The sequence below is a fragment of the Collinsella sp. OM04-5 genome (assembly GCF_003439125.1).
GTDB lineage: Bacteria > Actinomycetota > Coriobacteriia > Coriobacteriales > Coriobacteriaceae > Collinsella.
Window position 1 is genome coordinate 26110 of the sequence record NZ_QSUU01000007.1, and the last position, 115343, is coordinate 141452.

A 115343-nucleotide genomic window follows, 5' to 3' on the forward strand; every position below is an offset into this window, starting at 1 on the left:
AGGGCCATCGCCTAGAATCGTCAGCGCCTAGATATTCAACGAGAGGAAAGACAATGGTCCGCAGCGACATGCTACCCCAGCCGGACCGGGGGCTCGGCCTCGACCGGCCCCAGACCGAGGCATTTCACCGACGAGTTCAAGAGGAAGATAGTCGATCTCCACAACGCCGGAAAGCCCAGGCGCGAGGCCATGGACGAGTGCGACCTCGACAAGAGCACCGTGGAGAGGCGGGTCAAGTCGATAAACGAGACCGGCTCGCCGCGCGCCGCCGACAACCGCACGCCCGAGTAGAACCGGATCCTGGAGCCCGAGCGCGAGAACCGCAGGCTCCGGATGGAGGTCAACGTCTTAAGACGAGCGGCGCCAGCATACGCTCGGAAGTCAGGGCCATGGCGGCCAACGGGGGGCCGCTGCCCCATATCGGCGCAGCGCTGGCATCGAGGCCTTCTGACCTGTGTCAAGATTTCGGACACGCATGCTCGAGAAATCAAGCGGCCATAGGCATGGCCTCGAGCTTGGGCTCGGTTCTCTCGAAGAAGGCCGCCATGGCCTCGGCCGGCACCTTGTAGCCGATCGTCGAGCGGGGCCTTCGGCGGTTGTAGTACGCCTCGATGAACTCGACCACCGCGTGCTTGGCGGAATCCCTGGTCGGGAAGCTGCGCCTGTAGTACATCTCGTTCTTCAGCGTGGCGAGGAACGACTCGGCCACCGCGTTGTCGTGGCAGTTGCCGGCGCGGCTGCAGGACAGCCGCACGTCGTTGTCGCGCGCCCATTCGGCCAGAAGCCTGCTGGTGTACTGGGCGCCGCGGTCGGCGTGGAATATCGCGTTGCCGGCCACGTAGCCGCGCGATTTGGCCGACGCCAGCGCCGAAACCACGATGTCGGCGGTCATGCGCTCGGAGAGCGACCAGCCCACCACCATGCGGGTGTTGAGGTCGATGACCGTCGACAGGTACAGCCATCCCTCGCCGGTGCGCAGGTAGGTGATGTCGCCCACGAGCTTGCAGGTTGGAACGGGACTGGTGAAGTCGCGGCGCACCAGGTCGGGCCGGGGCCTGGCCTTCGGGTCGGGGATGGTGGTGCGCTTCCTGGCGTTGGGCGTGCAGCCGCGTATTCCCAGCTCGCGCATCAGCTTGCGCACCCTGTACAGGGTCAATCCGGAGAACTCGCCGGGCAGGAAGCATTTCACGAACCGGAAGCCGAACCTGCGGTCCGACTCCAGCCACACGCGCCGGACCGCCTCGCGCTCGGCCGACCAGTCTTCTCGCGGGCAGCCGTTGGAGAGCCACGAGTAGAAGCCCGATCGGCTCACGCCGAGCACGCGGGCCATCATTTTCACCGGGAATTCGGCCTTCTCCGCCAACATCATCCGGTAGCATGCGGCTACGCCTGGCTTTTGGCGAAGAAGGCCGCGGCTTTTTTTCAAGAAGGCGTTCTCCATCTCGAGCTCGCGTATGCGCCTTTTCGCCTCGCGAAGCTCGCGGTCCTCGGCCTTGGGGTCGGGCCCGCCGGCAAGCTCGCGCCGGCGGCTCTGCACCCACTTGTTCACGGTCTTGGAATTCAGGCCCAGTTCTGCGCAGCATTCCGTTATCGGCCTGCCCGTCGAGATGATGTAGTCGGCGGTCTCGCGCCTGAACTCGTCGGTGTACTTGGCGGCTGGGTTGGACATAGCATACCGTCCTCTCGGTCGTCGATGAATGCATTCTAAAGGATTGGGCCTCTAGCATGCGTGTCCGAAAAGACGATACAGGTCAGACAACCCAATCAGACGTCGTCTCGAGCACGTCCTCTGCACGGTCGAGCGTGCTTCTGGCCTTGGCACCCTGTTTGAACCACGAGCGCAGGTCCTCGAGCGTGCTGCCCGCTGCGTACACCTTGATTTTGCGACCGCCTTTCGTGGTCACCGTGCAACGGTCGCCGCTCTCGCTATCCTCGTGCGCCGTGACCTTCTTGAGATAATCGCGGCGGAACGCCACGACGCGGGCGTTGCTGATCTCGATGAACCAATCGTCGTCGACAAGCGAGGTGCCCGTGGCACCTCGGCTCGCCATCTCCTCGGCGAAGGAGAAACCGAGTTCGCGCTCCTGTCTGCCGATCTCGTAGATACCACGGGCGGGCATGCTGAGCATGAGCAGAGGCAGGAGTCCCCCTATGAACAGGAAGAGGCATGGGACGAGCAGGAGCAGACGAGCACCGGCGTCGGTGAAAACAGCCATGAAGGCGATCACGAGCGAGAAGACGAGCGCCATACCGTTGAAAACAATCGTCAACGGCTTGATGGCAGACCAACACAGACCCGCCTTGGTCATCGGGCCGTCAACAGCGTCCGAGACCTCGATGCCCTCTTCCTCCAGACGGGCGAGGAGGTTGAGCGAGCACACCCCCTCGAGGCTTATCGAGCAGAACTTCCGGTCGCCCTCGAACAGGTCGATCCTCATCATCTGCGTGTGAAGCGTTGCACGGGTGATGTTGCCAAACGTCGTCTCCTTGCGGATGCCGAAGGCGTTACGCGAGAGAATTCGCTCACCGTCCACGTCGATGCGCGGGATGCTCAGCAGGGCCCAGATGGCCATGCCCGCGAGCGCCATGGCGTGACCGAACCACACAAGTTCGTGGTCCCACTCGCCCAACGAGACGCCCTGCCAGACGTAGACACCCAGCATGAGCAGTTCGAACGCGACGGCGCAGCAGGCGATGATCGTGCGAATGGCAGCGGGCATGCGCACCGTGAAGCGATCGAGGCTGTCCGTCGCCTCACTGCGCTCGCGCGCGCCGCGACGGGCGACCCATGCAGTGAGCGGACCGACGATGAACACCACCATCGCCACGCGCAGGAACGATTCGAGTATGTCGCCCATATTAACCACCATCCCAATAGAAAACGTGAATTTGGGAGACTATAGCAGAGCGAAGCGATCTGCACGGCATCGTCCGGGTGTTTTCGGCATACGGTGGAAGCTGGTGGGGGTCGGCGCCGTAACCGGATGCGCATTTGGCCTCGCCAATGCCGTCGGCGGAGAGCTTTTCGCCCGCCAGGTATATCCGCTCGTCGTGCATCTGCCGCTCATCATCTATTTGTGCGCGCGCTACCGCCTGAGCCCGCTGCTTGCCGTGCTCGGCATTACGAGTGCCTATCTGAGCTGCCAGTTCAGCAATTGGATGGGCATCGCCGCATTTGCCGCAACCGATTCTCAGATCGCGTACTATCTGGCGCGCATCGCGACCACACTCGCCGTCTTTGCCGTCCTGCTGCATTGGGCCGGCGACATCGGTCCGCGCTTGGCGATTAAAAGCACCACCGAGCTGGGCATCCTTTTAATCCTGCCGCTCGTCTATTACGTCTTTGACTATGCCACCAACGTCTACACCACGCTGTTCCACTCGGGCTCGGTGGTGACGGTTGAGTTTTTGGCATTTGCGCTCTGTGCCTTCTATCTTATGTTTCTTGCCGTTTATCTGCGCGAATACGAAGAAAAGGAAACCGCCGAGCGAGAGCGCTGGATGCTCGAAACCCGCGACAGCGCCGCCATCAAAGAGCTCGAGGCTTGGCGTCAATCTGGGCGCGAGCTGTCGATTCTGCGCCACGACATGCGCCACTTCCTACGCGGCCTGGCCGCTTTAATTGAGGAGGGCCACACCGACGAGGCGCTCGATCGCATCGACGAACTCTGCGAAGCCGGCGACCGCACCGCCGTACGCCGCTTCTGCGCCAACGAGACCGTAAACATCGCGCTTTCGTCATTTAACTCGGATATCAATAGAAACGGCATTACCGCCAACCTGCGCGCCGCCGTACCCGAAACCATCCACGTAGGTGACGCCGACCTGTTTAGCGTGCTCTCAAATGCCTTGGAAAACGCTATCACCGCCGCAAGCGCCGCACCCCAAGGAAAGCGATTCGTCGACTTTGACCTGCGATTAGAGGACGGCCAGCTGCTGCTGTTAGTTTCCAACACGTTTGACCGCGCGCCGCGCATGGTCGACGGCATGCCCGTGACCCGGCATGCGGGCCACGGCTTTGGCACCAGGAGCATCAAACTTGCCGTGGAGCGCATGAACGGCAACTGCCAGTTCCGCATTAACGGCGATCGGTTTGAGCTGCGCGCTGTGATGTAGGGGCTGCCGCCAGCCTCGCTACAGCGGAGCGGCTGCCGGGGTCAGCTGCTTGATGTATGCCCACATGCGCTGCTTGGCGGCTTTGTCAGTGAGCGCCGCCTCAAAACCGTCGAGCGCGAGCACGCGGCGACCCTGCACATGGGCGACCAAGCCGGGCTTGAGCATGGCGGTGTCGAAGTCATCGATCGCCACGAGCATATCGGCGTAGGTCTCGCGCATGGTATCGGCCGCGCGATCGTCCAGCAGCAAGACCGCCTCGGGGTCCAAGGCCTCGAGCGCCTCGCGGAACAGCTCGCACGGTAGGCCCTCGCCTGTCGCGACCGCCCCGTCACCCACGCCGGCGACGCTTGCCAGCACGCAAAAATCCTCTGGCGCGTAGCCGATGGCGCCGAGCGCTTTGCGCAGCGCAGCACCGTCCGGACCGGCAGCCAGCTCGCCGCCCGCACGCTCGGCATCGTCTAAATCACCTTTTACCAGCACAATCGGCGAGCACGCATTTCCTGCGATACGCACGCCGCGGTCCGCGAGCGATGCGAGCTCCTGCTCGGTCGCCTGGGCGATGGCTTCTTTTTTCTGGCTTTGTGACGTGGGCATGCGCTCTCCAATCGTTTGCGTGCCCACCATTATATAAAAGAGCCGCCTGCGAGTGGTTGCATTACGGGCCGTTGGGTATAAGCACGGTCGTACTGAGTTTTACGCGGCCGAGCCGCGTCGCACTATGGAGGTCACCATGGCTGACATTAAGCAGATTACCCCCGAGAACTTCGATTCCGTCGTTAACGGCAGCCTTCCCGTGCTGATTGATTTTTGGGCACCGTGGTGCGGTCCCTGCCGCTCGCTCTCGCCCATTGTTGACGAAGTGGCCGACGAGCTGGCCGGCAAACTCGCCGTCGCCAAATGCAACGTCGACGACAATCAGGACCTGGCCATGAAGTTTGGCGTTATGAGCATCCCCACGCTGGTTGTCTTTAAGAACGGCGAGGAAATCGACCGCTCCGTTGGCGCGCTGCCCAAGGCCAGGCTGCAGGCGCTGCTTGAGAAGCACCTGTAATACGCCGGTCATGTGCTGCCGTCCATGAGCGGTTTTGCGCCGCTCACCGGAGAGCCGGGTGCTGCGCCCGCGACCACGGATAGTATGGTAATCACAAACAGCCCCCAGTGAACGGGTGCGGGTCAGACGGACTCGCACCCGTTTTCTTATGCGGCGATGCGCAAAGCGGGCGTAGTAGAATCTGAACCACTGAATAGACCCGTACAAAAGGAGATTTCCCATGCATGACGTCGGAATGAACATGAGCCAGCTTGCCATGAGCGTCAAGCAGGTCGACGACACGATCGAGCTCGCCCACGAGTGGAGCCATCAGCTGCTGCATGCAACCGAGAACTTTGATATGGAGCGCATTGGTGCCAAGCTCGAGGCCGCCATGGCGGCGCTCCACGAGGCGCACGACGCACTCGAGGGCTACGAGGAGGCCATCGAGGCCGACCACAACTCCGTTGGCTCCGTAAAGTTGGTGTAGCGTGGCCGAGCACGAGCACACCTGCGGGCACGAGCATTCGCACGGGCCGACCGGCGACGCGGGCTGCCGTTGCAGCGGCTCCGCCTCAGAGCTGGTCCGTTTTTCGGTCACCGCGCCCGACGACCTGCTGCGCCGCTTTGACGAGCAGATCGCACGCCGCGGTGACGTGGCCAACCGCTCCGAGGCCGTGCGCGACCTGATTCGCGCCTCGATTGCCAAGGAGCAGATGCGAACGCCCGACGAGCAGGTCATCGGGTCGCTCACCATGATTTACGACCATCACACCGGCGACCTGACGCGCCGCCTGGACGAGGTGCAACACGACTACACCGACGAGATCGTATCGACCATGCACGTGCATCTGGATCACCACAACTGTTTGGAGATTCTGGCACTTAAGGGTCGCGGCGAGCGTGTCTACGAGCTGGCTGACCGTCTGCTGGGCCTGCGCGGCGTTAAACACGGCGAGCTCACCTGCGCCGCCACCGAGCAGAGCCTGGGGCTGTAACAGCACACATTTCAACGAAGGAGGGTCGCATGCGACATGCGCATATCCATGTAACGGGCATTGTGCAGGGTGTCGGCATGCGACCGTTTGTGTATCGCGAGGCCATGGCGCACGGCATTTGCGGCTGGGTGCTTAACGCGGGCGATGGCGTGCATATCGAGGCGCACGCTCCTGGCGAAGCACTCGACGAATTTGTCACCGCGCTTTCGGAGCATACGCCTGCGGCGTCTCGTGTGGAGCATGTCGAGGTTGTGGACCTAGCACCCGGCGACTGGGACGCCGCTAACGAGCAGGGCTTTCGCATTGTGGCGTCGCAGGATCAAACCGCCCACACGACGCTCATCTCGCCCGACATCGCCACGTGCGACGACTGCCTGCGCGAGCTATTCGACCCCGCCGACCGACGCTTTCACTACCCCTTTATCAACTGCACCAACTGTGGACCGCGCTTTACCATCATCCGCTCGCTGCCCTATGACCGAGCGGCTACCTCGATGGATCGCTTTCCCATGTGCCCCACCTGCGCCTCAGAGTATGCCGACCCGCTCGATCGGCGGTTTCACGCGCAGCCCGATGCCTGCTTTGATTGCGGACCGCATATTACGTGGCGCGAGGCCGATCGCGGCGCGGAGCCGACGGCGGTCGACGCGACACCAGCCGTCGGCTCCACGCGCGAGGCCAGCGATGCCATCATCGAACGCTGCGTCGAGCTGCTGGCTGGCGGCGGCATCGTCGCCATCAAGGGTCTGGGCGGATTCCACCTGGCCTGCGATGCCGCCAACGAACAGGCGGTGTGCGAGTTGCGCCGTCGCAAGCGTCGCAGCAATAAGCCGCTCGCCGTTATGGTGTGCGGCCTTGCCGACGCCGAGCGCCTGTGTCATATCGATGGCATTGAGCGCAACCTGCTGGCCGGCAGTGTTCGTCCCATTGTGCTGCTGCGTCGCCGCGCAGCCGGCAACGACGCCCACAGCTCCCCCAACGCCCTCGAACTCGCGCCATCCGTCGCGCACGACTTGCCCGAGCTTGGCGTCATGCTCCCCTACACCCCGCTTCAACATTTGCTGCTCGCCGCAGCCGCGGCGCACGGCATGAGCGCAATCGTCATGACCAGCGGAAACCTGAGCGAAGAGCCCATCGAGACCGACGATGCCCTTGCATGGGAGCACCTTGTTGCCGCCGGCATCGCCGATGCGCTGCTCGGTAACGACCGCGCGATTCTGTCGCGCTACGACGACTCCGTGGTACGCGTAGTCGACGGGGTCGTCATGCCCGTGCGCCGCGCACGCGGATATGCGCCGCAGCCGCTGTCGTTGCCGGCGCTCGACAACGCCACGCCCTGTGTGCTCGCCTGCGGGCCGCAGCAAAAAGCCACGATCGCACTCACGCGCGAGGACGCCGACGGCCATGCGGCCTGTTTTGTGTCGCAGCATATCGGCGATGTCGAAAACGGCGCGACTTTCGATGCTTGGAGCGCCGCACGCACGCGTCTGGAAAGCCTCTTTGACCTGGCGCCTGCCGCCTTGGCATGCGACATGCATCCCAGTTATCTGTCGAGCCAATGGGCGCGCGAGCAGGCACGGGAGCACAATCTGCCGCTTATCGAAGTCCAGCACCATCATGCGCACATCGCGAGCGTCATGGCAGAGGCGATTGCTGCAGGCCGGCTTGCGCCCGATGCACGCGTCCTCGGCATCGCCTTCGACGGCACGGGTGCCGGCACCGACGGCACCATATGGGGCGGTGAGTTTCTTGTCGCCCGTCTCGCCGATTTTGAGCGCGTCGCGCATCTGCGCACCTGGGCGCTTCCCGGTGGCGCCGCATCCGTACACGATGCCCGCCGCAACGCCTTTGCCCTGCTCAGCGAGCTCGATCTGCTCGAGCACCCGGGAGCCGTGGGGCTCTTGAACAGCCTTGACGAGCAAACGCGCAGCATAACGGCAACGATGATCGAGCGCGGCATCAACAGTCCGCGCACCAGCAGTATGGGTCGCCTGTTTGATGCCGCAGCCGCGATTTTGGGCATTTGCGGCCAGGCAACCTACGAGGGCGAACCCGCCATCGAGCTCGAAGCCGCCGCTTGGCGTGCACTGGACGGCAAAATCGCCCGTTTTCCCGACGACAACGTCGGCTATTCCACATCTGGCCCATCGTGGTTGGACGGCCCCGATGTGCTGGACCAGAAAGCACTCTTTGAGGCACTTTTGGAGGGAATTGAAGCCGGAGCGCCCGCCGACAGGCTCGCACTCGACTTCCATGTCGCCGTCGCGCGCTCCTCGGCGCGCATCGCCACCGAAATCTGCGCGCGCGAGGGCATTGGCACCGTCGCGCTCTCGGGCGGCGTGTTCATGAACCGACTTCTGCTCCAGCTCCTCACCCGCGAGCTCAAATACGCGGGCCTTGCTGTCTTGGTCCCCCACACCGTACCCGTCAATGACGGCTGCATCGCCTACGGTCAGGCGGCGGTCGCAAGCGCTCGTCTTGCGCAGATTGCATCGCAGTAGCTCGCCCTCACACGCCGCTGTGCCCAGCCGTCTCACAGGCGTAACGCGTTTGCCCGCAAACCCCGCGAGCGCTACCATCAACTGATGGATTATTGAGCGCCTATCCAGCGCAAAGCGTCTAAAAGGGGAACAATATGTGCCTTGCCGTTCCCGGTAAAGTAGTCAAACGCGACGACGACCTCAAGGCCACCGTCGACATGATGGGCATCGAGCGCCCCGTGTCGCTACGACTCGTGCCGACGGCGCAGGTTGGCGACTATATTCTCGTACACGCCGGCTTTGGCATCCAGATCGTCGACGAGCAGGAAGCGCAGGAGACGCTCGACCTGGTCAACACCATGACCGAACTGGCAGAAGAAGACCAACTGGTCAGCAACCCGGCCGAGGCATACTAGTGGCGGCCGGACAGCCGGCGCGCTCCGGTATCGACTTTTCGGCATTTCGCGATTCCAAGCTGGCCCGCGAGCTCATCGAACGCATCCATGAACTCGTCGGCGACCGCACCATCAACCTTATGGAAGTCTGCGGCACGCACACCGTGAGTATCGGCCGCTATGGCTTTCGCTCCATTATGCCGGCCGGGCTCAAGCTGCTGAGCGGACCGGGCTGCCCCGTCTGCGTTACCGCCAACCGCGACATCGACCACGCAATCGCGCTCGCCAACATAGACGGCGCCATCATCACCACCTTTGGCGACATGATGCGCGTGCCCGGATCGTCTACCTCGCTCGCTGCGCAAAAGGCGGCAGGGCGCGACATCCGCATCGTCTACTCCCCGCTCGACGCGCTCGACATCGCCGAGCAAAACCCCGATCGTCCGGTCATTTTTATGGGCGTGGGCTTTGAGACTACGACGCCCACCATCGCCGCCGCCATCTTGGAGGCCGAGGCGCGCGGGCTTTTGAACTTTTCGGTCTATTGCGCCCACAAGACCACGCCGCCGGCGTTGCGTGCCATCGCCAACGATCCCGAGACCACCATCGACGGCTTTATCCTGCCGGGCCACGTCGCCACCATCACGGGCTTAGCCCCCTTTGGCTTTTTGGTCGACGAGTTTAAGACCCCAGGCGTGGTCACGGGATTTGAACCGGTCGATATCCTGCAGGGCATCTGCATGCTGGTCCAGATGGTTGTCGAGGGCAGGCCCGCGATCGACAACGCCTACCGCCGCGGCGTCAACGCAGACGGCAACCCCGTGGCGCGCCAGCTGGTCGAGCAGGTGTTTGAGCCGTGCGACACCACGTGGCGCGGGCTGGGGCCGATTGCCAACTCGGGCCTTTCCATCCGCCCCGAGTTCTCACACTTTGACGCCCGCGTTCGCTTTGACGTGCCCGTTGAGGCGACGGTCGAGCCGCGTGGGTGCCGCTGCGGCGACGTGCTGCGCGGGGCCATTACGCCGAGCAGCTGCCCGCTCTTTGGCCGCACCTGCACGCCCGAGCACCCCGTCGGCCCGTGCATGGTGAGCTCCGAGGGCAGCTGCGCGGCGTACTACCGCTACCGTAACTAGCCCGAACGCCCCCGCGCACTGACACCTCCCACGATTGGAGTTTTCGATATGTCCCATAGCGTTACCGATAGCACCGTCCTGTTGGGCCACGGCTCTGGCGGTCAGATGATGAAACGCATCATCGATGAGGTCTTTTTGGATGCCTTTGGGTCGCCCGAGCTGCTCGAGGGCAACGACGCCGGCGTCGCTGCGCTGCCCGCGAGCGGGCGCATCGCCATGTCGACCGACAGCTTTGTGGTAACGCCGCAGTTCTTCCCCGGCGGCAATATCGGCCGCCTCGCCGTATGCGGAACCGTCAACGACGTCGCGACCTCGGGCGCTAACGTGCGCTACCTCTCATGCGGCTTTATCCTCGAAGAGGGCTATCCCATGGACAAGCTGCGCCAGATTGTGCAGACCATGGCCGAAACGGCACATGAGGCAGGTGTGAAGATTATCACCGGCGACACCAAGGTGGTTGAGCGCGGCGGTGCCGACGGCGTCTACATCAATACCGCCGGCGTGGGCGAAGTGCCTGCGGGCGTAGCGCTCAGCGGTGCAAACTGTCGGCCCGGCGACGTCATCTTGGTGTCGGGTACGCTAGGCGACCACGGCATCGCCATCATGAGCCAGCGCGAGGGCTTGGCATTTTCGAGCGACATCGAAAGCGACGCCGCGCCGCTCAATCATCTGATTGCCGACGTTCTGGCCGCCGCCCCCGACACCCGCTGCTTCCGCGACCCCACGCGCGGCGGCCTGGCATCCACGCTCAACGAGTTTTCCCAGGCCAGCGGCGTTGCCATGGAGATCGACGAGGATGCCGTGCCCGTGCGCCCCGACGTACAGGCGGCATGTGAGATGCTCGGTTACGACGTTCTGCAGGTGGCAAACGAGGGCAAGATGGTTGCCGTGGTGCCGGCCGAGCAGGCCGATGCCGCGCTGGCCGCCATGCGCGCCGCGCGCTACGGCGAAAACGCCGCCATCATCGGCCGCGTGCTGCCACTTGCCGAGGGCGCCCGTCCCGCCGTGCGCGTGCGCACCGGCTGGGGCTCGACCCGCATCCTCGACATGCTCGTGGGAGAGCAGCTGCCGAGAATTTGCTAACGACGGCATCCGTGCGCCACCGCGCTTTGAACAATGCGCTTTTGATCGCTCAGCACAAGAGACCCCCACGACCGAGTTGAATCGGTCGCGGGGGTCCTTGCATTTGCGAGCTTTGCCGTTATCTACACTCGGAACTTTGGATACGTCAGCAGTACGAGCGAGACGCTCACGCCCAGCTGTATGAGAATCTGGCGAACGTCGCCGACGCCTCCAAGCGCCATGATAGGCAGCAAGGTAACGAGCATCGACGTGGCTTTTGCCCGCCTACTCCCCGCAGCCGCTCTCGATTAGCGCCACGAGGGCATCGACGGCGGCCGCCTCGTCGGCGCCGTCGGCTGCAATCTCAATCTCGCAACCACAGGCCATTCCCAGGCTCATAACCATCAGGATCGACTTGGCGTCTTTGGCGTCTCCGCCCACCTTACCAACGGTGATCGAGCTCTCGTACTTGCTCGCCTCCTGCACAAACAGCGATGCAGGGCGCGCGTGGATGCCGCTCGGATTCTTGACGACCGTCGTCTTGGAAACCATCTCTACTCCTTACTCCACCACGATGTTATCGGTTGCGGTGTCGGCGCCGTTGCTGGCGATGAGTTTCTTGTAGTAGAAATAGGACTTCTTTCGCCCCAGCGCCATGCTTCCATTGCCAAAATCGTCAACATCGACCGAAACAAAGCCGTATCGTTTGCTTACCTCGGAAGTTCCGGAACTTACCAGATCAATCGGACCCCACCACGCATAACCAAATACATCCACACCATCCTTAATTGCTTCAGCGAGCTGCTCGACATGGCGCTTCATATAGTCGATACGATAGTCGTCCTCGACATATCCATTCTCGTCGAGCTCATCTATGGCTCCAAGACCGTTCTCAGAGATAAAAATAGGCAAATGGTAACGATCGTAAATATGATTAAGAGTGATACGGAAACCAATGGGGTCGATAGGCCATCCCCATTCCGACGCCTCAAGATAGGGATTTTTAATTGCCGTAACCAAAGAGCCCGAGGGCTTGGGGACCGGCTCACCCTTATAGCGCATGATGTAGGTCATGTAGTAACTGATCGTTACGAAATCGACAGTACCCGACTTGAGCACCCCAGCATCACCCGGCTGCATATCAATATGAATATCGTTCTCATCAAAGAAACGATCCATGTAATACGGGTATTCGCCTTTAGCCTGGACGTCACTGTAGAACCAGTTGAAGTGGTCTTCGAACAGAACCTGGAGCTGATCTTCGGGCTTGGGGGTCTCAGCATAGTTCTCGAGTCGGCAGAGCATGTTTCCGATCTTTGCATCCGGATCAATTTCGTGGCACTTCATAACGGCCTTGGCGCTCGCAACAAATTGATTATGGGAAACCTGATACTTAAGCTCCCAATTGTCGCGATACGGATTCTCCGGAGTCTTAGAATCCTCTTCGCTCATAATGACGCCACTGCAGGTGAAAGGATTGGTAAGAACATTGTTGATTTCGTTGAACGTAAGCCAGTATTTAACTTTCCCCTTGTAACGCCTAAAGCAAGTCTCCGCATAACGCTCAAATGCTTCGACAGTGTGGCGGCTTTTGAAACCACCGTATGCTTCGGCAAGATGAAGCGGGGTATCGAAGTGGCACAGCGTCACCATTGGCTCCATACCGAGCTTGTGGCATTCATCAAACACGCGGTCATAAAAAGCCAAACCGACCTCGTTTGGCTGAGCATCGTCACCGTTGGGGAAAATGCGGCTCCAGCTGATCGACATGCGGAAAACCTTAAATCCCATACCCGCAATCTCGGCCAGTTGCTCCTTATAGCGATGATAAAAATCGATTCCCCGACGCTTGGGAAGATTGTATTGCTCGGGATGTAGCTTCATTTGCTCCAACATCTCGGCGGTAACGGAATTATGCGGGAGAGGCTGACCTTCATATCCACGATTCGCCTCGCGAGAAATAAACGGAGCGAAATCAGAGGTTGCAAGCCCGCGACCCCCCTCATCAAACGCACCCTCAATCTGATTTGCAGCCGTTGCTCCTCCCCAGAGGAAGCCATCAGGAAATGCGCTCTGCTTCTTAACAGTATCCATAAATCTAGTTCCTTAAAGATGGAGTTCTTAAAAATAGAGGGAGACCTTTGTCGCAATCTCCCTCGCGTCAACCAATTGGAAGATTCGAATTACTGACCGGCGCGGATAGCCAGTGCGCGCACAATCGGCATCATCTTTTTAACCATATGAAGTTCAGCACTAATGGTCATGAGAGTGTCCTGAGCATGCGTAAAAAGCAACGAGTACTCGACTTCCTCACCTGCCGCTTGGGCTTGAATCGTGGCAGTCTGCACTTTATGCGCGGTCAGAATCTTTGCATCCGCTTGGGCAAGGTGCTCCTCTGCCGCATCAAAATCAAACTCCGCCAAGCTATCCAACGCCTGGTCAATACAAGTCCTACCGTCACCAGTATTTAAAATGACTTCCATAGCCACAGCGCTGATGTCAATTGCGTCACTCATCGTTCGCTCCCGTCGTTGTAGAATCTGCAGCTGCCAGCACAACTTTTTCGGATGGACCATTCTCAGAAGCAGTCTCGGAAATGTTTGCAGCCTTCCTTGCCTCACGAGCGACACGTTTTGCCGCCTTCTTCGCAGCGCGCTCAGCCTCGCTTTTCTGCTCGTCCTCTGCGGCATGTTTGTCGAAAACCTTAAAGAAGGGATACCAAATGATTGCCGCAAGAATCAGGTTCACCACGACAAGCACCACGTTGCGAAAATCTCCGTTGGAAAGGAAGTAAGCCGAAACCGCGTTGGGAAGGAAGTTCATCGCAAACATCTGGGTATGGAGACTTGCCCAGTCGAACTGCAGCCACAGATAGGCATTTGCGGGCAGAATGATAGCTTGAAGAATAACCGGGATGAACAGATAGGGATTATTAACGATAGTGGAAAAAACCAGAGGCTCATTGATATTAAAGAGGGACGGCACGAACGTCGCCTTACCGAGCGTGCGGTTCTTTTTGGATTTCGAGAACAGCATCATAAACGCCAGAGGCAAAGTGTTGAGCTCTCCGCCAATCATGTAGTAGCGCGAAAGGCCATACGCATTGATGTTGGTCGGCGTAGCCCCCGCGGCAACTGCAGCCATATTCTCAGCCATACCACCCTGGGTGATCGGAAGCGTCACCGAAATAAACGCCCAGCCCGAAACACCAAAGAAGTAGAACACGTCCATCACCAAAGCCATAAACACAACGCCGGGGAGAGACTGGCCAAAACTGGTAACGGGTGAAAGAATCAGCGCAATTACGGTAAAGACATCAATTCGAACAAGAAACGTCAGCAGTAACGCAATTGTAAGGCTCAGCAAAATTGGGATAATGCTGTCGAACCAGCTTTTAACAAAATCAGGGATAACCGATTCTTCACCGAAGAAGCTATGATGCGCTGCGAACTTGTAGATTGCACCGACCGTGATACCCACTGCCATAGCCGCAAACATGCCGCTCGAGCCGAACTTCCACATCTCGAAGGCCATGCCCTCATCGACCGTCTGGGGATTCATGCACAGCATAAAAGCGCCGACGCCGGTAAAGCCAGCGATCAGGGCCCTACCTTTATCGTCCTCCTTGACACAGACGCTGTGAGGAATGATAAAAGCGATGAACATTCCTACGAGACCAAACGAGTAGGTATTAAGCGCTGACAGGTCAGGTAGAGCGGGCACAAAATTACGAACCACATTAAAAAGGCTCGGAATTGCCGAGACCATTGTAAACGGAACGATATACAAAACGGCATTGGCAACGATTCCAAACCAATAGCTCGACGTAAGCTTATTGACAACGGGGACAACGTTCTTTTCGATGCTCCCTTGGACTTTTTCCATCACATTAGACATATCAAGCACACCCTATTCGCCATCAAAATCTATGTCGAGAAGATCGTAGGCATCTTCGAGAATCCCCTCGCCATCAAGCGACGCATAATAATCAGGGTCGATTGACATTACCTTTACACCGTAAGGCTCAAGCATTTTTTGCGTCGCCGGAACCTCGGCGGCAAAATGCGGCCCCAAGAGGAGGGCATCGATCTTATCGGCATAGTCCATAATTTCAGATTTGCTGACCGCATTGATGGTGCAGTCAAGGCCCTTGGACTTTGCGACCCTGCGCATGCCCGCCGCCATAAAGCCGGTCGAGGCACCGATGCCGCAAGCGAGGAGAATACGGACGGTGCCGTTCTCGTCTGCCATGGGGTACTCCTTTCCCAATAAGCGGGCCCAAGGCAGCTCCGATGCCGCCGCAGTCCCCGCCATGTTCTTGAGCGTCCGTGTCGACCCGGCCGCCCTTGACCGTGACCGCACTATACGCGGCAGAGGGTTCTTGCCGCCAACCGTCTTTTTGCCGCATGGCGGCAAGGCGGCAGATTTTCCGCTTGCGCGGCAAGCCGGGCGGTTTTCCGCTTGGGCGGCAAATTGAAAAAGACGCCCCGTCTTTCCCTGAGATACCATGGGGCGGTACACCCTATCTGCCGATCATCTCTGGGAGAAAACCGTGTCGAACGCCAAGCAGAACCGCATCAACCGCATGATCAATGTGCTCGAAAACAGCAGCTCCTGGATATCTTCCTCTATGCTCGCCAGCTTGTTGGGCGCAAGCGAGCGCAGCATCCGCAACTATGTTGCCGAGGTCAACGAGGCCGGTACACGACATATCGAATCATCTAAAGAGGGGTATCGTCTTGCTGCAACAACGTCGGCCGCCGGCAATGCCCCGGCCTCCCTCCTCGGCAACGCCGATATCGTCCCCGCTGGCAGCGATTCGCGGCGCGACTTCACCATCTCGCGCCTTGTGAACGCGCGCGACGGACTCTCCGTCTTCGATGTGTCCGACGAGCTCTTTATCAGCGAAAGCACGTTTCAGAGTTCCGTGATGCCGCAGGCGCGGGCACTCGTGCGACAGTTTGACCTCAATATCGAGACACATGACTACCGCATGACGCTCACGGGGCGTGAGGCCGACAAGCGCAAACTTCTCGGCCACATAGCCACGCACAACTCCTATGGCTACTTCACCTCGACCAAGACGCTCGAGAACATGTTTCCCGGCTTTGATGTGCAAGGAATCCTCTCGAGCCTGGTCGAGATTTGTCAGCGCTCGGACCTGTTTATCAACAACTACGCGTTCTCCAACCTGCTCATGCACCTGCTGGTGATCATTATCAGGCTCACCTCGAACAACGAGCTCAGCGAGGTGGACGGCCCCATCGACGGAGACGGCCTGGTGGCGCAGCTTGGGAAGCGTGAGCAGATTGTGCGCTGCGCCCAGTGCATCGCCGCCTACTTTGAGAAGGAGTTTGGCTGCGCCGTCCCGCGTGCCGATTTTCAGCAGATCCTGCTGCTTCTGGCGCTTTCCGTCGAGCGCTGCGATTTTGGCGACCTCAACCGCGAGAAGCTCGCAAGCATCATCGACCGCGATTTTATGGACATGGTCCTGGGGATTCTCGACGAGTGTGGCGAGCGCTACAACCTGCCGCGCTTTATCGACGAGCCTATGCGCTTGCAGCTCGTCCTGCATATGTTTAACGCCTACCAGCGCGCCGTCTACCACGTAAGCTACCCCAACCCGCTCGCCGCGCAAATCAAAAGCGAACACGCACCGGTCTACGACATGGCGGTCTATATCGCCCACCGTTTCTCGACCGCCATGAATGTTGAGGTAGGCGAGAACGAAATCGCGTTTATCGCCTTTCACATCGGCGCCTACTTTGAGAAGTTCTCTGCGCCCGACGGTGCCATCACCTGCACGGTGATTATCGAGGAGTATCACGATTTTGCACGCAGGCTCGTCGACGACCTCAAGTCCGAGTTTGGCGACGACATAAGTGTTGTTGCCGTGATGAGCTGTGATGGCTACCTGGCCGATCCTCCCGAGAGCGATGTGGTGATTGCAACGATCGACGTGCCGGTTTGCGGCGGCAGCACCAAGATCTTGATTGGGCCAATCCTCACTAAGCAAAACGTGCGAAAGATCCGCGACCGGCTTTGCGCTATCCAAGAGCAACGGCGGCGCCTCTATGCCCAGGGCCTTTTGGGGCGCCTGCTACAGCCGGGGCTGTTTATGCGCAACGTAGACGCAAACGACGCCACAAGCTGCATCGACCGAATGGGAGAGCTTTTGGCCGCTCAGGGGCTCGCAACGCCCGAGTATATCGCTGACGTGCATCTGCGCGAGAGTGTCTCGTCGACGGCGTTTACCGACAGCCTTGCCATGCCTCACGCGATCTCGGTATATCCCGAGCGCTCGTTTATCGCCGTGGCCCACAATGACGCCTCGATTCCCTGGGGACGCCACGACGTGCGGTTTGTGCTGCTTATAGGCATCGCGCAGGAAGACATGGGGCTCTTTAGAGATGTGCTCGACCTGATTATCGAGGTGTTCTCCTCGGTAGAGACAACGATGAGGCTCATGCAGACCGACACGTTCGAGGAGTTTCTGGCTGCGCTTACGCATGATATCGGGTAGAGGGCTCGACCCGCATTCTCGACATGCTCGTGGGAAAGCAGCTGTCGAGAATTTGCTAGGGCGGAATCGCATGATTGGCGCGATGTCACCTGATATCCCTGGAGATGTTCAGATTCCAAGCACGCCCAACGCATAAGCCCAGTATTATGAGGTGCGTTTTAAACCCAACGACGGGAGCTTTCATGGCAGCAGCCTTTTCCCATGTGATCTTCGACCTGGACGGCACCATCCTCAACACGCTCGAGGACCTGGCGGCCGCCGGCAACCATACCTGCGAGACGCACGGCTGGCCTACGTTTGCCGTCGACGAGTACCGCTACAAGGTGGGAAACGGCATGCTCAAGCTGGTTGAGCGCTTTATGCCCGCCGAGTACGCGGGCGACGGCCGCATGTTTGAGCAGACGCTTGCCGAGTTTAGGGCTTACTACGGCGATCACAAGGAGGACCACACTGCCCCCTATGCCGGCACGATCGAGATGCTCGACCGTCTGCGCGCCGCGGGCGTGCAGCTTGCCGTGCTCACCAACAAGGACCACATCTCGGCGGCTCCGCTTATCGAGAAGTATTTTGGTTCCGAGCGTTTTGCGCTGGTACAGGGCCGTGTCGATGCGTTTCCGCCCAAGCCCGAAGCACCCGTCACGCTGCATGTGATGGAGGAGCTGGGCGCCGATCCGGCAACCACGCTCTATGTGGGCGATTCCAATGTCGATATCCTAACCGGCCACAACGCCGGCCTTAAGAGCGCGGGCGTCAGCTGGGGTTTCCGCGGCCGCGCAGAGCTCGAAGCAGCCGGCGCCGACTACGTAGTGGACACCCAGGCAGAGCTCACGGCGCTGGTACTGGGCGAGTAACCGCCCATCCCTTCCACGGGTAGCTAATGTGGGACGGGACTCTTTTAGCTGCCCCCGCAACAAAGAAATGTCCCCGACTGCCGGCAGAAAAGGAACGTCCCCAAGTGCCGCCTTCGACAGCGATGGCAACGCCACAGGCACAAGTGCCACTTTAAGCCAGCCAAGGGAACGCCGTTGTTTTGGCAACGACAGCGAAAGCCCGCCAGAGCGAGCAAGGTGCCTTGAAACAAGGCGGCATTGACCTTCTGGTCATGCCGCCGAAGTTGAAAGGCAGATTGCCGCTCTGGCGGGTTTGCAGCGTCGAGTCGTTACGCGGTTCGTAGAACCGCGTAACTAGTTAGCTCATCATCGCATTCATCATCTCGGTGGTTGCGGAATCGTCGGCAGACCACTCGTTATCCTCGTTGGCGGAATATTTAAAGGTGACCTTGGTGTCCTTGGTCTTAGCGGCCTTGGTCACGTCGACCATGACCTGGCCGGCCATCTTGTACAGATCATCCTCGGAAGGCATCGTATCGAGTGCGGCGACCTTCTCCTGATACTGGGTGGCGAAATCTTCGACGATCTTATTCATGGACTTGCAGGTGATGGTAACCTCGGCGGTCGCAGTGCCCTTGTCCTCATCGACCGTCACATCGCCGATCTTGTAATCAAAGCCCTCGAGATAGCTCTTGGCGTACTCCTTGGGATCGATGCCCAGTTGCTCAAACTCGTCGCCCGAAGCCTCTTCCAGACCGGAGAGGAAATCATCGCCGCCGTTCTTGATCTCGTCAAACTGGCTCGTAAGGTCGTTGGTGATGAGCTCTTCCACCGAAGGCCCTCCGCAGCCGGAAAGCAAAACCACGCACGCGACCAGGGCGGCCATCAGAGGCGCAAGCAGCAGCTTCTTTTTCATGACATTCCTCCAAACAAGCGGCGCCGCGTTCCCTGCGCAGCGCACGTCGTAACAGCAAGTCCATATTAGCGGCCCGGCCCAACCCCCTGCGTCGCAAAAGCGCAGGCGGCTCAATTTGACGAGCGAATGGCCCGTAAAACAAGCCCCCTGCAATAAAATGCACCTGTTTAGCCTATTAAAAAAGGGCGGCCGGATAACCCGACCACCCTTGCACATCCTTATGTTGCCGCAGACTACTTGCGGACGACCTTAACGATGGCGTCACCGGCGGCGACGGCAGACTCGGCCTCGACGGCGAGCTCGACGTCGGCAAACTCGGCGGTGTTGGACACGGCCACGACGACGCAGTCCTTGTAACCGGCAGCAGCGATCTTGGTGCGGTCGATCTTGAGGATGGGCTGGCCGGCCTTCACGACGTCGTCAGCCTTGACGAAGCCCTCGAAGCCGTCGCCGTTCATGTTGACGGTATCGACGCCAACGTGCACCAGAACCTCGATGCCGCTATCGGACTGCAGGCCCACGGCGTGACCCATGGTGACGGTCACCTTGCCATCGCAGGGAGCGTAGACCAGGTCGTCCTCGGGCCACACAGCGCAGCCCTTGCCCAGAACCTCGCCACCAAAGACGGGATCGGGCACGTCGGCCATCTTGATGACCTTGCCCTTGACAGGCGAGCACAGCACGTCGGCGCCAGCAGAAGCAGAGATGGAGGCCGGAGCAGCAGCTGCCGCGGGCTCAGCCTTCTTCTTAAACATGTCAAACAGACCCATATGTTTTCTCCTCTTGATTAAGCGCAACGTTATGCGCATGCCTATGGTGATTATAGTGCCAAATGATCAAATTGCTAAGGTGAGGGCTCGAATCGCAAGCCCTTCCCGGTAGTGCTCGTGGGATGAGTATCTCCTTTGCATCGCGGGTCGATAAGCTGAGTATCGCCTGCGCACGGGACGGGCAGAAGCGGGCACGCCAAACCCGACACTTCTTTTCGCGCCCACAGACCGCCGCCGCCCCGCCCCTGACACTTCCTGATACCGACCGAAACGTGCCAAAATAAACCTGTCCCTTTTTGGCAGGTTTGCCGAGTGTGGGAGTTCGGATGGATATCAAACGCAAGATCACCGAGGCGCAGGGCCTCACCCCCACCGAGCAACAGCTCAGCATCTCGGCCCTTGCCATGGGCGAGGACATCCGCGGGCTTTCCATTAAGGAATTTGCCGCACGCACCAACGTTTCGGTCGCGAGCGTGCACCGTTTTTGCAAAAAGCTCGGCCTCGAGGGCTTTAAGGACCTCAAGGTCGAGCTCATCCGCCTGGCAACCGAGGCGGGAAACCGGCGAGACGTGGACATCAACTTTCCCTTCGACGCTACGTCCACCCCTGCGCAGGTTATGGAGCGCATGGAAGGGCTCTACCAGACCACGCTGGCCGAAACGCAGGAACTACTCGACCCCACGCAGCTTGACCACGCCGCCAAGCTCATCGCAAACGCCCGACAGGTCGACATCTACACGGGCTCGCACAACCTCTATCCAGCAGGAATGTTCCGCAACCGCCTGCTCTCCGCCGGCAAAAGCGCAACGTGCCACGACGGCGCTGAGGCCCAGGTGCGTACGGCGCTTGCCTCGGGTCCCGACCATGCGGCAATCGTCATCTCCTACAGCAGCCTTGCCCCCAACCTCAAGGACATCTTGCCGATTCTCAGCAGCCGGCATGTCCCGGTCATCGTCATCGGCACGCCTTATTGCGCTCGCATTCACCCTGGCTTTGCCGCCTACCTCACGGTGAGTGACCACGAGAGTATGACGCATCGCATCACGCAGTTCGCCAGCCACATCGCCGTGCAATACGTGCTCGATTCGCTCTACAGCAGCTACTTCGCCAAAGACTACGCCCACTGCTCCGAATTCCTGGAGCGCTCGTTCCCCTGCACCCGCCTGCCCGGGCTCAAGTAGCGACGAGCGTGGATTTTCGGACGCATATCTAACGAGCGTGGATAATCTCCCACTTTGAGCCCGCACACAGGCCAAAACCGGGAGATTATCCACGCTCGTGTTGAATGCTCCGTTTTCCTCTGCGCCCGAGGGACCACTCGACCACCTTGCACCAAAGCAATAACGACTTCTCGTCATTAGATTATTCAAATCGACTCTAATAACTATTTTCGCCATAAACTCGTTATTAGAATTGATATGATTAGCCTAATAACGAGTTTCCGCCACTAAAGATATGGAGGGCGCGATGCAAATCGAGGAGAACGGCCAGGGAACGCTCCGCAATAATCTATCGGGGAAATTGGCTTACTATTCGTTTTTGCCAACGCCCTTGCAATCATTGAGGCAGCTAAACCTCACTGAGGAAACCTATCGCACGCTTTCCACATGCTCACGAAAGCTTGGAGAGCTTGAAGGCATGCTCTACTTTGTTCCCAACGCCGACATGTATCTGACAATGTATGTGCGCAAAGAAGCACTCCTTTCTTCGCAAATTGAGGGAACCCAGTGCACGTTTGACGACCTACTTAGTCCATCGCAAACCCAACTCCATCATAAAGATGTCGCAGATGTCGTGAATTATGTCCGTGCTGTCGACCGCGGCGTAGAACTGCTCAAAAAGATGCCCTTGTGTACGAGGCTTCTCAGGCAGGTTCATGCGGTCCTGCTGGACGGAGTGCGCGGAACGGAGAAGAATCCAGGCGAGCTGCGCTCCTCACAAAACTGGATTGGCCCTTCAGGCTGCACCGTTGCAACTGCATCGTTCGTCCCTCCAAACATTGAAGATTTGAGCAACACGCTCCAGGACCTCGAACGATTTATCAATGAGCCTCAAGTCGAAATGGATCCGATCGTGCGGGCGGCGCTCGTCCATTACCAATTTGAAACTGCCCATCCATTCCTAGACGGAAACGGTCGCCTGGGCAGGCTTCTCATTACACTTATGCTCATCAATGATGGCGTTCTTCATTCTTGCTTGTTCTATCCATCGTTCCAGTTCAAGAAAAATCGAAGCGAGTACTACCGACAACTCACATCCGTAAGGGAACGAGGAACTTACGAGGAATGGATAGAGTTTTTCTGCGCCAGTCTTCTTGAGAGTGCGAAGGACTCGGTAGGGTCTTTAAAGAGTCTTGTTGATCTCCACAACCGTTCGACGGCAGCTATTACCGAAAATCTCGGAAGGACTGCCGCAAACGGACAAAGGCTGCTGAGCCTTCTTGAAGAGCATCCCATCCTCGACACCGCATTTATCGCTGCCCGACTCGATATCGGTAGGAGCACCGCGAGCTCGCTCGTCAAATCATTTGAAGAATTGGGTATCCTCCGTCCACTCGACGAGTCAAGACAGAGATACCGACAGTACGGGTATGAAGAGTATCTTTCGATTCTCAGGGAAGACGCTGAGCCGATTAGATAGGCACCGCAGCCCAGCCATATTAAAACGAGCGTGGATAATCTCCCACTTTGAGTCCACACGGGGGCCAAAAACGGGAGATTATCCACGCTCATTTCTGACTAGTCATTGGGGACGTTCTTAAACGACTAGTCAAACAAGAACGTCCCCAATGACTACTACGGCAACGCCGATGTTTTGGCAACGACAGCGAAAGCCCGTCAGAGCGAGCAAGGTGCCTTGAAACGAGGCGGCATTGACCTTCTGGTCATGCCGCCGAAGCTGAAAGGCAGATTGCCGCTCTGGCGGGCTTGCAGCGTCAACTGGTTACGCGGGTTGGTAAACCCGCGTAACTACCTACTCCCGAGCTCCGTACTGCTCGTAGTAGGCGTCGATGGCACCCTTGAGCTCGTCGTCGATGACAACCTTGCCGTCGATCTCGTGGTTGTAGAGGGTCTCGACGACCTCGGCCATGGAGACGATGCTCGCGACGGGGAAACCGTACTTGGCCTCGATCTCCTTCTGAGCGGTGGTCACGCCACCCTTGCCGACCTCCATGCGGTTGAGAGACACGATCAGGCCCTTGATCTCGACATCGGCAGCAGCCTTAACCTTGGGATAGGTCTCGTCGATGGACTTACCGCTGGTGGTGACGTCCTCGACCATGACCACGCGGTCGCCGTCCTGGGGCTCATAGCCCAGCAGGTTGCCCTTGTCGGCGCCGTGGTCCTTGGCCTCCTTGCGGTCGCAGCAGTACTTGACCTCCTTGCCGTACAGCTCGTGGTAGGCAATTGCGGTCACGACGGCCAGCGGAATACCCTTGTAGGCCGGTCCAAACAGCACATCAAAGTCGTCGCCAAAGTTATCGTGGATGGCCTGGGCGTAATACTCGCCCAGCTTCTTGAGCTGATAGCCCGTCACGTAAGCGCCGGCGTTCATAAAGAACGGGGACTGACGACCGCTCTTGAGCGTAAAGCTGCCGAACTTAAGGACGTCGGACTCAACCATAAACTTGATGAACTCTTGCTTGTAAGCCTCCATGCGGGCTCCTCTCGTAATCGCGTACGTGCCTTCCAGTTTAGCGCAGGCGAAGCATCGATGCGGGCACGCTTTGAGGCCACGGCATTCTGTAAAGGCTTTATCAGCGACAATGGTTTTCCGAACAATGGGGTTGACATTGCAAACCCCCTCATCAAGAATACGGTCGGATTAAAACGGGTACGAGATACCCAAAGCGCGCTGCGCCCAGCCTTAAGGAGGTGTGCCATGGAAGGCAGTCATAGTCGAAAAACCTGCATGTCGCCCTCGGCACGCCGCGAGGATTCTGCACACGCATAAGCGTCACTATCCGATCGTCAAAACCGCCACAAAGGTGCCTGTCCCCTTTGTGGTGGTTCGTGAGCTTGACGTGAGCGACATCTAGGTTTTTTGAAGCAAATACGACACGTACGCTAACTCCCTTTAACAAGGAGGACCCTATGCTGATGCTCAAAACCGCCACGGTACTCGAAGCCATCTCCAAGCGCCGCCGCACGGCGCGCCCTGCCGCTCACACCGGCCTTGCCAAGAACACCATATTCGCCGCCACCCATAGCGCCGAGGACGCCCTCGTGCTGCTCGACGCCACGACAAACGGCCTCACCGCCGAGCAGGCAACCGAACGCCTGGACGCCTCCGGCCCCAACACCATCGAGGCGCCGACCAAGACGCTCGCGCGCCGCATCGCCGACGCGTTCGTCGATCCCTTCGCTGGCATCCTCGCCGCGCTCGCGCTGGTCTCGCTCTACATCGACGTGCTCGCCGTGCCCGAGCCGCAGCGCGACCCCTCCACGGTCATCGTCATCGGCATCATGCTGCTGGTATCGGGCGGCATGAAGTTTATCCAAGAAGCCCGCAGCGGCAATGCGACCGAGGCCCTCAAGGACTTGGTCTCCAACACCTGCACTGCCCTGCGCGACGGCGAGCGCATCGAGATCCCCTTTGACGAGCTCGTCCCCGGCGATGTGATCCGCCTCTCTGCCGGCGACATGGTGCCGGCCGACGCCCGCATCATCACCGCGCGCGACCTGTTTGTGATCGAGTCCGCACTCACCGGCGAGAGCGAGGCCGTCGAGAAGACAGTTGCCATCACCGTCGTCGATGGCGCCGACGGCTCCGCGCTGCCGCTCTCCGCCTGCAAGAACATCGTCTTTACCGGCACCTCCGTGCAAAACGGCACTGCCATGGCGCTTGTCGTTGCCACCGGCTCGGACACCTACCTGGGCGGCATCGCCAAGATGCTCAACGGGCGTGGCGAGAAGAGCGCGTTTGACCGCGGCGTCTCGAGCGTCTCCATGTTGCTCGTGCGCCTCATGCTTGTTATGGCGCCGGCCGTCTTTGCCATCAACGCCGCCACCAAGGGCAACGTCATCGACGCGCTGTTGTTCGCCACGAGCGTGGCCGTGGGCATCACGCCGCAGATGCTCCCCGTCATCGTGACCACGAGCCTGTCGCAGGGCGCCAAGGACCTCGCCCGTCGCCAGGTTATCGTCAAGGAGCTGCCGGCGATCCAAAACCTGGGCGCCATGGACGTCCTGTGCTGCGACAAGACCGGCACCCTCACCGAAGACCGCATCGTGCTCGAGCGCTACCTCAACACCGATGGCCACGAGGACGCACGTGTGCTGCGCCATGCGTTTTTGAACAGCTTCTTCCAGACCGGCCTCAAGAACCTTATCGACCTGGCCGTCATCGACCGTGCCGATGTGACACCCTCGACCGTCGTACCCGATTCCATGCTGGGCCAGAGCCTGCGCGACCGCTATATCAAGGTCGACGAAGTGCCCTTCGATTTCTCGCGCCGTCGTCTGAGCGTAGTTGTCGCCGACGCCCAGGGCAAAACCCAGATGGTCACCAAGGGAGCTGCCGAGGAAATGCTCGAGATCTGCTCCTTTGTCGAGGTCGATGGCATCGCCCAGCCGCTCACCGAAGACAAGCTCGCCCAGATTCGCAAGCAGGTCGCCAATCTTAACGCCGAGGGCCTGCGCGTGATTGCCGTGGCGCAGAAGACCAATCCGCGCTGCGTGGGCGAATTTGGCATCGCCGACGAATGCGACATGGTGCTGATGGGCTTTTTGGCCTTTCTCGATCCGCCCAAAGCAAGTGCCGCGGGCGCCGTCGCCACCCTCGAAGCCAAGGGCGTGGCGGTAAAGGTCCTGACCGGCGACAACGATCGTGTCGCCGCCACCGTCTGCGAGCAGATCGGCATCGACGCGAGCAACGTCTTGCTCGGCTCCGAGATCGATGCGCTCGATGACGCCGAGCTTGCCGAGCGCGCCGAGAAAACCCATCTCTTTGCTAAGCTCTCGCCGCTGCAGAAGGCGCGTCTGGTGCGCGTCATGCGCGAGCTGCTCGGCCACACCGTGGGCTTTATGGGCGATGGCATCAACGACGCCGCCGCCATGCGCGCGAGCGACTGCGGCATCTCGGTCGACTCCGCCGTCGACATTGCCAAGGAATCCGCCGATATCATCTTGCTTCAGAAGGACCTGGGCGTGCTCGAACGCGGCATCATCGAAGGCCGCCGCACCTACGGCAACCTGCTCAAGTACCTCAAGACCACAGTGAGCTCCAACTTTGGCAACGTGCTGTCCGTGACCGTCGCAAGCCTGTTCTTGCCGTTTTTGCCCATGAGTGCCCTGCAGCTGGTGCTGCTGTCGCTCGTCTACGAGATCGTGTGCATCACGCTACCGTGGGACACCGTCGATGACGTCTGGACTGCTCGTCCGCGCTCCTGGGACGCCGCGTCCATCAAGGGCTTTATGCTCGAGCTGGGCCCCGTGAGCTCGCTGTTTGACATCGTGACCTTCGCCGCGCTCTTCTTTGTGGTGTGCCCCGCCACCGTGGGCGCAAGCTGGTCCGAGCTCTCCGGAACGGGCAACGTCGCGGGTATGGCGACCTTTGCCGCGCTCTTCCAGAGTGGCTGGTTTATCGAGTCCATGTGGTCGCAGACGCTCGTGATCCACATGCTGCGCTCCCCGCGCCTGCCGAGCCCGCGCGACCACGCCGCGCCGGCACTGTGCGTTCTCACTGTACTGGGCCTGGCGCTCGTCACCTGGCTGCCGGCAAGCCCCGCCGCCGATGCGCTCGGCCTCATGACGCTGCCCACGAGCTTTTTTGGGCTGCTCATTGGCATCGTTACCGCCTATATCGCGCTCACCCAGCTGGCAAAGCGCCGCTACATTGCCCGCCACGGCGAGCTGCTGTAACTCCACAGGCACCCTCGTCAAGGATGTTTGGGCCGCCGCGACCCGCCCCCGCTGGCCGCGGCGGCCCAAAACAGCTAAAAACGCCCCTCACCCCCGCTTTAATTTCTTTTGCAAGTTTTAACTTCTTTTGCTTTCTTTCACTTCTTTTAACAAGGCGCCCGGCGGGCATAAGTTGCTCGCCGGGGGTGTCGGTTCGACGAAGAGGCCTCAGCCGTAGCAACGGATTGCCCAGCGAGAGATTTCCCAAGTGCCAACTCAAACAGTACATGTTTAATCTGTTTCGTTAATTGAAATGCGTAAATATGGTTAACCAAAGAATTGATATTTGGTTAAATAGTAACTGTATATTTGGTTAAATGTACTGGTAAACAATGGTGATAATTATGCCAAAGAAGTACTACACTAGAATTATCGAAAATGAGCTTGACCAGCTGCTGGGTATATTCGGCGCCGTTCTCATCGAAGGACCGAAATGGTGCGGAAAGACGACCACGGCCGAGACCCGTGCGGCGTCCAGGCTCCTTCTCATGGACCCGTCCCGCAACTTCGAGAATCGCTTGCGTGCCGAGACTGACCCGGCTCTTGCCGTTTCCGGCGAGGTGCCGCGGCTGATTGACGAGTGGCAGGAGGTTCCGAAACTTTGGGACGCGGCACGGTTTGAGTGCGACAACCGCAGCGGCGAGCCTGGTCAGTTCATATTTACGGGGTCAGCGACACCGCGAGACGACGAACGTCCAATGCACAGTGGCGCTGGAAGGTTCGCTAAATTGCGCATGGATACCATGACGCTTTTCGAGCTTGGGAAATCCAGCGGCGCGGTTAAGCTGTCGGGCATTATTTCTGGCGAAAAGTTCAATGGCGCTTTCGGATCGCTGGATTCCGCCTCGATTGCCGAGTACGTTGTCCGTGGCGGATGGCCCGCGGCGGTCGGTCGCGATGCGCTGGCTGCGTCGGCGATGGCGAAACGTTACATCGGCATAGTCGCCGAAGAAGATTTGTCTCGTGTCGACGGCTCTCGCCGCGACCCTGAAAAGGTCAAAGCTGTCATCGAATCGCTTGCGCGCAATGAATCCACTTTGGCGACACTCAAGACGCTCGTAGCCGATCTTGGTGGAGAAGTATCGAGACAAACGGCGGCATCATATATATCCCTTCTCGCTCGGGTTAGTTTCGTTCGCGATATTCCCGCATGGAACCCCGCAATGAGATCTCCCGTGCACTTAAGAGAATCGAAGAAGCATCATCTCGCTGATCCGTCACTGGCGGCCGCTGCGCTCGGAGCGACTCCGGCGACATTGCTGCTAGATTTCAAGACGCTTGGGCTGCTTTTTGAATCGTTGGCCCTTCATGATTTGTGGGTTTATGCGCAGGCAAATGGAATGGGCCTCTATCACTATCACGATTCTCGCGATCTAGAAGTCGATGCAGTCATTGCGGCTCCCGGTGGAACGTGGATCCCGGTCGAAATCAAGCTCAGCTCCGCCCAAATCGAAGAGGCGTCTGACAGCCTTATTGCTGTCGAGAAGCGTATGGTTGCCGCCGGAAACAACCCGCCAGTTTCGAAAGTCGTAATCATTGGATTTGGTTCACAAGCCTATGTCACTGACCGCGGCGTCCAAGTTGTTCCGCTGGATGTGCTCGCGCCGTAGTGCAATTGCAAGTTTTTACTTCTTTTAACAAGGCACCCGACGGGCATAGGCTGCTCGCCGGGCGCCTTGGTTAGGATGCTATTGCTGTTGAGAACGCCTAGGCCAAATCTTCGCCGTTGGTGGCGATAACCTTCTTGTACCAGTCAAAGCTCTTCTTCTTGGAACGCTTGAGGGTGCCGTTGCCGGCGTCGTCGCGGTCCACATAGATAAAGCCGTAGCGCTTGGACATCTCGCCCGTACCGGCCGAGACCAGGTCGATCGGGCCCCAGGTGGTGTAGCCCAGCAGGTCAACGCCGTCCTCGGTCACCGCATCGCGCATCGCGGCAATATGCTGACGCAGGAAGTCGATATGGTAGTCGTCGTTGATAGAACCATCCTCCTCGACAACATCCCTGGCACCCAGACCGTTCTCAACCACAAACAGCGGCTTCTGATAACGGTCGTACAGGTCATTAAGGGTGATGCGGAAGCCCAGCGGATCGATGGCCCAGCCCCACTGGCTCTCCTGCAGGTAGGGGTTCTTGGCGCCGGCGAAGGCGTTGCCCTGGGTGCGCTTGACATCGGGGTTGTCGGCACCGGCAGAGCAACGGGTGCTGTAGTAACTAAAGCTGATGAAGTCGACGGTGTTGGCAGCCAGGACCTCGCGGTCCTCGTCGGTCATGCCCACATCGATGCCCAGGCGCTCGAGTTTCTTGACGGCATAGGCCGGGTAGTAACCGCGGCTCTGGACGTCGACGAAGAAGTAATTGTCCTGGTTGTCAAGCTGAGCCTGGCGTACATCGCCCGGACGGCAGCTGTAGGGATAGTAGGTGCCCGCGGCGAGCATGCAGCCGATCTTGACCTCGGGGTCGATCTCGTGGGCGATCTTGGTTGCCCAAGCGCTGGCGACGAGCTCGTTGTGGGCGGCCAGGTACTCGACGGCTTCCTTGTTCTCGCCCTCCTCAAAGACCAGGCCGGCACCCATAAACGGCAGGTGAAGGATCATGTTGATCTCGTTGAAGGTGAGCCAGTACTTCACCAGGCCCTTGTAGCGGGTGAAGATCGTGGTCGCGAGGTTCTTGTAGAAGTCGATGAGCTTGCGGTTGCGCCAGCCGCCGTACTCCTTGATGAGGTGGACGGGGCAGTCGAAGTGCGTGATGGTCACGAGCGGCTCGATGCCGTGCGCCTGGCACTCGCGGAACACGTCCTCGTAAAAGGCCAGGCCGGCCTCGTTGGGCTCGGCCTCGTCACCGTTGGGGAAGATACGGGTCCAGGCCAGGCTCATGCGGAAGGTCTTAAAGCCCATCTCGGCAAAGAGGGCAATGTCCTCCTTGTAGTGATGGTAGAAATCGATGCCGGTCTGCGCGGGATAGTAATAGCCGTCCTCGAAGTCGAGCATCTTGCGCTGGCCGGAGACCACCGCGTAACGCTCCGGGCCGTGCGGCGCCACATCCACGTTGGCCAGGCCGCGACCGTCAACGTTGTACGCGCCCTCGCACTGGTTGGCAGCCGTCGCGCCGCCCCACAGGAAGTCATTACGGAAAGCCATGCATCGATCCTTTCACACGCTGTTTGTCGTGGCTTCAGTATCCCCGTAAGCAGCGCGCCACTCAACGGCAACGGCGCAGGTCGGCACTTCTTTTCGCGCACAGACGCCCGGCAGCCGCCCCCGTCTGACACTTTTTGATACCTGCCCGCCCAAACCGCCAACCACCACAAAGGGGACAGGCACCTTTGCGGCGGATTGGGCCCGGTTTGTCTCGATCTGTAACAGTTAGGCAGCCAAAACCGGGCCTGGTGTTACAGATCGAGATTTTTCGGGCAGCCCCTTCAGTTTGTCTAAATCTGTAACAGGTAGAGACGATTTAGCCCGCTAGATGTTACAGATCGAGATGGAAGATTCTAGTCGCAGGCGATGTCGAGGTTCTTGCCGACGAGGCCTACGTAGCCGCCTTCGGCTGCTTTGGGGCTGTCGGCGTGGCAGAGGACCCACTTGTCGGCCTTCCAGTAGCAGTAGCTGTCGCCGGCCGCGGGCATGTCGGCCGCCGCCTCGGGGCGCGGGCCGTTGGTACCCGCCGGCAGCGCAACCATCACTTGGAAGCCGCCGTCGTCGACCATGCAGGGCGTGTAGTGAAGCGTGGTGTTGAATACCTCGACGACCTTGCCCGCCGGCACGCGGAACGCCTTGACGCACGCGGTGTCGAGCTTGCCGTCCTCGATCTCCCAGCGATGCGCCACGAGCAGGATAAAGTCGCGGGCGCCCAGGTTAAACTCGCTGGCGCGGTGATACTCCAGGCAGTTGAGGCGTGTGTTGTGGCCGTTGCACCAGCCGAGCTGGAAGGGGCGGCCGCCAAACATGAGAAAGCCCAGTTTGTCGGCATCCTTGACGCCCTCGAGCTCCGGCGCACTTGCTACGTACTTACTGCCCTCGGGGATGGGCGTGGCAGAGAGCGCCTCGAGCACGGGCGACGTGAGCACGGACGGAACGTTATCCCAAACGTTGCCATAGGATTTGAACTCGGGATCGTTGACAGAGTAGATATGCATGTTCACTCCTGTTTGTAAATGTGACTATACGAACATTCTAGAACAAACATGAGCGATTTTGAACGCTCGTCCCGACCAATCAACAAAAAGGCGCCCCCGCATAAGCGAAGACGCCCAATGCGCTCGTTTTGGGCGATAAAGCTCTTATGCCTGCTGATAGTGCAGGTGCTTCTCATCGATATCGGCCAGATCGCGGTCGAGGTAGCGGCGCGCGAGCCAGTTTGCCATGGGAAGGTTCTGGTCCAGGTAGTTACCGCACTCCTCGGGAGCGGCACCGGGGACATCGCCCTCAAAGCCGGCGACAAACTCGAACAGTTCGCGCACGAGCGGCAAGATTTCCTCGCTCGTCAGCTCACCAAAGACAACCAGGTAAAAGCCCGTACGGCAGCCCATGGGCCCAAAGTAGACAATGCGGCTCGACCACTCGGCATGATTGCGGAGGAACGTCGCGCCCAGGTGCTCGATGGTGTGGCACTCGGCCGTGTTCATGACCGGCTCTTTGTTGGGCGTGGTCAGGCGTAGGTCAAAGGTGGTGACGGCGGCGCCGGTCGCCGGATCGCGGTCGATGCGGCTCACGTACACGCCGGGCTCAAGCAGCAGATGGTCAACGGAAAAGCTCGCGATGCGCTCCATGGCAGATCCTCTCGATAGTCAAATTGGGACGGGGCTCTTTTAGCTGGTTCGAATGGTCGCACCAATCATACCAGTCAAAAAAGCCCCGTCCCAAAAAGACAACTTAGCCAAGGACACGGGCCATACGGGCCTTGAACTCGGACAGGAAGCGCGGGGTATCGACGGTCAGCGCCACGAGTGTGCTCTTGTCGGGATCTGCCACGCGGCGCTCATCGCAGATGGTGCGGCCGCGATACTCACCCAGCAAGTCAACACGCAGGTTACAGCCGAGCGCACCCACGAGCGTGGGATCAATCGCCACGGCAACCGCCAGCGGATCGTGCAGCGCGCAGCCGCCCAGGTAGGACGCGTTCATCTCGTACGAACCAATGTAGTGCTCGACCATGCTCGCAAATGCGCAGCCGGCCATGGTTCCCGAACCCGTCCAGCCGGCAATGTCGCGGCGCGTGAGCACCACGCGATGCGTCACGTCCAGGCCCACCATGGTGAGCTTACGGCCCGAGCGCAGCACCGCGTCGGCTGCCTCGGGGTCGCTCGCCATGTTGGCCTCGGCGCCCGCGCTCACGTTACCGGGCACGGTAAGGGCGCCGCCCATCACGACCACGCGGCCGATGGACATCATCGCCGCCGCATCGCGCTCCAGGGCGAGCGCTAGGTTGGAGAGCGGGCCAGTCGCTACGTAGACCAGATCGGGACCATAGGTGCGCGCGGCATCGATCAGATAATCGACCGCAGCGTTGCCGTCGGCCGAGGTCGCCCCCACCGGCTCGTAGGGCGACGCGGGCACGCTCGCGCCGCCGATGCCGTTCTTGCCGTGAATGAGCGCGGTGGACGCCGGCGGCGTATAGGGCTCAGTCGCTTGCAGAGGACGGTCGGCACCCAGGTACACCGGCACCTCGGGACGGCCCAACAGGTCGAGCACCGCCAGGCAGTTGTGCGCCGACTGCTCGACGCGCACGTTGCCAAAGCATGTGGTGATGCCCACGAGCTCCACCTCGGGGCTCGCGATGGCATAGGCAAGCGCCATCGCATCGTCCACACCCATATCCAGATCAAGGATCAGCTTCTTAGTTGCCATTGTTTTACTCCGCTTCTCCGTCTTGTACTAATCGTCTAAACCAAACATGCGCCCAACTTCGGCACGCGTGGGAATCGACTGCTGCGCGCCCAAACGCGACACCGTCACCGCCGAGGCACGGGCGCCGGCGGCCATGCATTCAAAGAGCGGCAGGCCCTCCAGGCGAGCCGCCGCAAGCGCACCAATAAACGTATCGCCCGCGGCCGTCGTATCGACCACCGCGCACGAAAGTGCCGGCATGCGCAGCAGCTCACCGTCATCGCCAAATGCAACTGAGCCGGCACCGCCTAGCGTGATGACCGCAGCCCCGGCGCCCTTGTCGAGCAGCGCATTGAGCGCGGCGACGCAACTCGCATCATCCGTGGGCAGAATGCCCGTCAGCACCTGGCACTCGGTCTCGTTGGGGCAGACCAGGTCGACCGCAGGCCAGACCTCCGCAGGCAGCTCGCAGGCGGGCGCTGGATTAAAGACCGTATAGAACCCCAGCTCGTGAGCGCAAACAAGCGCCTCGGCCGTCGCCACAAGGTCACATTCGCCCTGGGCGATAAAGACGCTTCCGGCAGCCGGGGCAATCTCGCTGGCGTCGCCGTCGAGCTCATGGGCCACCAGACGCCTCAACGCGCAGGCAACGTCCGCGCCCGCAAGCGCATGGTTGGCGCCCGGTGACAGTATGATGCGGTTGTCGCCCTCGCAGCGAATGATAGTCGCGGTGCCGGTCTCCACGTCATCGCGAAGCGCCACGAACTCAACACTCACGCCGGCATCCTGGAGCCCCGCCACAAGCGCATCGCCAAAGGTATCACGTCCAACAGCGCCGATCATGCATGTGCGCGCACCCATGCGCGCGGCGGCAACGGCCTGGTTAGCGCCCTTACCGCCGGCGTTGGTGATAAACCCGCTGCCGCCGACGGTCTCGCCCGCACGCGGCATGCGCTCGCACGCCACCGAAAGGTCCATGTTCATGCTGCCGAACACCGCAATGATGTCGCGATCTGCCATGGAAACCTCCTCATCTGCGGGCCTTATGCCCACCGTCGACCATCGATTGTGCGCCCTCGCACCCCCTATAACTTTAGTTCACTTTGATGTGGACGCACGCTTGAGCTTGCGCCAGCAGCAAGCATTCACAGGAGCAGGCAGCTACAATAAATACGTGCTGATTATTCTCGTCATTGGATGATGTTTTATGGAACAATTCTCGCAATCGGGCTCGCGCGGTCGACGCCGCACAGGCAACGAGCCGGCGCCGCACGAACGCGTGAAGAGCGAACGCCGTACCAACGAGCCGCGACGCACCGCAAGCCCTCATCGCGCTTCTACCAACAACGCGGGCCGCGCCAACACTCCCGCCGCGGAGCAGACGCCCGCTCGCCCCAAGTCCCGCTACATCCCTGCCCTTGACGGCCTACGCACGCTTGCCGTCGTCGCAGTGGTGCTCTATCACCTCAACCTCACGTGGGCTCAGGGCGGCCTGCTCGGCGTCACGATCTTCTTTGTGCTTTCGGGCTATCTGATCACGCGCTTGCTGCTCAACGAAGTCGCTAAGACCGGCCGCATCGACCTCAAGAGCTTCTGGATTCGCCGCATCCGTCGCCTGGTCCCCGCCGTGGTAACGGTAGTGTTCGTGACCTGCGCGCTGTGCACCATCTTTAACCACGTGATGCTCACCAAGATGCGCCCCGACATCCTGCCGTCGCTGTTGTTCTTCAACAACTGGTGGCAGATTGCCCAAAACGTCTCGTACTTCAATGCTCTGGGCGACCCCTCGCCGCTCACGCACTTTTGGTCGCTTGCCATCGAGGAACAGTTCTACCTGATTTGGCCGCCACTGCTGTTTGCCATGGTATCCATGCATGTGAGCAAGCCCAACACGCGCCGCGTGGTTCTGGGCCTTGCCGCGGCATCTGCCCTCGCCATGATGGTGCTTTACAACCCTGCCGCCGACCCCAGCCGCGTGTACTACGGCACCGACACCCGCGTGTTCTCACTGCTGCTGGGTGCCTGGATGGCCTTTATCCCCGATCGCGACCTGGCGCCAGTGCGTCTCGCTCATCGTTTGGGGCTCAATCGCCTGGCCGGCGCCGCCAAGCACGGCAAGAACGCCGAGGGCAAGTCTGGCGAGAAGGCCGACGAAGCAGCCGAGACCGCCCCGGCACAGCCGAGCGCCCTCGTGCGCTTTTGGTCCTCGCCCGCATCCATCGATGTGTTGGGCGTCGTGGGTCTGGTTGGCCTTGCCGCCATGGTCGCGCTCACCAACGGCTACACCGCGTTCCAGTATCGCGGCGGCACGCTGCTATGCTCCATCCTCACGCTCATGGTCATTGCCGCCTGCGTGCAGCCCCAGGGAATGGTTGCCCGCGCGCTATCCGCCGAGCCGCTCGTGTGGGTTGGCAAGCGCTCGTACAGCATCTACCTGTGGCACTATCCGCTGCTGTTGCTCATGAACCCGGTCGCCAACATCAACGATACGCCCTGGTGGCAGTACATTTTGCAGGTACTGCTGGTGGTCGCCGTAGCCGAGTGCTCCTACCGCTTTATCGAGACGCCGTTTAGGAAGGGCGCCTTCGGCCGTACCGTCGCCGAATTCCGCGATGGCACCGCCACGCCCGCCAACTGGGCACGCGCGCACGTCCCTGTCTGCGCAGCCTGCGCTGTCGTGTTGGTCGTTGCACTGGGCGGCCTGATTTTTGTGCCCGAGACGTCTGCGCTGAGCGGCGAGGGCGCCGAAGTTCTGAACAAGGAAGCCAAAAACACCGCGCCCACCGACCAGCAGGCGGCCGACGACACCGACAAGGACAACGACGGCTTCCCCGATGGCTCCTACGACCTGTTGATGATCGGTGACTCCGTGTCGCTGCGCGCCGTTGATTCCTTTGACGGCGTGTTTCCTCACAGCCATATCGATGCCGAAAAGGGCCGCCAGTTTGATGCGGGCCGCGCGACATTTGAGGGCTATATCCAGCAGAACCTTGCCGGCAAGATCGTGGTCTTTGCCCTGGGCACTAACGGTTTGGTAACGGACGCCCAGGTCGACGCGATCATGGCCGACGCCGGCGAGCAGCGTATTGTCGTGTTTGTAAACACGCGTAGCCCGCAGCCGTGGGTCGGGTCCACGAACCAGGCCATCGCCAACGCCGCCACGCGCTACAAGAATGTACGCGTTATCGACTGGTACGGGCACAGTGCCAACCGCAACGACCTGTTCGATGGCGACGGCACGCACCTGTCGACTACCGGCGTGACCGAGTACCTCAACCTGATCCACGATGCCGTCAAGAAAGACCTGCCCGTGCACCCCGAGGACCACGTCAACGATCCGCAGCCGGCAACCGTCAAGTCCGCCGCCGACGCACTCGTCAACGCGCTCGCCTACAAACCGCACAAGCTGGGCACCGACAAGTAACCCGCAGCAAACAACCCAAAATCACTCTTTTCGAGCCGGCCCCAAGAGGTCGTGGACAAAAAGGAGCAAATATGAGTACTGTTACCATTTTAGTAGCAGGCAAAACCACCCAAAATGGCGCCCATGCGGTAGCGCGCGAGGTAGCGCGCAGAGATGTGGTGTAAGAGGCGGGGAATCCCCCGCCTCTTACACCACATCTCTGCGCGCTACCCAACAGTACTCATATTTGGCATTTTTTGTCCACTCGCATATTACCAACCCCCTATAACAGGCAAAAAACAGGCCGCAGCCCATCGCTGCGGCCTGTTTGGAGTCAAAAAGAGGCGCTAAGCGCTGTAACCCATCGCCTGCAGAACAAACATGACGACCGTGAGCACCGTAATCACGCCGATAGTCGCCCAAGTGAGCACGTTCCACACGCGGCCGTTGCGGTTGGCACCCATAATGTGACGGTCGGCGGCGATAACCACCTGGAACACCAGAACCACGGGCAGTAGCACGCCATTGATGACCTGCGAGGTCATCATAATCTGGAACAGATCGACGCCGGGCATAAGCACCAGCACGGCAGAGATACCGATGATGGCCGTAATGATGCCGCGATAGACCGGGGCCTCGTCCCAGCTGCGGTCGGCACCGCGCTCCCAGCCAAATGCCTCGCAGATAGCGCTCGACGTAACGCCCGGCAGCACGCAGGCAGCCAAGAAGCTCGCCGCGACCAGGCCCGAGGCAAACAGTACCGTAGACCACTGACCCGCAATAGGCTCCAGCGCGCGGGCAGCATCGGCAGCATCGCTAATCTGAATACCCGCCGGGAACAACACCGTGCCGGTCGTGATGATAATAAAGCCGGCAATGATATCGGCAGCAAGCGAGCCGCTCACGGTATCGATGCGCTGCAGCACGATATCGTCCTCGCCCGCGTTCTTATCGACCACGTTGTTCTGCGCCAAGAAAATCATCCACGGCGCGATGGTGGTACCGATCGTTGCGACCACGAGCGACACGTAGCTGGGGTCATTTTGAATGTTGGGCACGACCAGGTCGACCGCGACCTCACCCCAGTTGGGGCCAGCCATAAACGCGGCGACAATATAGGTCACGAACACGCAGCTCACCAGCAGCAGAATCTTCTCGATGCGCTGGAAACTCCCCGACATGGTAAGCATCCACACCAGCAGCGCCACCAACGGCACCGAGATGCTCGCCGGCACGCCAAAGAGGGCAAGGCCGCTCGCAATACCCGCAAACTCCGAAATGGTCACAGCCGTGTTGGCGATCAACAGCGCCGCCATAGCAAGTACACTCTTGCGCACGCCAAAGCGCTCGCGAATGAGCGATGCCAGGCCCTTGCCCGTCACGCAGCCGCAACGCGCCGCGGTCTCCTGCGTCACGATGAGCAGCACAGTCATGACGGGAAGCATCCAGAGCATCTTGTAGCCATAGCTGGCACCCGCACTGGAATACGTTGCAATGCCGCCGGCGTCATTGCCCGAAAGCGCCGCCAGCAGACCGGGACCCATAGCGCCAAAGATGGCCGCGATGGTCAGCTTTTGCTTGGTGCCCGACTTTTGCTTGGTATTTTGCACGCGACCACCTAGCCCATGACTGACATGGCGAGCAGCACCGCGGCGATGCAATACGCCACACACGAGATCATGACGGCAATAACGTTCATGGCGGTGCCCGACGTGTTGAGGTCATGCTCGTCACGCCAGAACAGCACCATCAGGTAAATCACAGCACTCATGTTGCCAACCAGGCAAATGATGGCGGCAATGTTAAAGCAGCCGGTAAAGAGCTGCTCCTCAAACATAGAGGCATCGGGGAATGCAGCGGTGCGCACCAGCTGGGCGCACAGGTAGGTCACGAGTGACAGAATCAGGCCCATGCCCGTGCTCTGGAAGAAGAATCCCAGATACGGCTTGGGCTCGTCGTCGTGACCGTCATACTCCAGGAAGTAGTTCTTGACGAACGACACCATGCGCGAGGCCGCCAGCAGCACGAGCGGCATGGCGCACATGGGGAACACCACCAGATGCGCGGAGCCGAGCGCCGTTCCCAGCACGGTCGCCATGATGCACGACGCGATGCCCCATACAACAACCCAGTACTGGCGATGCACGAACCAGCTGAGCACGTTCGTCGAGTCGTCCGACGCGCTATCGCCCGAGCCGACACCGGCGATCTGCAGGTCCTCCTGATGCTCCTCGGCGATAACGTCCATGGCGTCGTCGAAGGTCACGATACCAAGGATATGACGGTTCTCGTCGCAGACAGGGATGGCAACCAGGTCGTACTTGGTCATCTCGTCCGTCACGTCTTCCTGGTCCTCGTCGGGCGACACATAGACCAGGTCGCGATAGGCCAACTGACCCAGCGTGGCGTCGCGGTCGGCTACGATCAGCGTGCGCAGCGAAAGCACGCCGGTCAGCATGCCACTCGGATCCTCGGTATAGACGTAATAGACGCTCTCGAAGTCCTCGTCGAGCTCGCGAATCGCCTCGATGGCGTCACCGACCGTTGCCGTAGCGGGCAGGGAGACAAACTCCGAGGTCATGATGCGGCCGGCGGTGTTGTCCTCATACCCCAGCAGGTTACGAATCGCCTTCTCCTCCTTGACGCCCATCAGGCGCAGGAGTTTCTCGGCCTTCTCGTAATCAAGCTCGTCGATCAGGTCGGCAGCGTCGTCCGGGTCCATCATGGCCAGCATCGACGATGCGTCGGTGTCGGACAGGCCCTCGAGCATCTCGGTCATAAGCTCGTCGTCATCGAACTCCGAGATGGCCTCGGCGGCCTGGGCAGTATCGAGCTGCGCAAACACCTGCGCACGCAAGCGCGGGTCGAGCTGCTCGATAATGTCGGCGATGTCGGCAGGGTGCAGCTCGCCGAGCGTCTTGTGCGACACCGAGAGTTGAATGTTCTTGGTCGAGCGGTCGAGCAGGTCCATGTAGGACCAGGCGATAATGTCCTCGCTGAGCGGCTTGCCCAGGTGCTTCATAAAGCCCTCGACGACGTGCTCGAGCGCGGGGCTGATTGCACGCAGCAGACCGCGGGCGCCGACCTCGGCACCCAGCAGGCGCAGCTGATTTTCGCCCGACATGGAAAACTTGATGTCGTTGACGCGCACGACCTTCATGCCCTGCGTGTCGACGATCTGCTTATTGAGAACGTCGCGCGCCAGCAGGAGCTCGGTCGGCTGCAGGTACGAGAAGCGAATATTGGTGGCAGACGTATTGAGATACACGCCCGTCTCGTCGATGCGGTCGACCCATTTGCGCCAGCTGATCATGAACGGCGTCTTGCCGGGACCGCGGAACGCGAGCGACGTCACGTGCGGAAAAACTTCGCCGGTTGCAATGCCAAAATCGTTGACCACGCCGAGCTTTTCGCCGTCGACGTCCAAGACTGGCAATTTGAGCATCTCACTCAGATAATTCAATGGTGCTCCCCATCATTATTCCTCCGGACGCGGCCGCGCGTGCGGCGTCCGGGGGCTTCTGGATATGTATACGCATGCGCGGGCGGCACGCCGCTCGACGCTTACACCCCGTGCATGCGCAAAAAGCACCTGCATGGGGTCATCGACTGTATGGTCGAGGTTTGGATTTCACCTGTAACCTTTCTCTTGACCCTCATTAACCGCAGTAACTATAGCATCAGCATCGCCCTGCGGCATCGAATTTATGCGCTGCACATTGCAGGCATACCAAACGCTGACGTATCCGTGACATAGCCATTGGGGACGTTCTTAAACGACTACCCAATGACTACTCTGTGGTGTCATCGTCCTCGGCAAGTTGGGGGAACACGGCGTCCTTGGGCATGGTGACCTTCGTCAGCGAGGTGAGCTTTTTGCTCAGCGACGTGTCCGTCTTGACCAGGTCGCTGAGCGTCACGATCTTGTAGCCGTCGGCGACAAGGCCGTCGATGATCTGCGGCAGCGCCTCGAGCGTCTGCTCGGCGCATTCGTCCCTATCGGTGAGCAGCACGATATTGCCCGGCGTCACCGAATCGAGCACCGTTGAGACCTGCTCGTCGGCACCGTTGAGCAGCCAGTCGCCCGAGTCAATATTCCACGAGACCACGGCGGAGACCAGGTCCATCGCATCAATCCAGTTTTGCTCGTCAAAGGCAGCGTAGGGAGCACGCAGCAGCATCGTCTTCACGCCGGTCGCCGACTTAATCGCATCGGTGCCTTTCGTGATCTGTTCGCGTACCGTCTCACGGTCCTGACCCTTGAGCGAATCGTCGCTGTAGCTGTTGGATCCGATCTCGCACCCGGCATCGACAATCGCCTTGGCCGTGGCAGGCGAGGCCTCGGCCGCATCGCCCGAAAGGAAGAACGTCGCGGTAACGCCCTTTTCCTTGAGCACCTGCAAGATCTGTTTGGTGGCGCCGCTCGGACCCTCGTCAAACGTCAGCGCCACGTACTTTTTGTTGCCCTTGGGCGCCACGCTGGCGCACGCAACGACGCAATCGGTGGCGGGCACAACCTCGCCGCGGTCCTGCGTCTTTTCCGACTGCTCACCAACCCACACCTCGGAGCGGCCCTGGACACCCCATGTCTGCACATACTCGATAGCGCCCGTGCCCTCGACCTTGAGCTTGGGCTCGATAACCGTAGCCTGAACCTCGTGCTTCTCGTAGGTGTTACGGCCATCCTTGACCGTCACCTTCTCGCCGCCCTCAAGTTCGCGGCTATCCCATTTGCCCTGTTTTATGCGCTTGCCGTCCACCTTAACCGACAGCTTTTCGCCGCCATGGCGCTTGAGCACGCTGTCATCGACGGCCAGCAGGTCGCCTGCGTCGTAGGTATCGGTCAACTCCTGGTCGTCGATGAGATTCTGCAGCGTAGAGCCCACGCGCACCGCGGTCTTTTGCCCGTTGAGTTCCACGTCCACGCTGCGGTTGACGTAGCCCACGACGGCAGCGATAAACAGCACGAGCGCACAGCCCACGGCAATGAGCGCATAGGGCAGACGGGACGGTCGGCGCGGCGAGCGCCCGTTGCCGATGCGCGCGCTGCGGTCGCTAAACCCGCGGCTATGGTTGAGGTACATCGCGCCGGGCTTACGGCGGCGACGGCGCTGACCGCTGGGCAGCTGCCCCAGGTCGCGGCGCGCCGTCGGACGCGCACCCGAACGCCCGTTTAAGTTGGATCCGTTTTGGCGCATGTGCCCTCCCCCATAAACACAGCAAGCCGGAGCAACAGGTCTCCGGCTTGCCTCCCATCATTTGGTACGTCGCTATTTTGTAGCTTTTGACGAGCCTCCGCTCGCCTTTTGGTATTCGTCCTTAAAGGCCTTGAACATGCCGCGCGTCTTGCCGAGCTGCTTGCCCAGTGCGCGACTGCCTTTGTCCACGGCGACCGATCCCTTGTCGTCGAGCACCTTGGCGCCCTTTTTGACCTTGTCGCCCACCACGACGCTGGCCTCGGCGGCCTTGGCAGCCGCACCGCCCGAATACCCGAGCGACTTGACCTCGTCCGAGACGACCATCGCGCCGTTCTCGTAGCCGCGCAGCATCGTCGGCGGCACCTGCGTGTCACCAACCAAAACACTCGAAGCAGCACCGGCGGTCACATAGAATGCCTGCACGATGCCCGAGCGCGGCTTGAACTCAACGTCCGAGCAATAGCCCACGACGTCGCCCGATTCCGTGCGCACGTCCATACCGACCCAGATGATGCAATCGTCCAGGTTGATGTCGAGGCGCTTGGCGGCGGCGGCATCGTACGTGTCCTTGACGTCATCGACCGCAATGGCGCCCTCGTAGACACCAATGGCGTCGAGCGCTACGAATCGGTCGGGACGCTCGATCATGCCCGCGATATCGGACTGGCGGACCATAAAGCCGACCACGCGCGTACCGCCCGGGGTAAAGACCGGAAAGTGAATCTTTCCGAGCTTTTTGGGGCTGCGCGGCGTGCCGTCCTTTTTGGTGCGCTTGTCCTCGGTAGGCTTGCGATAGATCTTGGCGCCGACAAAATCCCCAGCGCGCATTATGCCTCGGTCGAGGGTTCCGCAGCCCCGGCATCAGCCTCGACGGCGTTCTCGACCACGACGTCGGCGGCAGGCGTCACGTTGCCACCCGAAATGGCGTCGTTGAGCTGCTCGCGCAGCTGGTCCATGCGCTCGCGGGCCAGGTCGACCTTGGCGCGCAGGTCGTCGGTCTTGGCGTCGACCATCGGGCCAAAGTCATTCACCGCAGCACGGGCCTCCTCGGCGCCGTGCTCGTAGGTGTCGCGCATATTGTCCCAGGCGTCGTTGGCGATATCGGCAGCCATGGCGCGGGTTTCGGCGCCCGAGCGCGGGGCCAGAGCAACGCCGATAATAGCGCCAGCGGCAGCACCAAAGAGCGCACCGGAGACAAAGCTGAAAGTCTTTCCCATGATCATTCCTCTCCTGCGGGCACCTCGATGCCCACCGTTTGAATGCTGTCCATTATACCCGCAGCGCAACACTTGCCGTCGCGCTCATCTGCGTACGGTAAAAGCGCAGGTACATAATGGTGATAAGCGAGTAAGCCTACTCCTGAGGCGCAGCCGGCATGGCGACCGTGGCGGCCGGATCCTCGCCGGCGCCATCAACGAGCGGCAGGTTGCCCTCGTGCGCCGAGCCGAACGGAGCCGTTGCCGCACCGCCAAAGACGGCCGCGGGGGCCTCGTGGTTCTCGGCGACCGCACCCTCGGTATCGATTGGCATCTGCGGCTCGTCGTCAAAGCTCGGGACGCCTTGGGGCTCCGCAGACTCGGGCTCAGCAGGCGCGTCGGCAACGGGCTCGGCGTCGGCGTCGGCCTCGGCAGGAGCGTCGCCCTCGGGCGCATCCTCGGCCACGTCCTCGCCGTTCGCAGCGGCAACGGCCTCGTGCGGGTCCTTGCCCTCGGCCTCGGCACGCATGCCCAGCACCAGGTTGCGCAGGCCCGCGACCGTGCCGTCCACATCGGGGGCGGGCTGGTCGGCGTGCAGATAGGCCCAATCCATCATAAAGGTGGCCGAAGACAGCGCGCCGATGGCCAGCGCATCATCGGGGCACGAAAGCTCAATCTCAAAGACACGCTCGTCATGCTCGCTCACGCGCGTGCGACCGCACGAGATGCTGCCGGCAAGACCGGTCTCGTTCATGAGCTCGACCGTCACGTGCTCCAGCAGATGGCAAAGCTCGGTCTGGCCCATGCAATCCTGGAATTCGCGGCCGGAGTCGCCCAGGCACAGGTGCTTGGCAATCGCGGGCACCAGGTAGTACACGCGCGCCGTGGCCTCGATATCCTCCGAGGTCATGAGCGGCATGCCGGGGTTCACCAGCACGTGCGCGCAAATCTTGTCCTCGCTGACGGTGACCTTAAGGATGTTGAACAGGCCTGCCATAACTCTCCCCTACTCGTCCTTGCCCTACTCGTCGCCGTCGTGCGGGGCCGCAGGGCCCCCACCCGACGTCGCCGGCTTCTCTGCCGAGGACTCGGAATCCTTCTTATCGGTTTCGGCCGGAGCGATCACGCGAATGAGCGAGATGCGCTGGCCACGCATCGACTGCACTTTAAACTTGTACCCCGCGACCTCAAACACCTCTCCGATGTCGGGCACCGAGTCGCAAAGCTCCAAAATCCAGCCGGCGATGGTCTCATAATCATCGCTTTCCTCGAGCGGCCAACCAAGCTCAATCGCGTCATCGCACGAAAAACGCCCATCGACGAGCCACTCACGGCGCGAGAGGCGCGTGAGATACTTGTTGTCGGGGTCGAACTCGTCCTCGATCTCGCCGACGATCTCCTCGACGATATCTTCGATGGTGATGATTCCGGCCGTGCCGCCGTACTCGTCCACGACGACCACGATCTGGTCGTGCGAGGTCTGCATCTCGGACAGCAGCGGCAGGATGTCCTTGGTATCGGGCACAAAGGTGGCGTCGCGCAAAAAGTCGGCAATGGGCTGGTCGCCCTTGCCGTCGAGCGCGGGCTGGATCAGGTCCTTGATGTGCGCGATGCCCGCGACATTGTCGGGGTCCTCGTGATAGACGGGGATGCGGCTGAAGCCGGTCTGGCGCATGGTGGACAGCACGTCGGCGACTGTCTCGTCGTCCTCGCACATGGTGGTGTCCACGCGCGGCACCATGACCTCGCGAGCCACGGTGTCACCCAGGTCGAAGATCTCGTGGATCATGCGCTTTTCCTCGTCGAGCAGGTCGTCCTGCTCCGAGACCATGTACTTGATCTCTTCCTCCGAGACGTTCTGGCGGTCATCGGCGCTCTTGATGCGCAGGATGCGGGCCAGGCCGTCGGAGCAGGCACCGGTCAGCCACACGAGCGGGCGGGCGATCTTTTGGAACACGGAGAGCGGCCCCACGACCTGTTTGGATACGCCCTCGGCGTTGGCCAGACCAATGCGCTTGGGGACGAGCTCGCCGATCACGATGGACACGAAGGCGACCGCGACGGTGATGATGACCGGCGCCAGGCCGCGCGCGATGGCGGAGAGCGGCGCGATGCCAAAGCTCATGAGCCACGTGGCGAGCGGGTCGGACAGGCTCGTCGAGGCAACGGCGGACGAGGCGAAGCCCACGAGCGTGATGGCGACCTGGATGGTGGCGAGCAGCTGGTCGGAGTCGGCAGCCAGCTTAATGGCACGCTCGGCGCGCTTGTCGCCTTTCTCGGCCTCATGCTCCAGCACGGCGCGCTTGGCCGTGGTGAGCGCCATCTCGGACATAGAGAAGTAGCCGTTGATGAGGGTCAAAACGAGGGTGGTGATAAGGGAGATGGTTATGTCCATCGGGAGTTTCTCGAACCTCCAAGATTCGGGACGTTGGGCAGTAAGCGTAGGTGACGGATAGGGCAGTTGCGCCCGGCGGCCGCTTGGATGGGCCCGCGGGCACAGGAGCGATCGCTAGATTACGAAGAGGATCACCGCCATGAACTGGAAGATGCTGCCGGCGAGCACCCACAAGTGGAAAACACTGTGCAGATAGCGCACGTTTTTGGCGATATAGAACGGCACGCCCACGGTATAGCACACGCCGCCGACAGCGAGCAGGGCAAGCGCTACGGGGTTGAGCAGTGCCACAAGCGCGGGCAGCTTAAAGACAACGAGCCAGCCCATCAGCAGGTAGACCAGGCCACTTACCCAGTGCGGTTGACGCTCGCGCAAAAAGCACTCGAGGGCAATCCCGACGATGGCGATGGCCCACACAGCAAAGAACAGCATAGGGCCGCCGTCGTTTGCGAGCGTGATGAGGCAAAACGGCGTATAGCTGCCGGCAATAAGCAGGTAGATGCAGCTGTGGTCGATGATACGAAACACGCGCTTGGCGCGCGCGGGCTGAATCGCGTGATAGAGCGTGGAGGCCAAGTATTCGAGGATGATACTGACGCCATAGACAATCGCCGCGGCCATGTGGGCCGGGCCTCCGCCGCGCAGGGCAGCGAATACGATCAGGAGCACCAGGCCCGCGATACCCAGCAGGCAGCCGACACCATGGGTGACGGAGTTCATGATCTCCTCGCCCACCGTGTAGTGTGGAACGGCCGCGGTCTTGGGTCGCGGCTTAGAACTGTCGCTCGAATCGGACATGCCGGTTACATCCTCCAACGTAAAGAGTTCTCAACACTATATCAAAGCGTCTGGGTGCGTGCGAAATTTGCACCATACGTGACCCTTTGTTTACCCATTCTTTGCCTGTTGACGCATCAACGGTGAACGTCCATAATGCGCTTGCATTAAATGTTGATGTATTAACATCTTATAGGAAAGCTTCTTATGTCTCAAAACGCACGTTCCCATCGAAAGCTCAAGATAGCCGGCATCGTTGCGCTGGTGCTCGTTGTAGCGCTGCTGGGGTTTGCCGGCAACTTCTTGTTCGACTTTGCCCTGAACCCTCGCGCCCCCTACACCATGAAGATGATGCAGGACGGCAAGGACGCCGAAAAGGGTGAACAGATGGATGCCGAGGGAACCGAGGCGCGGGCATGGTTTAAAGAGAACCGCGAGAGCAGCAGCCTCACCGCAGATGACGGAACCGAACTTGCCGCTTGGTATTTTGTCGCCCCAGAGAGCACGCACAATTACGCTATCTGCCTACACGGATACACCGATGAGCCCATCGGTATGGCCCGATACGTCAAGCGATTCCACGACCGCGGCATGAACGTGCTCGCACCTGCCGCCCGCGCCCACGAGCGTTCCGGCGGTGACTACATCGGCATGGGCTGGCCCGAGCGACTCGATGTCGTCGCGTGGATCGGGCGGATCGTTGCGGCCGATCCCAAGGCGCGCATCCTGGTCTTTGGCGAGTCGATGGGTGCAGCGACCGCCATGAATGTAGCGGGGGAATCTCTGCCCGCAAACGTGAAATGCATTATCGAGGACTGCGGCTATACAAGCGTTTGGGACGAGTTTTCCCTGCAGCTCAAGGACGTGTTCGGCCTGCCCAGCTTTCCCTTGCTCGATGTAGCAAACTTAGTGTGCAACGTGCGCGCAGGCTACGACTTTCATAAGGCGAGCAGTGTGAACCAACTCGAACACGCGACGGTTCCCATGCTGTTTATCCACGGCGACCAGGACACCTTTGTGCCGTACGACATGCTCGACCAAAACTACGACGCGTGCGCCAGCAAGGTTAAACAGAAGCTCACTATCCACGGCGCCACCCACGCCAAGAGCGCGCAAGTTGACCCCGAGCTCTACTGGAACACGGTCGACGACTTCCTCGACAAGAATTTTTAAGCAAATAGTACGGTTTACTGGTCTATCTGGCCCCTAGCACTTCCAAAAAGCCGCCCGTGGGCGCTGTGCTCACGGGCGGTTTTTACTAACGTTGCGCTACAAAAGCGCTTGATATGTCCAATAGCTAGGCGCTATTTGACCTCGATGAGCTCGTACTTGCTCGTGCCCAGGCCGATCTTCTCGGCATGCGCGATGCACGCGCGCCAGTCGGTGTCGGGATGCGTGATGCAGAAGGGATCCTTGGCCTGCTCGCCCTCCAGATGCTCGTGATTATGCTCCATCTTGGCCGCGCTGTCGGTAAGCTCGGTGTTAGGCAGCAGCTCGGACGCCAGGACGGCGTCGGCGCAGGCCTGGTCGATGGCGACCGGGTCGAAGCTCGCGAACATGCCGATGTCGTTGACGATGGGCGTGTCATTCTCGGGATGGCAGTCGCAGTTGGGGCTGATGTCCATGGCGAGCGAGATGTGGAAGCTCGGGCGGCCGTCGACGATGGCCTTGGTGTACTCAGCGATCTTGTAGTTGAGTACGTCGGCCGCGGCATCATAGTCGGGCTTGATGCAGTCCTGGTTGCACGCCGCAATGCAGCGTCCGCAGCCCACGCAGCGATCGCGGTCGATGGCAGCCACGTGAACCGTGCGAGTGCTGCCGTTGGCAAGCTCGCGCTCACGCGTACCGTCAAACGTGATGGCGCTGTGCGCGCATATCTTCTCGCAGGCACGGCAGCCAACGCAGTTGGTGGTATCGACGCTCGGCTTGCCAGCGGCGTGCTGCTCCATCTTGCCGGCACGGCTACCGCCGCCCATACCCAGGTTCTTCATGGCACCGCCAAAGCCGGCCTGCTCATGGCCCTTAAAGTGGGTGAGGCTAATCACGATGTCGGCATCCATGAGTGCCTGGCCGATCTTTGCCTCGCGCACGTACTCGCCGCCCTCGACCGGGACGAGCGCCTCGTCGGTGCCCTTGAGGCCGTCGGCGATGATGATCTGGCAGCCCGTGGCGTACGGGGTAAAGCCGTTCTGGTAGGCGGTGTCGATGTGCTCGAGCGCATTTTTGCGGCTACCCACATAGAGCGTGTTGCAGTCGGTGAGGAAGGGCTTGCCGCCCAGCTCCTTCACGACATCCGCGACGGCGCGGGCGTAGTTGGGGCGCAAAAAGCTCAGGTTGCCCAGCTCGCCAAAGTGAATCTTAATGGCGACGAACTTGTTCTCAAAGTCGATCTGCTCAATACCGGCGCGACGGATGAGGCGCTTGAGCTTGTCGAGTTGGCTCTCGCGAGCATGCGTGCGCAGGTTGGTGAAGTACACCTTTGCCGGTGCTGCGGGTGCGGTTGCGGTCATAGATCTATCCCCTCGGTCTATATGGCGTTACAGACATAGAGGATGGTACCCGTTAAAGCGGGGTCGAAGTCAAGCACAACACCGAGTCGTTAGGCACTCATTGGGGACAGACTTAAATGAGTGCTTGCCGCCCGGCCAGCGAGCCGGCGATCCGGCAAAGACTGTCCCCAACGACTAGTCGTTTAAGAACGTCCCCAATGACTACTCCTGCACCTTGAGGGCTTCGGCCAGGCTGACGCGCTTGATAGAGCGCGTGTGCAGCAGCGCCACGACCAGGTAGGTCGCAAAGCCGATGCCGATGCATGCAGCCATGGACCAAGCGGGCACGTAGATCTCGATATTGCCGTTGTAGGCGAGCAGCATCGAGCGGAAGATGGCCGTGAGCGAGCCAATAATGACCGGCAGGCTCAGCACGAGCGACGCCGCCACGCACAGCGTGATCGAGCGGATGTACAGATGCGAAATCTCGCTATCGCGATAGCCAAAGACTTTCATGTAGCTGATCGAACGGGCGCTGTGGTCGATCACCGCCTTGGTCAGCAGGTACATAAACAGCAGGAAGATAAACACCGCGAGCCCGACCATCATGCCGATCATTTTGCTCATCATGCCGATGAACTGGTCACCCACGGCGCGCATGTCGTCGGGCGTGGTGTCACCGGCAAAGTAACGAGCATCGAGGTCGAGCTTCTCGTCGCTCACATAGCCGTTAAAGTAGGCGGCGTCGTTGCCGAACAGCTCGTTAAAGTCATCGATGCTCATATAGATATTCATGTCCGACTTTGAACCCCAGATGCAGTCCTTACCCGCGTACTCAAGAGAATAATCCCGAGCCTCGTACTTGTCGCGAAGCTCGACCTTCTGGCCCTCGCTCCAGCCAAACTTATCGAGCAGACCGCCGCCAAAGACGACGCGCCCGTCGCCGACGTTGAGGTCTTTCCAATAGCGCGAATGAGATGAAATGCCGTAGACAGAGATGGCCTCTGTGCCGTTTCCCTCGCCGCGGTCGTATTGCAGCTGGTAAACGGCATATTTCTCGGCCTGCGCGATTGCGCCCGCGCCGTTGTCGGTCGTGTTGATCGGGTGAATGTCGTCGTTGTCGGTGTCGATCTTAGAGGCCTTGTCGATCAGGTCGATGGCCTCATCGCGGTCGCAGCCGAGGGCATCGGCAAGGTCATCGAGGCGCGCATAAAGCGCATCTTTCTTGTCCTGGACCTTGGCGAGCGCGTCCTGCGCCGCGGCCAGGCTCTCGGCAGACGGAGATGCGGTCGCGGCATCGGCTGCCGTCTGCGCCGCATCGGCCGCGTCGTCAAGCTCGTCATCGGCATCCTGGGCGGCGGAGAGCAGCGCGCCGTCAATCGACTGCAAGCGCTCGAGCGCCGCCCACTGCCCGCGCTCCTCGGCAGTACCCTCAAGCTCTAGCGGAGCCTTGAGCGTGTACTGGTGCTCGGCGACCAGGCTTGTCTCCAGGTTGTCCGCATAGTGCGTCATCGTGGGCAGGATCGCCAGGCCAAAGAGCAGCAGCAGCGAGGCAAACGCAATGCCCACGAAGAGCGTGGCGAAGTTGCCCAGGTTGCGCAGGAAGATGCGCAGGCGAAAGCGCGAGACAAAGCCCATGCGCTCCGGCAGCTGCAGGCCGCGCTTGGTGCCCGATTTGCCGCTCGCCTCGTGACGAAGGAACTGCAACGGCGTCTTGCCCATCTTGCGAAGCAGGCCCACCAGCGTGATGAGGATGAGCGCGGCAGCGGGAACCACGGCGCACTTCACAAAAATCTCCCAGCTCCAGTACACCTGGAAGGGAGGCAGGCTGTACGAACCGTAATAGAGGCCGCGCATGGGCTCGGTAAAGAACGCGACGCCGAGCGCGGTGCCCAAAAGCGCCGCGACCACGCCCACGATGGCGGGAAGTGCCAGGTAGTGCAGCACGATCTCGCGGCGGCGATAGCCGCTGGCGAGCAGCGTGCCAATGATGGCGCTCTCCTCCTCGATGGTGGCGTCGGTAAGGACCACAAAGACGAACGCCATGATCACGATGATAATGTTGAGCAGCGTCATCCACATCATGGAGTCGCCGTCTACGTCGTCGCGCGCGTAGCCAATACCCTGGTTGGAATCGGCGTCGATCAGATCGTCCACGCGCGCATCGGCATCGGTCAGCGCCTCGACCATATCCTGCTCCGCATCGATGCGATTCGCGGTGGGGAGGTCGCGGTCGTTAAAGGTAAAGGAGTACGTGTAGGCAGGCGCGCCGCCGGCATCCTCGAGCGCGGCAAAGCCGGCGTCGGTGACCTCGGCCACACCATAGGTGATGGTGTTCACCGTAAAGTCCGAATTGTTGAGGAACAGCGCCTGGCTATCGGGCTGGGTCATGATGCCGCAGATGGTGTAGGTGCGGCCCTCAAGCTCAACCTTATCGCCCACGACAAGGTCGTTGTTGGTGGCAAAAACGCGGTCGATAGCCACCTCATCGTCCGTCTTGGGCTGCTTGCCTTCGCAGTAGGACGCGATATCGACCTTGGTGCGGTGCGCATAGGTGCGCAACGTGCGCTTGGTGCCGTCGTCGCCGGCGGTCTTTTTGATGATGGCGTCGATGGAGAAATTCTTGTAGAGCGTGACGCCGCCGACGTCGTCGGCTGCATCCTCGGCTGCCTTGAGCTGGTCGTCGGTAGCCTCGAAGGAGGTAGTCACGCGGCCGTCCTCAATCGTGTACGCATCGCGCATGTCGTCGATAAGGCAACCGATGGAATGCGCCGCGAGCAAAAAGCCCGAGGTGAGAGCGATGCTCCCGCACATAAGCAAAAAGATGCCCAGGTACTTGCCGATATTGCGGCGCAGCTCGCGCGGGAGTCGCTTTGCGAGAGGTGTCATGGCATCGCCTACCAATCGAGCTCGGCGGCCGCAACGGGCGACTCGTTGAGCTCATCCTCGACGATGCGGCCGTCGCGCAGGCGCAGCACGCGGTTGGCCATGCGGGCGATGGCGGCGTTGTGGGTGACGATGATGATGGTGCAGCCGTAGGTGCGGTTAACATCCTCCATGAGCTGCAAGATTTCCTTGGATGTCTTGTAGTCGAGCGCGCCGGTGGGCTCGTCGCACAGCAGCAAGCCCGGGTTTTTGACGAGTGCGCGGCCGATGGCGCAACGCTGCTGTTGGCCGCCCGAGACCTGGCGCGGGAACTTGTTGCGGTGCTCGTAGAGGCCCAGCGAACGCAGCAGGTCGTCGACATTGAGCGGGTTTTTGGACAGGTGCGCCGTGACCTCGATGTTTTCCTTGATGGTAAGGTCGGGCACCAGGTTGTAGAACTGGAAGACAAAACCCAGCTCGCGACGTCGGTACTCGCCCAGATCGGCGGGCTTGAGCACCGTAAGGTCGCAGCCGTCCACCATGATGGAACCACCGTCGGCATCCTCCAGGCCGCCGATCAGGTTGAGAAAGGTCGACTTGCCCGAGCCCGAGGGCCCCAGCATGACGCAGATCTCGCCGCGGTTGATGGACGTGTCGATGCCATCGAGTACCGTCAGGCGCGCATCACCGTCGCCGTAGTGTTTCCTGAGCCCGCTGACCTGGACATAGGCTTGCTTTGTCGCCATGCTATCCCCCGTTGTTAGCCTTCAGCTACTTTTCTAGGCTAATAGTAAACCCAGGTGAACTATTTTTAAGCGACAGGCGCGATTTTTTCCAAACCAGTCATTGGGTACTCATTGGGGACAGACTTAAATGACTGAAACCACTCATTTAAGTCTGTCCCCAATGAGTGGTCGTCGTTTAAGAACGTCCCCAATGACTAGGTGAAAAGGAGTGTCCCCATCTGCCGGCAGAAAAGGAACGTCCCCAAGTGACGGGTTCCCAAGTGACGGGTTGTGGTTAGGCGCGGGATTTGTTGTAGGCGAGGGCTAGGCCTACGGCGGCGATGGCCGCGGCAAAGAGCACCGTGACGCCCAGGTCGCAGGCGATGTCGCCCAACACAGCAGACGTCAGGTCCGAGGCAAGCGCCTTGCCGATCGCATCGTTCACCCAATACGTCGGCACAAAGTGCGCCGCCGTCTGCACGGCCGGACCCATCAGCGACAATGGCATCCAGGCGCCGCCCAAAAACGTCATGAGCAAGCCGAGCAAGTTGCCCACACCGTTGAGCAACTCCTCGCGAGCGCCCAGGCTCGACAGCGTAAAGCCAACGGCCAGCGGCGTGCACGCCAGGGCAAACGTTGCCGCCAGCGCCAGGCACACGCGACCCACGCCGACCTCGGCAACCGCGCTGGCAAAGCCCACGACGCCCATCATGCTCGATACGAGCCAGATGCAGACGGTGAGCACGGCGGCGGCCGCGAACACAGCGAGCGAACGCTGGCGCTCAGAGACCGGGCTGGCATCCATGCGGCGCACGCGCTCGGGCTCGTTCATGCCCGAAAACACCAGTCCCACCGACACGATGACCGACGAGATGATCGCGTACGCGCCAAAGTTGAAGTACGACTCGAGCGTGATAGCAGCAGTCGAGTCGACCTTGACCTGCTCGATCTGGACCTCCGCGCGCTTTGCGGCCGCGTGCTCGGCGGCCCTTGCGACGTCACCGTTGGAGGCAGCGGGTTCAAGCGCCGCCGCAGCGCCCGCGAGCGAGATCCAGCGCGAGGCCTCGGCGGACGAAAGCGCCGCCGCCATGGTGCCGGAACCGTAGGTCACATCGAGCTTGGGCAAGCCCTCCCCCGCACGAGCGGCCGCAACAAGATCGTCCTCAAACCCCTCCGGGATAAAGAACACGCAGTCGGCGCTGCCTTTGGCGCTGTTGCTCTTGGAGAGCGCGTCAGCAAGGTCGTATGTGTCTTCGCCGACGCCCGTGACCAGGTCAAAGCGTGAGCCCAGGTGCTTGGTAAGCGCCCGCGAAAGGTCGCTATCGTCGCGGTCGACCACGATCACGTTGGTGTCGTAGGGCTTGTACTCGGTAAGCCGCGACGAGTTCCAGCTCACCGAAGCCGCGATGAATACGCCCATGAGCGAGATGAACACCGTATAGATGAGCAGGTAGAACGGGTGCGCCAGCGCCATGCGAAGCGCGGTCTTAAAGGTGCTCATAGCGGCTCCTTCCAAAGATCAGCGTAGCGGCGGCGACAAACACCAGGGCCATCAGGACGAGCGCGCCGGCGCGAACAGCGAAGGGCCCCAGGTCCTCAAAGAAATACAGGCGATTGAACATGTCGCAGATGAGCTTGACGGGGTTGAGCCAGCACTCGACCGGACAAGCGCGGGCGACGTCGTCGGCAAGCGCCATCGCCGGCTCGCCGTAGAGGCCGGCGAACAGGGCGCACGTGGTGGCAAAGCCCGTGAGGATGCCCGACTTGGATGCCTTGCCGCCCTTAACGGGAAGCGTGCCCACAAAAAGCCCCAGGCCCGTGGCGGCAAGCGCGGATGCAGCCCCGCCCAGCAGGCACAACCCCTCGCGCCCGCCAAAGTCGACGCCCACGACCAGGCGCACGTAGCCGATCGCAACCGCCATCGATGCAAAGGAAACCAGCCACGAGCCGACAAAAATGCCGGCCAGCGACGCCGTCTTGGAAAGACCGCCCACGCAGCGGCGCGCGCCGAGGCCGGACAGATTGGGCTGCAAATCGACGACGCTCAAGGCGGCAAACTCGGCAGACATCATCGCGACCAGGCCAAAAAGCGCGTAATAGTAGATGACCGTGCCATCGGGCGTGGCACGAGTCAGGCTCACGCGGCGGGTTCCGCCCTCGAGCGACAGGGCGCGCGCAACCGCCGCCGGATCGGCGAGCGCCGCCGGGTTGTCCTGGGCAATCTGGGACATGAGCTCGGCATTTTGCGTATACGAGCTTGCCACCGTTTCAAGGATGCTGCGGTCGGTAAGCACCGACGAGGCGCGCGAGCTGTCGTAACTCGATAGCAGCGTGAGCCTGGGCGTGCCCGCGGCATCAACCGTATAGATGCCCGCGACCTCGCCGGCCTTGAGCGCTTTGCGCGCGGCAGCCAAGTCTTCGTACTCGCTCACATCGAGCAGCTGGTCGTCGCCTGCCTTGGCAAGCGAAGCTGCCACATCCTTAAAGGTCGAGGCATCCCAGGCCTCGTCCGCCACGACGGCAACCGGCACCGGGTCGACCGTGCCGTCGGAGCTGAGGTTCGCAAACATAAACATGAACATCGTGGAAAGCGCGATAGGAAAGAGAGCGCCCCAGACCCACGTGCTCGGCCGGCGCAGCAGCGTCTTGACCGTGGTGATGATGGTGTTGAACATGGCCGCCCCCTAGTCGCGCAGCTCGCGGCCGGTGATCTCGAGGAACACGTCGTTGAGGGTCGGCGGTTCGGAATAGATGCGGCCGAGCGGCACGTCATGCGAGCGCAGCGCATCGAGAATGTCCGTCAGGTTGTGCGGGCTCGCTTCGCACGAAAACGTGAGCTGTCCCGCCGTTGCCGAAAGGTCCAGAACGTGCGGCAGGCTTGCGACGGCACCGAGCGCCGCACTCGGAACCTCGCCGACCTCGATTACAATCTTCTCGCCCATCTGAATCATGCGCTTGAGCTCGTCGTTAGTGCCCTGCGCCAGCACGCGGCCGCCGTCCATGATCATAATGCGGCTGCAGATCTGCTCGACTTCCTCCATGTAATGGCTGGTATACACCACCGTGGCGCCCTCGTCGCGCAGGCGGCAGATGCCCTCCAGGATGGCGTTGCGGCTTTGCGGGTCGACCGCCACCGTGGGTTCGTCAAAAAAGATGAGCTCGGGCTTGTGCGCGATGCCGCAGGCAATGTTGAGACGACGCGTCAGGCCGCCCGAGAGCTTGCCGGGGCGGAACTTGGTAAAGTCGCCCAGGCCGACAAAGTCGATCGCCTCGTCCACCAGCGCGCGGCGGCGCTTGCGGTCGTTGACGTAGAGACTGCAGAAATAGTCGATGTTCTCGCGCACGGTGAGCTCGTCGAACACCGCCACCTGCTGCGGCACCACACCGATGCGGCGCTTGAGGTCGTAGCGGGCGGGCGTCATGCGCTCGCCGAACAGCTCGATGGTGCCCTTGTCGTAGGCGAGCAGCTGCAGGATGCAGTTGATGGACGTGGTCTTGCCCGAGCCGTTGGGGCCCAGCAGGCCAAAAATCTCGCCGGGGGCGATGTTCAGGTTAAAGTGGTCGAGCGCAATAAGATCGTCGTAGCGCTTGACGAGGTTTTCGACGTGGACGATGTCTGTCATGAGGCGGCCCTTCTGTTGGTCGTGGCCCGGTACGATTGCATCATCGCAGGAGCGGGCGGCGCGCACCAGTGAGCTTTGTCACGAGTGCGGAGGTCTTGGTCGTACGGCCTGCCGACGCCCCCGCTTTGCCGCGCGGGAGAAATGTCACGGTTGCGCAGGCGGCCCCTCCACCACGCACGGCATCGCGTACAATACCCGTATGAACAGGCTTTTCGACAAATCGATTGTGCTGGCGTGCTGCATCGCAGCCGCCACAGGCCTTGCTGTGGACGCTCGCTTAGTCGCGGCGTTTTGCCTGGGCGTTATTGCCACCTCACTGGCCGAGGTCGCACAGGGAAATCGCGCCCGCCGTGCGAGCGAGGCCGTGAGCTACGCTTACATCATCGCGGCTGTCTTCGTGCCGCCGTTTATGCCGTTTGCGCCTCTCGCCCTCTATGACATCGCGCGGCGCGTGCGCCGTGAGCACGCCTGGATCGCGCTGGGCATTGGCGTCGTCTTTGTCTTTGCGCTCGTCGCGGACCTTCGCACCGACGCGCTCACCGCCCGAACGCTCCTGCTGACCGCCATCCTTTCGGTTGCCGCCACCTTGCTATCGCTACGTACCGCCCAGTTAGAGCGCGAGCAGCAGCGCATGCGCCGTACCCGAGACGAGCTGCAGGAACGAGCCCTCGCGCTCGAGGCGCGCAACCGCGACCTTGCCGACCGCCAGGACTACGAAGTCGAGCTCGCGACGCTCGCCGAACGCGCCCGCATCGCGCGCGAGATCCACGATAATGTCGGGCACCAGCTCACGCGTGCCTCGCTGCAGACCGAGGCCCTGCGCGTCGTGCACGCCGACGAGCCCGGCGTCGCCGCCGATTTCGCCGACGTCAAACGCACGGTTGACGAGGCGCTCCAGCTCGTACGTGCCAGCGTCCATGCGCTCAACGACAACGCCGTCGACCTTTCCGTGCAGCTCGAACGCATTGTTGAAGGCGTGCGCTCGGACGGCGGCCCGCAGATTGAGCTTGAAGTTATGGCCGAGCATGCGCCCGCAAATGTCGCCAACTGCTTTGCGGCGGTCCTGCGCGAAGCGCTCTCCAACACCATGCGCCACGCTTGCGCCCATGCTGTCACCATACGGTGCATGGAGCATCCGTCGTTTTACCAGCTCATCGTTACCGACGATGGCGTGGGCGGGGTTCAAGCAAGCGGCCGCGGCGCCGCGGAGGGCATGGGGCTCGCCTCCATGCGCGAGCGCATCGAGGCGCTTGGCGGCACCTTCACCGCCGGCCCGCTTGCCGGCGCCGGCGGCTGGCGCGTGTTTGCCACCGTTCCCAAACAGCAAGGAGATGAGGACCGATGAGGCTCATTGTTGTCGACGACGACCGCTTGGTGGTCGATTCGCTCAAGATTATCCTGGGCGCCCAGCCGCAGATCGAGGTGGTGGGCACCGGCGCCAATGGCGACGACGCGGTCGCGCTCTACGCCGAGCACGCGCCCGACATCGCGCTGCTCGACATCCAGATGCCGGGACGTGACGGACTTTCGGCGGCACGCAAAATCCTTGAGCGCGACCCTGCGGCGCGCGTGGTGTTTCTGACGACATTCTCGGATGACGAGTACATTGTGTCGGCGCTCAAACTGGGCGCCCGCGGCTACCTGATTAAAACCGATGTCGCCGCCATTCCTCCGGCGTTGGCGCAGGTCATGAGCGGCAAACGCGTGCTCGAGGGTAAGGCGATCGAAGATGTTGACTTTGACGGGATGGGCAACAAGACGGGCGCGCCCCACCGGCCCGCGGCCTTTGCCGGTCTGACCGACCGCGAGTTCGAAGTCGCCGAGCTCATCGCCCGCGGTCTCGATAACAAGGAAATCGCCGCCACCGCCTATATGGGCGAAGGCACGGTGCGCAACCACATCAGCTCGATCCTTGCAAAGATGGGCCTGCGCAACCGCACGCAGATCGCCATCGCCTACCTGCGAGGGTAATTACCCAACGGTCAACCGCCCCGGCACAGCAAAATGGCTGTAACCGATTTAATGCCATTTCAAAACTATGCCGGATTACTACGATGAATCGCCCGCCTTCGACCACGGCAAATTGCACGCTTCCAAAACCGCAGGTAGAACGCTTGCGATATTTAGAAAAATGCAGTCATGGTCGGGAATGTCGAGTTCATCGTAGTAAACCGGCATAGTTTTGTTCGGGCGGCCCTGCGCGAGTGCCTCCGCAAGCCTTGCGAGACCAAAATGATCTGCTTTCTTCCGCCCGCGGAGATCGGCTGACGGCGCCCGCCACGAAGTGGGCCCATCTACTACGTTTGACCCGATACCCCTGACCATAGCCGCGTTTCATGAAAAATCGCAGGCGTTCTACCTGCGGTTTTCATTTCACATTACTTGCCGTGGTCGAGGGCTGCCGCCTAAACATAGTAGATGGGCCCATTTCGTGGCAGACGGGTCACGCGGCAGCCCTCGCAAGGCAAAAATGATCCGTTTCCCTCTGTCCACGGGAGATCAAAGGCTGTTACTGATATGGTGCCATTTCAAAACTATGCCGGTTTACGGGGCTAAAGTCGGAGCCCTCATCCATACCCCCTATTTTTGAAAAACAGCAAGCAGTCTACCTGCGGTTTTATTATCTTGGTTTTCGATATGGTCGGAGGTTCGCTATCCAGCCCCGTAATCCGGCATAGTTTTGTTCGCGACGGCCCAACCGCGCGTTTAAGCGCGGGGCCGGCGGGGCATTTTTGCCCCGCCGGCCCCTATTCCAGTTCTACTCCTGCGCTACTCCGGCTTAGTTTCTACCGTGGGAGTCTTGTCCGCCGCAACTGGAGTGCGGGCGGTGTCCATGCTCAGGCAGTGTTTAGGGCAGCTTTCGATGCACTCGCCGCACACCACGCAAGCATACGGGTCGATCGACCACGTTCCGCCCTTGCGATCGACCGCGAGCGCGCCCGCCGGGCAACGCCGCGCGCACATGCCGCAGCAGATGCACACGTCCATGTCATTGACGATATGCCCGCGCAAGCGCTCGGGCGCCGTCAGCTTCTCCTGCGGATAGCACACCGTGACCGGCTGCTTGACCATAGAACCCAAGGCCATCTTGGCAAATGTCAGCAAACTCATGCCGCGCCTACCTTTCCGTGCAGCTAATGCAGGGGTCGATGGTCAGGATAATCATGGGCACGTTGGCAATGAGCACGCCCTGCAGCGCATGCGTCAGACCCGCCAGGTTTTGCGACGTCGGCGTGCGCACGCGGAAACGGTCCAGGTTCTTGGTGCCGTTGCCGCGCACATAGTAATACGCCTCGCCGCGCGGCTGCTCAATCACAACCTCGCCGCGCGCGCCGTCGGCCGGCGTGAGCTTGGTACGCCCACCGATACCGTCGTGCGGAATCTTGCCCACAAGCTCCTTGATGATGTCCATAGCCTGCGTGACCTCGGCGCAACGCACCTGGCAGCGGGCATAGCAGTCGCCATCGGTAGCGACAATTGGCTCAAACGCAGCCAGATCCGCATAGGCGCCGTCGCCAAACATGCGCACGTCATAGTCCACGCCCGAGGCGCGCCCGAACGGGCCGACCATCGACAGATCCAGCGCGTCCTTCTTGCTGATCACGCCCACGCCATGCAGGCGCTCGCCACAGCTGGCGTCGTCCAAAAACGTATGCACCAGGGCCTCGTAGTCGGGACGCATGGCATCGAGCGTCTGGACAATGCCCGCCAGCTCGGAGTCCTCAATGTCGTGCTTTAGGCCGCCGATCTCGTTAATCGACAGAATCACGCGCCCGCCGCACGTGCTCTCGAAGATCTTGAGAATCTGCTCGCGCAGGGTCCACGAACGATAGAACAGCGCCTCGAAGCCAAAGGCATCGGCAAGCAGGCCCAGCCACAGCAGGTGCGAGTGAATACGCGAGAGCTCGTGCAGAATGGTGCGGATATACTGCACACGGCCGGGCACCTCGATGTCGAGCATGCGCTCGCAGGCGCTGGCATAGCCATAGCTATGGCCCACGGCGCAGATGCCGCAGATGCGCTCGGCGATGTAGCCAAACTGGTGCATGTCGCGCTTTTCGGTGAGCTTCTCGAGTCCGCGGTGCACAAAGCCGATCTGCGGAATTGCCTCGAGAACGCGGTCGTCATCGATCACCAGGTCCAGATGAAGCGGCTCGGGCAGCACCGGGTGCTGCGGGCCAAACGGAATAACGGAGCGATGTGCCATGGACCTTACGCCTCCTTTTTCTGCTTGTCGCGGACGACCTTGGCGGCAAGCGCCGCGCGGACCTTGGCCGCTTTCTCGGGATCCATGGCGGCGAGCTTTGCCTCCATCTCGGCGGCTTTAAGTGCGGCCTTGGCCGCGGCCTCGTCATGCTGAGCATCGGAGCCGGCAGCCGCAGCGGGCCGAGCGACGGCGGCGCCCGCGGCATCACCAGCGCCCGCGGCGCCCTCCCCTGCAGCAGCCGCAGCAGCGGCGGCCTTCTCGGCCGCGGCCTTGCGCGCCTTGGCCTCGGCAGCGGCACGGACCTTCATGGCTTTCTCTCGCGCAGCCTTCACCTCGGGCGTGATAACGCTCATGGGCTCGGCAGTCGAGACCTGGTAGAAAAAGCCCTTAAAGTCGATCTGCATATCGGTGATGGCAAGACCGAATAGGTCATGCGCTTCGTTTTCAAACGGGAATACCGCCGGATAGTACGAGCTGATGGACGGAATCTCCTGGTACCGATCAATTCCCTCAACCACCAGGTTCTCGATCGCATAGCTGCCGTCCTGCGCAATATGCTCCTGAGCAGCACGAACGTTGATAAACGTATAGACCAGGCGATACGATCCGTCGTCCACACAGCGCTCGGCGTGCATCTGCACAAAGCGGGCACCGGCGCCCTTGAGCGCCTGGACATGCGACAGAAGCTCGTCGAGCCCAACGGTGGTATAGATAGCCTTTTGCATTACTCGGCCTCCTTTGCAGCGACGGGCGTCTCAGCAGGTGCGTCGCCAGCAGCGGGTGCGGCGGGCTTCCCGGCAGGCGCGTCACCGGCACCGTCAGTCCCGGCCCCCGCAGCCACAAACCCGTCCTCGCCCAGCTCAACGCCACCGTCCCAGGTAGCGGCACCGCCCACGGTAAGCGGATCGCCGCCGGCGCGCATCACGGACTCCTTCTGGTCCAGGATGCCGCACGCCTCCACGATGGCATCGATCACGGTCTCGGGGCGAATGGCGCATCCGGGCGCGTACACGTCCACGGGAATCGCGCGGTCCACGCCGCCGATCACGTTGTAGGCATCGCGGAACACGCCGCCCGAGCACGCGCAGATGCCGCAGGCCACCACGCACTTGGGCTCGAGCATCTGGTTGTAAATCTGGCGCACGACAGGCAAGTTCTGAGCGTTGACCGAGCCCGTCACCAAAAAGATGTCCGCATGCTTGGGGTTGCCGGTATTGACCACGCCAAAGCGCTCCGCATCGAACAGCGGCGTGAGCGAGGCCAGCACCTCGATATCGCATCCGTTGCAGCTCGAGCCGTCGTAATGAATAACCCACGGCGAGCGCGACATTTTATGATCCATGGATGCCGCCTCCTAAATAAACACGTCGACGAGGATGGGCATAAGGTTGAGCAGGCCAAACACCAGCGCCACGCCCCAGCCGAGCTTAAAGCAGCTGCGCCAGGTGCTGCGTGCGAAGGTGTTGTCGATCAGCACCTCGACAAAATACGTCGCGGCCATCACGACCAGGGCTACGACCCAGCTCACCGGGTTGTCCCAAACAAAGAACATGCCCACCCACATCAAAAACAGCACGGTCTCGCACCAGTGCATAAGGGTCATCTTGGCCAGCGTGCCGCCGCTCATCTCGGTGGCGACGCCCTGGACAATCTCCTGATGCGCGTGATGCGAGTACGAAAGGTCAAACGGCGACTTGCGTAGCTTGATGGTGAGCACCGCAAGCAGCGCCAGGAAAATGGGCGCACTGTACACGATGATGGGCGCCGACTGCCCGGTCACGGCGATGGAATCGAAGCTATCGGTGGCGAGATACAGGCCCACGCTCATCAGCAGAACGGCGGGCTCGTAGCTCATAACCTGCAGCAGCTCGCGATCGGCGCCGACCTGCGCAAACGGGCTTTGCGTCGAGGCGGACGCCAGCACCACAAAGATCGCGGCGAGCGTCACCATAAAAGCGCACAGCAGCGTGTTGGAGCCCGACACAAAGATGCCGCCGCCCACGACGGTAAAGATGAGCGCGCACGCCATATAGGTATCGTCCATGGTGTTTACGCTGGCAGGGGCCTTGCGCAGCAGCTTGGCAACGTCGTAGAAGGGCTGCAGCAGGCGCGGGCCCACGCGGCCCTGCATGCGAGCCGAAAGTTTGCGGTCGATGCCGTCGATCAAGCCGCCCGCAAGCGGCGCCAGCAAGGCAAACGCCACGGTGCCAATAAAGATGCCCACGACGCCCGAACCTTCGAAATACTTGCCGCGCAGCACCGAGGGCGCGCTCATGGCAAGCCGCTCGGGCCCAATCCATGCGCAACACAGCAGCGCAAACAAGATAATGCTGCAGCATACGACGCTACCCGCGGGGCCAATACGCTTCTCGCCAAGGGCGTCCTCCGAGTACCAATTGCGCTTTTCGGCCTTCACCTCGTGTCCCATCGAGCCGCGGAAATGGCGATATTTGTCGGTTCCCACGCCCGAAAGGTACACGTTGACGTGCGGTTTGTTGCTCACGCGGAATGACGTCAGCAGCACCACGGCGATAAAAGCCACGATAACCACCATCAGATACATGGCGTCCTTGCCAATAACGTACGGCACGCGGCCAAACACCATGGCCAAGTAAGGCGACACCAGACCGCTCGAGATAACCGGAAACGCCACGCAGCACAGAATCAGCAGCGCGGCGATGGTGTTGAGGGCCATCCATTCGGTCTTATGGACATTGACCTCAACGTTTTGAGCCGTGGGGTCGACGCCCGAAAGCTTGGCAAGCCACTTGCCCCAGAAGTAAAACGTCGCGGCCGAGCCAAAGGCAAGCACCATGATCATGAGCACGTTGCCGGTCTGCGCAAACGCCACCAGGGCGCCCCACTTGGACACGAGCATGCCAAACGGCGCCACAAACATGCCCATAATGCCCAGCATCATCAGACGCGTCAGGTGCGGCATGCGGCTGAACATGCCGTCCATGTCCTCGATATTGCGGCTGCCGATATGATGCTCGGCCGTGCCCACGCACAGGAACAGCAGCGACTTGGCCACCGTGTGGAACAAGATCAGGAAGATGGCCGCCCATACGGCCTCGGGCGCGCCGACACCCAAGCAGGCACTGATGAGGCCCAAGTTGGAAATGGTGGAGTACGCGAGCACGCGTTTGGCGTTGCTCTGCGAGATGGCCATGAGTGCAGCGAGCAAAAACGTGATGGCACCCACACTCGTGACCATAAAGCCGGTCACGGGGTAGATGGCATAGAGTGGGCTCAGCTTGACCATCAGGAACACGCCGGCTTTGACCATGGTTGACGAGTGCAGCAGGGCGCTCGTGGGAGTGGGTGCAACCATGGCACCCAACAGCCAAGTGTGGAACGGCATCTGTGCGGCCTTGGTGAGCGCGGCGAGCGACAACAGGATGACCGGCATCACCAGCAGCGCGGACTGCGCGGTTCCGGTGCCGGAAAGCTCGATCATGCCCGAGATGGTCAGCGGCATGCCGTTAACGTGCAGATACATAAGTCCGGCCAAAAAAGCGATGCCGCCCAGCATGTTGAGGATGATTTGGGTAAAGGCGTTCTTGATGGCCTCGGGCGTACGCGTATAGCCAATCATAAGGAACGAACACACGGTGGTGATTTCCCAGCCGCAGAACAGCCACTCAAGGTTGTCGCTCGTCACGATGACGAACATGGCCGAGAGGAACAGGAACATGAGCGCCAGGAACTGCGGGCGACGGTCGGGCGCGGTCTGCCCGCGCAGCGCGGCCTCGTGCTCGTCATGGGCCTGGAAGTCCTTCATGTAGCCCAGGGCATACAAGCAGATTAGACTGCCAACGATGCCGACGGCGAGGACCATGATCACGCTCATGTAGTCCAGGTAGAGTGGCGTTGCCGTGACGGCTTCGGCCGCGGGCAGCGTCATGGCTGCAAAGGCGAGCGAGCCCACCAGCTGGACTATGCCGAGCACCGTGGTGAGCGCGTTCCTATATTTGTACGCGTTGTACAGGATGACAGCGCACAGGATGACGTCGATAACGGAACTGATGATCGAGAGCACATGCGAGGTGCCGGGGGCAACCTCAAAGCTCTGCGGACCCGTGCCAAAAAACATGACGGCGACTACAACCGTCACCGCCATAATGATGCCAGAGCCTACAAGCCCTACCGCATCGCGGGCGCGGTCACCGCGCGCGAGCAGCATGCCCAGCGCCGGTACCAGCGGAAACAGGGTAAGGAAATACAGTAGCGTCATACCATCACTCCCCCATGCAAAAACGCTGCAATTGTTTAACGTTATAGCTCAGTTGAGGAGTAGCGGCGGCGGGTTTTCGGTCAACTGGGGAGTTTTAGGCGTACGGGGTAAGGGCACGCCCGCATTGGAGCAGAGGGGCGGCAAGAAAAATGCGCCCCTGTGGGTGCACCATCCCGTTTGCTATTCCGCCTTTTTAACGCGCGGCTTGCGACCGCGCGGCTTATCGACCAGTGCGGACTCACCGCTCTCGCGGTACTGACGGCACCAAGCCTTGACCGAAGACTCGCTAGGAATCTTGTGCTTGATCATGGCCTCGCGAACCGTTAAGCCGTTTTCCAAGCGGTCCTTGACCACGGCGAGCTTAACTTCGTACGAATAGGTGTGATGATGCGAACCGGCGTTGAGAACGGCGTCGGCACCGTCCACGGCATATGCGCGGGCCCACTGACGAGCCGTGGCCTGGGGAATGCCGAGCTCCGCGGCGAGGACGCGATGACCGACCCCCTCTTGGAGGACCTCGACGGCGCGCTGCCTAACCTCGGGCGCATGCGTGCGAGTCCTTGTTGCTTCCGACATACCTGCCACTTCTTAGCCTTAACCGTTAATCTGCTTTCTTACGTGCATGTTAGATAGTAGCATTTTGCTGTTTGCGCGTAACAGTTAATTGAAAATCGCACGGCGGCATCTGGGCATTTGCCATTAATTTGCAACAGTTCTTTAGGTTTTATTTACGCAGCTAGTTAGCTCGCGGCTCATTGACGGTGTTTTACCAACCAGATTGGTATCTTTTTGTTTGGCTGGTATGGTTTGTGTAATTATTAACCCCTCTTCAGCCCGCACCTACATGTCAACTTTCCACTTACTTTCCAGCTTTCCACTTAACTTACCACCTAAGGTGGAAAGCTGGAAAGCTAGGTGGAAAGCTGGGGCAGCAGCAGGCCAGGAGAACAAGAAAAGGGGCGGCAACCGGGTGGTTGCCGCCCCTCGCGTGGCTAGTTGGTTTTCGTCTCATGGCGAATGCCGTCGGTGTTGATGCGCGCCAGCGTGTACGTCACGTAGTCGGAGTGCGAATAGCCATCAAGGTTGCTAACGTTAACCGGCGTGTCGTTGACACCGACGCCGGACATATGAGCCGTAAGCACCAAGCGGTAGTTGGCATAAGTTTGGTCCTTGCCCTCAACATTCGTATTCACCTTAACGCGGAAAGCATGCTTAAAGGCAAGGCTGTTGCCGTCGCGCGTGGCGAACGCGCCGCCAGCCCCCTTGCTATCAGTAAATACGTAGTTCTTGCCATCGGCGCTCAAAGAGCCGTTAGCCAACTTATCGCTACCGAGCACCGTAATGTAGCTTGAGATGTTGTCGACCGCATCATAACTGCCATCATCTTGGCGGCGCTTCTGCAAGCTCAGCGTGTACGTCACCGTGCTGGCATTGGAGATCATGGCCTCGGCACCCGCGAGCTTGGACAAATCATACGTTCCCACCAGAGCGATTTCGCCGTCGGCGGACTTGAGGTCATCGATGTTGATGCCCAGCTGCGACTTCTTTGAAGCCTCGAGCGCAATAGTCGAGGAGCCCACGTCCATGCGGTAGTATCCAGCTATGCCGTCGATGTATGCCGAGTTGCTACTGGTGCTGAGCGTTTCGGCATGCGTAGAGAGGTGCGCACGGTAGTTGGGCTTTGTGTACTTATCTGTGCCGCCATTCTGCGAAGCGATAATACCAGCCTGGCACGCAGGCTCCGTCATGGCGAGATTCGCCTCCATAGTGATGGTGAACTGGCTGTTATGGTTCTTAGCGATCTCGCGAATGCCAGAAAGATCAATTGCTCCAAAATTCGCGTCGGCCAGCGTCAATTTCATGTCCCCGCCATCCGCAGCCCATACAGCCGAAGCAGCGCAAGGATCTTCAGCGGTTGCCTCCCTCCATGTCCACTTCGTCTTGCCGTTCACGGTTGAGGCATGCGGGACGTAGTACTTGCCCCCCACTGTCACGTAGAACGAATACGTACCCTGGGTTCCAGTCGGGTAGCCATGCGCGCCCGCAGCACTGCCGTTCTTCCCGTAGTTCACGAGCGAAGAATCCAGCTGGTAGTACAGCGCGTCGGAGCTCGTGTATTGCTGGTTCGAGTCGAACTTCACGGTGTCGCTTACCTTCATGGTAAGCGGATAGGTGACATCGTGAAGCTCCATCCGTTTGATGCCGCCCTCGTTGTTATCGATGAGGCCGTGCGTGTAGTTGGATGTCACGCTGTAGGTCGAGGCCGTATTCTGGTGCCCATCCTCGGCAGCCTTGCCGTCGGCTGCTTTCTTGCCTCGCAGCAGGTAGTTGATGTGCTCGTTGAGGCTCGTGTCCACCGTAGTTGCGGTGTAGCCGTTGACACCCGCAGAGCCCGCCGGCGTGCGCACCGCCAAGTAGAAGTTCTCACTCTTGGGCTCTTCCTCGGCAACGGAGAGGGTGTAGAACGTGCCCGTCGTGTCGGAAGATGTACGTGCGCGGTAGTACGCACCGCCGACCTTGGCGCCGGCCGCCTTCTCGAGCTCGACCTGGCTCTTGCCTTTGACCTCGGCATCGGTGAGCTTGACCCAGGCACCGTCCTTGTCCTCCTTGTGCGTCACGCCCACGATTTCGCTCAGCCACGGCTCGACGTAGGCATTATTGCTAGCGTCCACAAAGTCGGTGAGCTTGACCGACACCGCTCCGCCCGCGCCCACTGTGTAGTGATATTCGCGGCTGTTGTTGGCCGTGTCCACGAGCGTAAGTTGCGTGCCCTCGGGCAGCGTGGCACCGAAGGTGATGCTCTTGTTGAGCGGACCCATGGAGCCGCCGGCTTCGAGCAGCGTGTTCCAGCCGTAATCGACCGCCTCGCCCCGAGCGCTGCCATAGGTCCAGGTAAGGTAGCCGGTCATGGTGTCGCCGCTGCTCACAAGTACGTGCTTGTCGTATTTTGTCGCATAGTCGGAAGCTTTGAGGTTCGCACCTTCGGAGTAGGTGGCGGTAAAGTCGATCTCGAGCATGCGCTTGACGATGATGGGCACCTGCACGCGGTAGCTCTGGCCGGCCTCGCTAAAGGTGACCGTGAGCAGCGTAAAGCGCCCCCGCTCGTTGTCCCAGTCGGTGCTCGCGCGGAATGTCATGGAGCTCGTGCCGTTGTTGAGCACCTTAAGCGCGGGCGTTAGCGAGGCGGTTGCGTCCTTGACGAAGGTGCCGTTATCGGCGAGCGAGAAGACCTCAGCAGTAGCGGTCACGTGCTTGACGCTACCGTTGAGGCGGCGGGCATCGGAGAAGCCGCCGTTGGTCACGATATTCAGGTAGTTCTCGACCGTCGTGGTGTCGTTGCCGGGAATCACGAGCACGGGGAAGTCGGTCGTGACCTTCTTGTTCGATGTAACGTTGTTGGCGTTGAAAGTGCTCTTTGAGCTATCCGCACTATAGGTGCTCGTGTTTTGGTATACGCCGGCATCATTGATGCCGGCGATGTTGGTGTAGGTATAGCGGTCGGCGACTTTGTCCCCCGCCTGGCTCTGGATGGTCGCTGCGGTTTCAATGGCGGCCCCGTCACCGAACAGATAACGGTCAGTGGTGTCGGTACCGGAGGCACGCACCGCCAGCGTGCTCACGGGGCTCGTGGTCACGTACGGGCTTGCCGCCGTGGTAGCGGTATCGTCCGCACCGTAGAGCGTGATGCCCTTGCCGAGTACGTCGAGCTTGTCGTTGTAGTCTCCAAACGCGATGTAGGTTTTCCTGTTAACCGCAGCCGCATTGGTCGCGTAAACCATCGGCGGCAGGTCGCTCGTGGTTTTGCCGTTGCCAGGCTTTACGTCCACGCCCGCTGCGGAAAGGCTGTACTGTTTTTCTCTTGTGTCGACCTCGCCCAAGAGCACACCCTGGGTTTTGCCCGCATTGTAGCTATTGCTGTCCATGAGCACGTTTACCAGATGGAACTGGCCGCGCCCATCACCCGCAATGCCGCCGTTGGACCTTCCGCTAAACGTGGCGTTGGACACCTTTGTGTTGGTGACGTTGATGACATCGGAACCACTGTTAATCGCGCCAAGCAGACCGCCACTCCAGCTGCCCGCAATCGTAGCGCCCTCGATCGTAATGTTGTTGCAGGTAATACTCTCGTTGCTGAAGTAGTAGCCGATAAGCCCGCCCGAGCATTGGCTGGTGCCCGCGACGTTGACATTCTTGACGCTACAGCCCTCAAACCAGTACTTGTTGGGGGTGGGGTAGCCGCCGCTCGTAACCTCGCCAATCAGGCCGCCCGCATTGCGGATATTCTGATTCGTACCGGTCTCATCGCCGATGGCAGCGTTCACGGTGCCACCTTTGCCATCAATGCACACATTGCTCATAGAAATAACGCCGCTATAAGCGCTTCCGACCACGCCGCCGGCACCCATAAGTTTTTCGCTGTTCGACCCGGTAGCGAGCACATTTACCCCAGAGATGACTGCCGTGCTTGACGGGACCGCCTTGGTGGTGCCGGGGTTGGTGTTGACTGAGATATGGCATTTTTGGGCAAAGCCGAGCACGCCTCCCACGTAGGGCGCTGTCCCCGTGGCGGTTATGGTCGAATTTTTGCCAACGGTCCTTTCGCTCACCCCAGCGCCCGCGGTTGTCCACACGCCGCACGCCGAGGCGGCCGTACCCACATAGCCACCGACGTACTTCTCGCCCGTGACGTTAAGGCCGGTGTACGAACAGTCGTAAAAATACGCGGGAGCCTTCGTGCCGGAGCCGAAATTGACCATATAGGTCATGTCGTTATCCGTCCTTCGGCTGGCACGACCCGAGCTGCCAAGAAGTCCTCCTACGCTCTTAGCGCCCGACACGGTGCAATTCTTCATCTGCACGTTGCGGTAGATGCCGCACGCGTTGCCATCGTAGTTGGCCGTTGCGCCCGCCAAAAGGCCGATTCCGATAAAGTCGTTCGATGCTGCCCCCGTTGTGGCGTTGCCGCTTGCGTCGATATAAGTAAGTTTAACGTTGCAGTTGCTAAAGGTGAGGTCTTTGACTTGTGCGTCGCCGTTCGCGGTGACGCTGGGGGCGACATAGCTTGAGGTGAACATCACAGTACTGAACAGGCCGCCCACGCCCGAGACCTTATAGTCGTCATCGGCATATTCGACGGTGTCGTAGGCGGCGTTTTTGGTGCCCACCGTAATAGTGGCGCCGTTGCCGTCGATCGTGGCTACGTGCGGTGTAATGCGGTCGCGGTCGGTGGCCTTCTCGCCAGAGTCGCAGGCACCGGAGTAATAGCGGCCGTTAAGGCCCACGTATCCCGTACCGTATTTGGTCATGTCGTAGGGGGTATTTGCCTTGAACTCCAGGCTCATGCCGATCGATTTTGACGCGCACACATAGCCCGTTTGGTAGTTGGCAGCGTAAGACGCAACCAGATAGGGCGAGTTTACATTGGAGTCCGGGTCGAGTGGGCCATGCCAACCTTGCTTGCCTGGAGCCTTCTGGTCATCGTTTTTGGCGACCTCGAAATCGGCTTCAGCGTTCGCAGGCTTCCCCACGCTGCCATAGCTGGCATTTCGCACCTTTCCGTATTCCTTGTTGCCAAACAGGTAGCCGTTTATCGCCAAAGTTTGCGTATTGCTACCCCAGTACGCTTTGGAGCCGCGGAACACGCCATAATTGGCGTACTCGGTTTGCGCCGCTCCCGCGCCAGCGCCAGAGCTGATGATGGCCGAGAGTACCAAGAGGCCCTGAGCGTTTTCCACCGTGGTTACGGGCGCCTCGGCGTTAGTACCGATGTACTTGTTGTCGGTGCCTGTGGTGGTGACGCAGGGGGTCCCCTTGTTTATGAGCTTGTTGATTTTGTAGTTAGCGTCACCGTTATCAACGTCGCAGCCTTCACTAAAGGCATAGCCGTCGATCACGCGACCAACGTAGGGGTTGTCGTACTGGTCATACTTTGCGGCATCTTCCTTAGAGGGCTTGTACTTTTTGTTCTTTGTGCCGCCACGCCACGATTCGCCCGTGTTGCGGAAAATCACACCGCCACCTGCAATGGCGCCAACATAACCGCCGATGGGAACAAGGTGCGAGTCGCCAGTAACGGTAAAGCCGTACGTCGTCGAGCCGCTATTTGGATCGTTTACGACCACACCGTCGATAATGTTATCGCCGCCAAGGATGCAGCCGATAACGCCGCCGAAAAACGCCGTTGGGACACCGTCGGAATCCTTGTCAGAATAAGTAATAGTCGCTTGCGCATTCACATAGCGAATATCCAGATTGCGCACTACGCTGCCATAGCTATAGGGAACCAGGCCGCGAAGCTCGCCGTTGTTGTTTTCAATCTCAATTGTTGCAGATGAGGTTGAGGTGCCCAAATCGCCAACGATAACGCCGCGGAACGGATTGGCCTTGTTGCCAAACCCGCCAAACGACGCCGCATCGACAGTAATCTTATTATCTTTGGCAGGCTCGATACTGTAATACGCACTCTGTATATAGCGGTGCATGGTTTCGTCGCTCAGCGTCTGCGTGGAATCGGTCGTTGTGCCTCCGGTCTTCTTCTCCCATTTATTATTAGTACCGTTCGCCTGCTTGTAGACGTACGTAACCTCATTGTCGGTCGAGCGATCGCTGCTGCGGCGAGTGCAGAGCCTACCCTGGTCGGCGACAATGGTAACCTCCCAGCCATCCAACGCCACGCTATTGTTGATATAGTTGGCGATGGCGTTCATCTCCGTCGCGTCCTTAACGGTATACGGATCACCATATGTGCCGCATCCCGTTACCAGCTTTGGAATACGCTGGTTGACTTTAATTTCGTGGTATTGGACGTTGTTCTCGGTGGCCTTCCCCTTATAAACATAGGGAAGGTAGTCACCGAACCGAGGAGTACCGGCATTTGCCGGCTTGTTATCAACCGTCACTAAGCCTTTTTCGGTGCCATACGTCGCTTCGTCGTAATACCAAAGCTGCTTGCCGGAATACTCCGTACCTTTCCTATCAATCTCGGATCCATAGGTCACCTTGTTATTTTTAGCGTCATCTGCTGTAAAGGTATAGTCCGCCGAGCCCGTGCCGGCGGTCGCGTAGCCAAAACTCTCCAGCAGGCTTGCATGGGTAAATATCGTATTGTCCGTTTGGCTGGGCAAGCTTATTTTTTCGAACTTTGCTATGACCTGATCGGAATTCTTGTCGTAGCCCAATCGACCGAACAGGCTGGAAGCTGCTTTTTTATTGGTACCAGAGCTGTCGGCATAATTGGACGTCGTTACATTTTTCACGTCCAGGTTTACATACCTTGTAATGGCGTTAATCAAAAGCGGAGCATATTCCTTATCTTCCGCCCTGTCCACCTGCAAGCCGTCAAGAGTTAGCGTATCAATATTGATAGTCGACATTTTGGTGCCAGACGATCCATAGGCGCAACGAAGCACCAGCGCACCCGATACGCTTTCTGGGTCGGTCCCCTTCGCTCTATCGTTTTTTACCCTGCCGACTGTTCCCGACAGCGTTACGCCTGTAACAGTAAGGTCCTTACCCCCAATCGTGCGAATAAGGCCACAGTGCATATTCTCATGTTGAGTTGCCATAGCATTGCTTTTATTGTTCTCCTGCTCAGCCCTTATCTGTGAGTAGCAAAAAACGATCTTTACGTTTTGGACGGTTACCGCATTAGAGCCGTTTGGGTTTGAAGGGTAGTAGCTATAACCCGTCAAATCGATAGTAATCTGATTGCCTTGATCAAGCCCTATCTTATTATTCGTGAAAATTATTTTTTTAGTGCCCGTTAGATCGTCGTATGTCGCGCTTGGAGCATACTGCCTCGCTGCCCATAAAACGAGATGCTCAGGCGTGATCATTGCAGCAGCTTTATCGTTTTTTGAGTTGGTCACCACAGTCAACGCTCTGTCCAGATTGTAGTAGTAGCGAACAGAACCGTTTATTTTGGGGAGCTTATCAGGAGAAATGCGATTTTGATAACTATTATCCTTAGCGGGATCTCCGCTCATGTCCAGCTTTTCATCGTTGGTATGAAGCGAGACAACCGCATTGCAGCCGTTATCGATCAGCTTGCTATTGGGCTTCACACCATTTGCAAGCCATTCGTCGTATATCTTTACTTTCGGGGCGGTGATAGACAGGCCGCCTACGGCATAGGCCGTGCCCCACCAGGCCTTGTCCTCCAAATATAGACCGCTATAGGAGGTCTCGGCACCAAAGCTATTAGTTGAATCGGATGTACTGCCTCGAGCAATAAGAACACCAAGCGTGGTGGCATTATTAGCGGTAAAGGAAGCTCCACCCAAATTGATAGCGTAGTTGTTGATAATCCAATGGCCGCTCGCGGCGTATACCAGGCCGCCAACCTCGGTAGAGTCGTTTGCAGTCACGATCGTGTCGTTGGAAGTTTTGAGGGCATAGGTGCTGTCGCTGGTGTTCACGCCAGCATCGCCAATGGTAACGGTAGTGTTGCCCCAGCTGTAGCCCAAGAGGCCGCCGGCGCCTTTGTACTTATCGCCATTCTCACCCAAGGTCATAGTGAATCCGCTAAAGTTAAGACCAGTAACGGTAACGTTCTTCTTGTTCGATCCCTGAACAATGCAGCCGATAAGACCGCCGACTTGGGCAATCTTGCCGCTGGCGCAATTGCCGGTTTCGATTTTGCCGCCAACTTCGAGGCCTGAAACATTGAATATCGATCCATAATCGCCCGCATAACCAATGGCGCCGCCAATACGACTATTGCCGTTAAGCGTTTTAGTTGCAGCGATGGTCGCTTGAGCCCTGCTGTTATCCTTAAACGTAACCGTGGAAGCCACCGACACGCTGCCTGCAATACCGCCAATGTTCACATCGTTGGCGACCGCATCATCGCACGCGATATTCGTTTTGCACGTTGCGCCAGACAGCGTCAGACCACCCGCAATGGTGCCTGCAAGCGATCCGGCATCAATGGCCGCGCCGTTATCGAACTTCATAGAACCGGCGATGGTAACGTCGGAGACGGTTGCGCCGTTGATTGCTGCGAACAGGCCCAGGCGTCCGTGGCGGTAGATTTTGCCGTTGCCATCACTGGTGGCACTGACCTCGCTATTGCCGCGCATGCCGTAAGGCTCGCCCACCGCCAGGCTTATGGTGTGACCGTTGCCGTTGAGCGTGGCGGCAAAGCTGTGGTTGTTCTCGTTAACGCCGGCCTGCTCTTTGGGCTGTCGGTCTTTGGTAAGGCCGGTAAGACCTGTGCCGGAAAGGTTGATGTCTGCAGAGAGCGTGATGTTCGTCGAAGGAATCTGAGCGAAATTGTCATCCGAAACGTCCTCCACGGCGGAGAAGTACCCGCTCGTTTGCCAGGTGATCGCCAGCTTTGCGAAATCGTCAACGCCTGCCAGCACAAAGGCGCCATCAGTTTTTACGAGGTTCGATTTAAAGATACACTGGTGCGAATCGTTGATGGTGATGAGATCATTGCTCAGCCCACTGCCCAGGCGAATGACCTGACCATAGCTGTAGATGTCATCAATCTTGACCTGAGTGGTGGGGCGCTTGTATTGCCATTTTGTGATATCGCCTGCGGTGGCACCGACGTCGCTTCCGCTACCCGCGGCAAAAATGAGTGAGTTGAAGTTCTCATAGACTAGCTGCGCGGTGTGGTCGTTTTCCGCGAATCTGGCGTCCGACAGGTCGGTGACACCGCCGAACTTAACGATGCCGCGCCACGACGATCCGACGACTCCGGCAAAGCCGCCGTTCGAGCCGCCGATGGTGGCGTTGCCGGCGGTTTCGACCTTTAGGCCGCGCACTTCTAGAACGTTTTTTGTGTCCACGACGCCCACGGCGCCGCCGTACTTGCCATTATTACTGGCGTAGCCCGAGGTCGCACACGTCACCGTTGCATCGCCGATGACCACGGCGGACACGTTGTCGCTCCCGCCGCCTTCGCCAAGGTAGCCTACCAGGCCGCCCGCATAGGTGAGGTTGCCTTTGGGGCCCACGCCAAACGACACCTCAGCGCCACCCTTCACCGTGAACGCGTGCAGTGCCTCGCCGTATTTCTGGCCCCACAGCTTGCCCACCAAGCCGCCGTAGTTCCCGCGCGCGCTGCTGTTGTTGTCCGTTCCGTTTTGCAACGTGCTTGTATACGAGCCGCCGTTGACGGTCACATCGCCGTTCGAGATGTCGAGCACGCCGAACAGTCCGCCGGCAGAAGGGGAAACGCTCGCATTGGACACACTGAGCGCCACGCCCTCGCCGAAGTCGAAGATGCCGCTGTTGATGGTGAACGGGCCGGCAAACGAAGCGTCACCGATAAGTCCACCCGCATACGTGGCGTAATCGACATGACCGTCTTCATACATGCCGGCCGGTGACGACCCAACCGCGCGCGGGCTTGACGTTGATATCCTTACCCGAGGCATCTTTTCCATTGTTGCCCGCACCCACAGAAAGCGTAATCTTGTTCGTCTTGCCAATGAGTCCACCCGCCGCGTTTTTACCTACAACGCTCAGCGCTGAGACATCGACATTCGAAGCAAGGGTGACGGCAGCCCCCTCGCCTGCCTCGCCAATAAGGCCGCCGGCATTGGCACCAGCGCCCGTAGCATCGATGGTGGGGATGCCGTTGAAGCTCTCCGGCAGACCGTTCAGCCCCGCGATCGTAAGCGACGCTCCTCCGGCAAGGGTGTCCACGAGCAGGCCCAGATTGCCCGTGGACGATTGCATATTGATCGCCAGAGGGCTGTTCGCGCTTGTCGCGTAGGTGGCGTTGAGCGTGAGCATGCCCGCGACCTCACCCACGAGCGGCGAGGTGAGCTTGACAATACTCGTTCCGTTATTGTCGTCAGGCTTGTCCACGGTAATGGTAGCGCTGAGCGTCTTGCTCTCGCCAGCGACCTTGGCGGCCACGATGGGCTGGGCGTCGGTACCCTTCCAGGTGAGCTTTACGGTGCTGTTTGCATCGCTGAGCACGATATTGTTGAAGAGTGTCTTGTTGGCGGCAAGGGTTCTGTCGCCCAGGTCGAGTGCGCCTTTGAAGGGATGGTCATCGCTGCCGAAGCCCTGGAACGTGAGGCTGCCCAGGTCGCCCACGGTCTCCGCGCCGCACACGTCAAAGTCGATGCCAGTCGAGCCACCTTTGGAAATGATCGCGTTTTGGTAGATGGCGGGGTCGGTGTTGGAGATGGCGATAAGGTCGGCGTTAGACCCAAAGGTAATGGCTGTGACGGTGCCCGAGTCGTCAGTGGTGACTTTGTTGTCGCCCAGCACGTCCCTGAGCGCGTCGACAGTATCGATGGTGGGGTTTGCCTGCGCGGCAGCATCTGCGTCCGCGTCATTCGTCTGCTCTTCGTCGGTGGCACCGTCATCGGCAGTCGCATCGTCTTGGGATGCGTCGCCCTCCGTTGGGGCATCGCCGCTGTTGGCTCCATCGGTCGTGGAATCCTGCGACTCGCCGGCGTTGGTTGAACCGCCGCCCTCGGTAGTACCCGCATCGGCGCCCGGAGTCGCTGCGGTGTCATCAGATGCAGCCTGGTCGGCATCTTCCAAAGCGGTGGCCACGGCATCATGCACGGAGCGCGCCGTGTTGCCCGCGGCACGCGCGGCGGAGACGGACGCCTCCATAACGGCGTCGAGCTCTTGCGCGAACACCTCTGTGGAGGGCGCGAGCGCCTGGAAAATCATGATCGCAGTCAGGCATGCGGTTGTTATGCGCTTTGCCGTTCTCATCTGGTCCTACCTCGTTCTATCTCATGCCCCGTGCGGGGTCTCAAAATCTATGCTTGCGGTTGGCCTACGCAGCTGAACACGTAACGCCAATGCCTTCAAAGCTGGTCGGCTTAGAGGCGCCCTTTCGGTAAAAGGTGATGATTTCCGAGCCAGGGGATGCATCGTATGTGACCGAGCTGACGTGCGTGACCGAGTCGACACTGGCGGTTGGCTGCCCCCCATCGTTCTTGTGGTTCTTTGGAAAGAACGGATCGAGCTCGACCCCGTCCTTCCATTCGAGCTTCACCTTGGTCGTAGCACCCGTGACGGTCACGCGATAGTTGTAGGCGTCGAAGTTATCGACATTCGAATCATCCGCGTTCTTGTCGACCCACTCGCCCGAAACGCCCGAGGCCGTTACCTCCGCTCGCTCGGCAGGCGCAATCTTGGCCGCGAGCCATTTAAGGTTGGTTCCGGGGCTGTTGGGGCCGACCTGGGCCTTGACCGTGAAGGATGCTGTGTTGAGGTCCGTCTTGGCAAACCTAACCGTATAGGTATACATGGTTGCCTTGTTGGCAGGGAAGGAAAGATTGACCGTGCCGTCCGTCGCCAGCGCGGGCGTACCGTTAACGCTCCAAGTACCCGTCGTGCCCGTCGCCCTCACGCTCAGCGTCGCGTTGACGTCCTTGTCGTTAACTTTGTTCTTGTCGCCCAACAGATGGTTGTAAATGCGGAAGGTGAAGGAACAGGTTTCCCCACTCGTGTCGGCGATGACGCTTCGGACGGCAATCTTCTCGTCATTCAGGCTCTCATCCGTGTAACCCGTGAGCATGTCCGAGGCAAACAGCGCCTGCGACGTGCCCGAAACGACAACCGACTTTAGAAAGTCACCGCCCAAAAACGCCGTGTAGGTAAGGTAGGTGCCCGTCGCCATCACAACAACGCACAGCAGCACCGCGACTACCCACAGGCGTTTACGCGCTTTGGAACCCAGACAAAACGGGCGCTTACAGCGGGAGGGCTCGACAGGAGACGCTTGCTCAGGCGCAGCCGTCCGATCCGGCTGGTCGCAAACCAAGTCCTCGGCATTATCGAATTGCTTGTTCTTGTCCTCTGTCATGTGACATCCTCCCTTCCTGCGTTAATTGCTGCTTGCGCTGCGAGCGATTAGGTAAACCATGTCGGTCTCTTTAATGTTTGAAACCTTGGCGTCGCCCTCGGTTACGATGCCCGGATTCCACGTGCATTCGATGATGAAGTTCGTGGCGTCGTTGGCTTTTCCGTCCTTGTAGCCATCAAGCTCCCTCTTTGCGAACTTGTGGAACCGGTACAACGGGCGAGCGTTTTTCTGAACGTTCTTGTACTTCTGGTACGTTGGGTCGTCTTCTTCAAGGTCCTTGGCCAGCGAGGCATCATCGGCCCTGGCGGGGTTAATCAACTCAAAAGCAATCGCGTTGGGCTGCTTGGTCCACGCATACTTTTTACCGGCGCTATCCAAACCGGCCACATCGCCGACGCCCGATGCCGTCGTATCTTCAACCTTGTACACCTTAATATCGAGACCCTTGATATTGGTGGTATTTGCCACCTGAAGCTCAAATGGCTGGCCACCGTCATTGCTCTCGTCGTTGTTGCTCTTTACGCAAAACGCGCGACGAATAGTCACGGTACCGTTTTCGTTTTTCACATCACCGCGCGACTCGACATACGAAATCTCGATGGGCTCGATGCTCGTCTGGTTGGGACCCATGATCTTGAGCTGCGCGGGCGTTTGGATCTTGCCCACCGTAGACAGACTTTTACTGCTTACGAACCATGTCATGGTAAGGCCGATGATAAAAATGATGGCCGCGAGCAGCACCAAAACCGCAAGTGTCTGTGCACGGTGGTTCTCGACCCAATCGTGGGCGGCAGTCATATGTGCGCGGATGCTATCCATTGGTGGTACCCTCCTGCGCGGTTATTCTGAGTTGGATGGAAATGACCTCGTTGCCAATCTTCTCGTCCGCGTTGTTGTAGAGCGAGGAGTAGGCGCCCACGTTGTCGTAGGGTTTTGCGGCGGCAGCGCTGCCCGACAGGCCGTAGAAGTAGAGTGCTTTGTTATTTTCCACGTCCGTTTTCAGGTCGGCGTAGCTTGCGTCCTCTGCCGCAAACAGATTCTTGTAGTAATTCGTGTTGCCGGTAAGGACGAAGTTCTGGAAATACTCCGGCCATACCCAGTACAGGGTGACGGGAACGGACCGGTTCGTTGGATTGGCCACATTCCCGTCTTTGCAAAATTCGCTCTTGTGAATCTCGATCTTGCCATCAACCACGCGGCCCGAGTAATAGCCGTTCTCGCAGCTCGTAAAGAACAGCAAATGGCCCTTGATCAAGCCAAGAAGCGTTTGCGCTTCAGTTAGTGTTGTTCCGTCCGCAACAATGCCGTCGTCCGTGAAGCCCTTGGCTTTAAGCACGCGCGACAAGTTAATCGTGATCCCGTTCAGGTCATCCACCAGCGGCGTCACCGTAAACGTAATCTTGCCGCGAGCACCCGGGTACAGAGAGCCCGCGGTCTCGTTGTTGAGGTTCGACTTAAGCGTCACCGTCATGGCGTCGGTCGTGTCGAGCCCCACGATGTTTTGCTTTTCGGTGTCCGTGCGCTCGTAATAGCCCACATGTGCGGCATCATCGCTTGCGGCGGCAATCGTGTATCGCTCCGCCTTCGCCCCGATCGTGCTCCCCGTGGCGCTCACTCGGTTATTCGCGGCAAACCAGGCCAGGCATGCAAAGATGGCAACGATGGCGGCCAGCACAAACAGACCGCTCACCAGGAAATCCTTCCAGAAATCCTTGAGGGTCCGCACATGCTCGTCGGCAGCTTGGCGGTACTCGGCCGCCGTCTTGTGCTGTTGGGGCTCGCTATGTCGGTCCATGCCACTCATCGCTTACGTTTGCCCTGCTTGCGGGCGTGCCATCCTTTCCGCTTGGTCGCGCTAAATCCGTTGCTCGCAGGTAGAGAATTCAGGCAGAATACAACACCATACGATAAGGTAAAAGAATAGCATTGACCTGCGGTTTGCTCCACAACGCAACCTTGATTATCGACTTTATCCGAACACCTCCCACATTCATCCGTACATGTACGGATGAATGTGGGAACCCGATACCCTGAGGGCCGGACCGGCCGGCCCCGGGAGATCGGAGGACGGCATGTCCGGAAAGAAGAAAAGGGGCTCCGCAAGGGCGGTCCCGAGGGCCTACGGAAGGCTCACGAGGCACGAGCGGGACACGGTCCAGAGGATGCTGGAGCGCAGGGCGTCGTGCAGGGAGATCGCGAGGGAGCTGGGCAGGTCGCCCTCGACGGTGAGCGCCGAGGTGGCGTCGCACAGGTTCGTGACGGCGCCGAAGGCCAGGCGCGGCGAGCGCGTGGACGCCTCCGCCGACCTGTCGGCGGCCTGCCCGCGCCTGGCGGCGTGGCCGCGCTGCTGCAACGGGTGCGGGCGGTACCGCGCGATCGGCTGCAAGCGCCGCCCCCACGTCTTCTACGAGGCCCGGGCCGCGCAGCTGTGCGCCGACTCGGTCCTCGTCTCGTCCAGGCGCGGGATAGACGCCGACGAGCCCGCCGCGGCGGCCAGGCTGGAGGCGATAAGGGGCTGCCTGCGCCGGGGGCTGTCGCCCGAGCAGATGGCGGCGCGCAACGGCGGCCCGGTGGACCTGTCGCCGTCGACCATCTACCGCTGGGTCTCGGCGGGCTACGACGGCATGACCAACATGGAGCTCAGGAGGAAGGTCGGCTACAGGCCGAGGAGGCACGCGCCGACGTCCTCGGCCACGCGGCACTCGCCCCGCAGGTCGCACGCCGCGTTCCTCGCCCTCGGGGAGGACGCGTGCGCCGCGGCCTGGGAGATGGACACCGTCGAGGGGGCCCGGGAGGACAGCGCCTGCCTGCTCACGCTGCTGCACCGCCCCAGCAGGCTCCAGCTCGCGCTGCCGCTGGAGGAGAAGACCGCCGGGTGCGTCGCGGGCGCCCTGGAGGGCGTCCGGGCGGTCCTCGGCGCCGACGGGACGCGCCGCGTGTTCCGCGCCGTGCTCACCGACAACGGCCCCGAGTTCTCCGACGAGGACGCGATCGCGGCGCTGCTCGGCGAGGGGCAGGGCGAGACGAGGCTGTTCTACTGCGACCCCCGGCGCAGCGACCAGAAGGGCGCCTGCGAGCGCAACCACGTCGAGATCAGGAAGCTGCTGCCCAAGGGCCGCGGCCTCAGGTTCGACCGGCTCGCCCCGGCCGACCTGGCGCTGGCCATGTCGCACGTGAACTCCGAGCCCCGCGGCGCGCTCGGCTTCGCGACGCCCGCCCGCGCCTTCCGGGCGATGCTCGGCGGCGACGCGGCGGCGCTGCTGGAGGCGTACGGCATCGAGGACGTGCCCATCGAGGAGCTCGACCTGACGCCGGGGCTCATCGAGCGGGCGCGCGCGGAAAGGGGCGATGCCCCGCTGTCCTAGCCTAGAAGGAAAAACGGAATAGACGGACTGACCGTCCGGCTGAGTCTGGGAAGAGGCGCCGGGCGGCGGGCGGAGCATGGCCACCGGACCCATCGAAACACATCTCCACCGTTCCTTCAACTGGGAAAATGCCGCCCCCGGACCCCGGGAGGGGCCGCGGGGGCGTTCGGCTAACTGCGGGAATGGCCTATTTGCTCAATGTGTTCGGCTGAGATCGGAAATCAACCCTCCACAACGCAAGCCTTAATGATGTCTTAAAAGTCAAACCCTTGGTGCAGGGGGGGGCAGGTTACTTCGCACCAACATGGTGCAAACAAACCTGACCCCCTTGCACCAATCCTCTTGCACCAAAATTCGGATTTTCTGGTGTCAGCGATTCGGATTTTCATGTTCTGAGGATTCGGATTTTCGGGTGCTCAAGATTCGGATTTTCTGAACCCGCTGGTCAGGGGCACCCTTATTGGCAAAAAGGCGGGGAGCACCGATACGGCACTCCCCGCCCACTCAATACGCGATGGCTTTCTTGCTTAGAGCTCGTTGGCCGCGTGATACGCCGTGCGAATGGCGCTCGCGATGTCGGCGGTGCGCTCGCCCGAGCAGTCGCCCACGCAGGTCACGGGCACCGTCACGCCGTCCAGGTCAAACGCGTTGGCCTTGGAGCCCACGGCCATCACCACGTAATCGCAGGCGATCTTCACCGGCTCCTCGGCGCCGTCCTCGGCGGTGCGGACGGCCTCCACGCCCTCGTCGGTAATGGCGGTCAGGCGGGTCTTAACATGCTGCTCAACACCATGCTCGGCAAAGTCGCTCATAATCAGCGGCAGAATGGTCTCGGACTCGCCCGCGGCAATCTTGTCGAGCATCTCCACGATCGCCACCTCGCAGCCGTGCTGCAGCAGGTACTCGGCAGTCTCGGTGCCCACCAGGCCACCGCCAATGACAGCGACGCGCCCGCTGAGCTCCACCTTGCCGGCCAGCACGTCCCAGCTCGAGACGACCTTGTCCGAATCGGCGCCCGGAACGGGGATGACCACGTCGTGCGCGCCCACGGCCACAATCGCGGCATCGGCGGCGTTGAGGTCCGCGGGGCTGGCGGTGTGGTTGAGCTCAACCTTTACGCCCAGGCCAGGCAGAATCTTCTCGTAGTACTCGACCGAGCGCATGATCTCGTCCTTGCGCGGGGGCGCGGCTGCCAGCACAATCTGGCCGCCCAGATGGTCGCTCGCCTCATAGACGGTCACGTCGTAGCCGCGCTTGGCCGCCACGCGCGCGGCCTCCAAGCCGGCAATACCGCCGCCCACCACGGCGATCTTCTTGTCCCCCTCGCCAGGCTTGATGGTGATGGTCGCCTCGTCGCCGTTCTCGGCATTGAGCACGCACGAGATGTACTTGCGGTTTTGAATCGCGTCGACGCAGCCCTTGTTGCAGTTGAGGCACTCGCGGATGGGCTCGCCCGTGGCGGCTTTGAGCGCAATGTCGGGGTCGCACATGAGCGAGCGGCCGTAGGCGATGATGTCGGCGGCGCCGTCTTCCAGAATCTTCTCGCCGGCCTCGACCGAGACGACACGGCCCACGGTTGCCACCGGCACGGAGACCAGGGCCTTGACGCGCTCTGCCACGGGCAGCGTCCAGTTGTAGGGCATGGCGCCCATGGGCGGAATGGTGTCGCCCATGTTGCCGGTGTGGTTGGCCTGCGCGACCTGGATCATATCGATGCCGGCGCCCTCGAGCAGCTTGGCGAACTCGCAGGCCTCGTCGGGCAGCAGGCCGCCCTTGCCGCGCGGCGTGCCGTCGGGGTTCTCCATGATCACGGGGAGCTTGTACTCCACCATCAGCTGCGGCGCGGCCTCCTTAATGGCGGCGACGACCTCCAGCGCGTAGCGAACGCGGTTCTCGAACGAGCCACCGTACTCGTCGGTGCGCTGGTTGAGGATGGCCGAGCACAGCGAACCCACCAGACGGTCGCCGTGGACCTCGATGGCGTCGATGCCAGCCTGCTGCGCGCGGGCGGCCGAGGCGGCGATGGCCTCCTTGATCTGGGTGAGTTGCTCCACGGTGGCCTCGTTCACAAAGTGCTGCATGTCGTGGTGCAGTTTGGCGTAGGCCTGCTTGCGGATCTCGTTGGACTCGGCCATCTTGGCGGCGAAGGTCTCCTCGTCGCCGGCGGCCTTGGCCTCCTGCGCGGCCTTGGCGGCAGCCATGGAACCCATGACCATGCGGCCGACACCGGGCACGTCGTACTCGGGATGGAACAGCTGCAGCGCGACCTTGGCACCGTGCTTGTGGACGGCGTCGGCCAGCGCCTTAAACGTGGGGATCTGGGCATCGGTCGCCAGCTTGGGCGTGGGGCTCGCGGTCATAACGGGAGCGACGTCGCCGATGACGATGTAGCTCACGCCGCCACGGGCCAGACGCTCGTAAAAAGCCAGGCTGCGCTCGCCGATGGAACCGTCGCGCTCCTCGTAGCCGGTGGTCAGCGGCGGGAACATAATGCGGTTTTTGAGCTCAAGGGGACCAACCGTAATGGGCTGGAGCAGCTTGGATGCAGGTGCGGTCATGGACATTCCTCTCTTGTAGGCGCGGCGGCGATGATGCCGCGTAGTTGTCTAAAGGATATGGCATGAGGGTTCAGCGGCACAACGGAAATCGGCGGATAGCAGGGAGCGACAGGTGGATGGGGCGGACGGCCCGCCGGTTTGTCTCAATCTGTAACAGTTAGGCCCTATTTTGCCGAGCAACTGTTACAGATTGAGACGAACCAATCTAGCCTGCCGAAAGATCTAGATCTGTAACAGTTACTCAGTAAAAACCGTCCCTCGTGTTACAGATTTAGACAAACGAAGACCGTCCTGCCGAAACATCTCAATCTGTAACACCTAGCCGCCCAAATCGGGTCTAGATGTTACAGATCGAGATTTTGTTTGAGAGGCCGAGAATTGGACCGAAAACACGGTCCCGAAATAACAAAAAAGCTCGCCGGCTAGGCCGACGAGCTGCAAGTTCTTGGTCGCGGGGGCAGGATTTGAACCTACGACCTCCGGGTTATGAGCCCGGCGAGCTACCAGACTGCTCCACCCCGCAATGTCTGGGCGCCTCATGTGCGCAAGAAAGAATATTACGCGGGAGTTCGGTAAACGGCAAGGAAAATCTCGTAGAGCATAATTCCTTCATATTTAAACCCCTCAGCCCCTATCACCGTAAACGAATCGCAGCCGAGCGCCGTCGACGGCACGTATACAATGGTGCGCGTCCTTTTATGCCGACACCGGGAGTAGACATGCTGCTCGCTATCGATATGGGAAACACGCAGACGGCCATGGGCCTGTTTGACGGAGACGAGCTGGTGCAGTCGTGGCGCATGCCCACCGACCGCTCCTATACCGCCGACGAGATCCATGTGCGCCTGATGGGTTTCTTTAAGATGTACGGCCTTTCGCTCGATGCGGTCGACGCGATCGCCTTTGCGGGCGTGGTGCCGCAGCTCTCGCGCGAGTGGCACGCCGTGGCCGACCGCATTGCCGCGGACGCCATCGTCATCGGGCCGCAGACGGCCGCCGTAACCAAGCTGCGGGCGGCGCGCCCCCAGGCCGTTGGTGCCGACCGCATCGCCAACGCCGTCGCTGCCGAGACCTTCTATGGCGCGCCGGCGATCGTGGTGGACTTTGGCACCGCGACCAATATCGACGTCATCGATGAGGACGGTTATTACATTGGCGGAGCGATCGCGCCGGGCATTCGCATCTCCATGGACGCGCTTGCCGCCCGTGCCGCCAAGCTCGCCAGCGTGCCGCTCGAGGCGCCCGAGCACGCCATCGGCCGCGATACCGAGGAGTGCATCAAGGTCGGCGCCGTAACGGGCGCCGCCGCCATGGCTGAGGGCCTGGTCGCGCGCATGAAGCGCGAGCTGGGCCGCGAGGATGCCACCGTTATCGCCACGGGCGGTCTCGCCAGCATCGTCGCCGATTCGACCGATGCCTTCGACGTGGTCGACGGACAGCTCACCATCAAGGGTATCTGCGAAATCTACCGCCGCATGCGGGAGCTGGGGTAAGACAGGGGCCTTAGCCGAGCGCGACACAAGCGCGAGCAGCGGACCAGGCAACGCGGCAGCCCTATTCCTCAAAATCGAAAATTTTCAGTTTTGAGGAATAGGGCTTTCTGCTACGCCTCGCCGCAAAGCCACCTCGCCAGGTCCACTATCTGCACCCCATCGCGATCCGTAGTCTCGTGATGCGTGCGGGCGAGAATCATCTTGGGATACGCGTCGGCAATGCTCAAGAGCGGCGAGATTTCCCGCTCAAACGTCTTGTCCGAGCTAATGTCATCGCTCACCTGGATATAGAGCTTCTCGCTTCGCCTGATAGCTACAAAGTCAATTTCCTTTTTATAAAGCACGCCGACGTACACTTCGTATCCGCGCCGCAGCAGCTCGATTGCCACCATGTTCTCGTATACGCGTCCCCAATCCATATCGCGCGTACCAAGCAGCGCATATTTAAACGCATGGTCCGCCAGATAGTACTTCTCGCCGCTCTTGAGGTATTTCTTGCCGCGAATGTCATACCGTCGAACCTTATAGAAGGCAAATGCGTCGCACAGATACCCCATATATGTGCCCACCGTCTTGTTCGTGATCTTTAGCCCATCTGCATTCAGGCTATCCGTTATATTGCGAGCCGACGTAATGTTGGAGACGTTGTCCATCATGTAGTCAGCAATACGCAGCAGCGCCGATTCGTTTCTGACGTTATGCCGCTGCACGATATCCCTCACGATCAACGTTTTAAAAACGTTGGAGAGATATTGATAGCGTTGCTCCTGCGTTCGGTAAGGATACGAACCGGACATGCCGCCGGCATGTGCGTATTCATCAAAATCATGGTCGACCTCGCCCTTACCGTCGTAAGAGCGATACTCCTCAAACGAGAACGGGAACACCTCGATTTCGAACGTGCGCCCCGTAAAGAGCGTCGATAGGTCGCTCGATAACAAAAATGCATTTGACCCCGTAATAAAGATGTCATACCGCTCGGATGCGTGAAGGCTGTTGATTGCGCGCTCAAAGCCGCTACACATCTGAACCTCATCGATAAGCAGAAAGTTTTGCGTGCCGGACACCCGACGCTCTTTTACATAAGCAAGCAAAGCGTGATATTCGAGCAGGTCCTCGAACTCATCGAGGTTGTAGTTGATATGAATGACATTTGAATCAGGCAGGTTGGTCTCCACGTAATCGCGGAGGGACTCGAGCAGCTTGGATTTTCCGCTGCGCCGGATGCCCGTGATGACCTTGATGTCGGGCACACCGATAAGACTCGTCAGCGTATCCATATACGACGTCCTATTGATGAGCTTCATTGGCATCCTCCCTACACCCGATGTTTGCTATTCCTCAAAATCGAAAAATTTTCAGTTTTGAGGAATAGCGCTTACATCGAATATACCTTGCCAAATAACAATCTGCTTTGGTCCTATTCCTCAAAACCGAAAATTTTTCAGTTTTGAGGAATAGGGCGCTGGCAACCCATTCCCCAGATAGGCGAAACCCTCCCCGGCACAGGCCGAGGAGGGTCTTGTTGTCATCGTTATCTTTGAGCGCTGGCGCCTCTCGTTACAGCCCGCGAATTCGTACGGCCTCGGGCGGAAACTCCTGCTCGCCGGCGTCGGTCTTGATGGTCGCGCGGCCCCAGATGTCCAGGCCCGCAAACACGCCGACCGCAAGCGGCAAGCCGTTGGGCGACACCGCCGCAACCTGGCGACCCAGCAGCGGCACCATGTCGAAGTACTCGCCCAGCACCGGGGCCAGCGGGCCGGCGGCGCCCTGCGGCGTGTTGGCAACAACCGCCCAAGCGTCCACGCGGGTCAGCACAGCGGCGGCCAATGCCTCGATCAGCGCCTCATCTGCCATATCCACGCCAAGCTCACCCAGCGCCGCACGCTCAATATCAACCGTCACCGCGGCAAACATGCCCGCGGCACCGGCACCGCCGTTGACGGCGACGCGCGCGAGCGACGTCTCAAACGCAGGCGCGCCGCACACGATGCCACTCGGCCACTGGATGCCCACCTTGCCGGCAAGCCCCAGGCCCGGCGTTGCGGCCGTGCCCGCGAGCGCGTCCATCATGCCCATTGCGGCCACAAACGGCAGACCGTGGAAGGCGTGCATGTTCACATCGGGGCGCACGACCAGCGAAAACGTCAGCGATGCATCGCCCGCGCTCCACGCGCACCGGCCCGCGGACGCACCCTCGCGGCCCGCGTCGCGCGCCGCGTCGAGCTCGGTGCCAGCGGCAACAGCATTCATCTCGATCATCTACATACGCCCCAATTCGCCCACGATATGGCCCACGCGATCCTCGGGCTCCTTGACCTCGACGCCGTTGTAGCGGAAGAACCGCGCCGGGTCGTGCATCAGATCCTCGAGCGGCACCAGCACAAAGTCACGCTCGCCGATCAGCGGATGCGGCAGGCGCAGCTTTTTGCCGCCGTGGGTCTCGCCGTCCATCCACAGCAGGTCCAAGTCGATGGTGCGCGGGCCGTTGACCTTGGCCTTCTTAGAACGGTCGCGGCCCAGCTCGGCCTCGATCTTCATGAGCTCGTCGAGCAGCACCAGCGGCGCCAACTCGGTCTTGATCTCGATGACGGCGTTGGCAAACGCGTCCTGGCGCGTCTCGTAGGCCGGCTCGCTCTCGTAGATCTTGGAGGAGTTGGACACGCAGGTAAGTGGAATCTCGGCGATCATGTCGCGTGCGGCGCGGATGTTGTCGCAGCGATGCCCCAAGTTGGATCCCACGGCCACAAACGCGCGGCGCGGCTGCGGCTTGGCAACCGCCCAGTAGCCGTTCAGGAACTGCGCAAAGCCCGCGGCGTCGTGCACGCGCACGATGTTGGCACCGGCCTGGATGGCGCCCAGGCACACGCCAAACGTAGCGGCATCGCGCTCGGCGGCCTCGGTCACGCCCGAGACGGCGCCCACAAAGCGCTTGCGCGATACGGCGCACATGAGCGGATAGCCCAGTGACGCCATCTTGGCAGTCTCGCGCTGGATGACGATGTCCTCGTTAGCCGACTTACCAAAGCCCGGGCCAGGATCGATGCAGATGCGGTCGCGCGACACGCCGGCATGGATGAGCGCGCGGGCCTGGTCGGACAGAAAGCCCATGACGCGGCGCATGATGGGCGCCGAATCGGGCAGGGTGAAGCGGCGGAGCTGCGAGGTGGGCACGTAGGCCTCCTCGCGGCGGGCGCTGCGGCGCATCATGGCGGCCAGGCGGTCATTGGACTCCGATGCGGCCTCGGTGGCCTCGGGCGCGGGCGCGACGGTCTCGGCGGCAGCAGCCTGCTCGGCGGCCGGCGTCTCCTGCTCGCTTGCAGGCTCGGTCGCGGGCTCAGGTTCGCCAAACGGCAACGAGGGCTGCACCACGCCACCCGGAAGCTTTGCCTCGGGCTTAGGGTCGCCCAGCAGCTTGCCACGGCGGCGACGAGCGGGCTTCTCGGCCTCGCGCGCGGCCTCGGCAGCCGCCTCGCGCGCCTTCTCGGCAACAAACGCCGCTGCCGAGGTATCGAGCTGCACCGTTGCGTGCGTGCGGGTAGGCGCGGCGACCTCGCCGGCATGCATCACGATGACACCGCAGGTGCTCGTCTTAACAAACTCGACCATCTTGGGGTCAGTGAAGCCGGTCACGTCGTTGACGATCGAGGCGCCGCAGCGCACGGCCGCCTTGGCAACCGCCACGTGACGCGTGTCAATCGAGACGATGGCGCCCTCCTTGGCCAGCGCGCGCACCACGGGCAGCACGCGGCGAGCCTCCTCGTCGGGGTTGACCGGGGTAAAACCAGGGCGCGTGGACTCGCCGCCTACGTCGATGATGTCGGCGCCGGCGTCGAGCATCGCCAGACCGTACTCGATGGCGGCATCCGGGTCGAAGTGCTCCCCGCCATCGCTAAACGAATCGGGCGTCACGTTGAGGACGCCCATGATGCGCGGACGGTCAAAGCTGAGCTCATACTTTCCGCACCGCCATGTCTTGCTGTCGTTCGCCATGAACATCCTCCTAAAATGCCCACGCCGCCGAGCTTGGGGAGCTGGCGGCGGGGTCGCTTTGCACTCAGTCTTTCTATTGTATCCGCGCACACGGGCTAGAACGCAAACGCGGCCGCGATGTCGCAAGAAAGCACCACATCGGGCTTGATGCGACCACCGCACGCGGGGCACACGGGCACGCCCGCGGCGTCCTCGTGCTCGCGCGAGCAAATCCACTCGGCGCTATAGACCGCGCCGCACGACTGGCAAATGTTGCGATGGACCGATCCGTGCAGCTCGAACACGCGCTGCGAGCCCGCCATCTGATGCAAGCCGTCGATGTTTTGCGTCACCACGGCATCAAGCTTGCCGGCGCGCTCCAGCTCGGCCAGCTTGGTGTGACAGCGGTTGGGCTTAGCGTTAAGCGCGATCATCTTGGTGCGGTAAAAGTCGAAGAACTCGGCCGGATGTGTCTCATAAAAGCTATGCGAGAGCATAGTCTCGGGCGGGTAGGCAAACTGCTGGTGATACAGGCCGTCCACGCTGCGGAAATCGGGGATGCCACTTGCCGTGGAAACACCAGCGCCGCCAAAGAAGACCACGCGCTTGTGGGTGTCAAACAGATCCGCCAGCGCGGCGGACGCCTGCCTGGGGTCCGATATTGCCTGCGTCATATGAGCCCTCCGTCCTTGTTGATCGGGCGGCGTCGGGCGATGTCCCAGCATGCGACCTTTAAGTCAGCATGCGCGGAGCCCACCCCGCCCCTGTTGCGCTAATCTTAAGCCTGCCAACCCCGTCGAAAGGACACCATGCCTCAGACTTACACTTTCGCCTCGTGGAACGTCAACGGCCTGCGCGCCGTGCTCAAAAAGGACCCGAGCTTTATCCAGATCGCGCAAGAACTCGACGTCGATATCCTGGCGCTGCAAGAGACCAAGTTGCAAGAAGGCCAGGTCGATATTGACCTGCCCGGCTATCACCAAACCTGGAGCTACGCCGAGCGTAAAGGCTATTCGGGCACTGCGGTCTTTAGCCGCCAGGAACCGCTGCGCGTGCTGCACGCCGACGCACTGCTACCCTACGCCGGCGAGAACGAGGCGGCCGTACTCGTCGCCCAAGCCGCAACCGAGGGCCGCGTCTGCGCGCTGGAGTTCGACAAGTTCTGGTTTGTGGATGTCTACACTCCCAACGCGCAAAACGAACTCGCCCGCATCGACGTGCGCATGGCCTGGGACGATGCTTACCGCGGCTTTTTGAACGCGCTCGAGCGCGAGACCGGCAAACCCGTCGTGACCTGCGGCGACTTTAACGTGGCGCACGAGGAGATCGACCTTAAGAACCCCAAGTCCAACCGCGGCAACGCCGGCTTTTCGGACGAGGAGCGCGGCAAGTTTACCGAGCTGCTCAACGCCGGCTTTACCGATACCTGGCGCGCGGCAAACCCCGACGTCGAGGGCGTCTACAGCTGGTGGAGCTATCGCTTTAATGCCCGCAAGAACAACGCCGGCTGGCGCATCGACTACTTCCTGGTAAGCGACGCAATCGCCGACAACGTACGCGACACCTGCATCCGCGGCGACATCTTCGGCAGCGACCACTGCCCCGTCACCCTCACGCTAGAGCTCTAGCCCCAGCTGATCCCCTGGGGACGGAGGAAAACGAATCATTTTGGGCCTCGTGGTGGTATCCACGTGACCCATCCGCCACGAAACACGCCCATCTGCTACGTTTAAGCCACCACCCTCAACCACAGCGAACAACGCAAAAAGAAAACCGCAGGTAGAAAGCCTGCGGTTTTTCATAAAACGCGGTTGTGTTTGGGGGTGTCGGGTCAAACGTAGTAGATAGGCTGATTTCGTGGCGGGCGAGTTCAGCTGATTCCCCGGGGACGTCTGGAGACGGAAGAAAACGGATCAATTTGGCTCTTGAGGGTCACGACGCCCGTCATATCAGCCGGCCATTCCAAAACTATGCCAGTTTACGGGGCTAAATCGCGAACCCCCAACCATACGCAATTCCGAAATAATAAAACCGCAGGTAAACGGCTTGCTCTATTTCAAAAATAGCCGGCATGGTCTGCTTGTGCCAATCTGGCCCCGTAAACCGGCATAGTTTTAAAATGGCACTTCGGCAGTATTGATTCCCGCCCCGGCGCAACCAGCCCTACAGTCCGTACTTCACGACGACTCGGTTGATGCGGCGACACCAAGGCTTGTACAGGGCGACCAAAAACACGCAGGTCGCAAGGCCGTGCGTGATATCGAACGGTACGGCGGTGGCAAGACGCGCCATGGCACCCGCCCACGTGAGCGGTTGAACAAAACCGATAATGTCGTAGGCGTTGATCACAACGCCGTACAGCAAACCCGAAGCAAAGCCGTAGGTCAGCAGCGCCGGCATACGCACGGTGCCATCGGCGCGATCAAAAGCGCCGGCATGCGCCAGCGCACCGCCAACGTATCCCACGAGCCCCCAAGCATACATCTGCCACGGCGTCCACATGCCCTGTCCAAAAGAGAAATTGCTGGTCAGCGCCGCCAGCGCGCCAACCATAAAACCATTGCGGCGGCCAAGCGTCGCCCCCGCGATAATGGCGATGGCACTCACGGGTTTAAAGTCGGGAATGGGGCCAAACAAGATGCGCCCCGCCGCGGCCAACGCCGCCAGAACCAGCGTTGGCATAATCTGGCGCAGGCCCGGTCGCGACGCCTCGTAGCCTGCAAAGAACAGCGCAAGCACCAGCGCCACCACGACAAGCATGGCGAGCGCCGCCTGCTCGACGCCCGCCAGCAACGCCGCAGCCATCACGGCTGGCACCGCCAGCAGCAGCGGTATCTCCTGTTTTGCGAGTAGGCGCACGATGCGATAATCCGCCATCCCATCACGCCCTATAAAACACGTTGTCGGCAAAGAAGTCGGCCGGGGGCTCCACGCAGGCAATCTCGCCGTCAAACATCATGGCGACGTCGTCGGCGACCTGCTCGGCAAAGTCCAAATCGTGCGTAGCCATGATGACGGTGCCGCCAGCCTTCGCATGGTCACGCAGGGCGCGGGCGATGATGCGGCGGCTCTCCAGGTCCAAGCCCTTCGTGGGCTCGTCAAGCAGCAGCAGCTCGGGGCCAATCAGCAGCAGCTTTGCCAGCGCGAGCAGCTGGCGCTGTCCGCCCGAGAGGTCGTAGGGGTGACGCGTCTCCAGGCCGTCCAATCCCAGTTGCGCCGCACGCTCCCGCGCCAAGTTCTCGTCATATCCGCAGGTCAAGGCCCATTCCATCAGCTCATCGTGAACCGTCTCGGCAACCAGCAATGCTTTGGGGTTCTGAGGCAGCAGCGCCGCCGAGGCCGCTCCGCGCACCATGCGGCCGCGCTGCAGCTTGGCGGTCTTCGCCAGCACCGAGAGCATCGTCGACTTACCGCATCCGTTGCCGCCCACGATCGCATGCACCGCACCGGCCGAAAACGCCACGTCGAGCCCGCGCAGCACCCAACCGCCCGCGCGATCGTAGCGAAACCAGCTCCCTGCCAGGGTGGTAGCCGACCCGCCGTGCATTTTTTGGAGTATTCTGCTCCCATCCGTGCGCGGGAAGGCTTCCGAGCCGTTCTCGAGCGACGTTTGCGCCACAAATTCGGACGATTTGTCCAATTCCGAACTTTTTTTCGCGCTCGATACGTCCCCGGGCGGCTCCAGAGAGCCCAAATTGTCCTCACGCCTGCTGAATACTCCGTTTTTTGCACATCGGACGGCACCCCACCCCAACATGTCATCGGAAAACAGCGATTCTCGGCGTCCCAAAGAAGCCATATCTGCCACCTCGCGCACGCGACCGTCCTCAATCCGGTACGCACACGTCGCGTATTCGAGCATTGGGCGCGGCTGATGCGTCGCCACAACAACCGTGCAGCCCAGCTCGCGATTCACGCGAAACAGCGCGTGCAGGAAATTCTTCTCGGCAACGGAATCGAGCTGAGACGTGGGCTCGTCGAGCAGCAGCACGCGCGGGCGCAGCGCCAGAACGGCCGCCAACGACAGCAACTGTTTGCGACCACCCGAAAGCGTGTCAGTATCGCGGTGAAGCCAATCTTCCAGCCCAAAGAAATAGCTGGTCTCAGCTACGCGACGGCGCATCTCATCACGTGCTAGCCCCAAGTTTTCCAGGCCAAACGCCATCTCGTGCCACACGGTTTCGCACACGATCTGGTTCTCGGGATCCTGAAACACGTAGCCCACGCGCTCCGCCGATGCCTGCACGTCCATGTCGGCAACGTTCTCGCCCAGCACGCTCAGTTCGCCAGTGCGCTCGCCCGCCGGAGCGATCTCGGGCTTGAGCAGCGACAGCAGCGTCGACTTACCCGATCCGGTACCGCCAACAAGCAGCGCAAATGCACCTTGGGGAACACGCCAATCAAGCCCCTCGAGCACCGGTGCCTCGGCCCCGGGATAGGCAAAACTAAGGCCCTGCACCTCAATCGCCGGAATATCCGGGCCGCACGCCGCGCCCGACACCGGGCCCCTATCCAACCGAGCCATCAGCCAAACCTCTTCTCATCGATCGCATGCAGCACGCAGGGCAGCACCATCCAGGCAGCGTACACGACATAGCCCAGCCACGGCGCGGGCACCGAAAGCTGCGGGTAAAACGAATACTGCGTCGTCGCGGTCCATGCCACCGCCACCGCGGCGGCACCAAACACTGCAAGTCCAACCAGCGCGGCAACATCGCCGCGCCTCAGCCGATACCGCGCATACGTCGTACGGCGCGACGCAGCACCCCACCCGCGAGAGCGCATCGCGTCCGCGCGCTCAAGCGAATCTTCCATGCCCCAGCCCATCAGCACGCTCGATGCCCGCAGGCACGAGCGCACGGGGTCAGCCGGCGCGCGTCCCGGTACATCAATCGCGTCCTGCACCGCCAGCACCGTGCGGCCGCGGCGCAAAAACTGTGGGATAAGCCGCATGCACATCGAGATCATGAGCGCGATCACCGGCGCGGCGTTGCCCAAAAGCGCAAGCACCTTGTCGTAGCCAAGCATCGACGCCGCGGCCTCAAACCACAGCACGCTCGCCACAAACAGCCCACCCACGCACAGGCCGTACATCATGCTCTCCAGATACACCGCGCGCATGCCAATATGGAAAAGCTCGGTCGAGCCCGATGCGCTAAACAGCGGGTTGACCAGTGCAATGATCAAAATCACCGGCAGCTGCCAGCGAAGCGCGCCCAACGTGCGGGCAGCCCCGCGCGTCGCAAATCCATACGCCAACCCGCCCGCGAGCGACAGCGCGATCAGCACCGGTTGCATCGAGAACATGGTGAGCCCCAACGTCAGCACCATGTAGAGTGCCGGCACCGCCGGATGCGACATCGAGAATGCCGCGACGGGCCCGTTGCCCGATTCCTCTCGCATGATATCCACGGGCACCCCCGTCCCCTCGCTCAAACGACAACGCCGCAGCGCCTCCGCCATACACAACCAGCGCAAACGCCGCACCGCCGGCCCAAGCATCAGCTGCCGCAAACCAATCGTTACGCGCTCATCATATGCCTGCGGTATCATATTGCGCCGTGTATCGTTTCCAAACACACGTCTCTAATAACGTAACAGGAGATCACATGGACGCAACCGCAATTATCCTCGCCGCCGGCGAGGGCACCCGCATGAAGTCGAACCACTGCAAGGTTTCGCACAAGATCCTGGGCAAGCCCATGGTTCAGTGGATCGTCGACGCCACCATCAAGGCCGGCTGCAGCCGCGTCGTGGTCGTCATCGGCAGCCACGCCGACGAGATGCGCGCCCTCATCGATGGCGCCTACGCCAACAGCGCCACCAAGGTCGAGTGCGTCGAGCAGACCGAGCGCCTGGGCACCGGCCATGCCGTCAAGGTCGCGCTCGAGGCCTGCGGCATCACGCAAGGCCCCGTCGTCGTGCTCAACGGCGACCTGCCGCTCATCACCGCCGACACCGTCGCCAAGTTCGCACAGACCGTCGCCACCGGCGAGCTCGCCTGCACCGTCATGACCATGACCCCGCCCGATCCTTTTGGCTACGGCCGCATCAAGCTGGGTGCCGATGGTCAGATCGAGCGCATCATCGAGCAGAAGGACTGCACGCCCGAGCAGGCCGCCACGCTGCTGGAGTGCAACGCCGGCTGCTACGCCTTCGACGGCGCGCAGCTCGCCGCCCACATCAACGAGATCGGCAACGACAACGCGCAGTCCGAGTACTATCTGCCCGACATGCTCGAAATCCTCAAGGGTCACGGCCAGGCAGCCTCCATCTTCCACTGCGACGACTACCGCGACGGCCTGGGCGTCAACAGCCGCATCCAGCTCGCACAGCTCACCGCCATCGCGCGCGACCGCATCAACGAGCACTGGATGGCCGAGGGCGTTACCTTCATCGACCCCACGCAGGCTTGGATCGGCCCCGATGCCGTTATCGGCCGCGATACCGTCGTGTGGCCGCAGACGCACCTGATCGGCCACGTCACCGTGGGCGAGGAGTGCCAGCTCGGCCCCAACAGCCGCCTCACCGACACCACCGTCGGCAGCGGCTGCGTCATCGACGAGACCATCGCCATCGAGGCCGTCATCGAGAACGGCGTCGACTGCGGCCCGCGCGCCTACCTGCGCCCGGGCACCCACATGCTCGACGGATCCAAGGCCGGCACGCACGTGGAGATCAAGAAGTCCACGATCGGCGAGGGCTCAAAGGTGCCGCACCTGTCCTACATCGGCGACACCACCATGGGCTCCGGCGTCAACGTGGGCGCGGGCTCCATCACCTGCAACTACGATGGCGTGCACAAGCACAAGACCGTCATCGGCAAGGACGCCTTCATTGGCTCCGACACCATGATGGTCGCGCCCGCCCAGATCGGCGACGGCGCGCTCGTGGCCGCTGGCTCCGTCATCACCGAGCCGGTCCCGGCAGACGCGCTCGGTCTGGGCCGCGCCCGTCAGGTAAATATTGAGGGCTGGGCCGCCGATTACCGCCGCCGCCTGCACGAGGACGACGAGGTATAACGTTTTACCAAGCACAAAAGGAGCTGCTCCATGGGGGCGGCTCCTTTTTCTATCGTGACCTGCGCAACCGGATGAGTGGTCGGTTCGTGTCCGTTGGCGGTAAAGACGTTATCAGGACCCGATAAACCCCGCCGCGCGGTTACAATGCAACAAGGCATCTATATGGCATTCGATGTATAAAGGAGAAGGGTAATGCCGATTAATGATCCCGAGAAGTCGGAGAATATGCGCAAGTCCATCCGCGTGTATTCCGGTTCCTCCAACCGTCCCCTCGCTCAGAAGATTGCTGAGTACCTTGGGGTCGAGCTTTCGGGCCTTACGCTAAAGCAGTTCGCCAATGGTGAGATTTACGCCCGCTACGACGAGACCGTCCGCGGCGCCGACGTCTTCCTGATTCAGTCCGTGGCCGGCGGCAACGTCAACGACATGCTCATGGAGCTGCTCATCGCCACCGACGCTGCCAAGCGCGCATCCGCCCGCTCCATCACCGCCGTCATCACCCACTACGGCTATGCCCGCCAGGACCGCAAGGCCGGCCCGCGCGAGCCCATCACCGCCCGCCTCGTCGCCAACCTGCTCGAGCGCGCCGGCGTCAACCGCATTATCACCCTCGACCTGCACCAGGGCCAGATCCAGGGCTTCTTCGATATCCCGGTTAACCACCTGTCCGCACTGCCGCTGTTTGGCCAGTACTACAACGACATGCACTTCGACACCGACAACCTGGTTGTCGTCTCCCCCGACGTGGGTCGCGCCAAGGCCGCCAAGAAGCTGTCCGACATGCTCGGCTGCGACCTGGCCATCGCCCACAAGGGCCGTCCGCGCCACAACGCCGCCGAGGTCATGGGCATCATCGGTGACATCAAGGGCAAGACCTGCATCATCAACGACGACATGATCGACACCGCTGGCACCCTGTGCGCCAACGTCAAGGAGCTCAAGGCTATGGGCGCCGGTGACATCTACGTCTGCGCCACCCACGGCATCTTCTCCGGTCCGGCCATCGAGCGCCTGAACGATGCCCCCATCGTCGAGTGCGTCGTCACCGACGCCATCCCCGTCGAGGTCGGCGGCAAGATCAAGACTATCTCGGTCGCCGAGGAGTTCGCTCAGGCCATCTCCGCCGTTTACCACGAGGAGCCCGTCTCCACGCTCGTCGGCGGCGACTTCGCGCTGTAGTCGCATCGTCCTTGCAACCCGGCGCATCGCCGTCGGAACAGAAGAAACCCCCGCGCTCCCCCTTGCTTCGCAAAGGTCGCGCGGGGGTTTCTTCTGTTCCGACGGCTCGCTCTGCCGCGGCCACGCTTTTGTCTGGTGGGATTTCGCTGAAACGAAGTCTCGCCTTCGGCGGGCGTGGTAGCCTTTGTCGTTGATTGAACTATTTACGTAACGGAGGACAAACATGGCAGCTGCACAGCCGCTTAAGATTCGCATGGTTGCCGGGCTTGGCAACCCGGGCGAGGAATATGCCGAGACCCGCCACAACGCCGGCTTTAAGGCGATTGACGAGCTGGCCCGTCAGGCCGGCGTCACGTACTGGAAAAACCAGGCCGGCGCCGAGGTCGCACTCATCAACATCAACGATCCCGAGGAAGAGGGTGGCAAGCGCCAGATCGTGCTGGTCAAGCCGCAGTCGTATATGAATACCTCGGGCGGACCCATCTCCAAGCTCTGCCGCGAGTACAAGATCAAGGCCGAGGAGCTGCTCGTCATCCACGACGAGCTTGACATTCCCGCCGGTGACGTGCGCGTCAAGGTGGGCGGTGGCCACGCCGGCCACAACGGCCTGCGCTCCATCATCGACAAGATGGGCAGCCGCGACTTTAGCCGTATCCGCACCGGCATCGGCAACCCTCCCGGCAAGATGGCCGTGGCAGACTATGTGCTCAAGCAGCTGCGCGCCCGCGAGGCCGAGGACTTCCAGGACACCTGCGCCCGCGCCGCAGATGCCGCCGGTTTGGCCATCGTCCACGGCGTAATCTACGCCCGCGATCACGTAAACGGCGCCGCTTCCGCCAACGGCAAACACTAAAACCTACCATTTAGGGATGTTAATTTTGGCAGGTTTATCTGCGGAAACGCCGCGGTGGCCGCATCGCAATAAACACGCTGCCACCATACATGCATAACGCTCCAAAGGGGGCCGGCCTCAACGAAGCGCGAGGCCGGCCCCCTTTGTCGTTTTGCCTGATAAAACCGACCAAAATAAACCTGTCCCTTTTTGGTAGGTCGGGATAAACCCTTTTCCCAACCGCCGAAGACACACGTAAACAGCATGTCCATGAGGGTATAATTTGCACCGTATGTCTGCACAACGCCTGTGCGCGTACGGTTTTACTCGGGCTACCGTCCATTTCCGTGGAGGCACGGTTCGGCGGCCCTAACAAGAGAGGGGTTCTATGTATAAGATCCTGGAGAAGACGCAGTTCTCGGAGAAGGTGTTCAAGTTCCGCATCGAGGCGCCCGCAATCGCCAAACATGCGCACGCTGGACAGTTCCTCATGGTTCGCGCCAACGAGACGGGCGAGCGCGTCCCGTTTACCCTGGCTGGCTGGAACGGTGACGAGGGCTGGGTCGAGTTCATCTTCATGGTGATCGGCAAGACCACCGAGATGCTTTCCACCTATGAGGCCGGCGAGTCGCTGCGCGACGTCGTGGGCCCGCTGGGCGTTCCCACCGAGATGGCCGAGGGCCCCTGCGCCGTCATTGGCGGCGGCGTCGGCCTGGCAATTGCCTTCCCGGTCGCCAAGCACCTGGTCGAGACCGGCCACGAGGTGCACGCCATCATGGGCGCCCGCACCAAGGACCTCCTGCTCATGGAGGACCAGTTCCGCGAGCTCCTCGACGAGGACCACATCCACATCACCACCGATGACGGCTCCTACGGCGAGCAGGGCGTTGTCACCGCTCCGCTGGAGCGCCTGCTGCAGGACAAGGCCGTGAGCCAGGTCTTCTGCGTCGGCCCCGTTCCGATGATGAAGTTCTCGACCCTCACCGCCCAGAAGTACGACACCCCCATCACCGCGTCGCTCAACCCCATCATGGTTGACGGCACCGGTATGTGCGGCTGCTGCCGCGTCGAGGTGGGCGGCGTGACCAAGTTTGCTTGCGTCGACGGCCCCGACTTCGATGCCACCCTGGTCGACTGGGATGACCTTCGTGCCCGCCAGGCCGCTTACCGTTCCGAAGAGGGCGAGTCCCTCAAGGCCTATGAGGAAAAGAGCTGCGCATGCCACTAGTTAACGGTCGTTTCGTTGCCGATATGAAGTCGCCCCGCACCCCCGATAACGAGGAGCCGGCTGCCGAGCGCGCCTGCGACTTCCGCCCCGTCGACAAGGGCTTCACCGAGGAGATGGCGCTGGCCGAGGCTGAGCGCTGCCTCAACTGCAAGAAGCCGTTCTGTGTCGAGGGCTGCCCCGTCAACATCAACATCCCCCGCTTTATCGAGCAGATCCGCGCGAAGGACTTCGGCGGCGCTCTCGATACCATCCGCGAGGACTCCATGCTTCCCGCCATCTGCGGCCGCGTCTGCCCGCAGGAGAACCAGTGCGAGGGCAAGTGCATCCGTGGTAAGAAGTCCGAGCCCGTGGCCATCGGCCAGCTCGAGCGCTTCCTGGGTGACCGCCCCGAGCTCGCCTCCACCCCCAAGATGGCTCCCAAGAACGGCAAGAAGGTCGCCGTCGTCGGCTCCGGCCCGTCCGGCATCACCTGCGCCGGCGAGCTCGCCCGCAACGGCTTTGACGTCACCGTCTTCGAGGCCTTCTTCACCGGCGGCGGCGTGCTGGTCTACGGCATCCCCGAGTTCCGTCTGCCCAAGGCAGTCGTCAAGCGCGAGATTGACGGCCTGGAGGACATGGGCGTCAAGTTTGAGTACAACTCCGTCGTGGGCAACATGGCCACGGCCGAGGAGCTGTTCGATCAGGGCTTCGACGCCATCTACGTGGCAACCGGCGCTGGCCTGCCCAAGTTCCTCAACGTCCCCGGCGAGAACCTGCCCAACGTCTTCTTCGCGAACGAGTACCTCACCCGCGTGAACCTGATGAAGGCCAACAAGTTCCCCGAGTACGACACCCCCACCAAGCACGGCAAGAACGTCGTCGTCTTTGGTGGCGGCAACGTGGCTATGGACGCCGTCCGTACCGCCAAGCGTCTGGGCGCCGAGCACGCCATCATCGCCTACCGTCGTACCGAGGACGAGATGCCCTGCCGTCGCGCCGAGCTGCACCACGCCAAGGCCGAGGGCGTCGAGGTTCTGCCGCTCGTTTCCCCGCTCGAGTTTGTCGCTGGCGAGGATGGCTCCGTGTGCGCCGTCAAGGTCCAGAAGATGGAGCTCGGCGAGCCTGACGAGTCCGGCCGTCGTCGCCCGGTGCCCATCGAGGGTGCCATCGAGGAGATTCCCTGCGACGTCGCGATCTCGGCCATCGGCACCAACGCCAACCCCTTCGCAAAGAAGATCGGCGGCAAGATGGAGCTCAACAAGTGGGGCTACATCGTTGCCGACGAGGAGACCGGCCAGACCACCGATCCCCGCATCTGGGCTGGCGGCGACATCGTCACCGGTGCCGCTACGGTCATTCTGGCGATGGGCGCCGGCAAGAAGGCCGCTGCTTCCATCACCAAGAGCCTGCTGGGCGAGTAATCACCCACAGCGCTAGCCATCAAACGGCAAAGTCCCCGTCGAGCACACGCCCGGCGGGGACTTTTTCTATGCCGACCGCCCAAACCACCACGATGGGGACAGGCACCTTTGTGGTGGTTGGGGACTTGGCCGGCGAACCAATTCCGACGTTTGTCTCAATCTGTAACAGCCAGACCCTGTTGAGCCTCGTAGTTGTTGCAGATCAAGATATTGTGCGAACGTCCGCCCGTTCATCTCGATCTGTAACAGTTAGAGGCCAAATATCCCGCTTGGTGTTACAAATCGAGACATTAGGCTGACGGCCGGACCGTTCATCTAAATCTGTAACACCTAGAGCCATTTTTACTGGCCTGGTGTTACAGATTTAGATTTTGCCGAAGCCGAGGATGGGCGCTGCCACCAAAACCTAGCGCTTGCGGCGCTTGGTCGCGGCAACACCGGCGGCGGCAACGGTTGCGCCGGCGATACCCAGGGCGGCGACCGTCATCGCAGTGGCGTCTCCCGTGTTGACGAGCACAGCGTTATCGGACTTCTTACCGTTCTTGCCCTTACCCTTGGACTTGCCCGTCGTCACCGTTGTCGTCGTCGAAGTCGAACCACCCGCAGGAACCCCGGTACCGCCAGAGCCATCCGCACCGCCACCCTGCTCGCCGCCGCCAGGCGTCGGCTTGGGTTCCGGCTTGGGCTCGGGCTCCGGCCCGGGATCGGGCGTCGCCTCATCGGTCACCGTAATCGTAATGTTCAAGCGCTCCGAATACTCGCTATACGACATGCCGGGACGCTGCGCCGCAATGCGCACATACATATTGCTATCGAGCGCAATAGGCTCGGTGTACTTTACGCGGCCTTCGTCACGGCAGGGGCAGGTGTCGTTGGTGGTATACCAAATGGTCGTGCCATCCTCGGCCGAAAGCTCCAGCTTCGTGCCCTTGGGCACCGTAATGTAGTTCTCCTTGGGCGACCATGCACCAAACGTCGTCGCACCAATCGTCGCCACCGGTCGCACCGGTCGCACTGCCTCGGCAGACACGCGCACGTCAACCTGCTTGGACAGCGCCGTGCCATCCACCGCCGCCGTCAACGTCGTCAAACCAGGCAGAGCACCATGCAGCGCAAACGTCGCCGCGCCGTCCTCGCCCGTCACTGCCTGGGTGGCATCGACAGAGCAGATAGCCGAGGACTCCAGCCCAACACTAACCTTGGCGCCCGCAAACGGCTTGCCCGCCTTATCGGTCACGTGTGCCACCAGCTCAAAGTCGCCGCCCTCAAGCATGGTCACAGCTTGTTCCACGTTGAGCTTGAGCTTGTCGGCACGAACGCCCACGGCAAGCTCGCCACTTGCCCAGCGTGCCATGGCCTTGCCGGCGTAGTTGCGAGCACCGTCGAGCTCAAACGACACCGTCGAGCCCGCCTCACACGCATCGGCATAGCGAATACGCAGCACGCGCGACAGCGGCTTGCCATTGGGATCGTCCTGCTTGTCGAGCCACGTATACGTCACGTCGCCCAAGCCCTGCGCGCACAATGCGACCAGGGCATCGTCACTCGCATCCATATACTGCGTAAACTCAACCTCGACGCAATCGGTATAGGCATGGACCGAAGCTACCTCGGGCGCCGCCGTCGACACCAAACCAATGTTCACCTCAGTCTGAATCGGCGGCACGCGCAGCCAAGCCGAACGCGCCTCCTCATACCCGTCCTTAGTCACGCGCACCTGATACCAGCCGGTCGGCGTGTTCCAGTTGTACGCGCCATCGACACCCGTCGCAAGCGGATTGTCCTGTTCATACTCCTCGGCATCCCAACGCACTGCATTGGTACCGGCCGCATCGTCGGCGCTCCACAGCTCAACCGTCGCGCCTTCAACCGTATTGGACAGCAGACCCTCGTACACCACGCCCGCAGGGTCGGGTGCAGCCTTGGCGGCCACATGGCGATAACGCGCCTCAAAGATCGACTGCATCTTCTCGTCCGAGATCAAGCCGTCCTTGTTGGCCTTGTAGACCTCGGCATCGGTCAGCTCGCCCCAGTTGACCGTAATACGATTCTGGCACGCGCGTTCCACCTGCTCACAGGCGACATCGTAGGCGCACTCGGCATTGGTCAACTTAATCGCGCGCTCCGAGCCCACACTCGTCGAAGCCGCATCATAGGCAGCGCCCACCACGGTACCCGCCGAACCGGCCGTCAGCACGCCGGCAATTGTCATAATGGAGCCCACCGCCACATCGGTGCTGTCGTGGCAGAGCTGGCGATACAGCAGATCCTCAAACGCACGCGCCTTCTCCATGGCGTCACGCAGCGCGTAAATGCACTTCCAGTCGTCCTCGGTCTTCTCGGGCTTGGCAAGCAAGCGCGTATGCTGAAGCTCATAGCCCTCGCGCTCGCCCTTCACCTTCTGCATACGGATGTTCACGTTCTCCCAGTTCTTGCTGGCATCGTTCACGCCGTAAATGCCGGTAAAGATGCCGATGCCCTGGGTCGCCGCGGGAAACGCCTGGCCGGCCGCCTTCCACGCATCGGTCTTAAAGACCTGTCCGAACATCTCGCACTCGATCTTATAGCTCTTGAGCGAACGGATCGTGCGGATGAGCTTCATATGGGCGCTCACGTCGCCGTTGCGCTTCCAGGCCATGAGCCATCCGCGAATCGTAGAGTTATTGAGGCTGTGGACTACGTTCCAGTTATCGTACAGATTGTCCAAAATGTCGCATTGCATGGCGATCGAGTTAAACAGCAGCGCCTGGTTTTTGTTGTTATTGGAGTTCTCGATAAACTCGGACTCGATATAGGCCGTCTGCTCGCCATCGGGCGCGGCGACCTTAAAGCCCTTGACGGTATCGTCGTCAGCCGCCTTGTAGCTCAGCGAGCTGCCGAGCGCCTGGCCCAAATCGTTAAACCCGCTCGTCGACTGGCCGTTGTACTCGCTGGCCTTAATGCCCGCACACTTGTTGAGCGCCGCAGCGGTTGCGTCATTCCAGCTTCCGTATTGGTTGAGCTGGCCGATACCCATCGACTGGCCCACCAGATCCTCGGCCTGCTGGGCAATAAACTCCGCTCGCGATGCATGGTCAACAAGCTCCTTGAGCGCCGCCGCGTCCGCCGCGCTTGCACCCTGAGCCGACGCGAGTTCCTGGTACCAATCCTCACCGGTGCCGTACGCGTCCTCAAAGATCATCTTGTCCACGTTGACGCCATAGCTGTCGCCCTGCTTGGTCAGCAGCGCCGACGAGCCACCAACCGCAGCCTTAAGCTCGGCGGCAAACTGCGCCGCCTCGTCGTTGCCAGCATCATCACTCTCGCCTTCGCTGGCGGCAGGGGCGCGACGAGCCTTACGGGCAGCTCCACCTTGGGCTTCGTCCTCTTTACCGTTCTCATCCTCCTCGGCAAACGCATCGGCGACCATCTGGTCAATCGCGTCGTTAAAGGCCTCGTCGACATCATTAAACGAGTTATCCATCATATACTCGTGCCACTGCTGCACGGCATTCGAGAACTCCTGCTGGCGCTCCTCGGCCGCGGCGGAATGCTTTTTGGCCGAAGCTTTGGCGTCAAAACTCAGCATGGTCATAAGCTGAGCATTGGAGATGCGGTAGGTCTGCGGCATAAAGATTTGCTCAAAGTTGCCGCAGTTCACATAGGTCGAGTCATTCGCCTTGTTAAACTCATCGAGCAGCTTAAGGTAACCCTCGTCCACATACTCCGCCACATAGCGAACATGGGTGCCCTCGCGCGACTTTTGAGCCAGAGGAATCGTCACCGTCTTGCCATCCACGCAGTCCACGTACAGGTCGAGCGTGTCGGCGGCCTCTTCGTTTCCCACCTCGAGCGTGATGTCAAAGGTCCAGTAGGCGTTCTTCTTTTGTGGCAGATGATGGAAGGTCCACAGGCTCTTGCCGGTGTCCTTACCGTCCTTGACCAAGTTTTGCGTACCGCCACGATACGTCACATCAAAGTTCCAGACCGAAGCGCCCGGAACATAGCGCACATAATTGCGAGCCGTCACCTCTGCGGCAGCGGCGGCGACGTCGGTCGAGCCCACGCGCGCCTCGAGCGTCACGCGCTCGGCGGCAAGCGTATCCTGCGGCAGCTCGTATTCAATCTTGGCACGGCCGAGTTTATTGGTCTTGCCGGTGTACTTTGCAGCCGAGGCGCCCGCGCCCACGGTAAGCTGCACGCTTTTGCCGGGCGCTGCGTATACGTAGGCCACATTGCCCAGCAGGCTGTGAACGTCGGTGTTGTCGACCTCGATGCGCGATCCGCTAACCTCGAGTGTGGTGCTTCCCAGCGGCAATGTCACCTCGCCCAGCGTAATGAGCGGCGAGACGGCATAGATGCCCGCGGCCTTAGGCTTAAAGCGCACAAACACATCGGCGCCCATGCCCTTCCTCATATTGAGAACGAGGTTGTCGCCCTCCCAAGTTGTGCCAGCCCACATGGCATCGGAGCTGGCGCCGGCTTCGCGAGCGCCTGCGGACACATCCTCGACGGCATCCTTGGCCAGCGGAATCTCAATCTTGGCAGCCTGGCTGTCCTTGAGCTCGTAATGAATGCGCAGCTCGGTCTCCACACCAACGACCGCGGACGAATCAGCGATAACCGAGCCCGCCGTCAGCCCACGCTCGGCACGATACGTCTCCACGTCAAAGGTGGGGACGTCGAGCGTCACGTCGAGCTGTTTGCCGTCCTCAATCTTCACCTGCTTTTGCGCGATATGCTTACCCACGGTCAGCCCTAGGCGGCTAAACGTGGAATAGCTCGTCGCTTGGATGTCGTAGCTCGTCTTGTTAAAGGCGACGATGGTGTACGAACCGGCCTTAAGGCGCGGCGTCTCGGCCTTCATGATAGGCGTGGTGCCATCGTCTTCGTAACCCATCAAATAGGTTACACCGTCGGCAACGAGCTTGCCGTCGGACGTACGGAACACCAGCACGCGGTTGGCTCCCTGGTAGTCGCCCTTGGTCGTGACCGTCGCCGTACCCCAGGGCTTCAAGTCGATATCAACCTTGCCGGCCGAAGGTTTCACCGTCGCCGTCGCCCCGCCCAGCTTGAGTCTGTCTTTGGGCTCGAGCGTTATCTCCAGATCCTGGTCCGCGTCGGCAATGGCCTGCGACACCACGAGTGCTGTGCCCTGGATACGGAAGTCGTTTTCTTTGTCACCCTTGGCAGGTTTGAGCGTCTTGCCGCCGCTCTTCACCGTCAGATCGATGTTATCGAGACTGTCGAGCTCAATCCGCTCAGTTTTATCCTGGCCCACAATCGGTTCAAGATATCCCACGTTGAGCTCAATCGCGCGCGAGGCCGGAATCTTGGTAAAGTCCTCCGCCTTAATCTCTCCGATATTCCATGTGCCCGTCATCTGGTCGCCCGGGCGCGCCAGCACCATGTCATAGTAACCGCTGAGCGAAATGCGCAGGGTGGTTGCTGTCTTGGAGAGAGCGTCCGCTGTAAAGCTGCCGTCATCGCCAACCGCCAGCGGCGTGGACTGCCCCGCCTGCACGAGTGTAGCCGTCGCGCTCTGGGGAAGTTTGCCCGTCACCTGGGCCGCCTCGCCCATCCACTCAAACGTGTAGGCAGGCTTCGAGGAATCGACGGAGTCCTTGCGATCGGCCACGGCATCGGCAAGCTTTTTGACCATCGAGGGGTTGCCAGTCGAATCGGTCGCATAGGCATAGATGGTCTGGCCTTCACTAAAGGGAATCGCATACGTTACGCCATCGATTGTCACGCGCTCATTATAGTCGCCCGAATAGCCCGCCTCACCAAACTGAAGATCGGGGTTCATCACGCGCAGGGCAACGGCATTATGGTTCGTCTCGTTTCCGTATCTCGTGTTCTCAAAAGCTCCCCACTCTATCATTTCCACGCTTTTGGGTAGCACAATCTCTTTGCCGGCAATCGCAGGATCAAGAGAGGCGAACGCGTGCGCTCCGATATATTTAACGCCGTCGCCGATCGTCACCGACGACACAAAGGAGCACCCGTCAAAGGCATTGCGCTCAATCCGCTCCACCGTGCCCGGCACGTTGATCTGGGTAAAGGTGAGCACTGTTGTGTCCGAGACATAGAACTGCGGCACGCCGCAATAGGCGAATGCAAGATAGTCGATAGTTTTGACCGAAGGCGGCAGCGTTGCCACCACATTGTCGTCAAGTTGTTCACATTCCTTAAAGGCCTGCTCGGGAATCGTGGTAAAGGCCGCGTTGTTGGGCCAGGTTACCGTTTGGAGCGTCTTGCTTTTGTAGAATGCATAGCTCTTGAGCTCCTCGACCGAATCGGGCAGTGCGATCTCTTTGATGCTGCTGCCGCCCAAGCCTCCAACCGAGCGGACATGCGAATTAGGGGCGAAGGTGATCGATGTGAGCGTAGCGCTTCCCATACCCGTAAGGCTTACGACATGCTTGCCGTCGATGGTCGAGGGCACCTCCAACGTGGTAATGCCCGCGTCGCCATACTCGATAGAAATTTCGTTGGTGAGGCTATCGATCGAGAAGTAGTACTGCGCGGGAGTCTGCTCGCCGGCCACGTAGCCATCATCGTATTCGCCTTTTACGCCCGTGGCGCCCTTCGAGGTCATCCAGAGCCCAAGATCCTCATTCCAGGTTGCTTCGGCTTCGGCGGCCTCCTCCTGCTTCTGCTGTTCGGCGAGCTCCTTGCCCTCGACAAGATCGATGGCGAGCGTGCCCACGGGCGTGCTCTCGGTCTGCCCAGCACCCGTCAGGCCTGCCGCTGATGCAATCTCGGAGTCCGGGGGCGTAGGGGTGTCACCGGTATCGAGCACTGTGGGGTCGGCAGCGCCGGCATCGGGCGCGGTGTCGGCAGCGTTGGCGGCATCGACATTGGGCGCGGCGTCGGCGGGGTCGACGGCGTCTACTTGGTCGACATCCGTCTGCACAAAGGTGCTATCGGTGGTGAACACCTCAGCAAACGCGCCCACAGGCAACGAGCCCGTCACCATAGTGAGGGTCACCGCGGCAATGGTCAGGCGGCGGCAAAGCGCTCGAACAGTAGTCCACCTCATGGTCGTTCCTTTCCTGCAAACCAAAAGTCATCCAGCGTAATCGTTGTCCAAAAACAAAGCGAACGGTAGGTTCATATATACGAACCTACCGTTCTACCTGCGCAAACCGCCACAAAGGGGACACGCACCTTTGTGGCGGTTCTGGACTTGGCCGGCCAGTTTGTCTCGATCTGTAACAGTTAGAGGTCAAATTCCCCGCTTGGTGTTACAGATCGAGACATTAGATTGGCGGCCATTCGGTTCATCTCAATCTGTAACACCTGGAGCCCAAATATCTGGCTTGGTGTTACAGATTGAGATCTTGCAAAAGCCGAGGATAGGCGCCGCCACCAAAACCTAACGCTTGCGGCGCTTGGTCGCGGCGAGGCCGGCGGCGGCTACGGTTGCGCCGGCGATGCCTAGGGCAGCGACCGTCATCGCGGTGGTATCCCCCGTGGTAGCCAGGACAGCATCGCTCTTCTTGGCCGGCGTGGTTTTCTCAACCGTCTTGGTCGTAGCGGTTGTCGTGGCCGACTTGGCCGCGGGTTTGGTCTCGGGCTTAACCTCGGGCTTAGTCTCAGGCTTAACCTCAGGCTGCGGTGTCGGCTTGGGATCCGGCGTAGGCTGCGGATCGGGAGTCGGCGTGGCCTCAGGCGTAAAGGTCAGATCGGTGTTGAGCCACAGGGTGTAGATCCAGCCGCTGTCCTCATCGGATACGCTATCCGCGACCTGGTAGCCGCACTCCTGGCCGTTGATCACCAGCTTGGTGTCGGGCGTAAAGTAGAAGCCGCGCGCGGACTTGAGGTAGATACCGTAGCGATAGGTCACGCCGGGCTTAAAGACGTCGATGTGATTCGTGATGTTCTGATCCCAGAACTTCTGAGAGTTCACTTCGCTGCCATCGCTGCCCGTCCAGAACTCACACTGAGGAAGGGAGTTGGAACCCGTCGGAACATTCGCCGTAAAGACCGGCTTATCGCCCGCCTTGAAGATGGTCGTGGCGCCGTTGATCTCGATAACGTCGATGGCCCGCCATTCGTCGATCGGCTGCTCGCACAGCATATTGTCAGCGTTTGGCGCGAAGACGCCGTTGACGGTCTTGATGTGGTGCGCCCAATGACCGTTGACGTACATCATGCAGTCATCGGCCACGGTATTGTCGCCCTTGAGCCTCAGCTCAACGGAGTACATGTAGAACTTGCCCTCTTCGAAGTGTTCGATCCTCCTCGCGCCCGTCGGATACTTGGCAGGGTCGGAATACCAGAAGGCAACGGGCGTGAGCTCCGCAGGGTCGCTGCCATCCATCTCCTCCCAGCACTCATACGCGATCTCATACTTGTCGGCATCGGCGGCAGGAATCGTCGCGGTCGCACGCGGCGCCTCGCCGGGCGCGTAGTCGGTTTTCACATCGTTGACGTTTAGATTCTCAAGAGCTTCGTTTTCCGACGAAGTAGGCATCGTAATTGTTTTAATAGCAGGGACATACAGGAATTCTCCGCTTAGACTCGACTTTACGGTTTCCCCGTTTACGGTAACAACGGTTTCATCGCTGAAGGAATATCCGTCTTTTGGCTTCAGCATAAGAGAATACACGTACTCTTTCCCGCTTTTAAACTTTGTAATAGTCGGCAGGGAACCATGTGAGCCGTTATCGGAATACCAGGCAGCAACGGGTTCGTTGTTTTCAAATTCCTGCCAGCATTCATAAGCGATTTCGTATTTATCTGCATCGTAGTTAGGGACACCTGCCGTCGCCTGCGGACCAGTATCCAGCTGCCAATTGAAGTTCGTATTCTGAACATTGGCAAAGGAGATGGATTCCGATTCTGATTCCGCTGCCGGGATAACAAGGCACGCCCTCTCGTAGACATGGGTGCGGGTGTAGTAGTCATCCCGGATCTCGTTAATAGTGGGTTTCCCGGTCGCCTCGGTGTCTCCTTTAAAGGCGTCGTCCGGATCACCGATGATGATATTCCCGGGCTCTGTACCCGTATACGTAAGCTTGGATCCATCATAGGTGGTCGTCATCTTGGACTTATTCTCCTTGTACTCCGTAAAGTACTTCTGCTCCTCCTTCTGTCTCTGAATCTTGCTGATATCCAGGGTAAGCGTTGTTTTATTGCTCGCACTGTCATACGCCGCATGGACGATCAAGTCCCCCAGGCCGATAAAAGTCAAAGCGCTGCCATCGAGAGCAGACTGGTCTCCATCTACAAGGGCAATCCCCTTCACATACTCAATCGTTTCTTCTTTCTTGATGTCGGTGTAATTGTTCCGCACCGTAATATTGACCCTAACGCCGCTGCCGCCAACAACATCGGTCACACCGCAGGGCATGATGGCGTCATTCGCCGGCGTGGCGGCGTTATCGCTGGGAGTATTTTGTTCAGCGGGTGCCGCATCGTTGGATTCATCGGTGGCGCCAGTCGGGGCCGTCTGCTGAGGCTCAGCGGTGGCTTGCGCCGCCGGAGCAGCATCGGTTGCAGGTGCGGTCGAAGCAGCCGGTGCGGTCGTTGCCGCCGTATCCTCCGCAACCGTCGGCGTCACCGGAGCCGCGGCAACCTCGTCCATCGCACCGACGGGATCGGCGCATTCCGTCGCCAGCGCCACGCTCGGCAGCAGCAACTGACCGACCATAAGCGCGCACGCGCCGGCGCAAGCTATTTTGGCACCCACACAACGCCAGGTACCGTGAACCAGCGAGCAGGTACGCTCACGCTGAGTTTGCTTATCAAAGTGGCTTCCGTTCATAACGGCCTCCTTGGTCGATGGGCCATACCACCACAAAGGTGCCTGTCCCCTTTGCGGTGGCCCTGTACGACCAAGATGCGCCAAATGACTCCGTACGCCTAGGTTCGTAGATGCGAACCTAGGCCTCTACCTGCGGAAATACAAAGAGCCGCCGCAAGAGCATTTATGCCCACGCGGCGGCTGAAAATGACTATGAAAGCTTGCGCTAGCGATTGCGGCGCTTGGACGCGACGAAGCCGGCGCCGATGACGGACGCACCGGCAATGCCGAGGGCTGCCGCCGCCATCGCAGCGTTGTCGCCTGTGGCAGCCAGAACACCGGAAGCGTTTTTGGCGCCGGCGGCAGTCTTGGTCGTAACGGTCTTGGTGACCGCCGTGTTGGTCTTTACGTCCTTGTCTACGGACTTGAGGCCAGGCTTCTGCTCGGGATTGGGTATGGGGTCGGGATCGGGCTCCGGCGTCGGCTCTGGATCGGGCGTCGGCTCCGGCTCCTGTCCGTCTCCAAAATCAATCACTACATCATGGGCGACCTCGGCAGAACCGACGATATCCGTAATGGCAGACGAACCGGCAACACCGACGACCTGCCCGTTCTGGGAGCTCGGCCATTTCCCCGTATCGACAACCTTTTTCACATCGCGCACGGCACCGTCCGTCGGAGTCGTAATCATCGCGTTTCCTCGTAAATCGATCATCGCGGCACGGAACAGCGTCGCAGTCGCGTCGTTGCAGTTGATCGCATAGATTCCCGCAGTCGCGTCCGAGGCCTCAATCTTCGATTTGCGAATCTTGATACGAGGCGTTTCCGACCCGGTGTTTGCCTCTGCCATGATTCCAAAACTTTGATTGCGGACGGCATCGATGCCGTTTGCAGCAGACAGGCTTCGAGACGTAAGATTCGACTCCTCGACAAGCATCCACACCGCACCGCTTTGCGAACGCGCGCTGATGCCCGCCGAGAGCGAAGCCGCACTGCCGGCGGAAAGCGCGACATCGGCTCTGTTGACGATTTTCATGAGGGTATTCTTTTTGATACCGACCGTATTGATGCACACGGAAACCTGCCAGGCATCGGCTGTCTTGATCGACAGGTTGGCGGCATCGATCGTGACGTCGCCCCCGTGCACGGAGACATAATCCGGTTCTTCCTGCTCGCCTTCCTGAGCAGCGTGTCTACTGGGAAGGTTATCGGCAAAGATACCGTAGGTGCCCACCGTTGGACGCCAAGATCCTTCCGCCGATTTTGCCTCGATTTTGACATCGGCGCCCTTATCGATCGTCACGCTGCCGGCCGTCGCGCGAATGCCCGTCGCACTGTTCACTGCGCCCGAAGCCGTCACGTTGACGTTGGCGCCGCTGATGGTCACATCGCCACCCGCATTGCCGTCGCCTTCCGCCGCAATCACATCGGTCTGGGCCGTCGCATTAAGGGTGCCGTCGCCGGTAATGGCAAGGTTGCCGTTCTTGGCAGCAATAGCGCTCTGACCGGCATCGGCCGTGATGGTGTTGGTGCCCGCCACATCGATGGTGAGGTTGCCCTGAGCGCTGATGCCGGTACCGTCGTAGCCGTTGAGCTTCATGTCGTTAGCGCCATCCCAGGACCAGGTTCCCGCATCGTCGCCGGCGGCAGTGCCCGCGTCGTACTGCGTGCCGCCCACGTTGACCCAGTCGGCGGCGAGCGCCACGCTCGGCAGCAGCAGCTGGCCGGCCATGAGCACGCAGGCCCCCGCGCAGGCGAGTTTTGTGCCTACGCGGCGCCATGTTCCGTGGGAGAACGAGCACGCACGGCCGTGGTTGATTGAGTTGTCATGGATTTGCTTTCGCATGTGAGCCTCCTTGTCGTAAGGGGTGCTTCTATAACACCATGTTACGGGAAGATATCCGGATCCTGGGACACAAATTCTCATGTGGCGCACCTGCCAGCGCAAAAGGCAACGAGCATGCAATTGGCAAGCGCACCCCGCCCCCCACGAAAGGCCTGCCCCCTACCGTCATGGTCTACAATCGAGGGCACGATTGTTCCGTCCACCCAAAGGACCGTCCTTGAACCTGAGTAAGCCTAAAATCAACGCGCTTCTGGCACTTGCGCTCTTTACCTTTGTCTTTCTTGCCGCCGAGTTTCGATTCGACATCAATGTCGGGCTACTCACCGGTGCCGAACGCGTTGTGCTCGCACAGGGCTTTATCCTGGGCGCCAGCGTGATCGGCTTTATCGGATATGCGCCGCTGCTCGGGCTCGCACAGCGCAAAGGCCGGCCTCAGGCAGTTGTCAGCGCCGCCGTCCCCATCGCCATCTTGGGGTTGACTCAGATTCAGTCCCCCACGAGCCCGCTTGCGCTCGAGATTCTGGGATGCCTCGCATTCCTCGGACTCGGCCTACTGGGCGGCGCGGCACACCATGCCTTCGCAACGACATTCCAAGACGATCCCAAGCTCGCCACCGGTGCGGGAGCAGCCTATGCCGCGGGCATCCTGATGCAGTTCGCCATCAACCTGCTCAATTGCGGCGGCATCGCAGAGCTCATCATTCTTGGCGCGGCAACGATCGCCGTCTCCGCCCTCAGCGTCGTTCCCCAAAAGGCTGCCGAGAGCTCCAGTCCCTCCATCAATCCCTTTGTTGAGCCCTCTCATGCCCTCGCCAAACAGGCATGCTGGAGCATCGCGCTCGTCATGATTCTCGCCTGCCTGTTCTCTACTCTTGATAACGTGGTCACGTTCTCCAACGCCCACGGCACCATCGCCGTGCAAACCTGGCCACGCCTCTTTTTGGCAGCGAGCGGTCTGCTTGCCGGCATCGTCTTTGACCTTGCCGAGCGTCGCTATATGGGACTCGTCATGCTCGGCGTCACGGTGCTTTCCACCATTTCCATCCTGGCCGTGGAAGCGGGCGCCGATCCCAACCTGGGCCTTGTCGTCTTTTACCTGAGCTCGGGCTTTTTCGTCACGTTCTTTACCGCCACGTTTACTCAGCTGGCACCGCACATGCACGTACCCGCCTTCTGGGCCGGCATGGGCCGTGCGGCCAATAACGTGTGCGCGTTCACCACGTCGGGCGTCTCGCTTGCGCTTGTGACCTCGGGCAATGTTGCTCTCATCATGATCGGTGCGCTCATTTTGCTCGTCGCCGCCTGCGCAGCATTCGTGGCAGCCGGCTTGTTCCGCCTGCCCCAAACCGAGCAGGAGCGCGAACATCAACAGCTTGCCGAGGAGGCGCTGGCAGCACCGAATATCGAGGAGCAGCGTCGGGCCTTCATCACCGATCACGCTCTCACCCCGCGCGAAGTCGACGCGCTCATAGCCGTAACCCAGGATGAACGCCCGCTCAAGCAGGTCGCCGAGGAGCTCGGCATCTCGATGCGCATGGTCCAGCGCCACCTGAGCTCCATTTATCAAAAGACCGACACGCAGACGCGCGCCGGTCTCACCAAGGCCTTCCCCTCCGCCTAAAACAAAAACCACCACAAAGGTGCCTGTCCCCTTTGTGGTGGTTTTGATCGGCTAGCCCTCGAGCTGCGCCAGCTTGTAGCGGTAGGCCGCCGCGATGACGTCTTTGCAGCCTTCGCGCCCCAGCTTGGCGCGGTTGACGACGATATCCTTACCGCTCGTCATCTTCCACTTGCCGGCGCTGTAGCGCTTATAGAACGCCTCGCGCGCCTTCTGCTGCTGTTTGACCAGCTTGGCGCCCTTCTTTTTGTTGAGGCCACGCTTCTTGCGCACAATCTCGACGCGGTCCTCAAAGGGAGCGGTCACCAACACGGCAATGTGGTTGGGGTTGTTGCGAAGCAGGTAATCGGACAGGCGGCCTTCGATAATGCAGCTCTCGGTCTCACCCAAGTCCAAAATCACCTGGCTCATCTTTTGGAATAGCTTGTCCGAGTACGAACGGGCATCGTAGCGGTCGGGCAGAAACGCCATGTTCTCCACGGCCAGGCGCTCATCATAGGCGGCCATCTTATCGAGCGACTCGCCCGCGCGCAGCGACGCACGCACCAGCAGCTCGTTGTCGTACAGCGGAATCCCCAACTCGTTGGCGAGGATGCGTCCGATCTCGTGTCCCTCGGCACCAAAGTCGCGCGCGATGGTAATGACCACAGGATTCTTCTTGTTCTCCAGATCGCTCATCGCGATTCCTTTCTAACAAATGAGAAAAGGGCTGTTTATCTCTTATTCCCACGATACCGTACCTGGGTTTTCCTGGTGCCCAAGATTGGCCTGAAAGAGGAGCGACGCGTACTTTGGTACGCGAGCGACGGTTTGAAGGCCAAGGTTGGGTGCCAGGGAAAGCCAGGCTATGCGGCTACGATGCGGCGTTGGTAAGCTCGGACCAGCAGCGAGATACCAAAGTTGAGCACAAAGTACATCGCAAACACCAGGCCGTAGAGCATAAGCACCTGCGACAGATCGATCGCGTGGGCCATCACGACGTTTGCCGTGTACATGAGCTCGGCCACGTTAATGCCCGAAAGATACGAGCTGTCCTTGATGACGGTCGTGCACTGGCTAAACAGCGCCGGAATAATCGTCTTAAACGTCTGCGGCAGAATGATGTAGCGCATGGTGGCAAAAAAGCCGAAGCCTTGGCTCTGCGCTGCCTCAAACTGGCCGCGCGGAATCGAGTTGAGGCCGCCGCGCACAATCTCGGCCATAACAGCGCTGGTAAACAGCGTAAAGGCGATGGTCGAAATCACAATGTCCAAGCCCTGCACCGTAAAGTAGATAAACAGGATCCACAGCAGGTTCGGCGTGCAACGGAACAGCTCGATATAGGCACTCACCAAAATACGGAACGGGCGGGGCGCATAGCTTTTAACAAGCGCCAGCACCGTGCCAAAGATGAGCGAGAAAAAGATCGACAGCGCCGAGATCTCGATCGTCTTAACAAAGCCGCCCCAAATGTAGAGCAGGTTGGTCGCGTTGAAGATTTCCATGCGCTAGGCCTCCTCTACGTTGTCGAGCCCCAGCTCGGCGAGGCTCACGCCGCGCGGACGCTCCTTGGAGCGGCGCTCGAGCCACTGCACCAGCATGGCGAGCGGAAAGCAGATGATGAAGTACATAAGGCAGCAGACGATGTATCCCTGCAGATAACCGTACAGACTCACAAAGTTGTCGGAACGGTACATAAGGTCGCCGCCGGCCACAAGCGCCAGCACCGACGTGTTCTTGACCAAGTTGAGCGCCTGGTTACACAGCGGCGGCAGAATGATCTTGAATGTCTGGGGCAGCACGATGTACCAGTACGCCTGCGCACGGGTGAAGCCCTGGCTCTGCGCCGCCTCCATCTGACCGCGCGGAACCGCCTCGATACCGGTGCGGATAACCTCCGAGATGTAGGCCGCGTGATACAGGCCCACGCCCAAGAAGCCCAGCACGAACGGCGCGATGCGCACCGGCTGGTCGGCACCGGTTATGGCTTGCAAAAACTGCGGACCGGCCATGTACATAAAGAGCACCTGCACGGGCAACGGGGTGTTCTGGTAAAACTCCACGTACACGCGGCTTATGGCGCGCAGCACGCGCGAACGGGTGGTGGAGAACACGCCCAGCAGCGTGCCCAGCACCAGCGACAGCAGCAGACCGGCAACGACCACCTGCAGCGTCACGCCAAAGCCCTCCCAGAAGGGCCCCATGTTTTGAAATGTCGTCGACCAACGG

The 115343-nt window shown here is 60.5% G+C and carries 83 protein-coding genes and 1 tRNA gene (1 of these 84 running past the window's edge); 27 read left to right on the forward strand and 57 right to left on the reverse strand.

The genetic code is table 11. The features are described from left to right. Nucleotides 1-487: 487 nt before the first annotated feature. Nucleotides 488-1669, reverse strand: coding sequence for an IS3 family transposase (locus DXB53_RS05420; protein WP_117583640.1), 1182 nt, complete (start codon nt 1667-1669; stop codon nt 488-490). Nucleotides 1670-1751: 82 nt separating this feature from the next. Next, a complete protein-coding gene (locus tag DXB53_RS05425; RefSeq protein WP_233503821.1) occupies nt 1752-2858 on the reverse strand; it encodes a hypothetical protein in 1107 nt (368 codons plus the stop codon). Nucleotides 2859-2961: 103 nt separating this feature from the next. On the opposite strand from DXB53_RS05425, the gene DXB53_RS05430 reads away from it, so the two are divergent. Beyond that, a complete protein-coding gene (locus tag DXB53_RS05430; protein ID WP_158556496.1) occupies nt 2962-4116 on the forward strand; it encodes a GHKL domain-containing protein in 1155 nt (384 codons plus the stop codon). Between the two features lie 18 nt (nt 4117-4134). On the opposite strand, the gene DXB53_RS05435 is transcribed toward DXB53_RS05430, so the two are convergent. Next, nucleotides 4135-4710 (reverse strand): hypothetical protein, encoded by a 576-nt coding sequence (locus tag DXB53_RS05435; protein ID WP_117583642.1) that lies wholly within the window; start codon nt 4708-4710, stop codon nt 4135-4137. A gap of 136 nt (nt 4711-4846) precedes the next feature. On the opposite strand from DXB53_RS05435, the gene trxA reads away from it, so the two are divergent. The 7 genes from trxA (at nt 4847) to hypE (ending at nt 11235) form a co-directional block, all read left to right on the forward strand. Beyond that, complete coding sequence (gene trxA / locus DXB53_RS05440; protein ID WP_117583643.1) at nt 4847-5167, forward strand: thioredoxin; 321 nt, start codon at nt 4847-4849, stop codon at nt 5165-5167. Nucleotides 5168-5387: 220 nt separating this feature from the next. After that, nucleotides 5388-5636: a hypothetical protein gene (locus DXB53_RS05445; RefSeq protein ID WP_006235225.1), complete on the forward strand. Its 249-nt coding sequence runs from the start codon at nt 5388-5390 to the stop codon at nt 5634-5636. 1 nt (nt 5637) lies between these two features. After that, nucleotides 5638-6144, forward strand: a complete 507-nt coding sequence (gene nikR / locus DXB53_RS05450; RefSeq protein WP_117583644.1) for a nickel-responsive transcriptional regulator NikR — start codon at nt 5638-5640, stop codon at nt 6142-6144. Between the two features lie 29 nt (nt 6145-6173). Beyond that, entirely contained in the window at nt 6174-8645 is a 2472-nt protein-coding gene (hypF, locus tag DXB53_RS05455; RefSeq protein ID WP_117583645.1) for a carbamoyltransferase HypF, read from the forward strand. A gap of 134 nt (nt 8646-8779) precedes the next feature. After that, nucleotides 8780-9040: a HypC/HybG/HupF family hydrogenase formation chaperone gene (locus DXB53_RS05460; RefSeq protein WP_117583646.1), complete on the forward strand. Its 261-nt coding sequence runs from the start codon at nt 8780-8782 to the stop codon at nt 9038-9040. Then, nucleotides 9040-10152, forward strand: coding sequence for a hydrogenase formation protein HypD (gene hypD, locus DXB53_RS05465; protein ID WP_233503822.1), 1113 nt, complete (start codon nt 9040-9042; stop codon nt 10150-10152). Before DXB53_RS05460 ends, hypD begins: the two co-directional genes overlap by 1 nt. Before the next feature lie 48 nt (nt 10153-10200). Beyond that, nucleotides 10201-11235, forward strand: a complete 1035-nt coding sequence (gene hypE / locus DXB53_RS05470) for a hydrogenase expression/formation protein HypE (RefSeq protein ID WP_117583647.1) — start codon at nt 10201-10203, stop codon at nt 11233-11235. A 122-nt stretch (nt 11236-11357) separates the two neighbouring features. Here hypE and DXB53_RS10175 read toward each other — a convergent pair whose 3' ends face one another. The 6 genes from DXB53_RS10175 to DXB53_RS05495 form a co-directional block, all read right to left on the reverse strand. Then, nucleotides 11358-11480 (reverse strand): hypothetical protein, encoded by a 123-nt coding sequence (locus tag DXB53_RS10175; RefSeq protein ID WP_255413547.1) that lies wholly within the window; start codon nt 11478-11480, stop codon nt 11358-11360. Between the two features lie 19 nt (nt 11481-11499). Further along, a complete protein-coding gene (locus DXB53_RS05475) occupies nt 11500-11766 on the reverse strand; it encodes an HPr family phosphocarrier protein (protein WP_117583648.1) in 267 nt (88 codons plus the stop codon). A 9-nt stretch (nt 11767-11775) separates the two neighbouring features. Next, nucleotides 11776-13308, reverse strand: coding sequence for a glycoside hydrolase family 1 protein (locus DXB53_RS05480; protein WP_117583649.1), 1533 nt, complete (start codon nt 13306-13308; stop codon nt 11776-11778). Between the two features lie 89 nt (nt 13309-13397). Further along, on the reverse strand, nt 13398-13730 hold the full coding sequence (locus DXB53_RS05485) for a PTS lactose/cellobiose transporter subunit IIA (RefSeq protein WP_117583650.1): 333 nt from the start codon (nt 13728-13730) through the stop codon (nt 13398-13400). Further along, entirely contained in the window at nt 13723-15111 is a 1389-nt protein-coding gene (locus tag DXB53_RS05490) for a PTS transporter subunit EIIC (RefSeq protein WP_117583651.1), read from the reverse strand. Before DXB53_RS05490 ends, DXB53_RS05485 begins: the two co-directional genes overlap by 8 nt. A gap of 12 nt (nt 15112-15123) precedes the next feature. After that, complete coding sequence (locus DXB53_RS05495) at nt 15124-15465, reverse strand: PTS sugar transporter subunit IIB (RefSeq protein ID WP_117583652.1); 342 nt, start codon at nt 15463-15465, stop codon at nt 15124-15126. 301 nt (nt 15466-15766) lie between these two features. Here DXB53_RS05495 and DXB53_RS05505 point away from each other — a divergent pair, with 301 nt between their 5' ends. Continuing rightward, nucleotides 15767-17737: a PTS sugar transporter subunit IIA gene (locus tag DXB53_RS05505; protein WP_158556497.1), complete on the forward strand. Its 1971-nt coding sequence runs from the start codon at nt 15767-15769 to the stop codon at nt 17735-17737. 182 nt (nt 17738-17919) lie between these two features. Beyond that, on the forward strand, nt 17920-18588 hold the full coding sequence (locus tag DXB53_RS05510; protein ID WP_117583655.1) for an HAD family hydrolase: 669 nt from the start codon (nt 17920-17922) through the stop codon (nt 18586-18588). A gap of 337 nt (nt 18589-18925) precedes the next feature. Here the strand turns inward: DXB53_RS05510 and DXB53_RS05515 are convergent, their stop codons facing one another. Further along, on the reverse strand, nt 18926-19483 hold the full coding sequence (locus tag DXB53_RS05515; protein ID WP_117583656.1) for a hypothetical protein: 558 nt from the start codon (nt 19481-19483) through the stop codon (nt 18926-18928). A 233-nt stretch (nt 19484-19716) separates the two neighbouring features. Beyond that, nucleotides 19717-20253, reverse strand: a complete 537-nt coding sequence (locus DXB53_RS05520; RefSeq protein WP_117583657.1) for a PTS glucose transporter subunit IIA — start codon at nt 20251-20253, stop codon at nt 19717-19719. Between the two features lie 326 nt (nt 20254-20579). On the opposite strand from DXB53_RS05520, the gene DXB53_RS05525 reads away from it, so the two are divergent. Together DXB53_RS05525 and DXB53_RS05530 are read left to right on the forward strand one after the other, a co-directional pair. Further along, on the forward strand, nt 20580-21434 hold the full coding sequence (locus DXB53_RS05525) for a MurR/RpiR family transcriptional regulator (protein WP_117583658.1): 855 nt from the start codon (nt 20580-20582) through the stop codon (nt 21432-21434). Between the two features lie 286 nt (nt 21435-21720). After that, complete coding sequence (locus DXB53_RS05530) at nt 21721-22893, forward strand: Fic family protein (protein WP_158556498.1); 1173 nt, start codon at nt 21721-21723, stop codon at nt 22891-22893. Between the two features lie 333 nt (nt 22894-23226). Here DXB53_RS05530 and pyrE read toward each other — a convergent pair whose 3' ends face one another. Beyond that, entirely contained in the window at nt 23227-23910 is a 684-nt protein-coding gene (pyrE, locus tag DXB53_RS05535) for an orotate phosphoribosyltransferase (protein WP_117583660.1), read from the reverse strand. Nucleotides 23911-24347: 437 nt separating this feature from the next. Between pyrE and mgtA the strand changes: the two genes are divergently transcribed. Continuing rightward, nucleotides 24348-27116 carry a magnesium-translocating P-type ATPase gene (gene mgtA, locus DXB53_RS05540; protein WP_117583661.1) on the forward strand — a complete coding sequence of 923 codons (2769 nt, stop codon included), beginning with the start codon at nt 24348-24350 and terminating at the stop codon, nt 27114-27116. 383 nt (nt 27117-27499) lie between these two features. Next, nucleotides 27500-28765 (forward strand): ATP-binding protein, encoded by a 1266-nt coding sequence (locus DXB53_RS05545; protein WP_158549353.1) that lies wholly within the window; start codon nt 27500-27502, stop codon nt 28763-28765. Between the two features lie 97 nt (nt 28766-28862). Here the strand turns inward: DXB53_RS05545 and DXB53_RS05550 are convergent, their stop codons facing one another. From DXB53_RS05550 to DXB53_RS05570, 5 genes are all read right to left on the reverse strand, one after another. Beyond that, on the reverse strand, nt 28863-30293 hold the full coding sequence (locus DXB53_RS05550) for a 6-phospho-beta-glucosidase (protein ID WP_117583663.1): 1431 nt from the start codon (nt 30291-30293) through the stop codon (nt 28863-28865). Between the two features lie 353 nt (nt 30294-30646). Next, entirely contained in the window at nt 30647-31291 is a 645-nt protein-coding gene (locus tag DXB53_RS05555) for a DUF4867 family protein (protein ID WP_117583664.1), read from the reverse strand. 144 nt (nt 31292-31435) lie between these two features. Continuing rightward, the gene (locus tag DXB53_RS05560) at nt 31436-31924 is read right to left on the reverse strand and encodes an S-ribosylhomocysteine lyase (protein ID WP_117583665.1); all 489 of its coding nucleotides are present in this window, start codon (nt 31922-31924) and stop codon (nt 31436-31438) included. Between the two features lie 103 nt (nt 31925-32027). Further along, complete coding sequence (locus DXB53_RS05565) at nt 32028-33002, reverse strand: nucleoside hydrolase (RefSeq protein WP_117583666.1); 975 nt, start codon at nt 33000-33002, stop codon at nt 32028-32030. 27 nt (nt 33003-33029) lie between these two features. Next, nucleotides 33030-34001 (reverse strand): ribokinase, encoded by a 972-nt coding sequence (locus DXB53_RS05570; protein ID WP_117583667.1) that lies wholly within the window; start codon nt 33999-34001, stop codon nt 33030-33032. Nucleotides 34002-34188: 187 nt separating this feature from the next. Here DXB53_RS05570 and DXB53_RS05575 point away from each other — a divergent pair, with 187 nt between their 5' ends. Beyond that, the gene (locus DXB53_RS05575) at nt 34189-36405 is read left to right on the forward strand and encodes an acyltransferase family protein (protein ID WP_117583668.1); all 2217 of its coding nucleotides are present in this window, start codon (nt 34189-34191) and stop codon (nt 36403-36405) included. 326 nt (nt 36406-36731) lie between these two features. On the opposite strand, the gene DXB53_RS05580 is transcribed toward DXB53_RS05575, so the two are convergent. The 8 genes from DXB53_RS05580 to DXB53_RS05615 all read right to left on the reverse strand — a co-directional run bounded on the left by DXB53_RS05580 (nt 36732) and on the right by DXB53_RS05615 (nt 45971). After that, on the reverse strand, nt 36732-37928 hold the full coding sequence (locus DXB53_RS05580) for an Nramp family divalent metal transporter (RefSeq protein WP_117583711.1): 1197 nt from the start codon (nt 37926-37928) through the stop codon (nt 36732-36734). Between the two features lie 74 nt (nt 37929-38002). Beyond that, a complete protein-coding gene (locus DXB53_RS05585) occupies nt 38003-39847 on the reverse strand; it encodes a magnesium transporter (RefSeq protein WP_099432471.1) in 1845 nt (614 codons plus the stop codon). A 328-nt stretch (nt 39848-40175) separates the two neighbouring features. Beyond that, complete coding sequence (locus DXB53_RS05590) at nt 40176-41582, reverse strand: polysaccharide deacetylase family protein (protein WP_231500759.1); 1407 nt, start codon at nt 41580-41582, stop codon at nt 40176-40178. A gap of 72 nt (nt 41583-41654) precedes the next feature. After that, nucleotides 41655-42410 carry a hypothetical protein gene (locus tag DXB53_RS05595; RefSeq protein WP_055252569.1) on the reverse strand — a complete coding sequence of 252 codons (756 nt, stop codon included), beginning with the start codon at nt 42408-42410 and terminating at the stop codon, nt 41655-41657. Then, entirely contained in the window at nt 42410-42799 is a 390-nt protein-coding gene (locus DXB53_RS05600) for a YtxH domain-containing protein (RefSeq protein ID WP_117583713.1), read from the reverse strand. The genes DXB53_RS05595 and DXB53_RS05600 overlap by 1 nt, the downstream gene beginning before the upstream one ends. 136 nt (nt 42800-42935) lie before the next feature. Continuing rightward, nucleotides 42936-43775 carry a hypothetical protein gene (locus DXB53_RS05605; RefSeq protein ID WP_233503823.1) on the reverse strand — a complete coding sequence of 280 codons (840 nt, stop codon included), beginning with the start codon at nt 43773-43775 and terminating at the stop codon, nt 42936-42938. A gap of 24 nt (nt 43776-43799) precedes the next feature. Further along, entirely contained in the window at nt 43800-45173 is a 1374-nt protein-coding gene (locus tag DXB53_RS05610; RefSeq protein WP_117583669.1) for a hemolysin family protein, read from the reverse strand. 114 nt (nt 45174-45287) lie between these two features. Beyond that, the gene (locus tag DXB53_RS05615) at nt 45288-45971 is read right to left on the reverse strand and encodes a hemolysin III family protein (protein WP_199409686.1); all 684 of its coding nucleotides are present in this window, start codon (nt 45969-45971) and stop codon (nt 45288-45290) included. A gap of 186 nt (nt 45972-46157) precedes the next feature. Between DXB53_RS05615 and DXB53_RS05620 the strand changes: the two genes are divergently transcribed. Then, nucleotides 46158-47123: an alpha/beta hydrolase gene (locus tag DXB53_RS05620; RefSeq protein WP_117583670.1), complete on the forward strand. Its 966-nt coding sequence runs from the start codon at nt 46158-46160 to the stop codon at nt 47121-47123. Between the two features lie 131 nt (nt 47124-47254). On the opposite strand, the gene DXB53_RS05625 is transcribed toward DXB53_RS05620, so the two are convergent. The 6 genes from DXB53_RS05625 to DXB53_RS05650 all read right to left on the reverse strand — a co-directional run bounded on the left by DXB53_RS05625 (nt 47255) and on the right by DXB53_RS05650 (nt 55652). Further along, a complete protein-coding gene (locus DXB53_RS05625; protein WP_117583671.1) occupies nt 47255-48460 on the reverse strand; it encodes a DUF362 domain-containing protein in 1206 nt (401 codons plus the stop codon). Between the two features lie 201 nt (nt 48461-48661). Further along, a complete protein-coding gene (locus DXB53_RS05630; RefSeq protein ID WP_117583672.1) occupies nt 48662-51328 on the reverse strand; it encodes an ABC transporter permease in 2667 nt (888 codons plus the stop codon). A gap of 8 nt (nt 51329-51336) precedes the next feature. Further along, nucleotides 51337-52050, reverse strand: a complete 714-nt coding sequence (locus DXB53_RS05635; RefSeq protein WP_117583673.1) for an ABC transporter ATP-binding protein — start codon at nt 52048-52050, stop codon at nt 51337-51339. Nucleotides 52051-52324: 274 nt separating this feature from the next. Then, nucleotides 52325-53530: an ABC transporter permease gene (locus tag DXB53_RS05640; protein WP_117583674.1), complete on the reverse strand. Its 1206-nt coding sequence runs from the start codon at nt 53528-53530 to the stop codon at nt 52325-52327. Continuing rightward, nucleotides 53517-54704 carry an ABC transporter permease gene (locus DXB53_RS05645; protein ID WP_117583675.1) on the reverse strand — a complete coding sequence of 396 codons (1188 nt, stop codon included), beginning with the start codon at nt 54702-54704 and terminating at the stop codon, nt 53517-53519. Before DXB53_RS05645 ends, DXB53_RS05640 begins: the two co-directional genes overlap by 14 nt. Nucleotides 54705-54713: 9 nt before the next feature. Further along, nucleotides 54714-55652 (reverse strand): ABC transporter ATP-binding protein, encoded by a 939-nt coding sequence (locus tag DXB53_RS05650; RefSeq protein WP_117583676.1) that lies wholly within the window; start codon nt 55650-55652, stop codon nt 54714-54716. A gap of 199 nt (nt 55653-55851) precedes the next feature. Here DXB53_RS05650 and DXB53_RS05655 point away from each other — a divergent pair, with 199 nt between their 5' ends. Continuing rightward, the gene (locus DXB53_RS05655; protein ID WP_158556499.1) at nt 55852-56997 is read left to right on the forward strand and encodes a sensor histidine kinase; all 1146 of its coding nucleotides are present in this window, start codon (nt 55852-55854) and stop codon (nt 56995-56997) included. Continuing rightward, nucleotides 56994-57623 carry a response regulator transcription factor gene (locus DXB53_RS05660; RefSeq protein ID WP_117583678.1) on the forward strand — a complete coding sequence of 210 codons (630 nt, stop codon included), beginning with the start codon at nt 56994-56996 and terminating at the stop codon, nt 57621-57623. Before DXB53_RS05655 ends, DXB53_RS05660 begins: the two co-directional genes overlap by 4 nt. Nucleotides 57624-58421: 798 nt before the next feature. On the opposite strand, the gene DXB53_RS05665 is transcribed toward DXB53_RS05660, so the two are convergent. The 11 genes from DXB53_RS05665 to DXB53_RS05715 form a co-directional block, all read right to left on the reverse strand. Further along, entirely contained in the window at nt 58422-58763 is a 342-nt protein-coding gene (locus tag DXB53_RS05665) for a 4Fe-4S dicluster domain-containing protein (RefSeq protein ID WP_117583679.1), read from the reverse strand. Nucleotides 58764-58770: 7 nt separating this feature from the next. Continuing rightward, a complete protein-coding gene (locus DXB53_RS05670; protein ID WP_117583680.1) occupies nt 58771-59859 on the reverse strand; it encodes a nickel-dependent hydrogenase large subunit in 1089 nt (362 codons plus the stop codon). A 5-nt stretch (nt 59860-59864) separates the two neighbouring features. After that, a complete protein-coding gene (locus tag DXB53_RS05675) occupies nt 59865-60584 on the reverse strand; it encodes an NADH-quinone oxidoreductase subunit C (RefSeq protein WP_117583681.1) in 720 nt (239 codons plus the stop codon). Further along, nucleotides 60584-61201, reverse strand: coding sequence for an NADH-quinone oxidoreductase subunit B family protein (locus DXB53_RS05680; protein ID WP_117583682.1), 618 nt, complete (start codon nt 61199-61201; stop codon nt 60584-60586). Before DXB53_RS05680 ends, DXB53_RS05675 begins: the two co-directional genes overlap by 1 nt. A 12-nt stretch (nt 61202-61213) precedes the next feature. After that, nucleotides 61214-64096 carry a proton-conducting transporter membrane subunit gene (locus tag DXB53_RS05685; RefSeq protein ID WP_117583683.1) on the reverse strand — a complete coding sequence of 961 codons (2883 nt, stop codon included), beginning with the start codon at nt 64094-64096 and terminating at the stop codon, nt 61214-61216. Between the two features lie 180 nt (nt 64097-64276). Beyond that, nucleotides 64277-64672, reverse strand: a complete 396-nt coding sequence (locus DXB53_RS05690) for a helix-turn-helix domain-containing protein (protein ID WP_117583684.1) — start codon at nt 64670-64672, stop codon at nt 64277-64279. Between the two features lie 416 nt (nt 64673-65088). Further along, the gene (locus DXB53_RS05695) at nt 65089-74424 is read right to left on the reverse strand and encodes a hypothetical protein (protein WP_117583685.1); all 9336 of its coding nucleotides are present in this window, start codon (nt 74422-74424) and stop codon (nt 65089-65091) included. Further along, nucleotides 74417-75790, reverse strand: a complete 1374-nt coding sequence (locus tag DXB53_RS05700) for a hypothetical protein (protein WP_117583686.1) — start codon at nt 75788-75790, stop codon at nt 74417-74419. Before DXB53_RS05700 ends, DXB53_RS05695 begins: the two co-directional genes overlap by 8 nt. Nucleotides 75791-75854: 64 nt before the next feature. Next, on the reverse strand, nt 75855-76889 hold the full coding sequence (locus tag DXB53_RS05705) for a hypothetical protein (protein WP_117583687.1): 1035 nt from the start codon (nt 76887-76889) through the stop codon (nt 75855-75857). Nucleotides 76890-76910: 21 nt separating this feature from the next. Further along, a complete protein-coding gene (locus tag DXB53_RS05710) occupies nt 76911-77708 on the reverse strand; it encodes a hypothetical protein (protein WP_117583688.1) in 798 nt (265 codons plus the stop codon). Next, the gene (locus DXB53_RS05715) at nt 77701-78684 is read right to left on the reverse strand and encodes a hypothetical protein (RefSeq protein WP_147330900.1); all 984 of its coding nucleotides are present in this window, start codon (nt 78682-78684) and stop codon (nt 77701-77703) included. The genes DXB53_RS05710 and DXB53_RS05715 overlap by 8 nt, the downstream gene beginning before the upstream one ends. Nucleotides 78685-78961: 277 nt before the next feature. On the opposite strand from DXB53_RS05715, the gene DXB53_RS05720 reads away from it, so the two are divergent. Then, nucleotides 78962-80254, forward strand: a complete 1293-nt coding sequence (locus DXB53_RS05720) for an IS30 family transposase (protein WP_117583690.1) — start codon at nt 78962-78964, stop codon at nt 80252-80254. Between the two features lie 527 nt (nt 80255-80781). Here the strand turns inward: DXB53_RS05720 and bilR are convergent. Both bilR and DXB53_RS05730 read right to left on the reverse strand, forming a co-directional pair. Further along, a complete protein-coding gene (gene bilR / locus DXB53_RS05725) occupies nt 80782-82812 on the reverse strand; it encodes a bilirubin reductase, long form (RefSeq protein WP_233503824.1) in 2031 nt (676 codons plus the stop codon). 446 nt (nt 82813-83258) lie between these two features. Beyond that, nucleotides 83259-83335: transfer RNA gene (locus tag DXB53_RS05730), tRNA-Met, on the reverse strand. Between the two features lie 196 nt (nt 83336-83531). On the opposite strand from DXB53_RS05730, the gene DXB53_RS05735 reads away from it, so the two are divergent. Next, the gene (locus DXB53_RS05735; RefSeq protein ID WP_158551682.1) at nt 83532-84305 is read left to right on the forward strand and encodes a type III pantothenate kinase; all 774 of its coding nucleotides are present in this window, start codon (nt 83532-83534) and stop codon (nt 84303-84305) included. A 110-nt stretch (nt 84306-84415) separates the two neighbouring features. Here the strand turns inward: DXB53_RS05735 and DXB53_RS05740 are convergent, their stop codons facing one another. From DXB53_RS05740 to DXB53_RS05755, 4 genes are all read right to left on the reverse strand, one after another. Next, complete coding sequence (locus DXB53_RS05740; protein ID WP_117583693.1) at nt 84416-85612, reverse strand: ATP-binding protein; 1197 nt, start codon at nt 85610-85612, stop codon at nt 84416-84418. Nucleotides 85613-85865: 253 nt separating this feature from the next. Continuing rightward, on the reverse strand, nt 85866-86567 hold the full coding sequence (locus tag DXB53_RS05745; RefSeq protein ID WP_117583694.1) for a hypothetical protein: 702 nt from the start codon (nt 86565-86567) through the stop codon (nt 85866-85868). Next, nucleotides 86568-88298, reverse strand: coding sequence for a dihydropteroate synthase (gene folP, locus DXB53_RS05750; protein ID WP_117583695.1), 1731 nt, complete (start codon nt 88296-88298; stop codon nt 86568-86570). Nucleotides 88299-88393: 95 nt separating this feature from the next. Next, the gene (locus DXB53_RS05755) at nt 88394-88951 is read right to left on the reverse strand and encodes a Sir2 family NAD-dependent protein deacetylase (protein WP_233503825.1); all 558 of its coding nucleotides are present in this window, start codon (nt 88949-88951) and stop codon (nt 88394-88396) included. 135 nt (nt 88952-89086) lie between these two features. Here DXB53_RS05755 and DXB53_RS05760 point away from each other — a divergent pair, with 135 nt between their 5' ends. Then, nucleotides 89087-89905 (forward strand): exodeoxyribonuclease III, encoded by an 819-nt coding sequence (locus DXB53_RS05760; RefSeq protein ID WP_117583696.1) that lies wholly within the window; start codon nt 89087-89089, stop codon nt 89903-89905. A gap of 535 nt (nt 89906-90440) precedes the next feature. Here DXB53_RS05760 and DXB53_RS05765 read toward each other — a convergent pair. Genes DXB53_RS05765 through DXB53_RS05775 form a run of 3 tightly spaced genes read right to left on the reverse strand, consistent with a single transcriptional unit; the run spans nt 90441 to nt 93680 of the window. Then, entirely contained in the window at nt 90441-91154 is a 714-nt protein-coding gene (locus DXB53_RS05765; protein ID WP_117583697.1) for a DUF6580 family putative transport protein, read from the reverse strand. A gap of 4 nt (nt 91155-91158) precedes the next feature. Next, on the reverse strand, nt 91159-92802 hold the full coding sequence (locus DXB53_RS05770) for an ABC transporter ATP-binding protein (protein WP_117583698.1): 1644 nt from the start codon (nt 92800-92802) through the stop codon (nt 91159-91161). Beyond that, nucleotides 92802-93680, reverse strand: a complete 879-nt coding sequence (locus DXB53_RS05775) for an energy-coupling factor transporter transmembrane component T (RefSeq protein WP_117583715.1) — start codon at nt 93678-93680, stop codon at nt 92802-92804. Before DXB53_RS05775 ends, DXB53_RS05770 begins: the two co-directional genes overlap by 1 nt. 206 nt (nt 93681-93886) lie before the next feature. Between DXB53_RS05775 and glmU the strand changes: the two genes are divergently transcribed. The 5 genes from glmU (at nt 93887) to gltA (ending at nt 99938) form a co-directional block, all read left to right on the forward strand. Continuing rightward, complete coding sequence (glmU, locus tag DXB53_RS05780; RefSeq protein ID WP_117583699.1) at nt 93887-95299, forward strand: bifunctional UDP-N-acetylglucosamine diphosphorylase/glucosamine-1-phosphate N-acetyltransferase GlmU; 1413 nt, start codon at nt 93887-93889, stop codon at nt 95297-95299. A gap of 192 nt (nt 95300-95491) precedes the next feature. Next, nucleotides 95492-96478, forward strand: a complete 987-nt coding sequence (locus DXB53_RS05785; RefSeq protein WP_089573682.1) for a ribose-phosphate pyrophosphokinase — start codon at nt 95492-95494, stop codon at nt 96476-96478. Between the two features lie 223 nt (nt 96479-96701). Beyond that, nucleotides 96702-97331, forward strand: a complete 630-nt coding sequence (gene pth / locus DXB53_RS05790; protein WP_195246394.1) for an aminoacyl-tRNA hydrolase — start codon at nt 96702-96704, stop codon at nt 97329-97331. Between the two features lie 367 nt (nt 97332-97698). After that, the gene (locus DXB53_RS05795) at nt 97699-98538 is read left to right on the forward strand and encodes a sulfide/dihydroorotate dehydrogenase-like FAD/NAD-binding protein (protein WP_006235793.1); all 840 of its coding nucleotides are present in this window, start codon (nt 97699-97701) and stop codon (nt 98536-98538) included. Beyond that, a complete protein-coding gene (gltA, locus tag DXB53_RS05800; RefSeq protein ID WP_117583700.1) occupies nt 98529-99938 on the forward strand; it encodes an NADPH-dependent glutamate synthase in 1410 nt (469 codons plus the stop codon). The genes DXB53_RS05795 and gltA overlap by 10 nt, the downstream gene beginning before the upstream one ends. Nucleotides 99939-100344: 406 nt before the next feature. Here gltA and DXB53_RS05805 read toward each other — a convergent pair whose 3' ends face one another. The 3 genes from DXB53_RS05805 to DXB53_RS05815 form a co-directional block, all read right to left on the reverse strand. Next, complete coding sequence (locus tag DXB53_RS05805; protein ID WP_117583701.1) at nt 100345-106962, reverse strand: leucine-rich repeat protein; 6618 nt, start codon at nt 106960-106962, stop codon at nt 100345-100347. A gap of 336 nt (nt 106963-107298) precedes the next feature. Further along, the gene (locus DXB53_RS05810) at nt 107299-109692 is read right to left on the reverse strand and encodes an LPXTG cell wall anchor domain-containing protein (protein ID WP_117583702.1); all 2394 of its coding nucleotides are present in this window, start codon (nt 109690-109692) and stop codon (nt 107299-107301) included. Between the two features lie 205 nt (nt 109693-109897). Next, nucleotides 109898-111517, reverse strand: a complete 1620-nt coding sequence (locus tag DXB53_RS05815; RefSeq protein ID WP_117583703.1) for an LPXTG cell wall anchor domain-containing protein — start codon at nt 111515-111517, stop codon at nt 109898-109900. A gap of 217 nt (nt 111518-111734) precedes the next feature. On the opposite strand from DXB53_RS05815, the gene DXB53_RS05820 reads away from it, so the two are divergent. Further along, complete coding sequence (locus DXB53_RS05820; protein ID WP_158556500.1) at nt 111735-113138, forward strand: LuxR C-terminal-related transcriptional regulator; 1404 nt, start codon at nt 111735-111737, stop codon at nt 113136-113138. A 51-nt stretch (nt 113139-113189) separates the two neighbouring features. Here DXB53_RS05820 and DXB53_RS05825 read toward each other — a convergent pair whose 3' ends face one another. The 3 genes from DXB53_RS05825 to DXB53_RS05835 all read right to left on the reverse strand — a co-directional run. Next, a complete protein-coding gene (locus DXB53_RS05825) occupies nt 113190-113813 on the reverse strand; it encodes an AAA family ATPase (RefSeq protein ID WP_117583705.1) in 624 nt (207 codons plus the stop codon). 167 nt (nt 113814-113980) lie between these two features. Further along, a complete protein-coding gene (locus DXB53_RS05830) occupies nt 113981-114619 on the reverse strand; it encodes an amino acid ABC transporter permease (RefSeq protein ID WP_055285379.1) in 639 nt (212 codons plus the stop codon). A gap of 3 nt (nt 114620-114622) precedes the next feature. Beyond that, nucleotides 114623-115343: the 3' portion of an amino acid ABC transporter permease gene (locus tag DXB53_RS05835; RefSeq protein ID WP_035136546.1), read on the reverse strand. It continues 26 nt past the right edge of the window; only the last 721 of its 747 coding nucleotides appear in the window; its start codon lies beyond the right edge, outside the window; it ends in the stop codon at nt 114623-114625.

Bases quoted from the DNA above. Each gene is read 5' to 3' on its own strand.
- DXB53_RS05420 (WP_117583640.1), bottom strand. From the start codon at position 1,669: ATGTCCAACCCAGCCGCCAAGTACACCGACGAGTTCAGGCGCGAGACC.
- DXB53_RS05425 (WP_233503821.1), bottom strand. From the start codon at position 2,858: ATGGGCGACATACTCGAATCGTTCCTGCGCGTGGCGATGGTGGTGTTC.
- DXB53_RS05435 (WP_117583642.1), bottom strand. From the start codon at position 4,710: ATGCCCACGTCACAAAGCCAGAAAAAAGAAGCCATCGCCCAGGCGACC.
- trxA (WP_117583643.1), top strand. From the start codon at position 4,847: ATGGCTGACATTAAGCAGATTACCCCCGAGAACTTCGATTCCGTCGTT.
- DXB53_RS05445 (WP_006235225.1), top strand. From the start codon at position 5,388: ATGCATGACGTCGGAATGAACATGAGCCAGCTTGCCATGAGCGTCAAG.
- hypF (WP_117583645.1), top strand. From the start codon at position 6,174: ATGCGACATGCGCATATCCATGTAACGGGCATTGTGCAGGGTGTCGGC.
- DXB53_RS05460 (WP_117583646.1), top strand. From the start codon at position 8,780: ATGTGCCTTGCCGTTCCCGGTAAAGTAGTCAAACGCGACGACGACCTC.
- hypE (WP_117583647.1), top strand. From the start codon at position 10,201: ATGTCCCATAGCGTTACCGATAGCACCGTCCTGTTGGGCCACGGCTCT.
- DXB53_RS10175 (WP_255413547.1), bottom strand. From the start codon at position 11,480: ATGCTCGTTACCTTGCTGCCTATCATGGCGCTTGGAGGCGTCGGCGAC.
- DXB53_RS05475 (WP_117583648.1), bottom strand. From the start codon at position 11,766: ATGGTTTCCAAGACGACGGTCGTCAAGAATCCGAGCGGCATCCACGCG.
- DXB53_RS05480 (WP_117583649.1), bottom strand. From the start codon at position 13,308: ATGGATACTGTTAAGAAGCAGAGCGCATTTCCTGATGGCTTCCTCTGG.
- DXB53_RS05485 (WP_117583650.1), bottom strand. From the start codon at position 13,730: ATGAGTGACGCAATTGACATCAGCGCTGTGGCTATGGAAGTCATTTTA.
- DXB53_RS05490 (WP_117583651.1), bottom strand. From the start codon at position 15,111: ATGTCTAATGTGATGGAAAAAGTCCAAGGGAGCATCGAAAAGAACGTT.
- DXB53_RS05495 (WP_117583652.1), bottom strand. From the start codon at position 15,465: ATGGCAGACGAGAACGGCACCGTCCGTATTCTCCTCGCTTGCGGCATC.
- DXB53_RS05510 (WP_117583655.1), top strand. From the start codon at position 17,920: ATGGCAGCAGCCTTTTCCCATGTGATCTTCGACCTGGACGGCACCATC.
- DXB53_RS05515 (WP_117583656.1), bottom strand. From the start codon at position 19,483: ATGAAAAAGAAGCTGCTGCTTGCGCCTCTGATGGCCGCCCTGGTCGCG.
- DXB53_RS05520 (WP_117583657.1), bottom strand. From the start codon at position 20,253: ATGGGTCTGTTTGACATGTTTAAGAAGAAGGCTGAGCCCGCGGCAGCT.
- DXB53_RS05525 (WP_117583658.1), top strand. From the start codon at position 20,580: ATGGATATCAAACGCAAGATCACCGAGGCGCAGGGCCTCACCCCCACC.
- DXB53_RS05530 (WP_158556498.1), top strand. From the start codon at position 21,721: ATGCAAATCGAGGAGAACGGCCAGGGAACGCTCCGCAATAATCTATCG.
- pyrE (WP_117583660.1), bottom strand. From the start codon at position 23,910: ATGGAGGCTTACAAGCAAGAGTTCATCAAGTTTATGGTTGAGTCCGAC.
- mgtA (WP_117583661.1), top strand. From the start codon at position 24,348: ATGCTGATGCTCAAAACCGCCACGGTACTCGAAGCCATCTCCAAGCGC.
- DXB53_RS05545 (WP_158549353.1), top strand. From the start codon at position 27,500: ATGCCAAAGAAGTACTACACTAGAATTATCGAAAATGAGCTTGACCAG.
- DXB53_RS05550 (WP_117583663.1), bottom strand. From the start codon at position 30,293: ATGGCTTTCCGTAATGACTTCCTGTGGGGCGGCGCGACGGCTGCCAAC.
- DXB53_RS05555 (WP_117583664.1), bottom strand. From the start codon at position 31,291: ATGCATATCTACTCTGTCAACGATCCCGAGTTCAAATCCTATGGCAAC.
- DXB53_RS05560 (WP_117583665.1), bottom strand. From the start codon at position 31,924: ATGGAGCGCATCGCGAGCTTTTCCGTTGACCATCTGCTGCTTGAGCCC.
- DXB53_RS05565 (WP_117583666.1), bottom strand. From the start codon at position 33,002: ATGGCAACTAAGAAGCTGATCCTTGATCTGGATATGGGTGTGGACGAT.
- DXB53_RS05570 (WP_117583667.1), bottom strand. From the start codon at position 34,001: ATGGCAGATCGCGACATCATTGCGGTGTTCGGCAGCATGAACATGGAC.
- DXB53_RS05575 (WP_117583668.1), top strand. From the start codon at position 34,189: ATGGAACAATTCTCGCAATCGGGCTCGCGCGGTCGACGCCGCACAGGC.
- DXB53_RS05580 (WP_117583711.1), bottom strand. From the start codon at position 37,928: ATGGGTCCCGGTCTGCTGGCGGCGCTTTCGGGCAATGACGCCGGCGGC.
- DXB53_RS05590 (WP_231500759.1), bottom strand. From the start codon at position 41,582: ATGCGCCAAAACGGATCCAACTTAAACGGGCGTTCGGGTGCGCGTCCG.
- DXB53_RS05595 (WP_055252569.1), bottom strand. From the start codon at position 42,410: ATGCGCGCTGGGGATTTTGTCGGCGCCAAGATCTATCGCAAGCCTACC.
- DXB53_RS05600 (WP_117583713.1), bottom strand. From the start codon at position 42,799: ATGGGAAAGACTTTCAGCTTTGTCTCCGGTGCGCTCTTTGGTGCTGCC.
- DXB53_RS05605 (WP_233503823.1), bottom strand. From the start codon at position 43,775: ATGGCAGGCCTGTTCAACATCCTTAAGGTCACCGTCAGCGAGGACAAG.
- DXB53_RS05610 (WP_117583669.1), bottom strand. From the start codon at position 45,173: ATGGACATAACCATCTCCCTTATCACCACCCTCGTTTTGACCCTCATC.
- DXB53_RS05615 (WP_199409686.1), bottom strand. From the start codon at position 45,971: ATGTCCGATTCGAGCGACAGTTCTAAGCCGCGACCCAAGACCGCGGCC.
- DXB53_RS05620 (WP_117583670.1), top strand. From the start codon at position 46,158: ATGTCTCAAAACGCACGTTCCCATCGAAAGCTCAAGATAGCCGGCATC.
- DXB53_RS05625 (WP_117583671.1), bottom strand. From the start codon at position 48,460: ATGACCGCAACCGCACCCGCAGCACCGGCAAAGGTGTACTTCACCAAC.
- DXB53_RS05630 (WP_117583672.1), bottom strand. From the start codon at position 51,328: ATGACACCTCTCGCAAAGCGACTCCCGCGCGAGCTGCGCCGCAATATC.
- DXB53_RS05635 (WP_117583673.1), bottom strand. From the start codon at position 52,050: ATGGCGACAAAGCAAGCCTATGTCCAGGTCAGCGGGCTCAGGAAACAC.
- DXB53_RS05640 (WP_117583674.1), bottom strand. From the start codon at position 53,530: ATGAGCACCTTTAAGACCGCGCTTCGCATGGCGCTGGCGCACCCGTTC.
- DXB53_RS05645 (WP_117583675.1), bottom strand. From the start codon at position 54,704: ATGTTCAACACCATCATCACCACGGTCAAGACGCTGCTGCGCCGGCCG.
- DXB53_RS05650 (WP_117583676.1), bottom strand. From the start codon at position 55,652: ATGACAGACATCGTCCACGTCGAAAACCTCGTCAAGCGCTACGACGAT.
- DXB53_RS05655 (WP_158556499.1), top strand. From the start codon at position 55,852: ATGAACAGGCTTTTCGACAAATCGATTGTGCTGGCGTGCTGCATCGCA.
- DXB53_RS05660 (WP_117583678.1), top strand. From the start codon at position 56,994: ATGAGGCTCATTGTTGTCGACGACGACCGCTTGGTGGTCGATTCGCTC.
- DXB53_RS05665 (WP_117583679.1), bottom strand. From the start codon at position 58,763: ATGAGTTTGCTGACATTTGCCAAGATGGCCTTGGGTTCTATGGTCAAG.
- DXB53_RS05670 (WP_117583680.1), bottom strand. From the start codon at position 59,859: ATGGCACATCGCTCCGTTATTCCGTTTGGCCCGCAGCACCCGGTGCTG.
- DXB53_RS05675 (WP_117583681.1), bottom strand. From the start codon at position 60,584: ATGCAAAAGGCTATCTATACCACCGTTGGGCTCGACGAGCTTCTGTCG.
- DXB53_RS05680 (WP_117583682.1), bottom strand. From the start codon at position 61,201: ATGGATCATAAAATGTCGCGCTCGCCGTGGGTTATTCATTACGACGGC.
- DXB53_RS05685 (WP_117583683.1), bottom strand. From the start codon at position 64,096: ATGACGCTACTGTATTTCCTTACCCTGTTTCCGCTGGTACCGGCGCTG.
- DXB53_RS05690 (WP_117583684.1), bottom strand. From the start codon at position 64,672: ATGTCGGAAGCAACAAGGACTCGCACGCATGCGCCCGAGGTTAGGCAG.
- DXB53_RS05695 (WP_117583685.1), bottom strand. From the start codon at position 74,424: ATGTATGAAGACGGTCATGTCGATTACGCCACGTATGCGGGTGGACTT.
- DXB53_RS05700 (WP_117583686.1), bottom strand. From the start codon at position 75,790: ATGAGAACGGCAAAGCGCATAACAACCGCATGCCTGACTGCGATCATG.
- DXB53_RS05705 (WP_117583687.1), bottom strand. From the start codon at position 76,889: ATGACAGAGGACAAGAACAAGCAATTCGATAATGCCGAGGACTTGGTT.
- DXB53_RS05710 (WP_117583688.1), bottom strand. From the start codon at position 77,708: ATGGATAGCATCCGCGCACATATGACTGCCGCCCACGATTGGGTCGAG.
- DXB53_RS05715 (WP_147330900.1), bottom strand. From the start codon at position 78,684: ATGGACCGACATAGCGAGCCCCAACAGCACAAGACGGCGGCCGAGTAC.
- DXB53_RS05720 (WP_117583690.1), top strand. From the start codon at position 78,962: ATGTCCGGAAAGAAGAAAAGGGGCTCCGCAAGGGCGGTCCCGAGGGCC.
- bilR (WP_233503824.1), bottom strand. From the start codon at position 82,812: ATGACCGCACCTGCATCCAAGCTGCTCCAGCCCATTACGGTTGGTCCC.
- DXB53_RS05735 (WP_158551682.1), top strand. From the start codon at position 83,532: ATGCTGCTCGCTATCGATATGGGAAACACGCAGACGGCCATGGGCCTG.
- DXB53_RS05740 (WP_117583693.1), bottom strand. From the start codon at position 85,612: ATGAAGCTCATCAATAGGACGTCGTATATGGATACGCTGACGAGTCTT.
- DXB53_RS05745 (WP_117583694.1), bottom strand. From the start codon at position 86,567: ATGATCGAGATGAATGCTGTTGCCGCTGGCACCGAGCTCGACGCGGCG.
- folP (WP_117583695.1), bottom strand. From the start codon at position 88,298: ATGGCGAACGACAGCAAGACATGGCGGTGCGGAAAGTATGAGCTCAGC.
- DXB53_RS05755 (WP_233503825.1), bottom strand. From the start codon at position 88,951: ATGACGCAGGCAATATCGGACCCCAGGCAGGCGTCCGCCGCGCTGGCG.
- DXB53_RS05760 (WP_117583696.1), top strand. From the start codon at position 89,087: ATGCCTCAGACTTACACTTTCGCCTCGTGGAACGTCAACGGCCTGCGC.
- DXB53_RS05765 (WP_117583697.1), bottom strand. From the start codon at position 91,154: ATGGCGGATTATCGCATCGTGCGCCTACTCGCAAAACAGGAGATACCG.
- DXB53_RS05770 (WP_117583698.1), bottom strand. From the start codon at position 92,802: ATGGCTCGGTTGGATAGGGGCCCGGTGTCGGGCGCGGCGTGCGGCCCG.
- DXB53_RS05775 (WP_117583715.1), bottom strand. From the start codon at position 93,680: ATGCGAGAGGAATCGGGCAACGGGCCCGTCGCGGCATTCTCGATGTCG.
- glmU (WP_117583699.1), top strand. From the start codon at position 93,887: ATGGACGCAACCGCAATTATCCTCGCCGCCGGCGAGGGCACCCGCATG.
- DXB53_RS05785 (WP_089573682.1), top strand. From the start codon at position 95,492: ATGCCGATTAATGATCCCGAGAAGTCGGAGAATATGCGCAAGTCCATC.
- pth (WP_195246394.1), top strand. From the start codon at position 96,702: ATGGCAGCTGCACAGCCGCTTAAGATTCGCATGGTTGCCGGGCTTGGC.
- DXB53_RS05795 (WP_006235793.1), top strand. From the start codon at position 97,699: ATGTATAAGATCCTGGAGAAGACGCAGTTCTCGGAGAAGGTGTTCAAG.
- gltA (WP_117583700.1), top strand. From the start codon at position 98,529: ATGCCACTAGTTAACGGTCGTTTCGTTGCCGATATGAAGTCGCCCCGC.
- DXB53_RS05805 (WP_117583701.1), bottom strand. From the start codon at position 106,962: ATGAGGTGGACTACTGTTCGAGCGCTTTGCCGCCGCCTGACCATTGCC.
- DXB53_RS05810 (WP_117583702.1), bottom strand. From the start codon at position 109,692: ATGAACGGAAGCCACTTTGATAAGCAAACTCAGCGTGAGCGTACCTGC.
- DXB53_RS05815 (WP_117583703.1), bottom strand. From the start codon at position 111,517: ATGCGAAAGCAAATCCATGACAACTCAATCAACCACGGCCGTGCGTGC.
- DXB53_RS05825 (WP_117583705.1), bottom strand. From the start codon at position 113,813: ATGAGCGATCTGGAGAACAAGAAGAATCCTGTGGTCATTACCATCGCG.
- DXB53_RS05830 (WP_055285379.1), bottom strand. From the start codon at position 114,619: ATGGAAATCTTCAACGCGACCAACCTGCTCTACATTTGGGGCGGCTTT.